Source organism: Salinibacterium sp. NYA9b (assembly GCF_976973725.1).
Genome location: NZ_OZ333476.1, coordinates 1,028,028 through 1,143,370, shown reverse-complemented (window position 1 = coordinate 1,143,370; position 115,343 = coordinate 1,028,028). Strand labels below are relative to the sequence as shown.

Below are 115,343 nucleotides of genomic sequence, written 5' to 3'. Positions count from 1 at the left end.
CTAAATCAGAGACTTCGTGTGCCAGACCGTCTTCGTTTCGGTCCACTGAACGATGCGCTCGACGGACGGTGCGGGAACTCCCACGACCGGTCCCAGGACGCGCTTGAGCGTGTCGGCAGCCGCGATTTGAAGGTCAACCCACTCGAGCTGTTCTGCTCCGGCGAGGTCGAGACCATTGACATCCGCGTGGCTCGCAAGCCACGGCGCGATCTCGGCCGGTGACCCCGTAAGGATGTTGACGACGCCACCGGGAACGTCGCTCGTCGCGAGAACCTCAGAGAGGCTGATCGCGCTGAGCGGGGCGTTCTGGTGAGCAACCACGACAACCGTGTTTCCGCTGACGAGAGCCGGAGCAATGACACTCACGAGGCCCAACAACGACGACGAATCCTGCGGAGCCACAATGGCGATAACGCCACTCGGCTCAGGAGTGGAGAGGTTGAAGTACGGGCCCGAAACGGGGTTTCCGTTACCGGCAACCTGCACGTACTTGTCTGCCCAGCCCGCATACCAAACCCACGCATCAATTGCCGTATCGAGCTGTGCGGTCGCTGCCGACTTCGAGAGCGACTCCGTTGCCATGAGCTCGTCGATGAACTGCTCGCGACGACCCTCCAACAGTTCTGCAATGCGGTACAGCACCTGGCCGCGGTTGTAGCCCGTGGCCCCCGACCAACCGCTGAAGGCTGCACGGGCGGCGACTACGGCATCCCGAGCGTCCTTGCGGCTTGCCAGCGCTGCGTTCGCGAGGAAGGCACCCTTCTTGGTTGCTACCTCGTAGGTGCGGCCGCTTTCGCTGCGCGGAAACTTGCCACCGATGTAGAGCTTGTAGGTCTTAGGAACCGTGAGACGGGTCATTTCTTGCCACCTTTCGTGACGGCGGGCGCGGCCCATCCAGCGGATTCTAGGTAGGAGGCCAGTCCGTGACGGCCACCCTCGCGGCCGTAGCCACTCTCCTTGTAGCCACCGAATGGCGACGCAGGATCGAAACGGTTGAACGTGTTAGCCCAGATAACGCCAGCACGCAGCTTGTCAGCCACAGCAAGGACTCGTGAGCCCTTCTCGCTCCAGATGCCCGCAGACAGGCCGTAGGGCGTGTTGTTGGCCTTAGCGATAGCTTCTGCGGGGGTGCGGAACGTGAGAACGCTCAGCACCGGCCCGAAGACTTCTTCGCGAGCGATGCGACTCGAGGTCGACACGTTCGTGAAGATGGTGGGCGCGAACCAGAAACCGTTTTCGGGAATCGGGCAGTCGGCGGTCCACCGTTCTGAACCTTCCGCTTCACCGATATCGCTGAGTTCACGGATGCGGTCGAGCTGAGCCTTGGAGTTGATCGCACCGATGTCGGTGTTCTTGTCGAGCGGGTCACCCATGCGCAGCGTGGACAGTCGCGCCTTCAGACGATCGACGACCTCGTCGTGCACGTTCTCTTGAACCAGCAGTCGCGAACCTGCACAGCAGACGTGACCCTGGTTGAAGAAGATGCCGTTGACGATTCCCTCAATGGCTTGGTCCATGGGGGCGTCGTCGAAGACGATGTTCGCCGCCTTGCCACCGAGCTCGAGCGTGACCTTCTTGCCCGTGCCAGCAACCGACTTCGCGATTGCACGGCCAACACCGGTTGAGCCGGTGAAGGCAACCTTGTTGACGTCGGGGTGATTGACGAGCGCGTGGCCCGTGTCGCCAGCGCCGGTGACGATGTTGACGACACCCTTGGGCAAGTCAGCCTGCTGCAGGATTTCGGCGAAGATCATCGCGCTCAACGGGGTGGTCTCTGCCGGCTTGATCACGACGGTGTTTCCTGCCGCGAGCGCCGGAGCGATCTTCCACGCGAGCATGAGCAGCGGGAAGTTCCACGGGATTACCTGAGCGGCAACACCGAGCGACTGCGGGTTGGGGCCGAGACCGGCGTAGTCCAGCTTGTCGGCCCAACCGGCGTAGTAGAAGAACCAGGCAGCAACGAGAGGCACGTCAACGTCGCGGCTCTCCTTGATCGGCTTTCCGTTGTCGAGGCTCTCGGCAACAGCAAGCTCACGGGCCCGCTCCTGCACGAGGCGCGCAATGCGGAAGAGGTACTTGCCGCGGTCTGCGCCCGACAGCTTCGACCACGTGCGGTCGTAGGCCTTGCGGGCTGCAGCGACGGCGACATCCACATCGGCGCTGTTGGCGTTGGAGATCGAGGCGATCTCCTTTTCGGTTGCCGGTGAGATCGTGCTGAACGCGTCGCCGCGGCCATCCACAAATTCACCATCAATGAAGAGACCGTAGTGCTTCTTCAAGTGCAGAACCGAAGTCGATTCGGGGGCGGGGGCGTAGTCGAGAAAACTCGGGACCTTCGCGCTCAGTGCTTTGTCGTTCTCTGTCATGGTGTGCCTTAGTCAATCGTGACGTAGTCGGGGCCGGAGTAGTGGCCGGTGGTGAGCTTCTGACGCTGCATGAGCACGTCATTGAGAAGACTGGATGCTCCGAAACGGAACAGGTGCGGCTGAAGCCATTCCTCGCCCACCGTTTCAGCAACCGTGACGAGGTACTTGATGGCATCCTTCGAGCTGCGGATGCCGCCAGCCGGCTTCACCCCGATCTTCTCGCCGGTGAGCAAGTGCCAGTCGCGCACAACCTCAAGCATGAGGAGGGTGACGGGCAAAGTCGCTGCTGGCGCGACCTTTCCGGTTGACGTCTTGATGAAGTCTCCCCCGGCCAGAATTGCCAGCCAGGATGCGCGGCGAACGTTGTCGTAGGTGTTGAGCTCGCCGGTCTCCAAAATCACCTTGAGGTGAGCGTAGGTGCCGTTCTCGCGGCGGCAGGCTTCTTTGACAGCAACGATCTGATCGAAGACGACACCGTACTTGCCAGAGAGGAAGGCGCCACGGTCGATGACCATGTCGATTTCGTCTGCGCCGTTAGCGACGGCTTCTTTGGTGTCCATGATCTTGATCGGCAACGACGAGCGTCCGCTCGGGAACGCGGTGGCGACGGCAGCAACGTTGATTCCGTTGTCTGAGCCGTTTGACCAGGATGACCCGAGGGCTTCGGCCGCGTACGGAACCATGTCGCCATACACGCAGACAGCAGCGACCTGAGGGGTCGAGGCATCCGAAGCATCCGGCAGCACAGCTTTGGCCGCGAGTGAGCGAACCTTGCCAGGGGTGTCTGCGCCCTCAAGCGTGGTGAGGTCGATGAGCTTGATGATGGTGTCGAGGGCCCAGGCCTTTGACGTGGTTTTGATCGAGCGGGTGCCGAGCGCTGCGGCACGCTGCTCAAGACCGACCGCGTCGACGCCCGGGAGCCCCTCAAGGTGAAGCTTGAGAGATTTCTCGGTCAGGTCTGCTCCGATGAGATTGACCGCGCGCTCAGCAGGAGCGAGCGCGATGGCCGATTCGATTGTCATGTTGTTTCCTCCAGAAGGGCGTGAGCGGTGGCCTCATCGGTGACGATGACGGAACACAGCCCACTCGTAACGACGGCGCGCGCGACGTCATGTTTAGCGTCGCCAGCGACGACAAAAATTGCGTGCTCAGCAGCACGGAGCTCATCAAGGCCGATACCGACGGTTCGTTCATCGAGTGCCGAATCGACGATCTTGCCTGCGCTATCGATGTAGCGACCAACAACGTCGCCGACCGCTCCCTTAGCCACGAGTTCGTCGACATCGCTCTCAGTGAGGTAGCCGCTATCGACGTGCACGGAACTCGCTCCCGCAACACCGGCACTGTACAGATACGCGGATGCCGAAGCACCCAGCGTGCGCACACTCGCCACCGTGCGGTCACGTTCAATCGCACGCTTCGTTTCGACCTGCTCAAGAATTGCGGGGATCGGCAGCAGCGTTGCTTGACCGTGTCCCTTTTGCGCGATGGTCACTGCGGTCTGAGCGGCGGTTCCCTGCTTGCTGTTGAGGCTCACTCCGCCGTTGATCTGCACTACTTGCACACCGATGGTCCAGCCGTCAGCGAGCAAACGAGCGACCTCGTCAAGGGTTCGGCCCCAGCTCACGCCGAGGGTACGAGGAATGGGGCGCACAGCAGCGAGGTAGTCAGCCGCAGCCTGAGCCACGCGAGGGCTCACTTCTTCGTCTTCGGCGGGAAGCGGAACAACAACCGCATCTTTGAGGCCAAAGCGGTCTCGCAACTGACGTTCGATATCCAGCCGGCGGGCTCGGGGGTGCACGATCTCAATACGAACAATTCCGGCTTCGCGAGCGCGAGTGAGTAGGCGGCCCACTTTCCAGCGGGTTATTCCGAGGAGGGCGCCGACTTCGTCTTGCGTCTTGTTCTCTTCGTAATAGAGCTCGGCGACGCGCACGGCCAAGAGTTCGGTTGATTCATCCACTGCTGCCTCCTGCTTCAACGATAGAGTCACGGACACCGAGCTGCAACATATGCGGGGCCACTTGCTCAGATGAGCAGCAAGTGGCCGACGCGAGTGCGCACACGAGCAGCAAACACCCCCAAGCTGAACACCACACGAACGTCCACAGGTGCACCATGACCACCCCTCGAACCCAATAAGGTGGATGCCGTGACCACCACCACATCGAATCGCTATGCCCTTGCCATTGATATTGGCGGAACCAAAGTCGAAGCCGCTCTCGTCGACCCCCACGGCGTCGTTCTCACCCCGAGCCGCTTTCGCGCGCCAACGGGCCGCGCCTCCTCCAGCGCTCAGCTCGCTGACAGCGTGCGCACGGTCGTGCGACAGTCAATCGCTGAGCTTCCGGATGGCGCGGAGCTGCTCGGTGCTGGCATCGGCAGCGCTGGCCCCATCTCGGTGTCCCGCGGTGAGGTCTCCCCCTTGAACTTGCCCGCGTGGCGTGACTTCGGCGTTCGCGCCCTTGTCGAAGAAGAATTGCCAGGACTCACGGTGTCGCTGCGCGGCGATGGCAACTGCATCGCACTGGCAGAACACTGGATCGGTGCCGCTCAGGGAGTGAAGTACTTCATGGGCATGGTCGTCTCCACCGGCGTCGGCGGCGGGCTCATCCTCGACAACCAGCTCATCGACGGTCCCACGGGTAACGGCGGCCATTTCGGTCACGTCGAAGTTGGCGGAGAAACTGTCATCTGCGGCTGTGGCGGAACAGGCTGCGTCGAAGCAGTCGCCGCTGGCCCCAAAACCGTTGAATGGGCACAATCGCAGGGCTGGACTGGCACCACCGGCGAAGAGCTGTCTGCCGACTACGCCGCAGGAAACGACATTGCGATCGCCGCAGTACGCCGCTCGGCGCGTGCCGTTGGCCACGGCATCGCCTCGGCCACCGCACTCGTTGATCTTGAGCTCGTCGCAATCGGTGGCGGCTTCTCGCACGTTGCCGCCGACTACATCGATCTTGTTGCGGACGCGATCACCGATCGAGCGCCCTTCCCGTTCATTACGAAGGTGCGCGTCGTCGCGTCCGGGCTCTCCAGCGATGGCCCCCTTATCGGCGCCGCCTCTCTCGTGCACCACCCCGAACGGCTGAGCACGTCAGCTCTCGGCGACTAGTCAACTAGCCGCGCGCCGGTTAATCGTCGAGAGCCGCTGCCGGAAAGTCGATCTCGTCTTCGACGAAACTGGGGCGGGCGAGCATGACAGCGCTGATAAGCGCGAGCAGACTTGTGACGAGCAAGAACATCAAGGGCCAAACCCAGCCGCCGCTGAGCTCACGCACGAGAGCGACAGCAAACGGGCCAAGCGCCGCCACTGAGTAGGCAACGCTCTGCACGAAGCCGCTGAGGGCTGCCGAACCTTCATGGCTTCTCGTACGCAGGTTGATGAGCACGAGGCACAACGGGAACAGGATCGAACTGATTCCAACGAGCACGACCCACAGCCAGGTGGCGACCGTGGGGGCGAACGCAAGACCGGTGAAGCCAATCACGCCGGCAAACACTCCCCCGGCAATGACAACACCGATGTTCTGTACGCGGCTGGCAAGAATAGGGCTCAGGATGCCGAGCGGAATTCCGATGAGCCCAAAGAGAGACAGCATTGCCCCTGCTTCGACCGGGGTGAACTGAGCGGACTCGATAAGAATCTCTGGCAACCACGCAAAGAACGAGTAGAACGCGATCGATGAGACTCCGAAGGCGATCGTGATGGCCCACGCCGTTCGCGACTTCGCGACGGCCCACACCGAAATATGCGGTGTCAGCGGCAGTACACTCTCGTCGTTCACAGCCCGACGCTTGGCGTGGCGCCCCCGCAGCGTCAGTACGAGCCACGGGACAAACGCGGTAAGCGCGAGAGCAGCCCACACCGCAACGGACACACGCCAGCCAGAGGCGTCGGCGATCGGCGCTGCGAAGAACGCCGGAATCGCGGCGCCAAGCGAGATGAGCACGACATAGCCGCCCGTTACCGTCGCTAAACGGTCGGGGAAATACTTTTTGACAGCGGGAGGCAGCAGCACGTTGCCGATTCCCATTCCCGCAAGCGCGACAAAACTGCCAATCGCAAGCACGATGTAGTTATCGCTGACGGCACGCAAGCTCGAACCGGCCACCATGGCCGCCGCCGCAATGAGCAGTCCCGCGTCAAGACCGCGGGCGCGAGCGAGCGCTGGCGCCGCGACTCCGGCGATCGCAAAAGCGATCGGCGGCAACATCCCTAGCACCCCTAGGCCCAGGCTCGAGATCGGAATATCGTTTTCGATCACGCCGATAATCGGCGAAATAGCGGCAACCGCGGTTCGCACATTCAAAGCGACGAAGAGGATGCCAGCAAGCGCAAGAATGCGCCCCCTCCAGAGGGTGCGCGTGGGGGTAGTCATTCGCACGAGTCTACGTCGTGAAAAGCCCTACCTCTACGATGGTGGGTATCGCCGACAACTCGTGTCGGCTGGCATCTCAGGGAGATAAATATGGGTAACAGCGGATTCGATCTCGGTGACATCGGCGACGTCGTCGGCGATCTCGTCAAAGGCAAGGGTCTTGACACTGACGCTCTAGAGCCCATCTGGGAAGGCATCCAGCCGACCCTCAAAGGTCTCGACACCGACACGATCCTCGAGACTGTCGCGAACTGGGCCAAAGACCTCAACCTGCCGATCATCGGCGATGTGCCCGATGACATCGTGGAGAACCTCAAGAACGGCGTCAAGGTTCCCCTCAACAAGCTCATCAAGGGCTAACCCTCAAGAACTATTTCTTGGGCGTCTTTTTTGCCGAGACGCCCAAGATTTCTCTCACCGCAATCTCATCAAGGCACATTTGCTCGATAAGAGCATCAACTGTCGTGTACTTGACCATGCCGCGAACGTATTCCACAAACTCGATTTCGACACGCTTGCCATAGATATCGAAATCTTGGTCGAGCGCGTGCGCTTCAACCTGCTTCTCGGGCACCCCATCAAAAGTCGGGTTATTGCCGATAGAAACCGCGGACGCAAAGCGAACCCCGTCAACCACAAGCCAGGCTGCATACACGCCATCAGCGGGAATGAAACCCTCAGAATTTCGGCCCAAATTGGCGGTCGGATACCCGAGCTCTCGTCCGCGTTGCTGGCCGAGCACCACCACGCCGCGCACCGAGTGTGGGGCGGTGAGCAATTGCCCCGCTTCGGCCACGCGACCCTCGGAGAGAAGCTCGCGCACAAAGGTTGACGAGACGCGACGCCCTTCCTCAAGAGCAATGTCATCGATGACGACGACGTCAAAACCATGGTTATTGCCCAGAGTGCGAAGCAGGGCGACATCGCCAGCGCCGCGAGCGCCGAAACGGAAATCGGCCCCGACGAGAACAACCTTGGTATCGAGCGCCCCCGCGAGCACCGTCGCGACAAAGTCGTCAGCCGAGACTTCGCTGAGGGCACGGTCAAAGGTCAAGACAAGAGCGGCGTCGACGTCGGTCGTGGCCAGTCGTTCCAGCTTCTGCTCCTTGCTCAGCAAGGGTTGCGGGCACGCTGCAGGGTTCAACAGGCTCATCGGATTGCGGTCAAACGTCACCACAACAGAGCGCAAACCGCGTTCGGCGGCAACCGCGCGCAACCGCGCCAACACCGCACGGTGCCCGCTGTGCACGCCATCAAACTTGCCGATGGTGACGGCAACCGGACCAAAGGTCGCGGGAACAACGTCAATTGAATCGAAAACATCCATGTCAGCGTCTCCCCTCAGCACGACGCACCCGATACAGCCAGATAAGGCCAAGCACCGGAAGAGCGAGAGGCACGAAGAGGTAGCCGGCGCCGAAAGCAGACCAGACAGTATCTGCCGGGAACAACACGGCATCCACGAGACTGAGGATTCCGACGGTAATCACTCCGACAAGTTCAAACACGATCGCGATCACAGCGACGCGGAACCAGACACGACCCGAGCGAATGAGCGCGACAGTGGCAACGATGTAGACAAGCCCCGCAAGACCAGACAACAGATACGCCACGGGCGCCTCATCGAACTTTGTAGCGATTTGAAACAGTGACCGAGCGGTAGCGCCCAGCGCCATCACCGCATAAACGGCGATCAGCACTCGGCCGATGCCCGAGGCAGTCGAAGAAGCTTTCCTAGTCATCACATTCAACTTTAGGCGCTCTCGGCTAGGCCAATTGCACAAACCAGATTTGGCTCATGCGGTAAACCATGATGGCGATCGACAAACACGCCACCCCCAAGATCACCGTGCTCCAGCGGTTGCGCTCGATAAGCCCCCACATGACCGCTGCGGGAGGGATCAGGATGGCCGAGACCAAGTAGATCCAGAACTCTAGAGAACTACCCGTCGCCACATTCCCGAGCAACGGCGCAATGATCGCCATGACCAGTTGGACGATGAGCAACAGCTCAACCAGCAACGTTGCCCCCAAGGTGTAATCATTGGGCTTCACTCGCGCGAAGCCGACAATCACGGCGCCAAGGCCTGCGGTGACCGCCACAACGATCTGAACCCACACAAACCACTCAACCATTGTTCGGGGTTCCTTCCTCAGAGGCGGACTCGCCGTCGCCCGGCACCAGAAGCTCAGGCGCTGCTGGCTCGGCATCCGGTCGAAAATTCGAGAGGATTCGGGCGCGACCATCAACAATTTCGAGGAGGCCGACCAAGCGGCCCTCTGAGTTGAGCGCCGCAAGTGCCCCCTCGCCCTGGGGCTCCAAAGCAATTTGCTTGCCCTGCGCCAAATCAGCAGCCTGCTCATCATCGAGCTCAACAGTGTCAAAGAGCACTCGGGCCACGACGGCCGGCGCCACGAGCTTCGTTTCAAGGTCCTCATCGACAGCACTCGCCTCCTCGACGGAGAACGGCCCAACCCGAGTGCGACGCAGCACCGTCAGGTGACCGCCAACTCCCAGCGCCTCCCCCATATCGCGAGCAAGAGCGCGGATGTAGGTGCCGGAGGAACAATCCACTCGAACCTTCACATCGATGAACTCTCCGCGCGCAATCTCGAGCACCTCGAAAGCAGAAACCGTGACCGCTCGCTCAGCAAGCACGACCTCTTCGCCCGCGCGAGCCAACGTGTAAGCGCGGCGACCATCTACCTTGATGGCGCTCACGGAGCTGGGGCGCTGCGAGATAGCGCCAGTGAGATTGGTGACGGAGTGCGCGATGGCATCGTCGGAGACGGCAGCGAGAGCCGCGGCATCCGCGGTCTCAGAGAGTTCGCCCTCAGCGTCGTCAGTGTTTGACGATGCCCCCAAACGAATCGTGGCGGTGTACTGCTTGTCGAGCCCGACGAGATATGTGAGCAGGCGAGTCGCATTGTTGACGCCGAGCACAAGGAGCCCGGTGGCCATCGGGTCAAGCGTTCCGGCGTGGCCGATCTTGCGGGTGCCCACTGATTTGCGGGCCCGTGAGATCACGCCATGGCTCGTGATGCCTTGAGGCTTATCCACGAACAGAATCCCGCTCGTCGGATTGCGCGGCGGCTTAGCCATGACATTCCTTTCCGCACGGGTGCCCCGGATGGGCAGCCCCACAACTTTAGCCAATTCTGACGCGGTCGATGTGCGGCGCTCCATTGCGTCGGTCACGAAAAATGTTCACGCAGTACGCCTAGACTTCCCCTATGCGAATCGGCGTTATTGGGGCGGGTGCCGTCGGCGGTGCAATAGCAGCGTTGCTCGCGCGCGCTGGCAATGATGTCGAAGTGACGGCACGAGGAGCTCACCTCCACGCCATCCGCGAATCGGGCCTCACCCTCACCGGCGCGTGGGGAGACAGCGTCTCTCGCGTGCGTGCCTCTGGCACGCTCAGCCGCATCAACGAGCTCGTGATCGTCGCCACAAAAGCGCACGACGCCGAAGAAGCGATTCGCGAGAACATTCGCTTTTTGCGTGACCTCCCCGTTGTCATCTTTCAAAACGGCCTCGACTCGCTCGACGTTGCCACCTACGCCTCGCCGCGGTCAGACATCATCGGCGGGCTCGCCACCTTCGCCTCCTCGTTCCTCTCCCCCGGCGCCATCTATGTCACCGCCGCCGGCCCGAGCTATTTGGGCGTTGCCGGAGACAACGATGTGCCAGCACGTTATGCCGCAAACGCGCTCAACGCGGTCATGCCGACCTTCGCTGTGTCCAACTTTCGCGGTGCGCAGTGGACAAAGCTCGTCATCAACCAAGTCAATGCGCTTCCTGCGGTTACTGGCCGTAGCGTGCAAGACGTCATCGAAGAGCCCTTGCTGCGACAGATAATGACCGCGAGCATGCGCGAAACAGCACGCACTGCCCTTGCCGCCGGCATCCGCTTCGAGACGCTTCAGGGACTCTCCCACCGACGCCTTCGTAATCTGGCACGGTCACCGCTGTGGCTCGGTCAGATCATCCCCCTGCTCATGAGCCGGCGAATGGGGCGCACCCCCAATCCTGGCTCGACGCTGCAGAGCATTCGTCGCGGTCAACCCAGTGAAGTGGATGCCCTCAACGGTGCCGTGGTGCGTGCCGCTGACGAACTGAACCGTGCCGCTCCCCTCAACGCACTGATGGTCGAACTTGTTCACGGCGTCGAAGAGACCGGCAATTTTCTGACCACGGAGGATGTTGCCGCGCGATTCGCTGCGCTCGACACCACGCCTCCCTCCACGCGTTAGCCAGCGCTCCACAGCCCCACACAACGCACCCCACGACCCCGACGAAACCGACAAACCTCCGTGACCGCAGAAACCACGACGGCCGACCGCGCTGAACTCGCCAGGCTCATCGGTGACTGGTTCGTCGAATATGGCCGCGATCTGCCCTGGCGACACGACGGCTTCGGCGCGTGGGGAATCCTCGTGAGCGAGATCATGCTCCAGCAAACCCCGGTCGTTCGCGTGATCCCACGGCTCGAACAGTGGCTCGAACGCTGGCCATCGCCCGCCGCCCTCGCCGCTTCCGCCCCTGGCGACGCTGTTCGGGCGTGGGAACGCCTCGGGTACCCGCGCCGTGCCCTCAACCTGCACGCCGCCGCAACCGCCATCGCGGAGCAGCACAACAACGTGGTTCCCGAGGATGTGCCGACCCTGCTGGCGCTGCCCGGGATCGGCGACTACACGGCTCGCGCTGTCGCCGTGTTCGCCTACGGCCACCATCATCCGGTCGTTGACACCAATGTGCGGCGGGTGATCGCCCGGGCCGTCAACGGCGAGGGCGAAGCCGGCCCGCCCTCGAACAAACGAGACCTCGCAGCCATGGAGCAGCTGCTCCCGGATGACCGGGCTGCCTCTCCACTCACAAATGCCGCCGTCATGGAACTGGGCGCGATCGTGTGCACGGCCAAGAAACCGCTATGCGAGCAATGCCCGGTGCGCGAACTGTGCGCGTGGCGTGCTGCCGGTTACCCGGCCTATGAGGGCAAACGGCAGGTGGTGCAGAAAAAGTTTGAGGGCTCAGACCGGCAAGTGCGCGGTCTGATCCTTGCCGAGCTTCGGGCCAGCGATGTGCCGGTCACCGCAGACGAAATCACGCAGGTGTGGGCGGATGCCGAACAGCGTGAGCGCGCACTAGCAGGTCTCCTGAAAGACGGACTCGCCGTCGCTGAGGACTCGGGCTACGTGCTGCCCTAACGGGCGTGAATCAGCCGCTCTGCCGGCACGCGGCAGTCGCTAGGCGTGGGTGGTGTCTTCCTCGTCGTCGTCAAACCCTGCGGCTTCTTCTTCGGCGGCGAGATCGCGAGGCTTAACGTAAGGATCTTCGTCCCCCGCGTAGCGTGCGGTCTTCTTGAGTACTTCAACTGAGGCGTCGCGCTGCTGCGCTTCCGTCAGGAGCGACTCAATGAGGGCAGCGTTCTCGGGGATTCCGTCGGCAATGAACTCGATAGACGGCGTCAGGCGGGCTGTAATGTTCTTGCCCACTTCACGGCGCACGAGGCCGGTGGCCGATTTGAGAGCCGCTGCGCTGTCGCTGCGTTCTTCGTCGGTGCCGTACACCGTGTAGAAGACCGAGGCATGCTGGAGGTCGCCGGTTACCCGGACGTCAGTGATGGTGACAAAGCCGAGGCGCGGGTCTCGGATGCCGCGCTCAAGCGTTTTGGCAACGATCACTTTGATACGGTCGGCCATTTTCGCGGCACGAGCTGCGTCAACCATCTCTACTCCTTCTATAACTTTTGCTGCCTCGAGAATAACCGAGGCGTTGACGGCACCAAGGTCAGGAAGCTTGCGGAGCCTGCGTAGCTCCGCTTCCTGACCTGGGTGCCGTCATAAGCCAGCGAGATTAGACTCGCGGCTTTTCCTTCATTTCAATTGTCTCGATCTCGTCACCGATTTGGATGTCGTTGAACTTACCAAGTCCGATACCGGCTTCGTAGTCGGTACGAACTTCAGTGACGTCATCCTTGAAGCGACGCAGCGAGTCGATCGCGAGGTTGTCGCCAACGACGACACCTTCGCGGATAACTCGTGCCTTGGCGTTTCGCGTGATCGTTCCCGAACGCACGATGACACCAGCGATGTTTCCGACCTTGGAGGAACGGAAGATCTCGCGGATCTCAGCAACACCCGACTGAACTTCTTCAAATTCAGGCTTGAGCATTCCCTTGAGCGAGTTCTCAACGTCTTCAAGTGCGGCGTAGATGACCGAGTAGAAGCGCACGTCGACACCTTCGCGAACGGCGCGCTCGCGTGCCTTCGGGTCGGGGCGAACGTTGAATCCAATGATGATGGCGTTGTCGACCGTGGCGAGGTTGATGTCGCTTTCGGTAACAGCACCGACACCGCGGTGGATGATGCGCAGCTGAACCGAGTCATCAACATCAATCTTGAGCAGCGACTCTTCGAGGGCTTCAACAGCACCCGATACGTCACCCTTGATGATGAGGTTGAGCGATTCGACCTTGCCGTCTTCGAGGGCCTTCGTGAAGTCCTCGAGGCTGATGCGCTTGCGGCTACGAGCGAGCATTGCGTTGCGCTCTGCTGCTTCGCGCTTTTCAGCGATCTGGCGGGCCATGCGGTCGTCGTCGGTAACCAAGAACACGTCGCCGGCCTTGGGTACTGAAGTCAGACCGAGTACGGCAACGGGGCGCGAAGGCTCCGCGTGAGTAACCGATCCACCATTCTCGTCGAACATGGCACGAACGCGACCGTAAGCGGTACCCGCAACGATGGGGTCTCCGATTTCAAGTGTTCCCGACTGGATGAGCACGGTAGCAACAGCACCGCGACCCTTGTCGAGCTTGGCTTCAATCGCGACACCACGAGCGTCCTTGTTGGGGTTTGCGCGCAGGTCGAGTCCGGCATCCGCTGTCAGGAGCACTGCGTCAAGAAGCTCGGTGATACCGACCTTGTTGAGCGCCGAGACATCCATGAACATGGTGTCTCCGCCGTACTCTTCTGCAACGAGGCCGAATTCGGTGAGCTGCTGGCGCACCTTGGCCGGGTTTGCACCCTCTTTATCGATCTTGTTGATCGCGACAACGATCGGAACGTTTGCTGCCTGAGCGTGGTTGAGTGCTTCAACCGTCTGGGGCATGATTCCGTCGTCTGCTGCAACCACGAGGATGGCAACGTCGGTGACCTGAGCACCACGAGCACGCATAGCGGTGAACGCTTCGTGACCCGGGGTGTCAATGAAGGTGATCGGACGTTCGATACCGTCGTGCTCCTTGACGACCTGGTAAGCACCAATGTGCTGCGTGATGCCGCCGGCTTCGCCAGCAACAACGTTGGCGTTACGGATGGCGTCAAGCAGCTTGGTCTTACCGTGGTCGACGTGACCCATGACGGTAACAACGGGAGGACGGATGACGAGTTCGTCGTCTGATTCGTCTTCGAGTTCTTGAGAGAGGTCCATGTCGAAGCCGAGCAACAACTCGCGGTCTTCTTCTTCTGGCGAGACCATTTCGATCTTGAAGCCAAGTTCTTCACCGAGGATGTCGAACGTTGCCTCGTCGAGAGACTCGGTCGCTGTCGCCATCTGTCCCAAGTGGAACAGCACGGTGACGAGGTTTCCGGGGCTCGTGTCGATCTTGTCGGCAAAGTCGGTGATCGATGCACCACGGCGAAGGCGAATAACTTCCTTGCCGTTTCCGCGGGGGACGCTAACGCCACCAAGCGACGGTGCTTCTCTCAGTTCGAACTCTGCCCGCTTCGCCCGCTTGGACTTGCGTGCCTTGCTCTTGCCGCCACCGCGACCGAAAGCACCTGCGGTGCCTCCGCCGGGACCGCGACCGCGACCGCCGGCTGGTGGACGGTTAGGCCCAAAGTTGTTTCCTGGTGCTCCACCGGGACGGAATCCGCCACCAGCTCCACCTGGGCGTGCGCCGGCTCCTGCTCCAGCAGGACCGCCTGGACGCTGACCGAAGCCACCGGGGCGCTGACCCTGACCGGGTCCACCCGGACGAGGTGCACCGGGACGAGGTGAACCTGGGCGCGGCGAACCGGGACGAGGTGCACCCGGACGCGGAGCGCCAGGACGAGGCAAGCCCGGACGCGGAGCGCCGGGACGAGGAATCGAGCTTGCGCCACCGGCAGGTGCGGGACGCCCCATGCCTTGATTGGAGGCGAAAGGGTTGTTTCCCGGACGGGGAGTACCCGGACGAGGAACAGAGGAAGGGTTGGGAGCATCTGCTGCGCCGCCCTCGGGCTTTGCACCAGACTCGGCAGAAGCCTTTTCTGCGGCCAGTGCCTTTTCAGCAGCCAGTGCCTGAGCTTGACGCTCGGCAACCGTCAGAGGAGCGGGAGCCGCGCCTTCTTCTGGTTCAGCAGCGTGCTCGGGCTCCGGTGCTGCTGCGGGTGCTTCCTCAGCAACAGGTGCTGGGGTCGGCGCGCTTGGCATCGGAGTTTTGGGCTTCGGTGTCGCTTTAGCGGCAGCCTTCGGCGCGGCCTTGGGAGCAGCCTTGGGCTTCTCCGGCTCTGCCGGTGCTTTCGCTGCGTCAGCTTCGAGTGCAGCCTTCAACCGTCGTGCGACGGGGGGCTCAATGCTCGATGACGGGCCCTTAACGAATTCGCCCATTTCTTTGAGCTTCGCTAGAGCAGCCTTGCTATCGACGCCAGCTTCGGCGGCGACTTCGTGTACGCGTGGTTTTGCAGCCACTTTTCTCCTGTCTGGGTCTGCTCCCAGACAGGGGCAGACCACTAATTACGGACGGAACTCATTTCGAGCCGCTCATTAGTTGTCCATAGGTCAATCAGCCTGTTCGTTAGGGGACATCGGTTGATGTCCCGCCTCATATTCAGCTAACACTGAAAGAAGTGCTCCGGTATCTAGCGGTGGTTCCACCTTCAACGCACGTGCAAAAGCTCTGCGTTTGATTGCAGACTCAAAACACGTGGTTGTGGGATGAAGCCACGCACCGCGACCCGGAAGTGTGGCCGAATGGTCGGCCACAACCGCACCGTGAGATGCGATAACCCTCAGTAACGAGGATCTGCTGGCGCTCGCGCGACAGCCAATACACGTTCTTACTGCTTCCATGATACCCCTACTCTGCAATCCCGCACTCCCCCGCGCCCGACACTGAGCGCACGCGGAGATGGAACGCTACTGGCTCTCCCCTCAGCACACTGCGCTGAGGGGAGAGCCAGGCGAACGACTATTAGTCGTCGAGAATCGAGTCGGGCTGGATGTCGATGCGCGCGCCGGTGAGCTTGGCAGCCAGTCGGGCGTTTTGCCCTTCCTTGCCAATCGCCAATGACAGTTGGTAGTCGGGCACGAGGGCACGCACTGCCTTGGTGGCCTCATCGATCACGAAGGAGCTCGATACCTTGGCGGGCGAGAGAGCATTAGCAACAAACGTGGCCAGGTTCTCGGAGTAGTCGACGATGTCGATTTTCTCGTTGTTGAGCTCCGCCGTTACTGCCCGCACACGCTGGCCGAGCTCGCCAATGCACGAACCCTTCGCGTTGATGCCGGTCTCGGTTGCCCGAACCGCCATCTTGGTGCGGTGGCCCGCCTCGCGGGCTACAGAAGTGATTTCTACCAGTCCGCTGGCAATTTCTGGAACCTCAAGCGCGAAGAGCTTGCGAACGAGCGACGGGTGGGTACGGCTGACCGTAATCTGCGGCCCCTTGTCGCCCTTGTTCACTGCGGTGACGTACACCCGGATGCGTGATCCGTGCGTGTATTCCTCGCTGGGGACCTGCTCTTCGGGAGGCATGATTGCCTCCACCGAGCCGAGGTCGATGTGGATCATGCGCGGGTTGGGACCCTGCTGGATCACTCCGGCAACGATGTCTCCCTCGCGACCCTTGAACTCGCCAAGAACCTTGTCGTCACCAATGTCGCGCAAGCGCTGGTTGATGACCTGTTTTGCCGCGAACGCTGCAATACGTCCGAAATCACTGGGGCTGTCTTCAGCCTCGCCAATAACCGCACCCTCTTCGTCATACTCAGGGACCCAGACACTGACGTGTCCGGTTTTGCGGTCGAGCACAACGCGAGCGGTCGGCTGTACTTCTACAGCCTTACCTTCGGGAGCCTCAACGTGCTTGAGATAGGCGCTCAAAATCGCCTGCTCAATGATCTGCACCAGTTCTTCGAACGGTATCTCTCGCTCGCGCTCCATCATGCGCAGCACGCTCAAGTCGATATCCATTGAGGACCTCCGATATTCATTTAGGGGTTGTGACTCAGAACCGTCTGCGGCTCCGAACTTGCTAGTTTAGCTGGCTTATGTGGTGAGTGCGGCGACGACGTCGGCGACAGGGGTGCTCGTTCGCTCGTTCGTCGCGCGATCCCAGACTTCGACCATTCCATTGGCGGCATCGCGACCGACAATCACAATCATGGGTACACCGAGGAGCTCAGCATCGCCGAACTTCACGCCGGGCGAGACCTTCGGGCGATCATCGAAGAGCACGTCAAGGCCGGCCTGCTCGAGCGAGCTGACAAGCCCTTCAGCGGTCTCGTAGACGACAGCATCCTTGCCTGCCGCAACGATGTGCACGTCGAAGGGGCTGATCTGCTTGGGCCACAACAGGCCCTTGCCGTCATTCGTGGTCTCAGCGATGGCCGCCATCAAACGGGTGACACCGATTCCGTAGGACCCCATCGTGACGGTGACAAGCTTGCCGTTCTCATCGAGAACCTTCAGTCCGAGCACCTCGGCATACTTGCGGCCGAGCTGGAAGACGTGACCGATTTCCATGCCGCGAGCGGTCTCAATGGGACCGCTGCCGTCAGGGGCAGGATCGCCGGCACGGACATCCGCCACCTCAACGGTGCCATCAGAGATGAAGTCACGACCGGCCACGAGACCGAGAACGTGCTTTTCGTGGAGATTGGCACCCGTGATCCACTGCGTGCCATCAACGACGCGGGGGTCGAGCACGAAGCGCACGCCCGTCGTCGACTTCTCGCCGATGACAGCACCCTCGGGCGACCACGGACCGATGTAGCCCTTGACGAAGCCGGGGTTTCCCTCGCGCTTGGCCAGTTCGGCGAAGTCTTTTTCCGTGGCAGGTTCGACCTCAGCGGGCGCGAAGGCAACCTCGGCGCGCTTCATATCGACGTCGCGGTCACCGGGCAAACCGACGACGACGAGCTCGCGCGTGCCATCGATCGAGGTAAGAGCCAGAACGATGTTCTTGAGCGTGTCTGCTGCAGTCCAAGGACGATCGTCGCGGGGCTGCTCTTCGTTAGCGAGAGCAACAAGAGTGTCGATCGTGGGAGTGTTCGGCGAATCGAAAACCAGCGGGGCGGGCAGGCCGTCAATCGGCAATGCCTCGGGAACAGTCGTGCGGTACGCCTCAACGTTGGCGGCGTAGCCACCAGCCGAGCGCACGAAGGTGTCTTCGCCGACGGGGGTGGGGTGCAGGAACTCTTCGCTCTTGGAGCCACCCATCGCACCGGCATCCGCCGACACGACAACGTACTCGAGGCCCAAGCGGTTGAAGATGCGCTCGTAGGCGTCGCGGTGCTGCTGGTACGAGACGTCGAGTCCAGCATCCGTGTAGTCGAAGGAGTAGCTGTCTTTCATCGAGAACTCGCGACCACGCAGCAGACCGGCACGGGGGCGGGCCTCATCGCGGTACTTGTCCTGGATTTGGTACAGCGAGAGCGGCAAGTCTTTGTAGCTCGAGTACAGGTCTTTCACGAGCAGCGTGAAGACCTCTTCGTGCGTGGGTGCCAACAGGTAGTCGGCGTCTTTGCGGTCTTTAAGACGGAAGATGCCGTCACCGTACTCAGTCCAGCGGCCCGTGAGCTCGTACGGTTCGCGCGGCAGCAGAGCCGGGAACAACACCTCTTGGGCACCAAACGACTCGAGTTCCTCACGGATGACCGCTTCGATCTTGCGGCGAACTTTAAGCCCGAGTGGCAACCACGCAAAAACACCGGGAGCCTGACGACGGATGTAGCCGGCGCGCACCAAAAGGCGGTGGCTTGCTACTTCAGCATCGACGGGATCTTCGCGAAGCGTGCGGACAAAGAGTTGAGAGAGACGTGTAGACACGCCTCAATGGTAGTGCGCCTACGGGGTGAGAACTTGCGGACTTCCCGTGGCACCGGCAGGCATCTCTGCTGCGATGCGGTTGGCCTCTTCGATCAAAGTCGCCACGATGTCTGCTTCGGGAACAGTCTTGATGACTTCACCCTTCACAAAGATCTGGCCCTTGCCGTTACCACTGGCAACACCGAGGTCAGCTTCGCGAGCTTCACCCGGTCCGTTGACTACGCAACCCATGACGGCGACGCGCAGAGGAACCGTCATGCCCTCGAGGCCCTCAGTGACATCGTTCGCGAGCTTGTAGACATCGACCTGCGCGCGACCACACGAGGGGCACGAGACGATTTCAAGCTTGCGCTCACGTAGGTTGAGCGACTGCAAAATTTGCAGGCCTACCTTGATCTCTTGCACGGGAGGAGCCGACAGCGAGACACGAATCGTGTCTCCGATGCCCTCCGAGAGCAGGATGCCGAACGCCGTAGCGCTCTTGATCGTGCCCTGGAACTCCGGGCCCGCCTCGGTCACACCGAGGTGCAGCGGCCAGTCGCCGCGCTCTGCGAGCATGCGGTACGCCTTGACCATGACGATGGGGTCATTGTGCTTGACCGAAATTTTGAAGTCGTGAAAGTCGTGCTCTTCGAAGAGGCTTGCCTCCCAGACAGCGCTCTCCACGAGCGCTTCTGCGGTGGCCTTGCCGTACTTCTGGAGCAGGCTCGGCTCAAGAGAGCCGGCGTTGATACCAATGCGCAGACTTGTGCCCGCATCCTTGGCAGCCTTAGCAATCTCGCCAACCTTGTCGTCGAACTTGCGAATGTTGCCCGGGTTGACGCGCACGGCGCCTACTCCGGCATCGATCGCCGAGAACACGTAGCGCGGCTGGAAGTGGATGTCGGCAATAACCGGAATCTGGCTTTTCTTCGCGATGATGTGCAGAACATCCGCGTCATCCTGATGAGGCACAGCAACACGCACGATGTCACAACCGGATGCCGTGAGTTCGGCAATCTGCTGCAGCGTCGCGTCAATGTTGGTGGTCTGCGTCGTCGTCATGGACTGGACGCTCACTTGTGACTCGCTGCCGACGCCTACTGAACCGACCTTGATCTGCCGGGTCTTGCGACGGGGAGCGAGGACTTCAGGGACTTTCGGCATTCCGAGATTAATTGCTGGCACTAACCCATCCTAAAGCCGACTCCTGAACATCAGCGGAACGCTAGCGCGCGCCGAGGTGAGCAGTCAGTGCGTCGACGAACTCCTGCGGGCGCTCCAGGTGTGCTGAGTGGCCGCAGTTCTCCCACGCCAACTCGGTGTATTGCCCACCGTTGGCCTGGTACTGGTCGAACACGGCGCGGGTCTGCTCGATCATCGGCTGCGGCGGAGCGACCTCGGCGCCGGGCCAGCCGGGAATCACGCCAAGCTGCCCCAAAAAGTTCAGGTCGAACCCCGAGGCATCCGACACAATCGCGTCTTGCAGGCCGCGCACCCACAAAATGCGCGGCTTGGTGGCAAGTTCGGTAATGCCGCTGACGTTGAAGTGGTCGGGCGTCATGGTGTTGAGCACTCCGCGACCGCCGGGACCAAAGCCGGGCCACGGCTCAACAGCAACCGAGTCACCAGGGTAGTTGTCGTCGCCGGTGGCGGTCGTGAGCATCGACTCGACCCACAGATCTTCGTGCTCGGTGTGGGCTGCGGCATCCGCCACATAGGCCGTACGGAACACCATGCGAGCGGATGTCGGCGAATCGTCGGCCGCATCGCCCGCGTTCAATTGAGCGACGAAGTCGGGGTTCGCTCCCCCGCCGCCCGTGCCAGAGCACTCCGGATTGAGGAGCTCGCCGTTAGCCCCCTTCGTTCCGCCAAAGCCATAGGGCGAGACCGGTGAAACGAACGAGACGGTGTCGACACGGTCAGCGTGGTCGAGCATGAACTGCATGACGACTCCGCCGCCCATGCTCCAGCCGACAAAGCTCGCACGCTCGATGCTGAGCGCGTCGAGCACGGCTGCGATGTCGTCGGAAAAGTCGCGAACGCCGCGGGTGGCATCCACGGGAAGAGTTTCGCTGTCACCGAAGCCGCGCAGGTCAATCGCCACCGCGCGAACACTGCTATCGAGCGCGAGCATCGTCGGCTGCCAGAACAGCGACGACGAGACGTTTCCGTGCACGAACACCACCGTCGAAGTTGCGCTGTCGGATGGGCGCTCGAGAACCGACGCGACAATGCGCGGTGTGGTGACGCTGTGCTGAACGATGCCGTCGAGAAGGGTAGCCATGGTGTGTCCTTTGGTGAGTGGAACTACGGGTAGTGGCGAAATTGTTTAGGAGGCGAGCTCGACGATGAGCTCGGGTTCGGTGGCGGCGCGGACGGTTGCTTCGTCAACGCCGGGAGCGAGTTCGCGAAGAACGAGACCACGGTCGGTCACATCGATCACCGCAAGATCGGTGATGATGCGGTGCACGACACTCCGGCCCGTGAGCGGCAGGGAGCATTCGTTCACGATCTTGGGGCTGCCATCTTTGGCGACATGCTCCATGAGCACGATGACGCGCGCAGCGCCGTGTACGAGGTCCATGGCGCCGCCTGGGCCCTTGATCATCTTGCCGGGAATCATCCAATTGGCGAGATCGCCGGCAACGGACACCTGCATGGCACCGAGGATGGCCGCATCGATTTTGCCGCCGCGGATCATGCCGAAGCTCATAGCGGAGTCAAAGAAGGCGGTGCCCGGGAGGGTCGTGACCGTCTCCTTTCCCGCGTTGATGAGGTCGGGGTCGACGTTCTCTTCGGTCGGGTATGGCCCAACGCCCAAAATGCCGTTCTCCGACTGCAGCACAACCGTGCGGCCCTCAGGAACGTAGTTGGGCACGAGGGTCGGAAGGCCGATACCGAGGTTCACATAGGAGCCGTCGGCCAGTTCGAGCGCGGCACGCGCCGCCATTTCTTCGCGAGTCAAAGCCATTATGCGACCACCTTCTGCACTGTGCGACGTTCGATCCGTTTCTCGACATCGGAGCCAACCTCGATGATCCGCGTGACATACACGCCGGGCAGGTGAACGGCATCCGGTTCTATCTCGCCTGGCTCGACGAGTTCTTCGACCTGGGCGATGCACACGCGGCCCGCCATTGCGGCAAGGGGCGAGAAGTTGCGGGCCGACTTCGCGAAGACGAGGTTGCCGTGACGGTCGCCCTTGAGCGCGTGCACGAGTGAGAAGTCGGTCGTGATCGCTTCTTCGAGCACAAAATCTTTCGCGATGCCGTGGACATCGAACGAGCGCACCTCTTTTTGAGGCGAGGCAATCGCGATGCCGCCCGAACCGTCGTACCGACGCGGCAGGCCGCCCTCGGCAACCTGCGTGCCCACACCCGTCTGAGTGAAGAACGCACCAATACCCGACCCGCCAGCACGAAGCTTTTCGGCAAGAGTGCCCTGGGGAGTCAACTCGACTTCAAGCTCGCCCGTTAAAAACTGGCGCTCGAACTCCTTATTTTCCCCGACATACGACGATGTCATCTTGCGGATGCGGCGGGCAGCCAGCAGAACGCCGAGCCCCCAATCATCCACACCACAGTTATTGCTGACGATGCTGAGGTCATCTGACCCCAGCTCAAGCAACGCCTGAATGAGCACCATCGGATTTCCGCACAGGCCAAATCCGCCAACGGCCAGAGATGCCCCGCTGGGAATATCAGCGATTGCTTCGGCCGCCGACCCCACTGTCTTATCGATGCTCACGCTCGGACCTCCCGCGGTTGATTCGCCAATATTTCAGTCATGACGCCCGCAACACGGTCTGCACCGCGCGGCGTCAAAGTAATCGTGTAGTGATTGACCCCTGGCGCCTCATGAAATGTCACGTGAGGAAGCTCCGACCGCCAGTGGTCGCACTGTTCCGGAGAATACAACGCCGGAACCTGATTGAGAAGACCCCGCGGTGCCCGGATGAAGTGCACCGGCATCGTGAGCCCCTGAAGCCCTGCGAGATAGTCGGTGTCGCCGCTCAGCTGCAGGGCATCGAAACTCACTGCCGCTAGGTTGCTCGCCGGGTGCAACTCGGGGGCGGTTCCCACCAAGTCATAGTCGACATAGTCGCGGATGGCCTCAGTGAAATTATCGGCAAACGCCGGATGCACTCGCCAGAAGTCTTGGTAACTCTCGCGATCGGCGAATGTCATCGACAGCCGATCAACAGCCGGCCCCAGAATCACCTGCGGCAGGTCTTCCATCGACACACCCTCCGGTGCCGGAATCGGCAAACCGCCATCAATCAAGAGGAGGCTGGAGACACGCTCCGGGGACTGCGCCGCCAAGGTTGCCGCGACGAAAGCACCCATCGAATGCCCGACGACGAGCGCGGACGCAGTGCCGGTTGCAGCCAACAGCGCGTTCATGTCCTTGGCGTGCTGCGGCATCCCGAACGGGGCGGGAAGATCACGGCTGGCGCCACGCCCCCGCAGGTCAGGAGCGATCACCCGGTAGTCGAGAAAAGCTGCGGCCACGAGCGGCCACGACATGTGGGAGGCCGTAATGCCGTGGATGAGCAGGATGGTGCCGCGCGGTTCCGACTCGGGCTCCCACACTGCTGCGGCGAGCTCGCCGCCGTCGACCGTGCACGTGATGGTGGTGTGTTGCTCGGTCATCGTGCGCTCCAGCCGCCATCCATCGTGTACGAGGCACCTGTGACCATTCCGGCCGTGTCCCCTGCGAGCCAGAGCACGAGATCGGCGACCTCACTCGGTTCGAGGAGTCGCTTGATCGCGCTCTCGGTGAGCATGACTTTCTCGACAACTTCAGACTCGGGGATGCCGTGCACTGTCGCCTGATCGGCAATCTGCTTTTCGACCAGCGGGGTTCGCACGTAGCCGGGGTTGACGCAATTACTCGTGACACCGTGGGCGCCACCTTCGAGCGCTGTGACCTTGGAGAAGCCCTCAAGCCCGTGCTTCGCGGTGACATACGCCGACTTGTACGGCGAGGCACGGAGGCCGTGCACCGAACTGATGTTGATGATGCGGCCGAATTCACGCTCGTACATCTTCGGCAGAGCAGCCCGAACGAGCAAGAACGGTGCCTTGACCATGAGGTCAAGGATGCGGCTAAACATCACCGGATCGAAGCTCTCGATGGGACTGACGTGTTGGATTCCTGCGTTGTTGACGATGACATCCACATCGAGAGTGAGATCGGCGAGCGCCGCAGTGTCTGTGAGATCGACTTCCCAGACTTCACCGCCAATGCGGTCGGCTTGAGCTTTCGCGGCATCACCATTGAGGTCCGCCACAATGACGTGGGCTCCCGCGCGAGCAAGGGATTCGGTGCACGCGGCACCGATTCCGCTCGCTCCGCCGGTGACGAGGGCTCGACGGCCCGTGAGATCGGTCATTTCTCGACTCCTTCGGTGCGCGGCTCTGGCACAGCCAAAGCGCGGCGGATAAACGTAATCATTTGATCGAGAACTTCATCGGGCACGCGCGAGGTGCCGCTCGCGGTCGGGTCAGCATCGTGGCCGGCGTCGGGCGAATCGCCCCACAGCACCCAGCGCATCCCGATCATTTCGCCGATTCCCATGAGGGCCCACGCGGCGACCGTCGGGTCGATGTCACCGATTTCGCCGAGCAGTTGAGCTTCTTTGAGGCCCTCGATGTAGCCGTCGACGATGCGGGAATAGTGCAGGCGCAGCGACTTGGGCGACACAAATTCGGCCTCGCGCACGACACGGTAAAGGGCGGGGTGTTCGGCGGTGAATTCAAAGAAGGCCCTGAATCCAGCACGTTCTGATTCGATGCGGTTGGATGCCGCCCCCGACGCTTCGCTCATGGCACGACGAACGCGGCGGTTGAGATCCTCAACGAGCTCTTCGAAGATTTCGAGCTTGCTCGCGAAGTAGAGATAGAAAGTGCCCTGGCCTACGCCGGCCTCTTCCGTAATGCGCACGACAGAGGCATCCGTGTAGCCATAGCGGGCAAAGATTGTTTCGGCAGCCTCGATCAGTTTCGTCTTAGTGCGAGTGCCGCGAGCGGTAAGGGGTGTGCTCATGAACTGATCCGTCCGTGTTGTAAGGGCTGTTCTGTCCATTGCTCCAGCAGCACCCGGCGGCGAACTTTGTCGCTGGATGACCGAGGAATACGGTCAACGAAGATGACCCGTTTGGGAACTTTGAACTTGGCGAGACTTGCCCGCGCAAACTCAAGAACGTCGGTCTCGTCGGTCGATGCTCCTGATCGCACGACAACCCAGGCGATAGCGACTTCGCCCCACGTCTCGTCGGGAACCCCAACGACAGCGACGTCGGCGATTGCCGGATGCCCGAAGAGCACCCCTTCGATCTCGGCGGGCGCTACGGACTCTCCCCCGGTGATGAAGATGTCTTTGAGGCGGTCGAGAACGCGATAGTAGCCTTCCGCGTCACGACTGACGAGATCGCCGGTTGCCAGCCAACCATCACGCAGAGCAAGCGCGGTGGCTTCGGGAGAACGAAAGTAGCCGCTGAAGACTCCGGGCCCGTGCACGAGCAACTCGCCCTGGCCTGCGCCCTCGATGCGTTCCCCCGTGACGGGGTCGGCGATGTCGACATCCACGTGAGGGTAGGGCTTGCCCGCTGAGCCGATGCGGGTGCGTGCTTCTTCATCGGGCAGGCACAACACGTTGGGTGCCGCTTCGGTGAGGCCGTAGCCCTGTGTGAGAGCGACGCCGCGGCTGTGCCAGACCCGCAAGAGCGGTTCGGGCATCGGCGCTCCCCCGACAATGGCGTGTTCGAGGCTCGAGAGGTCGCTGGAGGCGAAGCGCGGATGCTGCGACAAGATCAAGTAGTTCGCAGGCACGCCCATCATCGTGGTGATGCGACGGTCGGCGATGAGCTGCAGCACGCGGGCCGGATCAAAGGTGCGCTCGAGCACGACGGTCGCGCCCATCCACCAGGCCAGCAGCGGCTGAATGTTCCAACCACCGACGTGGTACTGCGGCATGACCGCGAGCACGGTGTCGGCGCTCGTGATCTCGGCGGTGCGCGAGAGCGAGAGGTTGGTCCAGAAGCAATTGGCGTGAGTAAGGATCGCGCCCTTGGCCTGGTCGAGCGTTCCCGAGGTGAAGATGATGAGCAGCGCATCGTCGTCGCGCACGGGGCGACGCACGGGCTCGCCGCTCGCGTGCTGGAGCGGGGCGACCATGTCGCGTTCAATACCGTGAGTGCCGAGGATGCCGCGAGCAATCGGCACGATAAGACGATCAGTGGCGAGAGTGGCCAGGGTTGCAAATTCGTCCTCAACGAGCAGCAGTGCGGGGTCTGCCTGTTCCAGTTGCTGGGCGATCTCTCGCGGCGACAGTCGCCACGAGAGCGGCACGAGCACGAGTCCTGCTTTGGCGCAGGCGAAGAACACGACAACGTGGTCCGAGCTATTGCCCGTGATGGTGGCGATGCGATCGCCGACACCGTAGCCGCCATCGAGGAAGGCTTCGGCGAGCGCCGTGGCACGGTCATCCAATTGGCGGTAGGTCAGTACGACGCCGCGGTCATCGACAGCAACACGGTCTGGGGTGGCGAGCGCGCGGTCAGCGGTCCACCGCCCTAGCGTGTGGAGCCCTTCAGACTGGGTCATTCCGCCTCCTCAAGCAGCTTGCGCTCTGACGGCGTGGCAGAGGTGCCTGTGGAGAGGCGCTGCACCGCACCGGCGATTCCTCCGGGAAGGAACAACACCACAAGGATAAACAGGGTGCCGAGGATAAAGAGCGGTTCGGAGAGAGGAATGCGCAAAATCGCGGGAAGCCCATCGATGGCATCCGAACTTGCGAGCGCTGTGAGCCGCTGGTCAAGCAGCGTGTAGATGATGCCACCAACGATCGCACCCCAGCGCGAGCCGACACCTCCGAGCACCACAATCACGAGGATCGTGAGCGTGAAGTCGGCCGAGGTTGCCCGCGGTGTTGTGCCGCTCTGCAGCAGCAAGTGCACCATCCCCACGAGCGAGGCCAACACGGAGGCGATGACAAACGCCATGAGCTTCACGCCGAAGGGGCGAAGGCCAAGCACTCGCACGCGCAGCTCGTTTTCGCGGGTTGCCGTCACTGCATGACCGGCACGAGAGTTTTCGAACCACGCGACAATCACGAACACGACGACGAGCAGTGCGAGTGAGAGCCAGTACAGGTTGCGGGTGTTGATCACTCCGATGAAGAAATCAGGGATGTGCTCGGTGTCGAGCCGCAGGCCTTCTTCGCCACCCGTGATGCCGGGGTTGCGTCGCACAAGCACGTTGCCGGCTTGAGCGAAAGCGAGCGTGACCATTGCAAAGGAAATCCCCGTGACTCGAAGGCTCAGCGAGCCCAGAAGATACGCGGCGGCAATGACAACCGCGAGAGTGAGACCGAGAGCGGGAATCAGCGTCAACTCGGTCTGCTGCAGCACGATGCCGAGACCATAGGCCCCGAGAGCGAAGTACAGCGCGTGGCCGAAGGACAGCATCCCGGCAGTGCCAAACAGCAAGTGGTAACTGAGCGCCAGCGATGCAAAGAGCAAAGCGAGCGCGAGCAGTTGCAGCGTGCCGGGTGTGTAGGTGGCGCCCGGCAGCACGCCGGGGATCGAGAGGTTGAGCAGTGGCAGCAGGGCGGCTACAACGACGAGAACGCCACCAACGATCCACCAGGTGCGCTGACTCAGGTGTGCGAGCGACTTCATGCTTTCTTCCCCAAGATTCCGGTTGGGCGCACCAACAAGACGACGGCGAGCAGGAGAACGACCATGAGGTCACCTGTTCCACCCCAGAAATAGTTCGCAAACTGCTGCAGGACGGCGACCACCACCGACGCGATAGCGGCGCCAGCGAGTGAGCCCAGACCACCGATCACGGTGACGATGAACGCAAAGATCAGTAGCGATCCGCCGAGCTGGGGCGAAACGTAGCCGAAGTAGTGCGAGGCGAGGACGCCGCCCAAACCGGCGGCAGCGCCACCGATCGCGAACACGACCGTGAAGGCCTTGCGCACATCGATACCGAGTGCAGTCACCATGGACCGATTCTCAACACCGGCCCGAATGATGAGGCCGAAGCGGGTGTAGCGCAGGAACGCAACGATTCCGAGCAGTACCAGGACTGCCGCACCGATCATCAAGAAGCGATCGTTGGGAACGCGTGCCCCTAAAATTTCGGTGGTCTGCGACAGCCACGGGGGTGCTGTCACGTAGATCGGATCGGTGCCCCAGATGCCCTCGAACAGAGCAACCGTCGCGAGCGCCAATCCGACCGTCACGAGCACTTGCTCGATATGCCGGTTGTAGAGGCGTCGGATGAGCAGAAACTCCGTCGCGGCAGCAACAGCAGCGCCGACGACCATTCCGAGCAGCATCGAGGCGATGAGGGTGCCCCAGCTTTCGCCGCCCATCCGTCTCGATAGCTCCCAGCCAGCGAAGGCACCGAGAGTCAGGAACGAGCCGTGCGCAAAGTTCAGCACGCCCATGAGGCCGTAAATCAGCGAGAGACCGGATGCGACCAAGAAGTAGAGCGCACCGAGGCCGAGTCCTGTGATGAGCAGGAGAATTATGGTGCTCACGCGACCCCCAACAATTCTTTCGTGAGGGCTTCGTTGCCCAAGAGTTCTTCGGCGCTGCCGTCGTAAACCACGCGACCGCCTTCGAGCACGATGGCCTTCTCGGCGAGCATCCGCACGACCTGCAAGTTTTGTTCGACCAGGAGCACCGGCACGGTTTGAGCGGCACGCTCGAGTGCTTTCGCGACATCCATCACGATGAGCGGGGCGAGGCCCTTGGTCGGTTCATCGACGAGCAGCACTCGGTTGTCGTTCACGAGCGCTCGTGCCAGTGACACCATCTGCTGTTGACCACCCGAGAGGGTGCCGGCAAGCTGACCGGCCCGCGCAATGAGGTCCGGAAAAAGTTCTTCAATGAGCTGGCGGTTCGGCGTGGAATCGCGCTCTGCCAGCCGAAGGTTTTCGTTCACGGTGAGCGAGGCAAAAACTTCGCGGTCTTCGGGAACATAACCAACACCCCGCTGCACGATGCGGTGAGTCGGTTCGCGATCAACACGCTCCCCCGCAATTGTCACGTCACCCGAGCGCTCGATGAGGCCCATGATCGCTCGCAGAGTGCTCGTCTTACCGACACCATTGCGGCCGAGAAGCGCCGTCACACCGACGGGGAGCATCTCAAAGCTCACATCCTCGACAACTTGCTGACCCTCAATGTTGGCGTTCAAACCAGCAACCGTCAGAATCGATTCGGTCATAGTGGAGCCCCCAAATAGGCCTTCTGCACCGCTTCGTCTGCCATGACGGCATCCGGGGTGTCACACGCGAGCAAACTGCCATGGTGCATCACTGCCACCCGGTCGACCAGGCCAAGGACGACATCCATGTGATGTTCGACCATCAGCACGGTGCGACCCGACTGGTGAACCTGGCGAATAACTTCGGTGAGCCCGGCAACGTCGCCAGAAGCAACACCGGCCATCGGCTCGTCGAGCAGGATGACGCTGGGATCGGTGGCCAGCAACATGGCGATTTCGAGCTTGCGCTTGTCACCGTGGGAGAGCACCCCCGCCTCCGTAGCGGCGTGGTGGCTGAGCCCGACCTCGTCGAGGCGAGCTCGAGCAATTGTGGTCGCTTTGTCGTGCGAGCGCGGGAAGCGAAGCACCGAGGTGGCACCGCCCAGTTTCACTTGAGCGGCGAGACGCACGTTCTCCAGCGCACTGAGCGCCGGGAAGAGGCTGGATGTTTGAAAGGTTCTGCCGAGCCCAGCCCGGGCCCGCGCATCAATGGTCTGATTCGTGACATCGCGCCCCTCGAGGGTGACTGTTCCCGTTGTCGGAGTCATCACTCCCGAGATGAGGTTGAAGAGCGTCGTTTTTCCGGCCCCATTCGGGCCGATCACGCCGAGCATCTCACCCTGGGCGATCGAGAGAGACACGTCATCGATGATGACGGCTCCCCCGATCGTGAGGGCAAGGTGCTCGACCGTGAGCACGGGCTGGTTCGACATAGTTCGCTAGGTACTTACTCTGCGATGGGCGGGGTTACGGCGTCAGCATCAACGGCCGTGACGAGCTCAGGAATCCACGAGTCGCCATCAGCAACAAGCGAAACCTGGAACATCGGCTGGATCATCGCGTGGTCTTCAGCGCGAACCGTGATCGATCCCTTGACGGAATCGAAGGTCCAGCCTTCGAGCGCGGCGATCATGGCGTCAACATCGTCGCCACCTTCGCGCACTGCCTGAACAACCATCTGAGCGGCAACGAAGCCGTCTGGCGAGAACAGGTCGGCTTGCTTACCCTCTGCTTCGAGGTAGCTGACCATGGCGCTGTTGGCATCATTGTCAGTTGCTCCCGCAAAGTAGTGGTTGAGGAAGCTGATCTTGTCGCTCGCGGCACCGTAAGCGCCATAGGTCGAGATGTCACCAAGACCGGTTGCGACAGGAACGCTGTCAAACACACCCTGCTGGCTGAGGGCCTCCCACATCGCACCCGAGGTTGCACCGGCCCACGCCACGAACACGAGGTCAGGCTGCGCATCAACGATCTGCTGGGCAAACGGGGTGAACTCAGTAGCATCTTCGGGAACGAGCAGGCTCGTCACGTCAGCACCCTGGCCGCCAAGAACGGCGGTTGCTGCGGCAACGTTGCCCTGACCGAATGCAGTGTCCTGACCGAAGACCAGAACAGACTGGCCTGCCGGGTCACCGATGAAGGTACCGGCGGTTGCGACGTCTTGGTAGCTCTGACGACCCGAGCGGAACGTGTACTCGTTCACGCCGGTGATGCCGTCAGCCGCTGCCGGTCCTGAGATGTAGAGAACCTTGTTTTGCTCGGCCTGCTCAGCAAGCGCGAGCGCGATTCCGGAGGAAACCGTGCCGATGATGATCTTCTGGCCTTGGCCAATCACATCTTTCGCTGCCGTGACCGCCTTGTCGGCGTCGCCAGCGTCATCCGTGATTTCGATGTTCAGCTCACGACCATCAACGGCGCCTGTGCCGTCGGTGGCGTAGTCGAGCCCAGCGTCGAAGCCAGCGAGGTAGGCCTCACCGTAGGCCGCGAGGGGGCCGGTCTGGGAAGTGATGATTGAAATGTCGACGGGGGCGAGCTCGTCGCCGCCACTTCCGCCGTCAACACTCGGGGCACAGCCCGCCAGTGTGAGTGCAACCGTCGCAATTAACGCCGGAGCGAGGTACTTTTTACTGACCCGCATGATGGGACCTTTCCTGCTGCCTTAGGAGGATTGTGATCTGAACCTGAGACCCGGTTCAGGTTTCATGTAGCCTATGGTTGCGCAACCGCGCTGTCAACAACGGCGCCCAAACAAAGGAGTTTGCACAGTGGCCAACACCCCCGCACCCAACGACGTAGTGATCCTTTCCGCCACACGCACCCCACAAGGGAAACTGCGCGGACAGCTCGCTTCGCTCACCGCCGTCGAGCTAGGCGCCATCGCACTTCGGGCCGCCGTTGAACGCTCCGGCGTGGATGTCGACTCCATCGATCAAGTGATCTTCGGTCAAGTGATCCAGGCCGGCGCTGGCCAAAACCCAGCCCGCCAGACCTCCATCGCGGCAGGCCTCGCTTGGAAGACCCCGGCCGTCACCGTCAACAAGGTCTGCCTGTCAGGGCTCGCCGCCATTGTGGATGCTGCGCGCCTCATCCGTCTCGGAGAAGCCAACGTAGTGGCCGCCGGTGGCCAAGAGTCAATGACCAATGCCCCTCACGTGCTCCCCGGGTCGCGCATGGGCTGGGCGTACGGAACCGTGTCAGCACTCGACACCGCAGCGCACGACGCCCTCACCGACGCGTTTGATGCTGAATCGATGGGCGCAAGCACCGAACGCCACAACGGACGCCTCGAGATCGGTCGCACCGAACAGGACGAGATCGCTGCCGCCTCGCACCAGCGAGCAGCCGCCGCGATTGAGGCCGGAGTATTTGCCGACGAAATCGTGCCCGTCACTATCCCCCAACGCAAGGGCGACGACCTCGTTCTGGACACGGATGAGGGCGTACGCGCCAACACCACTGTCGACACTTTGGCGGGGTTGCGCCCCGCCTTCGATCCCGAGGGCACCATCACCGCGGGCAACTCGTCGCCGCTGAGCGATGGCGCTTCTGCCGTGATTCTGGCCAGCCGCGCGTGGGCCGAAGAACACAATCTGCCGTGGCTTGCGGTGCTCGACCGCTCGGGTCACGTCGCTGGCCCCGATAACTCATTGCACTCGCAGCCCGCTCGCGCGATCGCGGCAGCGCTCGATAACGCGGGTTGGACGGCCGACGACCTCGACTTCGCCGAAATCAACGAAGCCTTTGCCGCGGTAAGCCTGCGTTCAACCGCCGAGCTCGGGTTGAGCCACGACATCGTGAACATCCACGGCGGCGCAATCGCGATCGGCCACCCGGTCGGAGCATCCGGTGCTCGCCTCGTCGTACATGCCGCGCACGAGCTGGCACGCCGCGGCTCAGGCCGCGCTGCCGTTGCGCTCTGCGGTGGCGGCGGTCAGGGCGACGCCCTGCTGCTCACGCGCTAGTACAGCGTCGGTGCGGTCGCTGCGGTCTCGTTCACGTGAACGAGACCGCAGCGCCCACCAGAGGTACCCGCTCTGCTAGAACGGCCTGTGCTGCCAGACGGCCAGCTCAGCTAGAACGGCCCGCTCTGTTAGAACGGCCCGCTCTGTTAGAACGGCGAAATCGGCTTCACAATGTCGGCGTACACCAGCAGCAACGTCATGATGCCCAGCAGCACGACAACCACGAGAGTCAGCGGCACAAACTTGGCGGTGTCGAGCGGACCAGGATCAGGCTTGCCGAACAGTTTCGCGAAGAAGCGACGAATGCCTTCGAAGAGTGCGCCCGCAACGTGTCCGCCGTCAAGAGGCAGCAACGGCACCAGGTTGAACACGAAGAGTGCAACGTTAAGCGAGCCCACCAAGCTGATGAGGTAAGCAGCACGGTCGGTGACCGTCGCCGCTTCCAAACTCGTTGCCTCTCCAGCAATACGACCGACACCGACGAGGCCGATCGGGCCATTCGGGTCGCGCTCTTCGGGGCCGAACGCTGCATTGACCACGTCAATCATGCGCTGCGGGAGTGTCAGCACAACCTTGGCCACGGCAACCACGTTGTCTCCCACTGCGGGCAACACAGCGGTCACCGGCTGCTGAACCGTCTCTGCGGCCGGGCCAATTCCTAAGAAGCCGTACTCCTCGGTCTGCGCTTCGCCCTCATCGTTCTCTACGATCTGACCGCTGTCGTCATACACGTATCGTTCCGCGAGCAGAGGCTCAGCAGTGAGGGTGACTTCTGCTCCGGCACGCTCGACCACGATCGTGAGTTGATCCCCCGCGGCGGCGCGAATGTGCTCGGTAATCTGCTCCCAGGTCTCGATGGGCTCACCGTCCATCGAGACAATGCGATCGTCAGGTTGGATGCCGGCAGCAAGAGCAGGGGCAGCTGGGTCGCTATCGGTACAGGCGTCGCGGTCGGCTGAGGCCGGGATCACACACTCCGAGACGCTACTGATGGTCGTCGAGGCCTGAGCTGTTCCAAAACCCATCAACAGAATCGCAAACATGACGATCGCGATGAGGAGGTTCATGAACGGACCACCGAGCATGATGATGATGCGCTTGAACACCGGGAGTTTGTAGAACGCCCGCGACTCATCGACATCGGTGAGCGTATCGGCGCTGGACTCCCGGGCATCCTGCACGAGAGTTTGGAAGACACTCGTCGTGGAACTGCGTGAATTGTCGTGTGATTTGCCGGGTGGGAACATGCCCGCCATGGAGATATATCCGCCGAGTGGAATGGCCTTGAGACCGTACTCAGTCTCACCGCGCTTGCGGGAGAAAAGAGTCGGGCCGAACCCGATCATGTACTGACTCACGCGCACGCCGAAGAGCTTCGCCGGCACCAAATGACCAATTTCATGCAGGCCAATAGAGATAGCAAGCCCGACAACAAGAATCAGGACACCAAGAATGTACAAGAGCGCGTTTTCCACTCGCTAAGAATAGTCACGAGCACCGACGCCCGCCTGTACTCGTGCTGTGGAAGCCCCAGAACAACCCCGCTTGGGGGGCGAATACCGCGCTAGGAGCGGGTCGCTACGACCGCGTCCGCTGCCTGTCGTGCCCACGACTCGGCAGCCGCGAGCGCCTCGAGAGTGAGCTCGGTTGCTTCGTGGCTCTGCACAACCTGCTCAACGACATCCAAAATATCGAGGTAGCTGATTGCGCCGGCGTGGAACGCGAGCACCGCTTGCTCGTTCGCGGCGTTGAACACAGCCGGGAACGTGAGGCCTGCGGCGCCAACGGCCTTTGCCATTTCGACAGCCGGGAACACCTCGTTGTCGAGTGGTTCGAAGTTCCACGTGCTCGTCGTCGTCCAGTCGAGTGGCGCTCCAACACCGGCAACTCGTTCCGGCCACGCCAAACCAAGAGAAATCGGCAACCGCATATCGGGAGGACTCGCCTGAGCGATCGTCGAGCCATCAACAAACTCAACCATCGAATGCACAATGGACTGCGGATGCACGGTGACCGCGATGCGGTCATAGGGCACGCCGAACAACAAGTGCGCCTCGATCACTTCGAGACCCTTGTTCACGAGCGTCGACGAGTTCGTCGTCACCACTAGACCCATATCCCACGTGGGGTGGGCGAGCGCTTCGCGCGGAGTCACGTTCTGGAGCGACTCCCGGGTACGACCACGGAAAGGACCGCCGGATGCCGTGAGCACCAGGCGCCGCACCTCTGAGCTTTCGCCCGAGCGCAACGCTTGAGCGATCGCCGAGTGCTCCGAGTCGACAGGAACAATTTGGCCGGGTTTCGCCCGCGACATGACGAGCTCACCGCCGACGATGAGGCTCTCTTTGTTGGCGAGGGCCAGCGTGGCACCGGATTCGAGCGCCGCGAGCGTTGGCCCGAGGCCCACAGAACCGGTGATGCCGTTCACGACGACATCGGCAGGGACATCCCGCACGAGCTGGGCGGCCTGTTCGGCACCGAAAGCGATGTGTTTCACTCCGAAGCGTGCCGCCTGCTCTTCGACGAGCGTGCGGTTAGTGCCTGCCGCCAGACCGACGACCTCGAATCGATCACGGTTTGCCTCAATAACTTCGAGGGTTTGCGTGCCGATCGAGCCCGTCGATCCGAGCAGAATTATCTTGCGCATCCCGCTACTTTAGTTTGCTCGCACAAATGTGCGCCAATATTGAAGCGGAATTAGCCGAGACCGAGGATGTCAACGACAAACACGATCGTGTCGGTGCCCGCAATACCTGCGCTCTCATTGCCTGCTTCGCCGTAGCCTTCGCTTGGCGGAAGAACAGCGATGATCTGCGATCCGACTTGCTGACCTTCGAGTGCAGTCTTGAACCCGCTGACAACCTGGCCAGTGTTGAACGTGGAAGGTTCACCGCGAGCCCAGCTCTCATCAAAGATTTCGCCCGTAGTCCAGTTCATGCCCACATAGTGGACCACGACATCCGAGTTCTCTTCGACGGTCTCGCCAGCGCCCTGCTTGAGCACAGCAACCTCGAGCTCGGCGGGCGGGTCAGTGTCGGGGATGGTGATCGTCGGGCGACCGTCGTCATCGAGCTCGACAGCCGGGAATCCGTCTACGGCCGGCTGGTCTTCGCCATCGGCACGCGGAAGAGCAGGCTCAGCGGGCTCGTCGACGGAAATGACATCAACAACGAAAACGATGTCGTCATCTGCGCCGACTCCGAGCGATTCGCGGCTGGCGTCATCGGCAAAGGACTCCTCGGGAGGAATAACACCGACGAGGCGTGAGCCAGCGGTGGAACACTCAATGGTCTTGACGATTCCGACCAAGAACTGCTCGGCGTCCACGGGGAAGGGGGTGAGACCTGCCTCGTCGTACGTTGTGGCGGAGAGTTCTTCCCCGGTCGTGCCGCTGTACAGCGAGAACTGAACGTTCGCGGTCGATGCTTCAACCGCGAGCAGATCGCCGTCACCGGCAATAGCAACCGTGCGCTCAGTCTCTGAGACGTTGGTCGGGAAGTCGATCGTGACCTCAGGTTTTGCGCCAAAGTCGCCGCTGACCTCAACGGCATCCGAAGCGGAGCCGGATGACGTCGGAACGCAATCACCAGATCCCTCTGCCGTCGTGGAATCTGCGGGAGAACACGCCGCAAGCGACGCCACAACGCCGATGGTCAACAGAAATGGAATCGCTTTACGCACAAGAACCCTTCACAACACGAACACGGAGCACCAATCCTGCCCCACCGCGGCTGTACAAAGCGTGTGGAATCGCCGCCGAAACCTCGACAGTTCGCCCTGTAGTCGCTATGACAGACGCTGCGGCGCTCCTGAAACCGGCGCGCACCGCCGCTACTCCCCCGCTGGGGCCTCCACAATGATGCGGGGCTGGTGCAGCACGGGGAAGTTGACGGATGAGGCAATGAAGCATTTCTGGCTTGCTTCAGCGTGAGCATCCATGGCATCTTCCACACTGCCGGCCGCAATCGTGACAACGGGTCGCAGGGTGACCGACGTGAAATGCCCGCCACCGTTATCCGTCTGCTTCATCGTGCCTGAAACCTCGTCGTGATAGGCCGTGACGACGATGCCGCGACTCACGGCAACGTGCAGGTAGCTCAGCATGTGGCACTGGCTGAGCGCCGCAATGAGCAATTCCTCGGGATTCCAGCGATCCGCCGATCCGTGAAAGACGCGAGCGCTCGAGCCATCAATCGGATGCTTGCCCACTGCTGTGATCTCGTTGTGGCGAGAGTAACCACGGTAGCTCGTGGTGCCCTCACCCAAGTTTCCCGACCATTCCAAGCGCACTTCAAAATTGTGGTCGATGTTCATCAGAACCTCCTTGGCCAGCTTCAGCAGCCAGCATCGGCGAACGCGTTGGGCGATCGGGCAAAACTTCTCTCGCCATCACGCTAGCGGTCAACGCTGGGAGTGAGCGAAACCGTTCCCCATCATGAAGGCTGCCGCGCCCACACGCGCTCTCGCGGCGATAACGTAGGAGAGTGAACTCCCCCTCGACAACTGCCGCTGCCGCTCTCACCGTTAACGACACCGTTCAACTCGCCGTACTCGAACGCTCGGGCATGATCGAGTCACGCCATTTGGGTGCCGCTGTAGTGCTCTCCCCCGACGGCACTGAGCGACGACGCCTCGGCAACCCCGACGCTCTCATCTACCCGCGTTCGACTCTCAAGCCCATGCAGGCGATCACTGTGCTTCGTGCGGGCGTCACTCTCACCGACGAACAGCTCGTGCTAGCGAGCGCCAGCCACACCGGCAGCCAACGTCACCAAGATGTCGTGGCTTCGACTCTGGCCGCATACGGTCTTACCGAAGACGACCTGCGCTGCCCACCCGACTGGCCAGCCGACTCCGAAACCCGACGCGCCTCCGACGCTCCCCGTCGCCTCGCGATGAACTGTTCAGGCAAGCACGCGAGCTTCTTGGCGGCCTGCGTCGTGAATGAGTGGCCGCTAGAAAGTTACCTCGAGCACGAGCATCCGCTGCAGGAGCGCATTCGGCAGACGGTGATTGAGTTCACGGGTCAGCCGCTTGCCCATGAGGGAACGGATGGATGCGGGGCTCCCGTCTTTGCCATGAGCCTCGTCTCACTGGCCACCGCCATTCAGCGCGTGGTTACCGCCACGTCAGACACCGATCCGAACGCCGCCGCCCTCGTGAGCGCCATTCGGGCCAACGCGTGGGGACTCGACATGCCCCAGGTTGCCGAGGCGATGGACACCCTCGGGATTATCGCGAAACGCGGGGCCGAGGGCGTGCTCATTGCCGCTGCCCCCGACGGCACCACGGTGACCCTCAAGATTCTTGACGGATCGATCCGACCGCTGCTTCCCGTCGGGCTTTCGCTGTTGGCCGAAGCTGGCGCGCTCGATGCGGATGCTGTGGCTGGTGTACTGGCAGCCACGACCGAGCAGGTGCTCGGCCGTGGACTACCCGTTGGCGAACTCCGTTTCGAGCTCGCCTAGAACTCTCCGCGAACTCGCGCGCTAACCCTTGCCTGTTATGCGGCGGAATTCAGCGTTGAATGACTGATCGTCGGTAGTGCTGAGCGTGCGGAAAGTGCGCGCTCGCGACATTGCCGTCGCATTCGGGAAAGTGAATTGATTCGACGCCAGCGCCGGGAAGTTCTCGATGGCGTACTCAAGCGTTCCGTCGACGGGGCTCACACAGTGAATCCACTCCACAACTTCAGTGGCGACGGAAGGCTCGTAGTAGAAGTTCATAAGCTTTTCTGCACTCGCCTTGTGGACTGCACCTGCAGGGATCACGAGAGAGTCAGTGAAGAATGTTCCGCCTGAACCGGGAAGCAAGAACTTAAATTTCTCGTAACCCGCTTGCGCATTGAGAACGGCAACGTCTCCAGCGCGAGCGAACCCGGCGATAGCTTCGCCCGACTTGAGCTTCTCTAGGTATTCACTACCGTAAACACCAAGAATGTGCTTCGACGTCAAGTGCTCTTCGAGCACGGCGCTTGCCTTCTTGTATTCCTCGATACCCCAGTTTTCCTCGGCAATATCGATCCCCTGCGCAAGCAGCAGCATGCCCATGGTGTGGCGCATTTCGGCGAGGACGACAACTTTGCCCTTGAGGTCATCGTTCCAGAGTTGATCGACCGAGAGCACTCCACGGGGGTACTCTTCAGCGTTCCACGCGAGTCCGATAAAACCACTTTGCCAGGGAAGCGAGTAGCTGCGATCAGGGTCAAAGTCGGGACTCGCAAGCGACTCTGTGAGATTGACTTTGTTGGGGATGTTCGCGGCGTCCATCTCTTGGGCGTACCCGAACCGGATGAGCCGTGCTGCCATCCAGTCGCTGACACAGATGATGTCTGTGCCTGTCGGCTCGCCCAACGAGAGCTGATCTTTCATCGTCAGGTAGAAACCAACGTTGTCTTCAACGACAGCCTTGTATTCGACCTCGACGCCGGTCTCCTCATAGAAAGCTTTAAGCGTGGGAGAGCGTCCGCTGAGGTCTTCGTCGATGTACGACGGCCAGCTTGCCCAGACGAGCTTGTTGTCGCTGTCGGAAATATCATTCGCATCTGACCCATCCGGCGCAGCACATGCTGCGAGAGCGAGCGCGGACGCACCGAGCCCCGCTCCTTGCAGCAGTCGCCTGCGGCTGAGTTGAGATTGCTTCGCCTGCAGCATTAGCTGCTGGATCGCAGGATCCTGCGGAAGTGGTCTCGTCACTGTTTCTCCTTCGCCCCCACCAGTTACCCCGATGGTAGTGAGCGCGGTCTGCTTTGTTATAGCCCCAGTTAGGAGGGGCCTTGCGGGTTCGTTGCAATAATTCCATGTTTCCGAACTAAATTCGCCCAATAATTGTGCCCAATTCGGGTACCGCATGATTTTGGTCGTGGCTGCGGAGCTCGCTGTTCCCACTGGGGTCACAAGCACCGTGCTCACCAGCTAGCGGTGTGGGGCCAGCACCTCGCTGTGGCTGGCGTGAGGCAGCCGCACCCGGCGAACTGGTCCAGTTTCGCTAAGGCACCAGTACTCGCGTGAGCCTGCCGTCAGCGGCGGCGGCAGCTCGCGAGTGCGGGCAAGTTGGCGGTAGTCGCTGAGGGTGCAGCCATCGAGCACGATGGTGGCGTGGGGGCGCAACGCCGCCAGGGCACCCCACCGTGATTGCCATTCATCGACTGATCCGATGATCGCGATGGGAGAACTCGGCTCATTCGGGCTAACCAAGAGCTCCCGTTCGGCTCCCGGTGCCCCTTCGACGTGCCTTGTTTCCCAGCCAGCAGCAGCACACGCTGCTGCGGTGACCGAGGGGCGACTGCTGACGACAACAATGTGCTCGGTGCCCGACAGCGTCGTTGTCGCACTTCGTTCTGCCACCGGAAGGTAGTGATCACTCTGCGCGATTTGCACTCTCTTGCCCTGCCAGAGGCCTCCTCCTGCTGGCACCGCGGGGATGTACTCATCCGTGGTCCCGCCGGAAAGAATGAATTCTTGCCTACTGCTGAAACGCAGGCGAAGAACGCTCGGCATCAGCTGTGAGAGTGACTGCAGCGGTGAGGTGATTCGTTGGGCGCTCGCAATAACCCACATGTTATTAGCGGGGCCTTCCCTCAGCACGCGAGTGAGCCGTTCGACAACGACAGCCCGGTATTCATCGTCGAAACGAGCGAGCACGGCATCGATGTCGTCAATCACAATGTGGCTTGGTGGCCGCGGTATCGCTGCGTCATCGCTGTAGTCGAGTCGACCGTAGGCGCCTGCGAGCGTGTCCCAGAAGGCGGCGGGCTCGGCACTCATGACGATCACCGTTGCCGTGCTGATGTGGGCAAGCGTGGTGAGAGCCGTTGTTTTTCCACTGCCAGATGACCCCACGATCAACAGGTGCCCGTCTGCGGCTGAGGACCAGCCAGCACGCCCGTGGCGTTGAAGTTCAGGCAGATCTGTCAACCCAAAATAGAGAGTGTCTGAGTTCACTGCATCCGAGGGTGCGCTGTCGTTGTCCTCCGCCGCCAGCACCGCGGCGAGCGCGACGTGCTCGCTGAGCGGTTCGCACCACGGCCGTCTCGGCGGAGCAGAGACGGGCCAACGCTCAGCAACGTGACGAATATCGTGAGGCGAGACGAGCGCGAACTGCACGAGCTCGGCCGAGGACGAGCCATGGGCAACCCACGCACGACCTTTGGCGTCCGCCGGTAGCTCGGCGGCGCGATCGCTGCCGATGACGGCCGAACTATCGGCACCGTTGTTGACGCGAAGGGAGATCCGCAGGTCCGCGTTAGCAAGAAGCGCGTCGCGCACAACTCCGGAAGGTCGTTGCGTACAGAGGATCAGGTGCACGCCCAACGAGCGGCCTCGCGCCGCGATATCGCTGAATAGAGCATGCAGCTGTGGGTAGTCCGCCATCATCGCCGCGAACTCATCAACCACGATCACGAGACGCGGCACACTCGCGAGCTCTGAGATATCTCGCACGCCGGCCTGAGCCAGCGCACGCTCGCGGTATCGGAGCTCGGCACGAAGACTCGCGAAGGCCCGCGCCGCAGCTGTCTCATCAAGATCGGTAATGATGCCCACGGTGTGCGGCAGTTGGGTGAGGGCCGCAAACGCGGAGCCCCCTTTGAAATCGACGAGCAAAAAGGTCACGTCGTCTGGCGACACTTCGGCCGCCATCGCGAGCACCCACGCAATGAGGAGTTCGCTCTTGCCACTACCAGTAGTGCCGCCCACGATGGCGTGGGGCCCGTTGACAACAAGATCAATACTGAGCTCTCCTGACACCGCGACGGCGGGGCGCGCGGCTAGCGATCGTCGAGATTCCACTCGAGAGGTGAGGAGCGAGACGGGGCGTTTCTCGAGTTCATCGAAGGCAAGTGAATCGGGAAGAACATCCTGACCCGAAGCAAGACCATCGCGGGCAGCGATATCGTGTGCCGCTCGTACCCAAACTAACGCTTGCTCTCTGCCGAGAAACGACGGCTCGAAGTCGCGGCGTTGATGACGGTCAGGATGTCTAACCACAGCCACGCTCGCGGCGTTCGTGCGGATCACAATGCGATGCCCGCTCGGCACTTGGTTTTCTTCCCCCACTATCGTGATGGAAACGCGGGGCTGGGAATCGCCAAGCGTTCCCCACTGCACGCTCGCGATCTCTCCGCCCGTTCCAGCAGCATCCGCACCCCGCTCTGTTGCTCCACTCGAACGCAACAGTCGGTGCGGGAGTCGTTCTCCCCAGGATTCTGTTGCGAATACTCCTGTGAGTCGCACCCAGCTTGAGGTGGGTGCGAGGGTGCGAGCGAGTTGGATCGCGAGTGATCGTGCCAGTGACAACGCCATCGGGCTGTTGCCACAGAGCGCGATACCTAGGCGCGCGTTCACAGCAATCGGCGCTCGGCTCAGATGCTCTGCCTGCTCCGTCAGACTCCGATACGTGTCTTCGACGTCTGTCGACACAGCGTCATGCGCCGCAGTGCGATCAATGGCGATGCTGCTGCGTACACTGCCGTAGCCGAGGTGGACGGGAAGGACATCGTGGGGCTCGCGCATCCACTTCGACGCATCAGTGAGTACGTCATTGACCAACATGATCGCCGCAGGGGTTTTTTCAGCCAGTTCGACGAGTTCGCGGCGATGGTAGGCGCGAATTTCTTTCGCCGTCGTGGCTGTGTCGGCACAGAAGCGTGCCCGTTCGACGCGCCTCGTTCTGCGCGCCGTCACTCGTGAATCGATGTAGCTACCGGTCGCTGCCAATGGCCCCAAAGCGGCGAAAAGGAGGGCAAAGGTCGAGCCAGTGATCAGCCAGATCGCGACCGACGCCACCACCGGTACCGTGGCGGCCACTAGCGGGAATCGAAAGGGGGCAGGCGCCTGCGGTGGAGCAGGCAAGAAAACACGGGTGTCAGGGGTTCGAGATTCGGTCACGTCCCTACTTCACCAGGGCTGGCTAGCGCACAACAGAGCGCGCCCTCGTCAGTGGAGAGCCCCGCTTAATGCACGCTGTGCAGGGGTGGTTGCAGCGATCGATACGCTCATTGCGTTCAATGCCGGCAGCCCGTTAGCTGACGATGAAGAACTGTTCCCCGATTTCAACTCGCGTTCCGCGGACGACGCGGTAGCGCTTGCCTGGCTCACATCGCTTCGGCTCTCCGCCTGGCTCGCGAACGATCGTTCCGTTTCCGGAATACCGGTCGCTGATCCAGAACACTCCACTCATCTGCCCGAACTCCAAGTGAGTCTTAGACACCGACTTGCTGGGGTCAGTAATCGGCACGACGATGTCGAACTTTTCGGAAGGCTCTGGGATCGGATTACGACCGACAAGGCCGGTTCCTGTCACGATCACGCTATCCCCCGTGCTGAATTGGAGCACGAAACGAGTACCAGTGACGCTGCGAACAACGATCCGGGTGTCTTCAATATCCTCATCATCAGCGCCGACGGATGCGAGTGGCACCGGCGGCGAGATGGGGAGTTCTACGCGCTGGTGAGACTTCGGAGGCGGAGCGAGTACCGAGAATGGTTTCGAGCCCGTAGAGAGCGCATCAGCGGCATCCAGAGCATCATCAGGCTCGCCTTCGGGCTCAAGATCGGGTGCAACTGTCAGATCCGGTGCCGCCGAGGAATATGGCTCCGGCTCGAGCAATGGCTCCGGTTCAGTCACGGAGGCGAACTCATCACTCACTACTGACTGCTCGGCAATGGGAGCTGCGGCTTCGACTGGCTGCAGCGCTTCTGGGGCTGCTGCCTCAGCATCTGGCGCTGCGGCCGACTCTGTAGCCGCTGGCATCTCTGCATCCAGCTCCATGTCGTTCGCAAGCGGAGCGTGCGAGTCTTCGGCCACGGGGACGAGAGCTTCAGCAGCCGTGACCTCGCTGTGGTCGATCGTCTCTACCTGGTCATGTGCACTTTCGTCGGAAGAAGCTGCTTCCTGCACGATGGTGTGTGGCGTGGATGCTGCGGCGCGAGCACCAGGGCCAACGCCGTGACGCACGAAACCGCAGGAGCCACAGAAGATGTCGGATTCAGCCAGAACGGTGCCACACTGCTGACACGTCTCAACGGATGAGCCAATCAGTGCGGCCGCTTCCTCGACTGCGGGCTCTGCTTGGACAGCTGCTACCGCCGCCGCGACTTCACCGCGCGGTTGGGTCCCGTGCTCTCCTGCTCCGTGGGGTGCCGGTCCGGTTGCAACAGCGGCCGATTCTTCGGGCCCGGCTACCGCAGAGGGAGCTGGCTGGCTATCGACACGTTCAGAGGCGACGGGCGCGAAGGCGGATGCACGCAAGCGCTCTGCAGTCGTGAAGAGCGGTTCCTCACCCAACGGACGTACTGGCTTCACGTGAAGGCGCACTGGCTCTTCTTCGACAGCCTCAGGACGACCCAACTTACTCAAGTCGGGCTCGAAAGCGGACCGAGAAAGCGGTGCTGGCTCTACAAGCGGCTCAGGTTCCACTAGCGGTTCTGGTTCTGGTTCAGGTTCTGGCTCTGGCTCTGGCTCTGGCTCAGGTTCGGGCTCGGGCTCGGGCTCGGGCTCGGGCTCAGGCTCTGGCGCGGAATCGAGTTCCGGTTCGAGCACTACTTCAGCGTCGGCGCCGGACTCAAGCTTCGTGTCGAGCGATGCCTCGGACTCGGACGATCCGGCCAGTTCAGGCTCAACAAGCGCTTCAAGGCGCGCCTCGGGCTCACCAACCGCAGCATCAGCATCGTGCGCTACAAACTCTGCGACAGGCTCCGGTTCATTCGGTTCGTGTGCTTCGACGTCGATCTCTGCCGTCGTCCCATCGGCTTCCGTGTCAGCCTGAGATTCCGAGTGAGTTTCGGGCTCTTCCGCAGATTCGGCTGCGACTTCTTCGGCACGCACGAACTCGGAAACCTCCGATTCAGCGGCCGCGGGATCGGTCTCCCGTTCAATTTCGGCGACGGGCTCAACATTGCTGACTGGCTCGGCATCAGCCTCGGCATCAGCCTGGGGTTCGGGCTCGGGCTCGGGCTCGGGCTCGGGCTCGGGCTCGACAGTAGCCACGGGCTCAACTACCGCACGCTCGGGAGCCTCGTCGGTCGCCGGTTCGGGCGCAGCGTCAGTGTCCTGTTTTTCGTCAGCGACCGCGACATAATCCGCATCTACCGCGAGCGGAGTCGATTCCTCGAGGATCGGCGCCGGCATACCTCGCCAGCTTTCGTTCGTGTCAGATTGTGGCTGTTCGCGCACAAAGTCATCGTCGACTACGCCGCCAGAGGAAGGTTCGGCTGCAAGCGCAGCAGCCGCTTCCGCAACTGTCGTGAAGTACGGTTCAGCATCCGGCGCGGCGGTCGATGCGACGGGGAGGTTCTGGTCGAAGGTGAGAAGCGCAGGGTTTGCGACCTCGTCGTAGGGGCCGTCCTCATCGAACGGAAGCACCTCGTCATAGGGGCCGTCTTCATCGAACGGAATAGGGTGTTCCGGCTCGTCCGCAGCAGCTGGCGCTGCATCGCTCGGGATCTCAACGTCGGCGGAGTCAGACACGACCGCCTCCGCGGATTGCTCTGCACGCGAAGCATCAGCCTCGGAACGAACTACGTCAGCGGCAGCCGAGAGCACAAGCGGGTCACCCAGCCGCAGCGTGCGGGCGCCATCCGCCAGCACGTCAGGCGCTGACACCAAGGCATCGCGAAGTGCTGCAGGCAGCTCTGTGCCGTTGTCCGAGTCGACATCGTCTATGGCCACAGCGTCGGCTGACGCGTTCTCGGCAACGTCCACCGGCTTCTCTACGCTGACAGGCGCCAGCTCGGCGAGCACGGGGGCAGAAGCATCCACACCATCGGATGCCGTAGCCGGATTGTGCCCAGCCGGTGCCTCTTCAGCGTGTTCGGGAACGGAGCTCGTCGCAGCCGCAGCCGCAGCGGAATCAGCCGCAGCGGACCCACGATTCCGACGGCGACGCAGGTTCGTTGGTGTTTCATCGGCGGCGCCTTCCGCGCGCTCAGAACGCGCAGGAGCGACAGCAGCAGGCGGGGTCACGTCGCCTCCGACAGCACCCCGGCGGGCGCGACGAGACATCGCAGGCCGCCCACACTCAGCACAATAGACGGCATCGGCGGGTAGTTGCGTCGCGCAGAAAGAGCAATTCACGGGTGGTCCTCTATCGCTTAAACAGACTTGTGACACTATAACCACCGAGCGATCGCAGTGATATTTTGGTCCTGAACCGCGCCCAGCGCGACAGTCCAGTATTGAGTTGAGTTTCCAGTTCCGTCACGTTCGTCCAGAACGCGTCGGCTTCAACAGTTTCCGGTTCAGCTCCGGAGAAAATCGCACGGTCAGCGTGCTCGGCGAGTCCGCGAGCATCCGGAGTGGCCATCACAGCAGCGACTTCCGTTCGTGTTCCCGATATGGGGGGCGAATAGCCGTGGTCGATGAGGGAATCCTCGAATTCTTGCCATCCACCGCTGATCTGTTCGACCGTCGAATCGGCACGCTTACGAAGCTGACGGCGTCGCACCTTCGCGGCAATAATCAGCAGGAAAGGTGCCGCAATGACCAAGATCACCAACAGCGTCCAGCCCGCAACTCGCAATACGGCGAGCACGGCTTGGAGCACAGGGTCGAGGTCAGGTTGCAGCGCCTGTTCGCTGTCAGGATTCGACTGGCGGTTGGTCGTGTCCGATTCAATTTCGGGCGGCTGAACCACAGTTTGGGGCCGCGCAACCTGCGCAATGTCGTCAGGATTCTCTTCCGGAATCTCGCGCAGCGGCGGGTTGGGATCGATCGTGACCCAGCCGTACTCGGCTGTGTTCACTTCGATCCACGCAGAAACGTCGTCGCCTCGAATTTGAGGATCTGAGGTAATAAACCCGAGAACAACGCGGGTGGGGAATCCCAGTTCATTCGCCATCACGGATGCGGCCACCGCATATTGTTCGCCATCACCAATCATGCGTGGGGCAGTAAACAGCTCCGCAATACGATCGGCAGAATGCCCCGACCTACTGGCGGGTTCATCAATACCGACCCCGTGGCTGATGTAACCATCGGCCGCGAGGCCGTCGAGCATGGCGGTGAGGCGCTCCCCCGGCGTCGTTACTGCGCGAACGTATTGGTCCAGCCGCTCGGTGAGTTCTTCCGGCGAATCTTGGACCGGGGGCACTTCTGCCAGCCCAGGCGTTACCGTGCTGAGTTCTTCGGCGCTCGGTTGCACCGGGACAACGCCCTCAAACGTGTAGGTATCTCCGCTCTCAACTCCGCCAACAACCGCGGCCGTTCCGGAAACTTTGTTGTAGTAGAAGGAATCACGAAGATCCGGTGCGCGCTCACCGAAGAAATCGACCTGCTCGAATAGGCCGACAGTAGGTAGCCAGACGCCCTCATAGCCTGCGATCGTGATCGTCAAATCGACCTGATCACCGTCAACGTCGGATTGATCGAAACGAGACGGTACTCGCGAGAACGAACCCGACTCACTCGAGACTCGTCCGCTACCCACCGCATACACGACACCGTTGTAGCTATCGAGTGTCGCTAGTCTCACGCGGGTACCCAGCGGAACTCCCGACACCTCAAACAACACAGAGTTCGCGGTGCTGGGCTGCCAATAGCGACGGAAGCCCGAAAGCGGGCTCACATAATCGCGAGGATCGAATGGCTCCACAATCGCCGTCCTGAGCACGGCACGATTGTTTGTAGGCGGTGCCACGTTCGCCGCCACCAACGCCACTCCCGAGGCAATAGCCAAGATGACGACAGCGCTGACCATGGTGCGTACACCGGCGAATCCGAACTCGCGTTTGCGTCGAGCGACTCCGGGCGCATCCATCGCTGCTTCAAGGGCATTGACGGTGTCGCGACGACGACGCCAACGGAACCACACCATCGCGAGCGCAATCACAATCAGGAGCGCCAGCGCGAGAGGTACAGGCTGGTCGGGGTAGGTCGGGCCCAGTGCGATTGCCATGACAAAAATGACGATTGATGGCACGACAGACAATTCCGCGAGAGCCGTGCGATATGCGACGCTCAAAGAGATAACGGTGCCGAAAAACACCAGAACAAGGGCGGGCACGAGTAGAGCTTGATAGTTTCCGACCGGCAGCGAAATGGTCAGCAACTGTTTCCATCCGAGCGCCACACCCAACACAAGGTCGCTCAGGCCCTCGGGTGTCGGCACGACTCCCCATTGCGTCTCTGACGGGACCGCCACGGGAACACCGATGACCACGAACACGATCACGGCGACCACCGACGTCGTCAGGAATGACCAGCGACGCCAGAGCGAGACGATGGCCACCGCAGAGCCTGCAAGCACGCCGACAGCGATCAATACGGTGAGATCTGTCGTGCGATAAATCGGCCACAGCGCTGCAGATGCGAGCGCGACAGTGACCCAGAGCAGAGCTCCGGAGACAACAACGAAGGATCGAGAGACTGGTGCGGTCATGCACCCGCCGATCGTGCGAGGGCTCTCTTGAGTTCTTCGAGATACCCGATGGTGAGCACACTGAGTCCTGAAACTCGTCGTAGCCCCGGAACCGCTTCCGGGTCACACACAATCGCTACCACTTCGACATTCGTCGCGAATTTGGTCGACGCTGCACGCAACTGCTGCGAAGTCACCGTCGATCCACAGATCAAGAACGCAACAGAAACTCCACTGGTCTGCTCTGACGTTACGCGCGCGACGTCGATGAGGCGCAGCGCTGTATCGGCACGTTGAACGCGGGTGAGGTCATCAAGAAGGCGGGTACCAGTGAGGGTAGAAAGCGCCCTTACCGCGAAGATCTTTCTCTTGGCAAACTGCGGCGTTTGCTCACTCGCGACGACTGTCACCGTGCGGGCATCCCGGATCGCCTGAGCGCCAAGCGAACCAGCGACGCTCACTGCCATTTCGAACTCGTAGTCGTTCGAGTAGTCGGTCGTCGCCAAGCTCAAGGCGATGACCAGGTGGCTGCGTCGGGTTTCCTCAAACTGGCGCACCATGTAGCGGCCTGTACGAGCTGTTGTTTTCCAGTGGATGTTGCGTCGCTCGTCACCGCGCACGTACTCCCGCAGCGCGTGAAACGAGATGTCGTTGTTGGCGAGGTCCTTGGTGGGGTTACCTTCCAAGTCGCGGATTAGTCCCGTGCTCACACTCGGGATGCTGATGGTGCGGGGGTGCACAAAAACTTCTGCGGACTCGGTCCAGACCAGCTCGCGGCGCACGAGTCCCACCGGGTCGGCACGCACCGTGCGCACGGGGCCGACTGTAATGACACCGCGTCGATGAGTAGGGATCGGAAACTCGTGAGTCGCCGAACTGCCCTGGCGCAAACTCGGTAACACGGCTTCGGCATAGGTGGCCGCAACGGGGATCTCCGCGATAACGCCGAGACTGCGACGCTTGCCTTCGTTTTCTCCCCGTACCTCGCCGGTCGCGAGCTCACCGACGACGACACGATGGTGCCCCACGTGAAGGCTGATCGTTAATTGACTGCGCCCAAAGAGATAAATCGCGGCCATGAGCGCGATTGCAGCGAGCGCAAACCCTACGACGACAAGTTCTTGCCAGGCGATCGTGTACCCCACGATGAGCGTGACCGGCACGAGCACAAGCACGACCCAGCCGACAGGGGTGACGACTGCCGTAATGCGTTTGGCGTACCGGGAAAAGGTCGCGCGTGCCAGCACCGCGAAACGGACAAGCGCGACAATCAGGTCAGCAAGAAACCCCGTGCGGTAACCGACGAGCCGCGTTCGCGCATTGTCGAGGCCACGAATAGCGGTGGGAAAGTCTGCATCCGAGCGTGACTTATCGCCGCTCGGACCTGATTGTTCCGGCGCGGTGTACTGTGGCTGCCCTTTCGCCGAGCGGTTGAGGAGTGAACTCACACGGCTTGCCGCTCTGTGGGCGGTGGGTTCTCGATCAGAATCTGAGCGATCACGCTTGAGGCAGTAACGCCCTCGAACTCGGCTTCAGCATCGATGACGAGACGATGAGCCAAAACCGATTCGGCAAGAGCCTTGACGTCATCCGGCACAACGTAGTGACGGCCATTAGACGCTGCGAGAGTCTTTGCTGCTCGGATCAATGCCAGCGCACCGCGAACACTCACACCGAGACGCACTTCGGCAGCGCTTCGCGTCGCTTCGACTAGGCGACTCACGTAGTCGTTGATTGTGGGATCGACGTGCACTGTGCGTGCGAGCTGCGCCATTTCGACGACGAGTTCTGCGCTCACGACAGGCTCGATGGCGGTCGAGTGTGCGGCGACGCCGGCACCGTCGAGGATGCGCAGCGTGGACGCACGGTCGGGGTATCCGATGGAGGCCTTCATCAAGAAGCGGTCAAGTTGTGCTTCGGGCAGGCGATACGTTCCGGCTTGCTCGATAGGGTTTTGGGTTGCGATGACCATGAACGGCGAGCCAACGGGGTGCGTGACTCCGTCGACAGTCACTTGCCCCTCTTCCATCACTTCAAGAAGAGCGGCCTGGGTCTTGGGGCTTGCGCGGTTGATTTCGTCGGCGAGAACGATGTTGGAGAAAATCGGTCCGGCGTGAAATTCGAACTTGTTATCGCGCTGATCAAAGATGCTGACACCGGTGATGTCACCCGGCAAAAGGTCGGGAGTGAACTGGATGCGGTTGGTCGTTCCCGAGACGCTCTGCGCAATGGCGCGAGCAAACGAGGTCTTTCCCGTTCCGGGGTAGTCCTCGAGAAGTAGGTGCCCTTCGCTCAGTAGTGCCGTGAAGCCAAGGCGCACGACGAACGTTTTTCCGAGCAGAACTTGCTCGACGTTCGTCACGAGTCGATTAAAGCTTTCCGCGAACCATGCGGCTTCGTCGGGAGTCATGGTCATAGCGCACCTCTAGTCATAGTCATATCCGTTATAAGTTCTGTCGTAGATCTGACCGCCATTGGCGATCACGCGAATAACGAGCGTGGGGTTCGCCACGAGGAGCGCCACATCGGCGTGACAACTTCCGCCAGGCACGGTGGTGTCTGCCGTCTGCCACGGACCTAAGGTGAGTCCGCCGCAACGGTAGCGCACACTCTCGTACGTTCCGCTTGGCCAATCGAGCCATTCGAAGGTGCCACTTTCGTTCAGCACATCATTATCCGAAGTGAACGTCAGCCCCGCTACGGAAGGATTCACGGGAATGCCGAGCGCAAAGGGTGCTGACCATTCGGGCTGACAGATTGGTCCTGATCCGTAGCTGCGGCAGGCACGAACTTCCACGGAGATGTTTTGACCGTACTGCTGGCCGCCATCAGCGGTGAGGAAGGAGCCGAGAGCTACTGGCCCGTAGATGGTTCCCGGAACGCTGCCACCGCTGAGCCTGTAGTACAGGGTGTAGTCGCTGTTGAGCGTGTCAGAGCCCATCGCTCCCCCGTTCACGGTGAAGTCAAAGCGGTTTCCGTTCGCCACCGGGCCTGCGGTCGTGAGCGCCGTCACAACGGCTGGCGGGGTATGGGCGACAACCGTCGGCGACGCCGTGCAGCCTTGGCCGTTGAAGGCGAATACCACCATCGTGTACGTGCGGTTAGGCGAGAGTCCGCTGAAGGTCGCTGATGTGCCCGAGCCAACCGATGCTAGCTTCGCGCCCCTGGCGGTGATCGAGCCGTTCGCCGAACAGGTTGGCTCGGCGCCGGTATAGGCCGCTGCTGTGTAGGCGGTTACCGGGCGACCGTTTTCGTTGAACGCAGCGGGCCAGGTCAATTCAGCGGTGGTGTCGTTGACGACGGTAGCCACCGGCGCAGTGAGAGCGATGGGCGGACCGGCTGGGATCGCACTGCGCGGTTCACTCGTGTTCCAGACCGAGAGCGCGGTGTAGGCAGCATTTCGTGGGCTCACGGTGTATGTCACGGCTACGCCGTTGTCGAGTACCCACGTTGACGGAGTCTCCCACGTGCAGGTAGTGCCATCACACTGAGCAAGGCCGAGCGTCGTTTCGAAGCCACCGACGACAACACGGTAGCGGTCAACAGCGGAACCGCCTGCCGGTGTCGGCACCGCATTCCACGTCAGGCGAAGTCCATGATCAAGGGGTGATGCGCTGAGCGTCGTCGGCGCTACGGGGATGATGTCTGACCACACAGAGTCGGCAAGCGTAACGGGGTCCGATTCTCCAATGGCGTTGATCGCTACGACAGTGACCTTGACGGAGTTGGTTGGTCCGTTTCCGGTGGTCGGAATCGCGCACGTCGTTCCAGCACACTCGACCGTGTTGACGAGTACACCAGCGGCTTTCGTCGTCACCCGGTACGAAGTGATTGCCGAGTTGTTGGCCGGCCCAGCGTTCCAGCGCATCATGATCGTCTTGTCGCCAAAACCGCTCGGTCCGAGGTTCGAAACCGGGTCTGGTTTGTCTTGGACCGACACGACAACCGTGCCCCAGACATACCGCGTCACGTCATTGGTGGCATCCGCGACGCGATATTGCAGGTTTACGTCACCAGGAACCGCTTCGCTAGAGACTGTGACGGTCAGTGTGCTGTTGTCACTGCTCGGGACGATCGAGAGTCCCGTGGGAATAGATCCGCCACCGAGTCCACGGATATCGACCACTCGCAGTGGCGCTCCGGGGAAGGGGTTGGTGGAGGCATCATTGGCAAGCACATCAACGACAGTTGTCTCGCCGCGTTTCGCAATAGCGAGGTCGGCGGCTGGGCTCGCGAGGGGGCGCGTTGACGGCACCACGTTCAACTCGATGCGACCAGATTTGCCCTCGGAGAGATCATCGCGAACACCGAGCGAAATCGAGGTGCGCGTTCCCTTGAACGCGCTGTTGTTCGCCCGAAGCGTCAACATCGTGCCCTCGAGCGCGTAGCTGAAGCCTTCCGGCAGCGGGCTCAGGACCGAATAAGCGAGCTCGTCGAGGTCGTCAGGGTACGGGTAGTTCGTCAGCTTGAGGAGATCGATCTCCTTTTCCTGACCCGGTTCAAAGTCGATGACAGCGCCGCCGAAAACGGGGGCTTGATTGTCGCGGGGAAGCACGTCGATGGGCAGCACCAAAATAGCTGTACGGCCCTCAGGATCTGTCGCCGAAGTGCCATCGGTCACTTCGAACGAAATGGATGCCGGCCCAAAGTACTTTTCCGCCGAAGTGAAGACGAGAGTGTCCTCGTCGCGCACGAGGTCAGCGCCATCGCTGTGGGTGGCCAGCACTGTGCTGGAGTCGGTGAGGCGCACGGGCTTGTCGCCGACCGCGATGATGTAGTCGTTGAGGTCGATTACGAGCGTGCTCTCACTATTGATGCTGAGTTTCTGAGCTCGGCGATCAATTTGCGGCAAAGCGTCGTTATATCCCGGCACCTTAATGAACGCGTAGCTGAAGACGGTGGGGTCGGCGGGGTTCGTCACACGGAAGGGAATGATTTGCCCGACATCTCCCACAGAGACTTCGATCTGCTTGTCTGATGTCACGCGGGCTGCATCGCCGTAGCCCGGGTAGATCCCAAGCGTGAGGGTTCCGGGGTCGCCGTCGGCAAAGAACACTCCCGAGAGAACATCGACAGTGACGCGGTTGCGATCCAGCACATCTGAGAGGGTCAAGACGCTATCGGTGGCGATGGGATACGCCGGTTTGGCCTCGGGGTCGACGGTAACGCGGATGAAGTTTTGGCTCGAGCCGCCCGTCTCGTTTTCGATGACGTAAATGATGCCGTAGTCGCCAGGTTCTTCGGGCGGCGTGACCTTCACCACATCCCCATCGATCTCTGCGACGGTGGTGGAATCGTTGGGCTCTACCGACACCACCGACAGCTGGCTGCCGTCGGGGTCGGAGTCATTCGCGAGCACCTGCACCGACACAGTGATGCCCGGCTTGACCGTCACTTCATCGATGATCGCTACCGGGTTGCGGGCACCATCAAGGCGCGGACTAATCCCGATGTTGATTTCGCCGTTTGCGCGCGCACCGAGGGAGTCAATGAGGGTGTAGCTAAAGGTGTCGGTTCCGGCCGAGTACTCACCAGCCTGATAAACGAAGGTATTGGACTCAACATCGATGACGGCACCCTTGCTCGGGTTCGTCGCTTGGCCAAGCAACTGCACCGAGTCGCCGTCGGGGTCTGCCGATGTCAGCGGAATCTGCACGCGCACGGTGTCGCCTGCCAGCACGCGGGCTGTCACTGTTGGGGGCACAGGAGGGTTATTGCTTGAGGCGTCGAGCTCGCGCACCGCGATTCGCACGATCGCGGTTGCCGACTGTCCATCGGGGCCAGCAACTTGGTACGCGGCCGTGAAGTTTCCCGTGCGATCAGGCGCAAGGTAGCGCAGCACTTCGCCGGAGGCAAAGAGCAGTCCCGAGTCTTCAGGGAGGTCTTGCGCAAGCTTCGGCACCAGAGTCAGTTCGAGCCCATCGGGGTGTTCGTCATTGTCGAGCACGCGGATGTCGACGGCTTGTCCCACACGAACGGTGACGGAGTCGTCGTTCGCGATCGGCGCTTGAAGCCGGGACGGTGCCGCAATTTCGACAACCGTGATGACACCAACGGCATCCGCTAACCCATTGCTGATGCGGTAGTTGAAGCTGACCGGCCCGTCATCGAGTGGGGCCTCCAAGCTCACACGAACGAGTCGTTGTTCCAAGATTTCTGCACGAACGCCCGAGCTCACGGGAAGGTTCATGATCTCGGTGACCAGCAGCACTCCACCGGCCGGGTCTACGTCGGTACCAGCGACATCGATTCGCTCGTTCTGAAGAGTTTGCACGAAGACAGTTTTCGGAACGGTAATGGGCGAGGTGTTGGCGTCTGGCGGAGCAACCACATCGATTCGCACAATTGCGGTGAACGTGAGGTTGCCATCGGTGACGACATATTCGAGGTTGTGGCTTCGAATTTCGTCGCTCTGGAATCGGAAGGTACCGGTCTCGTAGCTCGGCAAGACTTGAGCGCCCGTCTTCGCGGGAACGCTATTGAGGCGGATGTTGCCGTTGCCTCCGCGCACGTGGCTCAGCGGCGAGACGGTGACTTCCTTGCCCGCATAGGCGAGCACAACGAACGGGTCTGCCTCGATGGGCACTTCGCCCGCTGGTTTGACCGAAACGGATACACCGCCCGAGCTTTCGCTCGTGCCATCCGATACGACGAGGGTGACGACCTTGAGTTCTCCACCAGCACCAGAGTCCGAGAAGACGAGGTCTCCCCCCGGCTTGTAGCTGACAGCATCAGGTGCCGAAACGGAGGCGCTCGTCAAGTAAAAAGGGTCGCCATCAGGGTCGACCCAGTCGCCCAAGATTTGGTTGGATACACGGCCGCCAGACTGCACCGTAAATTTCGTCGCTCGCACCTGTTCTGGCGGTGAATTCTCGGAGTCGGCTCGGATATCAATCGTTGCGGTCGCGCTGGCGGTACCCCCGCGACCATCGCTGACGGTGTAGTCGAAACTGACTTGACCACTCGCACCGGGTTCGAGCGTGATCTGAATCTGCTGGCGCTCGTTGATGCGGTCGATTCGTCCGATGCTGGGGTTGATCGTCGGAAGACTCTCCACCACCAGCACATCGCCATTGGCGTCGTAGTCGTTGAGCAAAACGGGCAAGACGGTGGCACGCCCGGGGCGAGCTCCAAAGCTGTCGTCTACCGCGACCGGGGGTTGCTGAACAGTGTCAACCTCTGGTTCGACGTCGAGAAGGTTCTGTTCAACTTCAGGCTCTTCATCTTCAGCCGTGATGAGTTGGTTCCAGTTGTCGATCAACTCACCGGAGCTTTGTACCGCCCACGTCCGGCCGGAGAGACGGTCGTTGAGCACGGCGCGCGAACCATTGACCGAATAGGAGAGCTGCGCGTTAGCTTCCATTCCGCTCAGTTGCAGCATGACACCCTCACCGGCATCGCTGGGGCAGCGGCGCCAGTTCTCGCCACTCGTCCAGGCGGCGAACTCGCAATCGCCCAAGCGGAGCGGAGGTGCCGCGACCCCGGATTGACCCGTAGCGAGCCCTACCGCTGCGGCGCCGCTGAGCGGAACGCTAATGACTCCCTGGCTGTATCCGATAAGCACGCGCTCACCGTTTATCGAGGGAATCTGCACAACCGTGCCGTTGCCGCCGTCCACGAGGCCGGTGAGGTCGACAGTGCGACCGTCCATGTACAGCAGTTCGGCATCCGAATCGAGAACGGCCCATTGACCAGCAACCGAAGTAATGCTGAGTTCCGCATTGGGGTCGAGTTCTAGACTCACGCTTGATTCAGCGGTGTCAGAAATCGCCGCGTTTACCCGGAAGAGTTGGCTTGTCGACGGAGAGAACGCGAAGAGTAAGCCGTCGTCGTCAACGCTGACGATCGCATCAGCGCCCAGGCTCAAGGATGCCGGTGATTCCGCATCGAAATTGAGGAAGTCCTCGTAGGACCTAATCCAGAGGTCGCCCGTGCCATGTTCGAGAACAACAACGTTGTCTCCCGCGAAATAGACCTCGGGCTGATTGGGCGGAAGAGCGACGCTCTCCTCGATCTCGGACACGGCGGGATCGACAACATCGATCGCACTTTCCGATCGGTCGAATAGCAAAACACTCTCGCCGTGCTGAATAACTTCGAGGTCAGCACTCCGCGCATTCACGACAGAGTTGATCTCAAGAACTTCCGTGCTCGCGCGCCCGATCGCTTGCTCTTGATTGTTCGCCACCCAGACAGCACCGTCTGCCAAGTCGACCTGCTGTGCGGTGTAACCGGTCGACACAATTGCGACCGTGGCTACCAACGCCACGATCGCAGAGACACTCACCACGCCGATCACTGTTGAGCGACGCGCTTTGCCCCAGCGCTTAATCACAGCCACCCATCATCACGGCAACACCGCGCATTTCTGCGCGCTCGCTGCGCCCGATTTGCCGTCGCGGGTCACTGTCACAGAGATGCAGACGTTTTCGCCAGACTCAGCGTCAACCACAAAGCTGGGTTCTCGCTGTTGCAGCGGTGGTTGGTTGTCTGTTGTTGTGATTTGGTATGAGTCACCTGGTTCGAGTCCAGGATCGAACCACGAGAACTCAACGACATCGGTCGAGACCGTAGCGCTAATGTCGCTCACAGTCGGGATGTCGGTGGAACCAGTCTGCAATTGCACGAGCGTGACGGTGGCGCCGAGCACGACCACGAGCGCGGCGACCGCAACACCAATCCACGCAATAGTTTGCATGCCGCGAGTACGCGGAATCGGACTCATTCCTGTCTTGCGGCGAGACATCTTGCCCTCTGCCGCTTCACTCTCGAATGAACCAAAGCTGTCGTCGACCGCGGCAGGGCGCCGGCGTTTGCGACGCTGTGACGACGTCATCGGTGCAGCTTGACCCGGACGAACCCGAGTGCGGTCTTCAAGCTCAGCCACGGTTGCGAGCGCCCAGTCATCCATAGCAACTTCTATGGCGGTCTGGGAGAGGCCGAGCTCAGATTCCACGGCCTGCAGCTCGTGCACGAGTTCTAGCACGCTGCCCTGGCGCGCTTCAGGTTTGCGTGACATCGCCCGGTTGAGCGCACGTTCAAGACTCTCGGGCACATCGCTGCGACCGGTCGTACGGGGCTTCGCGCGGTTGATTCGAGAAATAAGGTCTGTCGACTTGTTCGACTCCCCCGGCACCTCGAAGGGGGAACGCCCCGCTAGGAGCGAGTACACCGTCGCGGCATAGGACCACAGCTCGGATTCAATAGTGCCGGCCGTCTCATCCATCAACACTTCTGGAGCAGACCACGGGATCGACATTCCCACGGCTTCAAGATTCTCGGACTCACTCAGCGTTGCCGCGATACCGAAGTCTGAGAGCACAGGATGGCCGTATGCGGTCGTCAGAATATTGGAAGGCTTGATGTCGCGGTGCAAGACACCGGCGCGGTGGGCAGTCTCGATCGCGCTACCGATCTTGATGGCGATCCGCAGCACCTCGGGCACGGGAAGTCGCTCCAGGCGGTAGCGCTGGCTGAGCGTGGAGGAACACAGTTCCATCACCAAGTAGGGGCGACCGTCAGACGAGACGCTCGCCTGGTACACGGTGAGGATTGAAGGATGCGAACTGAGCTGCGCCATAAGGTTCGCTTCAGCCTGAAACATGAGGCGAACCTGGTCGTTGACGACCTCGCTGAGCATAACCTTGACGGCGACTTGGCGACGCGGCATATTCTGCTCATACAAGAACACATCGGCGAATCCACCGGAGCCCAAAACGTGCACATGTGAGAACCCGGGCAGGGCAGGCGGATCTGAGGGCAGTCTTCGAGCCACAGAAACACCCCTAACATGTCGTCGAGTTCGATCATTCTAAGTGAGGAAAGCACTCACAAATCGGATTCTGCCCCTTGTTTGGGGTCAGATGGTCTGTCCCCAGTATGGAGGACTAGACGACTATGTCGCTGTAGGCACTTCTAACACGTCAATGACAATTGCCGTGATGTTGTCGCGGCCGCCGCTGTCGAGTGCAGAATCAATGAGTTCTGAGACTGTTTCCTCTGCCGAATTATGCTTCGCGAAAATCTGCGAAATCTCGACGTCGGAGACCTCGCGGGTAAGGCCATCCGAGCAAATCAAGAGCCGTTGACCGCGCTGAATCGGCAGCATCCAGAAGTCGGGCGATGGGGTCGCGTTGAAGCCCACCGCGCGAGTGATGATGTTGGCATCAGGATGATCCTCCGCTTCTTCGCGCGAAATCACCCCGGCGTCCACAAGATCCTGAACAACCGAGTGGTCTCGCGTGACCTGTACCAATCGATCGTTCTCGTAGTCGTAAACGCGGCTGTCACCGACATTAAAGACAGCGAAGCTTGCCGATTCGTGGTGCTCCGTGACGACGACACCCGTTACCGTCGTACCGACCCCCAACTCGCTATCTTGAGCGATAAGTCCGATGTAGTCCGTTGCTCGTTCGAGAGCTCGCTCAACGGCCCGGGCTGGCAAGAAGTCTCCCGTGATCGCGTCATCCAGTCGCTCGACAACGGCAGCGCTCGCCAAATCGCCGGCAGAGTGGCCGCCCATGCCATCTGCGACAGCAAACATCGGAGAACGCGCGACGTAGCTGTCCTCGTTTGCGGCGCGCCGATGGCCCGTATGAGTTCCCGCAGCCCACGCAAACGTAAACGTTTGCTGTTCTCGCCCTGGTAGAGCGATGGTGTGCTTCGGGTTGTTGCCGCCGATTTCGGTCACGGCTACCTTCCTGCCCGTTTTACTCCAGACGCCGCCGAGGCAGAATCCGAATGATGTTTCCGTCACCAATATCCACTAGCGTGCCGGTCGAAACGACCACCGACTCACCCTGACGGAGTTTTCGTGCAGCATTGCCTGGCACTTGAACGATGGACCCGTTCGTCGATCGAAGATCAGTCACGATCACCGAAGCTCCCAATTGTCGCACTTCGACGTGCGTCTCAGAGACTTCCCGCAGCGGCGATTGCACCGCAACCAAACGTGGTCCAACACCTTTAACGATGCGCGGTGGTCGCGGATCACGACCGAATACGCACGCATGCTCAAGCGAGTGAGCCTGCCCCGATCCGTCGAGTTGCACTCGGTAGTACAACGCAGACGACGCGGATGCTGGCGGTGCCGACGACTGCTGAGGAGGCTTCACTTGCGCTGCAACGCGCGCTCGCAATCGTGCCGCCTCTTGAGCGGTCGTGGCTGACGCTTGCTTCGCCTGAGCTTCCACCGGGCGTTCGTACGGCTGCACGGTGGGGGGTCGACGCCGAGAACTGAGGATGATCGTGTCCTCGAGGTCGGGAACGTTCGACCACACCGTGGGCCGCTGGCCCGCCGTTATCGTGTCGTCAAAGTCATGCCTCACGCCGCAATCTTAGACACGCTTGACGATTTCTCGTGGGAGCCGGTCACGCTTGTCCGATAAAACTCATCACGTGTTTGATGCGCGTGTAGTCCTCGAAGCCATAGCTCGACAGATCTTTGCCGTATCCGGAGTGCTTGAAACCACCGTGAGGCATCTCGGCGACGATCGGAATGTGGGTGTTGATCCACACGCAACCGAAGTCGAGGTGCTTTGCGAATCGCATTGCACGACCGTGATCGCGAGTCCACACACTCGAAGCCAAACCGTAGTTGACGTCGTTGGCCCACTCAAGGGCTTGGTTCTCATCCGTGAATTTTTGAACGGTGATGACCGGGCCAAAGATCTCGTTCTGTACGGCAGAATCGTGTTGCAGCAACCCGGAGACAATCGTGGCTTCGTAGAAGTAGCCCTGGCTTCCTTGGCGCGCTCCCCCGAGTTCGACGTGAGCGTGCGACGGCAGCTCTTCAATCACGCGTGAGACTTGAGCGAGCTGGTTTGCGTTGTTCACGGCCCCGAAGTAAACGTCTTCATGGGGTGCACCCGTTGTCGCGTTATCGCGCGTCCAGGCCACGAGGGCTGCCACGAATTCGTCATGAACCCGCTCGTGCACGATCACCCGCGTCGCTGCAGTGCAGTCCTGTCCCGCGTTGAAGTAGCCGGCGGCTCCGATGCCTGCAACAGCAGACTCGATGTCGGCATCGTCAAAGACAATGACCGGAGCCTTGCCGCCTAGCTCCAAGTGCACACGCTTGAGATCAACGGATGCCGCCTTAGCAACTTCCATTCCGGCCCGCACTGAGCCCGTAATCGACACCATTTGCGGCGTCTTGTGGTCGATCATGAGACCGCCGGTGGTGCGGTCTCCGGTGAGAACGTTGAAGACGCCCGCTGGCAGAAACTCGGATGCGACCTCTGCGAACAGCAGGGTGGCCGACGGTGTCGTGTCGCTGGGCTTCAGCACCGTCGTGTTGCCGGCCGCGATGGCGGGGGCGACTTTCCAGACGGCCATGTTGAGCGGATAGTTCCACGGCGCCACTTGACCGATAACGCCGATGGGCTCACGGCGAATCGATGACGTGTGGTCCTTCATATATTCAGCGGAAGCCATTCCGGAGAGGTGTCTGGCTTCTCCCGCGAAGAATCGGATTTGGTCAACCGAGAGCATGATCTCGTCAGCGACGAGGCTGGCGCGGGGCTTTCCGGTGTCTTTCGATTCAAGGTCAGCGAACTCGTCGGCGCGCGCTTCCATCGCGTCGGCAATGCGGAAGAGGGCGAGCTGACGTTCCGAGGGAGTCGTCTCGCCCCAGGTTTCGAAGGCGGTCGACGCTGCGGCGTAGGCGGCATCCACGTCAGCGGCTGACGAGACAGGCGACTCGGCGTAGCTGTGCTCGGTCGCGGGGTCGATCACGTCGAAACTTGACTCGGTGCGCGCGGCTACGTACTCGCCGTTGATGAAGTTCTTGATTTCTGAAGCGCTCATGCGTCAACGATAGCGAGGGTGTCATCCGGAATCTACCCTCAGACTGACGGTTTCCGCAGCAAAATCACTATTTTGATTCGGAATCGCTTGCAGAAGCGGGTTTCAACTGACAAAATCGAGGCATGACCACCCCGTCGCGTAGTTCCGCAAGCAAGCCTGTGCATCTCGACGATGTTTCGAAAGCCATCATTGAGCAACTTCAGAACGATGGCCGACGCTCCTACGCCGAGATCGGTAAGGCAGTTGGCCTCAGTGAAGCCGCCGTTCGTCAGCGCGTGCAGAAGCTGACAGACTCCGGCGTCATGCAGGTCGTCGCGGTTACCGACCCCATGCAGCTTGGCTTTTTTCGCCAAGCCATGATCGGCATCCAAGTCTCGGGAGACACCACAGTCGTTGCCGAAACGATTGGAAAACTGCCCGCTGTCGACTACGTCGTTCTTACTGCCGGCAGCTTCGACATCCTCGCCGAAGTGGTCTGTGAAAACGACGACGACTTGATCGACCTTCTCAACCGCGACATTCGCGGGATCGACGGCGTGCGTTCGACGGAAACCTTCGTCTACCTGCGCCTCCACAAGCAGTTCTACAACTGGGGAACGCGCTAAGCGTTCCTCACAACCCTCAAGAAAGTGTCAGCCATGTCAGAGTACGACGAAGCCGATCTTCAACAAAAAGCCAAAGACCACCTGTGGATGCACTTCTCTCGCCAATCGGTGATGGAAGACGGTGCCGGGGTTCCCATCATTGTGCGCGGCGAAGGCCACCACATTTATGACAGCAAAGGCAACAAGTACTTCGACGGCTTGAGCGGACTTTTCGTGGTCAATGCTGGCCACGGCCGCAAGCGCCTCGCTGAGGTTGCTGCCAAGCAGGCCGAAGAGCTCGCGTTCTTCCCGCTTTGGTCCTACGCGCACCCCAGCGCCATCGAGCTGGCTGATCGCCTGGCTGGCTACGCGCCCGGTGACCTCAACCGTGTGTTCTTCTCCACCGGCGGCGGCGAAGCCGTTGAGACTGCATTCAAGCTAGCCAAGCAGTACTGGAAGCTGCAGGGCCGTCACACCAAGCACAAGGTGATTTCCCGCGCGGTTGCCTACCACGGCACCCCGCAGGGCGCACTGGCCATCACCGGCATCCCCGGCATGAAGGAGATGTTTGAGCCTCTCGTTCCTGGTGGATTCCGCGTGCCGAACACTAACTATTACCGCGCAGAAGAAATGGGCTTCCACGGCACCGAAGAAGAATTCGGCCTGTGGGCGGCTAACCGCATCGAAGAAATGATCCTCTTCGAAGGCCCCGAGACTGTCGCAGCCGTCTTCCTTGAGCCCGTGCAGAATTCGGGTGGATGCTTCCCGCCTCCCCCCGGCTACTTCCAACGTGTTCGCGAGATCTGTGACGAATACGACGTACTGCTGGTCAGCGACGAAGTCATTTGTGCCTTCGGTCGCCTTGGCCACATGTTCGCGTGCGACGCCTACGACTACATTCCCGACATGATCACGTGCGCCAAGGGCATGACGAGTGGATACTCGCCCATCGGTGCCACGATCGTGTCTGACCGCGTCTACGAGCCCTTCAAGCACGGCGCGACGACGTTCTACCACGGGTACACCTTCGGTGGACATCCGGTGTCTGCCGCGGTTGCGCTGGCAAACCTCGACATTTTCGAGGAAGAGAAGATCAACGAGCACGTTCGCGAGAACTCACCGAAGTTCCGCGCTGCGCTTGAGCGCCTGCTCGATCTGCCCATCGTCGGCGATGTGCGCGGCGACGGCTACTTCTTTGGCATCGAACTCGTGAAAGACAAAGCGACGAAGGAAACCTTCAACGACGACGAGTCAGAGCGCCTGTTGCGCGGCTTCCTGTCGAAGGCACTCTTCGACGCCGGGCTGTACTGCCGCGCGGATGACCGTGGAGATCCTGTGATTCAGCTGGCACCGCCCCTCACGATCGGTCCTGCTGAATTTGACGAGATAGAATCGATGCTGCGCTCGGTCTTGACCGAAGCATGGAGCCGTCTCTAGAACTCACCACGTTCGCCCTCCCTCTGACCCCACGGCTCAGATAGAGTTCTTTTCGTGAGCATTGAGGATAAATCGCTAACGCAGCGTCCCCACGAGAGCGATACGCGCATTACTGTTGCGCGCGTTATCGCGATCGTGCTCGCTGTCGCGCTCAATCTTGCGGTTATCGCGACTGGCGTCTGGGCGCTCACTAATCAGCAGCGCATTTCGGATCAGTTTGCGGTGTGGGATTTTGAACCGTCAGCGACTGTCCAGGCCTATGTCACCACGGCGGCGATGTCTGACGAGGGCCAGTTCCTTTTCTATGCCAGTCACCCTGAGATTCAGACGAACCCGATTTTCAACACCACGTGCTCCAACGTCGAGGAGAACTTCGGCGTGCTCGGATGCTACTTTCCGAGCAGCAAGTCAATCTTCCTTTACGACGTCACAGATGAGCGTCTCGACGGCATCGAAGAAGTCGTCGCTGCCCACGAGATGTTGCACGCCGCGTGGGACCGCCTCTCAACTACCGAGCAGGATCGCTTGACGACTCTGCTCGAAGCAGCAGCCGAGAGCATGAAAGACGATCCCGAATTCGCGACCACCCTTGAGTTCTATGCGAAGACTGAGCCGGGGGAACGGTCGAACGAGCTGCACTCAATCATCGGCACCGAATTCGCTGATGTCAGCCCTGAGCTTGAGGCTCACTACGCGGAGTACTTCACTGACCGCGCCACGGTGGTGGCGCTCCACGAGAAGTCGAACGCGGTGTTTACCGAACAGCTGGAGGCCAGTGCAAAACTCGTCGACCAACTCGATGTGCTTCGCGCGAGTATCGACGACGACTACGCGACCTACAACTCCGGCTATGACGAGCTCAACAACGACATCGACAGTTTCAATTCACGCGCCGATGAGGGCGATTTCAACACCCTCGATCAGTTCAACAGTGAACGCAACGAACTCATTAGTCGTCAGGATTACCTCAACACTCTCTACGACTCCATCGAAGCGGATGTCGACACCTACGACGACCTCGTGAAGCAGCTCGAGGCGCTCAACACCACAATCAGCGAGCTCAACCAGAGCATCAACATTGAACCTCGCAACGAAGACGGCATCTAGCACCTCTCCTCACCAGCGCTCCGAATCCTCTCGGAATTGCAATGTCCGAAAATAGCCAGCAGGTCGCGAACTGCGCAGCGTACGCTCGACACATGCACACGATCACATCCCCCTCCACCGGGGTCGCGTACCTGCTCAGGGTGCCGTCACCCATCGGCCGCATTGAGCTCACGAGCGACGGCGAACACGTCACGGGTCTCGCCATCGAGAACGCTGGCGCGCTCCCCCACGATCACCAGGCCGAGGCCTCGTGCGACGTACTCACGCACGCCGCTCAGCAGCTCAGCGAATATTTCGAAGGCAAGCGTCGCTCCTTTGATCTCCCCCTTTCCACCACGGGCACTGAGTTTCAGCGATCGGTGTGGCTCCAACTCGGCCAGCTCCCTTTCGGTGCCGCTGTGTCGTATGCCGACATCGGCCGCGCCACCGGGCGACCAAGTGCGGGCAGGGCCGTTGGCGGCGCTGTCGGCGCCAATCCCATCCCGATCATCGTCCCCTGCCACCGGGTACTCGCTTCCAACCAGCGCATCACCGGCTATAGCGGTGGCGAAGGCGTTCCCACCAAGCAGTGGCTGCTCAAGCATGAGGGGATCGCTCACAAGTGAGCGAACGTGAAGCACTGATTGTTGGCCCCGACGGGCGCTCTCGGTGCAGCTGGGTTGGCGACGACGAGCTCTATCGCAATTACCACGACGAGGAATGGGGCAACCCACTCCGCGGCGACCACCGTCTGTTCGAGAAGATCATGCTCGAAGCATTCCAAGCCGGGTTGTCGTGGATCACGATCCTGCGCCGGCGCGAGGGCATCCGCGAGGCGTTCGATCAGTTCGATGTGGCAACGATCGCGCACTACGGCGACGACGACGTGGCCCGCCTCCTCGACGATCCGCGTATCATTCGTAATCGGCTGAAAGTCTCCGCTGCCATCACCAACGCGAAGGCAACTCTGGCGCTAACGGAGAACGCCCCGGGTGCGCTCGACACTCTTCTGTGGAGCTTCGCTCCTCCCGCTCGCCCTGAACGGCTGCGCACTTTTGACGAAGTACCGGCCATCACCCCGGAGTCCACCGCGATGAGCAAAGCGCTAAAAGCACACGGCTTTCGCTTTGTTGGACCGACGACGATGTACGCCCTCATGCAATCCGCCGGCATGGTTGACGACCACCTCGAGGGCTGCTGGCGCGTGGCGTAATCGTAACGCGGCGTGAGCTACGCGTTCTCTACGACGAGGTCCAGTTCGCCAGGGGCGCCAGGTTCAAGACGGAAGCCTGCGCCGTTTGCCCAGGTCAGTAGCGAATCGATCGATTCATGGTCGATCCCCGCTCTGATGAGAGCGCGCGCAAAGAGACCCTTTGACTTTTTGTTGAAATGGCTGAGCGCAACCCGTTTGCCGTCAGCGCCTTCAGTCACCACCCGGAGGTAGACGCTACGGGGAGAGGTCGCTCCAAGTTGGGCGTACGCCTCCGACCGAAAATCTAGTTGGAGCCCCTCTACCGCAGCCAAGGCAGCCGTGACGGAGGCTCTCCAGTGACGCTTCAAGGGAACGCCGGGCACCTTTGAGTTATGCGAGAGTCGGTATGCGGGAATGGGATCTCCCGCACCGATGGGGCCGAATAGCGCTGAGTGCACGACTACACACTTCTCGGCGAAGGCCCATTCTTCCGGCGTCAACGAGGCGGCGTCGAGTCCGTCAAAGAGCACTCCCGTGTAGCGCTTGAGCGCCGGCATTACCGGAGCGACAGCGAGTGTGCGGTTGCGTTCAACTTCAAAAAGTTGTTTCGTGCTGATGCCGAGAGCGCTCTGTGCTGCGTCGGGATCGCCGGAAAGCTCGATGAGCGCGTTCGAGACAGCTTGTCGTTCCTCAGTCAGTTCTGGGAACGAAAGCTGCCCATAGTCGAGGGCAGCGTTGCCGTCTCCCCCGTCACGTTTTGTTTCCGAGGGTGGAAGAAGAATGATCACGCGTCAAGAAATGCGGATGCCCGTTCGACGTTCACGCCGATGGGGCCCGCCGAGTCGAGAGTGATGCGCGCGACAGCGCCGCTCACTCCGCCCCACGGGGAATACTCTTCAACACTCTGCTCTACGGCGTCACGGTCGGGCGCGCCTGCAAGCGCACGCTTCGCAGCGCGTTCCACGAGTCGTTGTTCATGCACGGCTTCGTCTGAGCACACCACTTCAATGAAGCGGATGCCGGAGCCAGTGCGTTCCGCGAGACTGACCCATTGTTCACGGGCCGGATCCACCGCGTTGACGGCATCGATGATGATGTCGTCGTCGTTCAGCAAGACTGATTCTGCAAGCGCCTCAGCCACCAGATAGGCAGCAAGTCCGATGGGTTGTCCGGCACTGATGCCGGCCTTCAGAATTGCTGTCTCAATCTGGTCGACGGAGAGCACGGTGGTCTTGCGCCGGGCGCCCACGACCTCTGCGATCGTGGTTTTTCCTGCACCCGGCAACCCGGCCATCGCTATAAGCATGTTAGAAAACTAGACGAGTTCAGCGGTGCTTGCCACCACTGTTACGGTGTTGTGCTCAACCGAGAGGAAGCCGTTGTCCGCGGTAGCGGTCACGTTCTTGCCGTCTGTGGTGGTCACACGAACCTCTCCCTGAGCCAGAATCGCGAGTAGCGGTTCGTGGCCGGGAAGAATACCGATCTCACCTTCAGTGGTGCGAGCGATGAGCTGGCTCGCCTCCCCCGACCAGATTTCCTGGTCGGCGGAGACGACGCTCACTGTCAGAACTGCCATTGTTAGGAGTTCTCTTTCTGAATCTTGGCCCACTGCTCTTCGACATCGTTGATGCCACCGACGTTGAAGAACGCCTGCTCAGCAACGTGGTCGAACTCGCCCTTGACGATCGCGTCGAACGACTCGATGGTCTCCTTGAGCGGAACAGTCGATCCCTCAACACCGGTGAACTTCTTCGCCATGTAGGTGTTCTGCGAGAGGAACTGCTGGATGCGACGTGCGCGCGATACGGTGATCTTGTCTTCTTCAGAGAGCTCGTCAACACCGAGGATCGCGATGATCTCCTGGAGTTCCTTGTTCTTCTGCAGAATCTGCTTCACGTTGGTCGCGACACGGTAGTGGTCGGCACCTAGGTAACGGGGGTCGAGGATACGACTCGTCGAGGTGAGCGGGTCAACGGCGGGGTACAGACCCTTCGATGCGATTTCACGGCTGAGCTCAGTCGTGGCGTCGAGGTGGGCGAAGGTGGTTGCCGGAGCCGGGTCGGTGTAGTCATCGGCAGGCACGTAAATTGCCTGCAGCGACGTAATCGAGTGACCACGCGTCGAGGTGATGCGCTCCTGAAGGATACCCATCTCGTCGGCGAGGTTCGGCTGGTAACCAACGGCAGAAGGCATGCGGCCGAGAAGCGTCGAAACTTCACCACCGGCCTGCGTGAAGCGGAAGATGTTGTCGATGAAGAGCAACACGTCTTGCTTCTGAACGTCACGGAAGTACTCAGCCATAGTGAGAGCCGAGAGCGCAACGCGAAGACGCGTTCCTGGCGGCTCGTCCATCTGGCCGAAGACTAGAGCAGTCTTGTCGAAGACTCCCGCTTCTTCCATCTCGACGATGAGGTCGTTACCTTCACGGGTACGCTCACCAACACCGGCGAATACCGAAACACCACCGTGGTCGGAGGCAACGCGCTGGATCATTTCCTGGATCAGAACGGTCTTACCGACACCGGCACCACCGAAGAGACCAATCTTTCCACCGAGCACGTAGGGCGTGAGAAGGTCGATGACCTTGATACCGGTTTCGAAGAGTTCCGTCTTCGACTCAAGCTGGTCGAATGCCGGGGGCTTGCGGTGGATGGGCCAGCGCTCGGTAATTTCAACGGTCTCGCCGTTGACCTTGCCGTCTTCATCTGCGTTGAGGATGTCACCCGTGACGTTGAAGACCTTGCCCTTGGTGACATCACCAACAGGAACAGTGATCTGCTCGCCAGAGTCACGAACCTCTTGTCCACGGACAAGTCCGTCAGTGGGCTTGAGCGCGATGGCGCGAACTACGTCGTCACCGAGGTGCTGAGCTACTTCGAGAGTGATCTCGGTTGTCTCGCCGCCGATGGTGACGTTGGTCTTGAGCGCGTTGTAGATTCCGGGGATCGAATCATGCGGGAACTCGACGTCTACAACTGGGCCGATTACGCGCGAGATGCGACCGATACCGGCAACATTCGCAGCAGGAACCGTCTTGGCAGCTGCCTTCTTTGCAGGCGTCTTCTTGGCGGGGGCCTTTACGGCTGCCGCCTTCGTCGCTGCTGCTTTTGTGGTTGCTGCCTTTGCAGCGGGGGCCTTCTTGGCCGGGGCTTTTTCAGTCATGGCTTCCCTATCTATGGTTCTTACTTAGCCGAGCTGAGGGCGTCCGCGCCGCCCACGATCTCGGAAATCTGCTGGGTGATCTCCGACTGACGCGCGTTGTTGGCCAAGCGCGTGTAGTCGTTGATGAGCTTGTCTGCGTTGTCGCTTGCAGACTTCATTGCCTTCTGCGTTGCTGCATGCTTTGCAGCGGCAGACTGGAGCATGGCGTTGAAGATACGGCTCTCGATATACACAGGAAGCAAGGCGTCGAGCACCTTGTCTACCTCTGGTTCGAACTCATAGAGCGGAAGGATCTCCGACTCTTCGGGTGCTTCAACACCTTCAACGATCTCCAGTGGGAGAAGACGAACAACCTCAGGAACCTGCAGAAGCATGCTCACTAGGCGGTTGTACACGATGTGGATTTCGTCCACTCCGCCTTCGCTTGCCGGCTGCAAGAATTTGCTGACGACGGCGTCACCGATTTCTTTGGCGACCTCGAACTCTGGTGAGTCCGTGCCGCCAGTCCAAATCTGCTCTGCATCGCGCTTGCGGAAGGCAAAGTACGCGGCGGACTTACGCCCAACCAGGTAGTAAACGACCTCTTTGCCTTCGGCTTCGAGTCGAGCTGCGAGTTCGCCAGCTTCGCGGAGAACGTTCGTGTTGAACGCTCCCGCAAGTCCGCGGTCACTCGAGAAGATAACAACCGCAGCGCGGTCAATCGTCTCGGGCTCAGTTGTCAGCACGTGATCGACGTTCGAGAAAGTCGCCACCGCCGAGACGGCACGCGTGACCGCACGTGAGTACGGACCCGATGCAGCTACTCTCTGCTTCGCCTTTTGAATGCGCGACGCGGAGATCAGCTCCATCGCGCGTGTGATCTTCTTGGTCGTCTTGGCAGAACTAATTTTCTGCCGGTAGACCCGAAGTTGCGCTCCCATGGCTTTCTAACTTTCTATGTCGTGTTGGTCGATGATCACTGGTGCGAAGCTCAGCGCTTCTGCTTGACGATCTTCTCTTGAGCGATGTCTTCTTCAGCGATCTCTTCGAACTGCTCAGAACCAACGGAGTTGAGGGACTTGCCCTCACCCGTCTGGAAGCCAAGCTTGAAGGCTTCAACTCCGGCATCCATGTCAGCGATCAGCTGGTCATCGAGTGCGTTCTTCTCGCGAAGGGTGTCGAGAACCTTGGTGTTGCGGGCGAGGTAATCGTGCAGCTCGCTCTCAAAACGCAGGATGTCTTCGACAGGAACCTCATCGAGCTTGCCGTTGGTGCCGGCCCAGATCGATACAACCTGCTTCTCGACGGGGAACGGCGAGTACTGCGGTTGGCGAAGCAGCTCGGTGAGGCGAGCGCCTCGAGCGAGCTGGCGACGGCTGGTGGGGTCGAGGTCGGATGCGAACATCGCGAATGCTTCGAGCGAGCGGTACTGAGCGAGCTCGAGCTTCAGCGTTCCCGAAACCTTCTTGATCGACTTGACCTGAGCGTCTCCACCCACACGCGAAACCGAGATTCCTACGTCGACTGCTGGACGCTGGTTGGCGTTGAACAGGTCGGACTGGAGGAAGATCTGGCCGTCGGTGATCGAGATCACGTTGGTCGGGATGTAGGCCGCGACGTCGTTTGCCTTGGTCTCGATGATGGGCAGACCCGTCATCGATCCGGCACCGAGCTCGTCGGAGAGCTTGGCACAACGCTCGAGCAGACGGGAGTGCAGGTAGAACACGTCACCGGGGTAAGCCTCACGCCCTGGCGGACGACGCAGGAGCAGCGATACTGCACGGTAAGCCTCAGCCTGCTTGGAGAGGTCATCGAAGATGATCAGTACGTGCTTGCCGCCGTACATCCAGTGCTGGCCGATGGCCGAACCGGTGTAAGGAGCGAGGTACTTGAATCCTGCGGGGTCGGATGCGGGAGCGGCCACGATGGTGGTGTACTCCATGGCGCCGGCTTCTTCGAGTGCGCCCTTGACGGCAGCAATCGTCGAACCCTTTTGACCGATAGCAACGTAGATGCAGCGAACCTGCTTGTTCTCGTCGCCGGACTCCCAGTTTTGCTTCTGGTTGATGATGGTGTCGATCGCGATGGCCGTCTTACCGGTCTGGCGGTCACCAATGATGAGCTGGCGCTGGCCACGGCCGATCGGGATCATGGCGTCAATTGCCTTGATTCCGGTCTGCATGGGCTCGTGGACGCTCTTGCGGTCCATGACGCCGGGAGCCTGAAGCTCGAGTGCACGACGGCCCTCAGCCTTGATCTCGCCGAGACCATCGATCGGGGCGCCCAGGGGGTCAACCACACGACCGAGGAAGGCGTCGCCGACGGGAGCGGAAAGTACTTCGCCGGTGCGAGTAACTTCCATGCCTTCGACGATGCCGGTGAACTCACCGAGGATGACGACACCGATCTCGTCTTCGTCGAGGTTCTGAGCGAGGCCCAGGGTGCCATCGGCGAAGCGAATGAGTTCGTTGGCCATGACGCCGGGGAGGCCGTCAACGTGTGCGATACCGTCGGCAGCGTCTACGACGGTGCCCGTCTCGGTCGTCGCAGCCTTGCCAGGCTCGTAAGCCTTGACGAAGTCCTTGAGCGCGTCGCGGATGTCGTCCGGACTAATGCTGAGTTCTGCCATTGTGTTTTCCTATTCCGTGGAAAGGTCTGCTAACTCGCTAGCCCGCGAGTTGGATCCTGAGGTCATTGAGCTTGGTGGAAACGCTGCCGTCGATGACTTCGTCACCGATCTGAACGCGTACCCCACCGATGAGCGAGGGGTCGATACGAACGTTGAGCTTGAGCTCGCGTCCGTAGTTCTTGGTGAGGCCGGCGCGCAGACGTTCGAGCTGTGCGGCCTTCAACGGCGCGGCAGTCGTAATTGTCGCGACTGACTCGCCCGCTTGGTCGGCCACGATGTCGGCGGCCGTTGCGACGAGTTCACCGATACGGCGGCCACGCGGCTGCTGCACGAGCTGGTCGATGATGGCGATTGACTGATCGGAGGCTTTGCCTGCGAGCAGTTCGCGAACCAATGACGACTTCGATGCAGCGGAACCAAGTTTGCTTCCGACAGCGAGTTCTAGCTCAGCATCAGATGACACGGTGTCGCCGAAGGCGAACAGTTCGTCATCAATGGAGAGCTTCGCCGGAGCGGACTTCGCAATTGCGCGAATGCCGATCTCTTCAATTCCTGCGAGCAGGTCATCGGCATCCGACCAACGAACACTCACGATGGCTGAAAGTACGGTGCGCGCTGACGCGCTCAGCGACGAGAAAACCGAACCGACAATGGCGGCCTTGTCTTTCGCAGCGGCGGCAGGATCGGCCAAAGCGGAGCGCAGTTGAGCGGAATCGCCCACGACACGCCCTGCTTCAAACAGCTCTGCGCCAGTGGCCAGAGAGTTCTTGACAGTGACGGATGACAGAGCATCCTTCGCTGCTACAAGCGCTTCTCTCGTAGCTGATCCCATTACTTCTTCGCCTTCGCCTTCTCTGAAGCCTCAAGGTCAGCCAGGAACTGGTCGACGAGTGCGGAGGACTTCTTGTCGTCCGTCAAGCTCTGCCCGATAACGCCCGATGCGAGGTCGATGGCCATTGAGCCAACTTCGCTGCGGAGCGAGACGAGAGCTGCTTGGCGCTCTGCTTCGATCGTGGCTTGGGCGTTCGCAGTGATGCGAGCAGCCTCAACCGTTGCCTGCTCTTTGAGCTCGTTGACGATCTCGGTGCCCTCAAGTCGTGCCTGTTCGCGAATCTTCGCGGCCTCGGCACGCCCCTCGGCGAGTTGCGTCTTGTACTGCTCAAGAGCTTCAGCGGCTTCAGCCTGAGCGATCTCAGCCTTCTTGATGCCACCTTCGATGGCATCAGCGCGAGCATCAAGCGTCTTCGTCAGTGCAGGAAGGAACTTCTTCCAGAAGAAGAACAAGATGATAGCGAAACAAACCGCTGACCAAATAATGTCGTAGTCCGCAGGAAGAAGCGGGTTGATTACATCACCCTCAGTTTCTTCTGCAGCAGCCAGTAGTGCGCTAAGCATCCCAGCCTCCTCAATCAGTTGTTAGTAATTAGCCGGGGAACGGGATGAATGCAACTGCGATCGCGATGAACGCGAGCGCCTCGGTGAATGCAATACCGAGGAACATGAGGCCCGTGAGGCGACCCTGAAGTTCTGGTTGGCGTGCAACGGACTCAACGGTCTTGCCCACAACGATGCCTACACCGATTGCGGGTCCTATGGTTGCAACACCGAATGCGAGGGGTGCAATGTTTCCAGTCAGCTCTGCGACGTTCATTTGTGTTTCCTTCCGTGGTTTTCTAATCCAGGCGAGTGCCGGGATCGGTCTAGTGCTCTTCGACCAGCGCGAGCTGGATGTATACGGCGGTCAGGAATGTGAAGACATAAGCCTGAAGTACCGCAACAAGGAGTTCGAAGATTGTGAAGATGAAGCCAAAGGCGAGGGTTCCAATGCTGAAGAGACCGAAGAGGCCACCAGCAGTGAACAAGAAGAAGTGCGTTGCCGAGAAGCACAGCACGAGAAGCATGTGACCCGCGATCATGTTCATCAGGAGTCGCAGTGCGAGAGTTACCGGACGAAGGATGAACGTAGAAACGAACTCAATCGGAGTAACGATGAAGTAGAGCGGCCACGGCACACCGGCGGGAAAGAGCGACGCCTTGAAGAAGGTGATGCCCTGCTTCTTGATACCGGCGTAGATGAAAACGACGTAGGCAACAAGAGCGAGAACGAGTGGGACACCGATTACGGCTGTACCGGCGACATTGAGCCCAGGGACAATACCCGTGAGGTTCATCGCTAGCACCATGAAGAACATCGTGGCGAGCAACGGCATGAACCGCTTGCCGTCTTCCTTGCCCAGCGCGCCATCCGCGATGTTGGACTGAACGAAACCAACAGCCATCTCGAGGATGCTTTGGCCGCGACCCGGAATCATCCGCATGCGACGGGTGCCGACCCAGAACAACAGAATCAGCACGGCGACCGCGATGAAGCGGACCAACATGAGTCTGTTGATTTCGAAGGGGGTGTCTACGAATAGAAACCCGGGCGGGACAAATTCAATGAGCGACGGGCCATGAAAGCCCCCATCGCCTGATCCGTCATCGGTGGCAAAGGGCGCTAAGAGCGCGAGAGCGTTATATAACAGCGCTGTCTCCAGAATCGGGGCGTGTAACTACGCGGCGATGAAAATTGGGGGGTTGTAACAGGAACTAACTCTATCAAGAGAATTACGCTCACGACGAATCTGCGGGCGAATCCGCCAGATTAGTTTGACGTCGAGGTATCTTCACCTGGCAACTGCACTCCGGGCACGTAACTTTCGCGCGCCCGAACGAACGCCAGCACATCGACGATGAGGCTACCGAGCACCGCCGCGAGGATCGAGAAGAAGAATACGACAGGCTCCAAGAACGGCTGGCCGCGCAGCACAACCAAGATGGCGATGAACAGGACAAACTTGATCAGCCACGCGCCCAGAACGATGGCGAAGAAAATGGTGCTCGATGAATCGCCCCCGGTTGCCCGCGACGCGATCACAATGGTGCCGGCAGTAAGCGCCATAAAGAGGGCGGTGAGTCCAGCGCCGGTCAAAGCACTGATCAGCCCGGAGGTGTCTGCGACGAGGTACCCCACGATGGAGCCGACCACAGCGATGCTGACGGTCAAGATTGCCCCGTAGGCGATCGCGCGGCCGAGAATTGCGGAGGACTTCATTCGGTGGGTTCCTTTGTCTTGTGCTGGGTCGAGCTGTCGTTGGAGGCGGCATCCAGACCGTCATATCGTGCATCGTCGAGAGATTCTTGCTCGGCCGCGAGGCGCTGGGCAGCAGCCTCACGCGACTTGCGTCGACTGAGAGGCGCCAGCGTGAGAGCAGCACAGCCAGCGAGGCCGACGACGAACATGAGCGCCGCCCACCGCCACGGCACGAACGTGAAGGCGAGAACGCCGACCGAGGCCACAAACGTCCAGCTGTAGAGGATGAGAACAGCGTGCAGGTGGGAGTGGCCCATGTCCAGCAGACGGTGGTGCAGATGTTTGCGGTCCGCCGTGAAGGGAGACTTGCCAGCGCGAAGACGACGGGTGACCGCCATCCCGAAGTCAAGCAACGGGATGATGAGCACTGCGATGGGCAACAGGATGGGGATGAAGGCCGGCAAGAAATCAAGGGTGAACTTGTCTGGCTGAGCCAGATAGCCAGCATCCACTTGACCGGTGACCGAAATGGCGGATGCCGCCATGAGAAGGCCAACCAGCAGCGCCCCAGCATCGCCCATGAACATCTTCGCGGGATGGAAGTTGATGGGCAGGAACCCGACGCACGCACCGATCAAGATCGCGGTTGTGAGGGACGCCAAGTTGAAGTATTCCGTCTGCGCTTGGCCCTGCAAGAGGTACGCGTAGATGAAGAAGACGCTGTTGGCGATGACCGCCACCCCGGCGACGAGACCATCAAGACCATCAATGAAGTTGACGGCGTTCATCACGAGCACGACGGCGAAGATGGTGAGGATCAGCGACACATAGGGCGAGACGATGGTTTGCCCACCGATCGGCAGCGTCGAGAGCTGGACTCCCTGCCACGCGAGAACACCGGCCGCGATGATCTGCCCGGCCAGTTTGGTCAACCAGTCAAGGTCCCACACATCATCGGCGACACCAATAACGACGATAATGAGCGCTGCGCCGAGGAGACCGAAAACCTTGCCCGGCTCGTTGAAGATCAGCGAGAAATTGCCCAGCGAGGACGCAACAGCAAATGCCACAACGATGCCAATGAACATCGCAACTCCGCCCAAGCGCGGTGTGGGCGTCGTGTGGACGTCACGCTGGCGAACCTGCGGATACAACTTGTACTTGAGGCTCAGCTTGAGCACCAACAGCGCGAGGCCGTAGGTGACCATTGCGGCGATACCCGCAATGAGGAAGTAAAAAACTATTCGCACCGATCGGCCCCGATCAGCTCGCGAATGGCGTCGGCCGAAATGACGCCCTCACGCACGATACGCAACTTGCCGCCGTCGACAAGCAACCCCGTCGCATCCACAATCGTGGAAGCGAGTTCGCCACCCTCGCCATCGTCGAGGTACACCGAAACCGACTCCCCCAGCATCTCTTTTGCCGCCGCCGCCGAGCGTGCCGCCGGCAGACCCGTGCTGTTGGCGCTCGAGACCGCAAGCGGGCCCGTCTCCGACAGCAGTTCGAGAGCAATACGGCTTGATGGCATGCGCAAAGCAACCGTGCCCTGGGTCTCGCCCAGATCCCAGATCAGCGAAGGCTGCGCCGGAAGAATGATCGTGAGGCCACCGGGCCAAAACTCGGCGACCAGAGTGCGCACTTCGTCAGGAACCTGAGCGGCAAGCGCATCCAGGGTCGGGATGCCCGGGATCAGCACCGGTGGAGGCGACTGCCTTGTGCGCCCCTTGGCATCAATCAGCTTCTGCACCGCCTCGGGCTGGAATGCATCAGCAGCCACCCCGTAAACAGTGTCAGTGGGGATCACGACGAGATCGCCGCGGCCAATAGCCACGCGAGCGAGTCGCATGCCGGTCAGGAGCTGTGCTTCGTCGGCACAATCAAAAAGGTCATCCATGTCCCCAACATGGTACCGGGCGAAACAGTGAAAGACTGATCACGACTAACAGATAGCGATGGCCAACAATGACGCTGCTTTTCATCTTTGACATGGATGACGTGCTCTATGAGTACGACTGGCGTGCACGAATGGCCGCTCTCAGCGAGCTGACCGGCCGTAGTTTTCTCGAATTGCGGCGCCTGTGGTGGCACGACGATGGCGAATTTGGTGCCGAAGCAGGCCTGTATCCGACCGGCGAAGAGTACCTCGCGGCCTTTGAAGAAGCGATCGGGCGGAGCGTGGATGTCGAGCGCTGGCTAGAGATTCGGTCCACTGCGATGACGGCCTGGCCTGATTCGCTCGCGGCCGCCCGACGCGCGTCAGAACTGGGTCAGGCGACCCTGCTCACCAACAACGGGTCACTGCTCGGAGACAACCTGCCCGTGGTCGCCCCCGAGCTCGTGGATATTTTCGGCACCCACTTGCGCACGTCGAGCTTCTACGGTGCTCGCAAGCCGGATCCGGTCGTGTTCGAGCGAACCCTGAAGGCCTATGGCGTGGATGCCCACAACGCGTTCTTCGCTGACGATATGGCCGAGAATATTGCGGGCGCCGAATCTCTCGGCATCACCGGCCACCATTTTCGCAGCGGAGCAGAACTGCACCAGGCGATTGAAGAGTTTGCGGCCGGTCGCACCTAGAGCGCCTTTGGTTTAGAGCCCGAACGGCTGCGTCTGCGAGCCGCGGTCGGTTACAGCAGCGCTGTAGTGGCGCGGTCGCGGCCGAGGAGGTCTTTGTGGTGAGCTACGGCGTTCCAGCCGTCCGCCGTGAGCAGCGCGGCCAATGCCGGAGCTTGCTCTTCGCCGTGCTCGAGCACGAGAGTGCCGCCCTGGTGCAACAGACGGCGAGCCGTCGTTGAGACGCGGCGTACGACATCCATGCCGTCTTCTCCGCCGTAGAGCGCCAGAGCGGGGTCGTGGAGTTGCACTTCGATATCGCGCGGGATTGCGGCCGCGGGAATGTAAGGCGGGTTCGAAATGACCACGTCAACGGTGCCGTCGAGTTCAGGGAAAGCGTCCCCCAAGTCGGCGTTGATGAGTGTCGCATTGTCTGCGCCATAGCGACGAAAATTCTCGCTTGTGTACGGCATCGCGTCCGGTGACAGCTCGACCGCATAAATACGAGCGCGCGGCACCTCGGTGGCCATCGAGAGCGCAATCGCGCCGCTGCCGGTGCCGAGATCGACACCGATCGGCTCGGGAGTTGCGCTCGCGTTGAGGGCATCGATCGCGAACTGCACGACAGTTTCCGTTTCGGGCCGCGGCACAAAGACGCCGGGACCAACGCGCAATTCGAGATTGCGGAAGGGCGCGATGCCCGTGATGTGCTGCAACGGCTCGCGCGCAGCACGGCGGACAACGAGTTCGCGAACGGTAGCTTCTGCCGCAGCCGACACCAGCGCACCGGTGACCAGGCGAACCCGCAACTCGCCACGGCTCAACTCGAGCACATGCGCAACCAGCAGCTCAGCATCAACGCCAGGAGAAGGAACTCCCGCAGCACTCAACGACTCAGTGCCGCTGCCTACAAGGTCAGCGACACTGATGTTGTGCTCGGCAGTCACTGCCTCGCTCAGGAGTCGTTTCCTACAGCGGCCAATCGTGCCTCTTCATCAGCCATGATGCACGACTGGATGACAGGCTCGAGCGCGCCGTTGATCGCCTGATCAAGGTTGTAGGCCTTATATCCGGTGCGGTGATCCGCAATCCGGTTCTCAGGGAAGTTATACGTGCGAATGCGCTCGGAGCGATCCATCGTGCGGATCTGGCTCTTGCGGTACTCGCTCGCCTCGGCATCCGCTTCTTCTTGATAACGAGCCAAGATGCGCGCGCGCAGCACTCGCATACCGGCTTCGCGGTTTTGCAGTTGCGATTTCTCGTTCTGCATAGCCACGACGATACCGGTCGGAAGGTGAGTAATACGAACAGCGGAGTCAGTGGTGTTCACCGACTGGCCACCGGGACCCGAGGAACGGTAAACATCGATCTTGAGATCGTTCTGGCTGATCTCCACCTCTTCAGGCTCGTCAACCTCAGGGAACACGAGCACACCAGCAGCGGAGGTGTGGATGCGACCTTGAGACTCAGTGGCGGGCACACGCTGAACGCGGTGCACTCCCCCCTCGTACTTCAAGTGCGCCCAGACGCCCTCAGCGGGATCGCTCGAGTTGCCCTTGACAGCCAACTGAACATCTTTGATGCCACCGAGGTCGCTCGAGGTCTGCTCGATGATCTCTGTCTTCCACTTCTTTGACTCTGCATAGTGCAAGTACATGCGCAGCAGGTCGCCAGCGAAGAGCGCCGATTCGGCGCCGCCCTCCCCCATCTTGATTTCCATGATCACGTCACGGGAATCGTTGGGGTCACGCGGAATCAGAATGCGACGAAGCTTCTCTTGAGCAGCCTCGAGAGTCTCGGTGAGCCCGGGGATCTCTGCAGCGAACGACTCATCTTCGTCAGCCATTTCGGTGGCTGCCGCAAGGTCATCCGTCAACTGACGCCAGTTATGGTACGCCGCAACAATGCGCGACAACTCGGCGTAACGTCGGTTGACTTTCTTCGAGCGGACCGGGTCTGAGTGGAGCTCGGGGTCAGCTAGCTGACCTTCGAGCTCCCCATGCTCGGTCAGCAGCGACTGTACTGACTCGAACATAGTTAGTCCTCTTTTGTGCCGTTAGTGGAAGGAAGTGACTTCTGGATCTGCATGAGGAACTCAACGTTCGACTGCGTCTCCTTCAGCTTATTCAACACGATCTCGAGCGCAGCCTGCTGGTCGAGACCAGCAAGGGCGCGACGCAAGTTCCAAGTGACCTTGACTTCGTCGGCACCGAGAAGCATCTCTTCGCGACGTGTTCCGGATGCATTGAAGTCGACCGCGGGGAAGATGCGCTTGTCAGCCAGCTGGCGCGACAGACGCAGTTCCATGTTGCCGGTGCCCTTGAACTCTTCGAAGATAACCTCGTCCATCTTCGAACCGGTCTCGACGAGCGCGGTAGCGATGATGGTGAGCGAGCCGCCCTCTTCAACGTTGCGAGCCGCACCGAAGAAACGCTTCGGCGGGTACAGCGCTGCGGAGTCGACGCCACCGGAAAGAACGCGGCCTGAGGCCGGTGCAGTCAGGTTGTAGGCACGACCGAGGCGCGTGATCGAGTCGAGCAGTACGACTACGTCGTGACCGAGCTCGACGAGACGCTTAGCGCGCTCGATAGCCAATTCGGCAACCGTGGTGTGGTCTTCAGCGGGACGGTCGAAGGTCGAAGCAATAACTTCGCCCTTGACAGTGCGCTGCATGTCCGTAACTTCTTCTGGGCGCTCGTCAACGAGAACGACCATGAGGTGAACCTCGGGGTTGTTCTTGGAGATCGCGTTTGCGATGGCCTGAAGAATCTGCGTCTTGCCTGCCTTAGGCGGCGAGACGATCAGTCCGCGCTGGCCCTTGCCGATCGGAGCAGCAAGGTCGATCATGCGCGTCGACAGCATCGACGGCTCAGTCTCGAGACGCAGACGATCCTGCGGATAGAGCGGGGTGAGCTTGCCGAATTCAACACGGTTCGCCGCCTCTTCAACGGGAAGACCGTTGATCGAGTCGATGCGCACGATCGCGTTGTACTTCTGGCGGCCCTGGCTGTTGTCGCCCTCACGCGGCTGGCGAATAGCGCCAACAACGGCGTCACCCTTGCGGAGGTTGTACTTCTTGACCTGGCCAAGCGACACGTACACGTCACTGTTACCGGGAAGGTAACCAGTGGTGCGCACGAAAGCGTAGTTGTCGAGAACGTCGAGGATGCCGGCAACCGGAATCAGTACGTCATCGTCGGTGATCTCGGGCTCGAAGTCGTCGCCCATGTTTCCACGGCCACGCTTGCGGTCACGGTAACGACCGCGTCCACCGCGCTCGGAGTCAACGTCACCGCCGCGCGAGTCATCGTTGTTGCGGCTGTTTCCGCCGTTGTTGCCATTGCGGTTTCCGCCGTTGTTGCCCTCAGCGTTGTTGCCATCGCCATTGTTGTTCTGGCGGCGGTTGTTGTTCTGACGGCCCGAACCCTCACCGTTTTGGCTGCTGCCATTGCGGCTGCGGTTGCGGTTGCGGTTACGGCCCGAACCCGACTCATTGTCGGAGTCGTTGTCGTCGTTGCTGTCAGAACCGTTGTTCTTGTCAGCGTTGCTGTTCTTGTCAGCGTTGCTGTTCTTGTCAGCGCTGTTGTTCTTGTCGTCGGAGTTCTTGTCAGAGTTGTCGGCGTTGTTGCTGCCCTTGTCACCCTTGTTGTCGCTCTTACGGTTGTCGTTCTTGTTGCCGCCCTTGGCAGCCTTGGTGTCGTTGTCGGTCGACGTTGCGTCGGCCGAAGCTGCGCTGTCGTCGCTCGAAGCGTCCGCTGCTGCAGCGCTACGGCTGGAGCTGCGACGGTTGCGCTTAGGAGCTGCATCGGCTGCGGGAGCATCGGTGGATGCTGCTGCGCTGGTGGATGCGGTGGTGCTGGCTGCGGCATCCGATTCAGGAGCAACTGCAGCGTCAGTCTTCTTCTTGCGAGGAGCCGTCTTCGGCTTGTCTGCTGCACTGTCGGCGGCAGGTGCCTGAGCAGCTGAATCCTTCGACGATGAAGCGCTCTTGTCTACCTGAGGAGCGCCAGCGGGGCTTTCGGTACCAGCGATGGCGGCACCGTCAGTGCTCGTGACACGGCGCGAAGCGCGCTTGCGGACCGGAGCTGCTGCAGCCTCTGCGGGTGGGGTTGATGCGGTGTTGCTGTTGTTCTTCTCGTTAATTGCGTCCACGAGATCTCCTTTGCGAAGTTTGGAAGTACCGGTGATGCCGCGTTCGGCTGCCATAGCTTGAAGCTCGGGCAGTCGCAACGCGCTCAGCGCGGCACGGGAATCCACGCTTGATGCGTGGTTGTTGACGTCAGTCACTACTTGGGGTTCCTTTCCCCAGCCAAGATTGATTTCCTTGGTGGAGAGCTAGTCGCTCACCGATGTCTGCGCGGATGCGCAGGAATCTAAATTCGGGGATACGACGGGTGAAGTGCGACCGGGAGGCTACGACTACGCCGAAGCTTCTACCTGGTGCTCATTCACTGTAGCACCTTTGAAGTCCACGGCTAAGAGGAGGCTTTCCCACGGCGTTGCGGCGTGCTCCTGCACGAGAGCCGCGGCCTCGAGACGCCTCGCGGGGTCGTCAGCCAGCACCAGAACCGAGGGCCCGGCACCGGAAACAACCGCAGCATGGCCGTGCGAGCGCAGCATCCGGATCAGCTCTGTGGTCTGCGGCATCGCTGCAGCGCGGTAGTCCTGATGCAGGCGATCGCCGGTGGCTTCGAGCAACACTTCAGGGCTCTGCGTGAGTGCCGCAATGAGGAGCGCAGCCCGCGAGACGTTGTAGACAGCGTCGGCGTAGGGCACGGCATCCGGTTGCAAACTGCGCGCATGCGCCGTCGAGACCCGGAAGTCGGGCACGAGAACAAGAGGTGACACTCCACGGTGCACCATCAGCTTCTTGGCCTGCGGCCCCGAGTCGGTGGTCCACGCGATCGTGAGCCCACCCAAGAGTGCAGGCGCGACGTTATCGGGGTGCCCCTCAAGTTCTGTGGCGAGCACGAGGAGGATTGCGGCATCCATCTCGACGATGCCCTCAAGCAGCCCCTTGGCCGCCATGACGCCCGAAACGATTGCCGCAGCAGACGAACCAAGTCCCCCACCGTGCGGGATGACATTGGTCGCCGACACGTGCAGTGCCGGCATGGTCTGCCCGAAGTGAGTAAAGCAGTGCTGGATCGCCTGAATGACGAGGTTTGACTCATCGGTCGCGACGATTCCGGCGCCAACACCCGTGACATCAATCGTGACGCCCGCGCCGTCGACCGCAGTGACGATCAGCTCGTCATAATGCGACAGCGCAAGCCCAAGCGTGTCGAACCCCGGGCCAAGGTTGGCCGAAGTCGCCGGCACACGCACGACGACACTGCGACCGACCAGCGAGGTCATGCCTTCGCCAGCCCCAGAAAACGGGCACTGACGTCGCTGAGCTGTGCCTTCGGGGCCGCCGTTGTCACACCGAGACGGTCGGCGTGCTCGTGAAGAAGACTTTCCCGCTGCTGGTTCTTGAATTCACTGCCCATTGGCTACAGTCCTTCGACTCTCAACACAGACACAACATCGCGCACAACCGAGTTCTCGGTCAGTGCTGCCACCGTGGCGGCTAGCGATTCATCGGTCGCTTCGTGCGTAACCGTAATAAGGGTAGCGCTCGGCACTCCCTCAGTTACCGCGCCGACAGTCTGATTAACCGCCTCGACAGAGACACCGTTGTCGCTAAAGACAGCAGCAATTGTGGCGAGCACACCGGGCTCATCAACCACCGTCAAGGTGATCTGGTAGCGCGTCGTGACGCGAGAGATCGGCAAAATGGGCAGGTTAGCGTGCGTCGACTCGGCAACGCCAGGGCCACCAATGACGTGGCGGCGAGCAGCAGATACGACGTCACCGAGAACAGCGGATGCTGTTTCGATTCCGCCAGCACCAGCGCCATAGAACATGAGGCTGCCCGCAGCTTCGGCCTCAACAAACACAGCGTTGTTCGCGCCATGCACCGCAGCGAGCGGGTGAGTCAGCGGAACAAGCGCGGGATGCACGCGAGAGCTGACACCAGCGGTGGTGCCGTCAGCGTTGAGGATGCGTTCGCAAATGGCCAGCAGTTTGACGACATAGCCAGCCTTGCGAGCCGCAACGACCTGCTCGGCGGTGACGCCCGTGATTCCCTCACGGTAAACCGATTCCAGCGGAACGCGAGTGTGGAACGCGAGGCTCGAGAGCAGGGATGCTTTCTGGGCGGCGTCATAGCCTTCGATATCTGCCGTGGGGTCGGCTTCGGCATACCCCAGTCGAGTCGCCTCGGCGAGGGCGTCGTCGAAGCTGTCGCCCGTGGCATCCATGCGGTCAAGAATGTAGTTCGTGGTGCCGTTGACGATGCCGAGGATGCGCTTGACGCGGTCGCCAGCGAGGCTGTCGCGCAGTGGACGAATGATGGGGATCGCGCCAGCAACGGCAGCTTCGTAGTAAAGCTGCGCGCCGACCTGGGCGGCCTCTTCGAAGAGTTCAGCTCCGTGGTGAGCAAGAAGCGCCTTGTTGGCGGTGATGACGTCGGCGCCCGAGTGCAGAGCCTTGAGGATCCAGGTGCGCGCGGGCTCGAGGCCACCAATCAGCTCAATCACGATGTCCGCTCCGACGATGAGCGACTCTGCATCGGTCGTCAGAAGTTCTTTCGGGATGCTGGTGTCGCGGGGAGCGTCGAGGTCACGAACGGCGACGCCAACGACTTCGAGTCCGGCTCCGGCACGGGCAGCGAGTTCATCAGCGTGTTCAAGCAACAGTGCGGTGACCTGCGATCCGACACTCCCTCCGCCCAAAACTGCGACGCGAAGGTTGCGGTATTCGATCATTCAGAGTCTCCCGATGGTTTAATTCCCGCGTCGCGGCTGAGTAGGTCGTCTTCGGTTTCGCCGCGCACAATGATGCGGGCGTGGCCATCGCGCACCGCAACGACGGGCGGGCGCGCAAGATAGTTGTAGTTGTTGGACATCGCCCAACCGTAGGCACCGGTCGCAGGCACGGCAATCACATCATCGATCGCAACGTCACCGGGCACATATTCGGCGCGCACCACAATGTCGCCGGCCTCACAGTGCTTGCCCACAATGCGTGCAAGCTCAGGGGCAGCATCCGAAACCCGATTGGCGATGCGAGCCGAATAGTCGGCCTCATAAAGAGCGGGGCGAATGTTGTCGCTCATGCCGCCATCAACGCTGACGTACTTGCGCACGGCGACGCCATCAACGAGCACATCCTTAATCGTGCCCACTGTGTACAGCGTGGTTGTCGACGGGCCAATGATCGACCGGCCGGGCTCAATCGCAATGATCGGCACCGGGATCTCGAGCCGAGCGCACTCAGCCTCAACAATCGTAGCCAGCGACGCAGCAAGCTCAGCCACCGGCAAAGCCTGATCAACCGAGGTATACGCGATGCCAAAACCGCCACCCAAATTGAGCTCGGGCACCGGAGCAACCACCGACAAACGCGCATGCAACTCAAGCAAACGACGTGCCGCCTCAGCAAAGCCCGCCGTATCAAAAATTTGCGAACCAATATGCGAATGGATTCCCACAAAATCCAACGAAGGATGCGAGCGGATCTGCTCCACAAGCGCTTCAGCCTCAGCGAGCGGGACACCAAACTTCTGGTCCTCCCGCGCCGTCGCCAAGTACTCGTGGGTCGATGCGTGAACCCCGCTGTTGATGCGCAAACGCACCCGCTGGGTTCGACCGTGCCGTGTGGCGGCTTCAGCAACCCGACCGATTTCGACGACGCTGTCGATAACGATGGGGCCGATGCCCGCGCGCACGGCACGGTCGATCTCGGAAAGACTTTTGTTGTTGCCGTGGAATCCCAAACGCGACGCATCGACGCCGGCCGCGAGTGCAACCGCCATCTCACCAGCGCTGGCGACATCGATGTTGAGGCCGGCGGCCGTCATCCAGCGAACCACCTCTGTGCACAGGAACGCCTTGCCCGCGTAATACACCTTGGCTGCGGAGCCAATGCGAGCGAACTCGGTATCGAAGGCGGCCTTGATCTCGGTCGCGCGAGCAATGGCATCCGCTTCGTCGACGACGTACACGGGGGTGCCGAAGCGGGAGACGAGATCGCCAGCGGTAACGCCAGCAATCGTCAATTCACCGTTTGCAGCGCGCGCTGCAGTGCGTGACCAGACGGTCGACGGCAAAGAATTTGCTTCGGCAGGAGCTTCGAGCCACTCGGGCGCCAGCGGGTTCGCGAACACAGTCGCACCTCACAGAGATGTAGACGGAAAACGGCGGATTGTGTCCGCACGGGCGTTGGGGATGCTGACCACTCTAACGGCTGGCGCCGCTAGCGTTGAATCGGGTTACGGCGCTGGACACGTGCCGTATTGCTTCCACGCGGCATCATCGAGCGCGATGCCATCAGCATTGAGTTGGATGACCAGGTTGTCGTTGGCTACCGCAACCGAATCGATCGTCAGCGCCGTCGGCAACGAGGACGCAACGCAGAACTCTTGAGAGCTGAGCAGGCTGCCCGCCAGACCCGAAACGAGCGGATTCTGTCGCAAATCGGCAACCGAAATCTGCTCGTCGCCCAAGATGACCGATTCTGGTTCGAAGGCGATCGAGTCCCCCGCGGCAACCGGCACCAGATCGAGGGCAACGGGGATCTCAAAGAACAGGAGCTTAAAGACCGTCGATACCCGGATGGCGCTGCCTTCGAGTTCAATCGAGTCGAGCCCGGTACCGCTCAGCGTTGTCGCAAGCTTCGATACCTCTGCGCCGGTGATCGCGACATCCATCGAGACTGTGTCGATCGGCTGCGACGACACCACAGGAACCCCGGTAGCAACGACCCGCACGGATGACTCGAGGCCGTTTACCTCAAACCGATCGATGTCGATCGTCACCACAGCGAGACCGCCCGTGAGCGCCTGAAGGATCAGCGAGCCCGAGCCTAAATCGACAGCAACGCCCTCACTGGATTCCAAGTCGAGCGACGAGGCAATCTCGTCTTGGGCGATGCGGACCGCTGCGGTGCGCCCGACAGTCTCTACGAGGACAACACCGACGATCAGGATGAGGAGAATGACCCCGGCGATAACCCAACCAATCCAGCTGCGTCGCTTGCGCTTCGCAACGGCGTAGCCGGTGGCTGCCTCAGGGGCAGAATCCGCGGCGCCGTCGAGGCGCAACTCAATGGTGGGCTGATCGTCGGAAGCCACGGACGCTACATCCGCTCCGGGGCGCTGACTCCGAGCATCCAGAGACTGTTTCGCAGCACTTGACCGACAGCATCGTTGACCCAGAGGCGCGTGCGGTGAACGTCGGTGACTTCTTCATCGTTCATCGGCGTGACGCGGCACTGGTCGTACCAGCGGTGGTAGCTGCCGGCGAGTTCTTCCGCGAAGCGCGCGATGCGGTGCGGTTCACGCAACTCTGCGGCCTGAGCCACGATGCGCGGGAACTCAGCAAGAACGCCGAGAAGGATGCTCTCGGTTTCGTTCGTGAGCAACGAAGCATCGAAGACGCTGCGATCCACTCCCGACTCCCCCGCATTGCGCGCGACGCTGTGAGTGCGCGCGTGAGCGTACTGAACGTAGAAGACGGGGTTGTCGTTCGTGCGCTTTTGCAGAATCTCGGGGTCAAGGGTGAGCGGCGAATCAGCGGGGTAGCGCGCGAGCGAGTAGCGCAGGGCATCCGTTCCGAGCCATTCGCGAAGATCGTCGAGCTCGATAATGTTGCCGGCACGCTTCGAGAGGCGAGCACCGTTGATGCTGACGAGTTGCCCGATGAGCACCTCGATGTCTTTGTTGGGGTCGTCACCGGCAGCGCCCGCGAGCGCCTTGAGACGGTGAACGTAACCGTGGTGGTCGGCACCGAGCAGGTAGATCTTGTGGGCGTAGCCACGGTCGCCCTTGCTGAGGTAGTAGGCCGCATCGGCGGCGAAGTAGGTGTAAATGCCGTTGCCGCGCTTGATCACGCGATCTTTGTCGTCGCCAAAGTCGGTGGTTTTGACCCACACCGCGTCGTCACTGTCGGCGACATGGCCCTGAGCCCGCAAGCGCTCAACAGCAGTATCGATAGCGCTCTTGCCGTCGTCCTTTACCGCGTGAAGGTCACGCTCGCTGAACCAGACATCGAAGTGCACGTTGAACGCCGCGAGCGACTTCTTGATTTCGCCGAGCTGAAGCTCATAGCCACGCTCGCGCGCAACAGCGATGGCTTCATCGTGGTCGAGTTCAAGAATTTCGGGATTCGAGGCGAGCACTCGCTGAGCGAGCTCGGCAACATAAGCGCCCGGGTAGCCGTTCTCCGGAGTGGGCTCACCCTTCGCCGACGCCAGAATCGATGCCCCAAAGTTGTCCATCTGGTTGCCGGCATCGTTGATGTAGAACTCGCTCACCAGTTCAGCACCAGCGGACTTGAGCACGCGCGCAAGCGAATCGCCCAGAGCAGCCCACCGAGTGTGACCAATGTGCAACGGGCCGGTGGGGTTGGCCGAAACAAACTCCAAGTTAATGGTCTGACCCGCGAGGGAATCATTGCGACCGTAGGCCTCGCCCTGCTCAACGATGGTCTTCGCGAGCGCACCCGCGGCAGCGGCATCCAGGGTGATGTTAATGAAGCCGGGGCCCGCAACATCTACCGAGGCGATGCCGTCGATCGCACGCGCCTGCTCGGCGATTTCAGTCGCGAGCTCACGGGGGTTGGCACCCAGCGGCTTCGCCAACTTCATAGCGATATTGGATGCCCAATCACCGTGATCGCGGTTGCGCGGTCGTTCTAGCACCAAGTCACTCACGGTCAGGCCCAAATCGGGCGTGCCGCGGTCAGCCGCAATGCGGGAGACGACAGAGAGCAAGGTGGCAGAAAGATCAGCAGGATTCACCCCTTAAGAGTACTGGGTGGCGACTGAGCTTCTGGCGCAGTTCGCGACAATGCCGGGTCACTGCACTTCGTTGGTGTCAGAGGTCACCAGAATGGAACCATGGCTTCTCGACTTCGCGTTATTCCTGCAGTGATCGCACTGAGTGCATCGGCTCTCCTCTTGAGCGCGTGCGTTCCCACCGAGCCAGACCCGGTCGGGCCGAACCCCACTCGCACGATCGACCCCGACAGCACCGCAACGCCCGAGGCCGAACCGACCGCGACAACCTCCCCCGATCCGGAGGCAACGCCCGTTGACATCGCGTGTACAGAGCTCATCTCGCCGCAAGCTATGTATGACTTCAACTCGAACTTCTTGCTGCTGAACAGCTTTACTCCGCCCGCAGGCTCCACGGCAGAAACAGCCTTTGAATCCCGGGGCACCATCTGCCGATGGGAAAACTCCACCAGCGGAGTCACCATTGACGTGTCGGTTGCGCAACCGACTCCTGCAAAGTACGACTCGCTCAAGTCGAACTCTGGCGCGTCCACAAGCAGCTTCGATGGCTACTTCGCGGTCTCGGGAGGCGTCGGCACAGCCCAAGTATTCGCCGGAGCCTACTGGGCAACCCTCAGTTCGCCAGCGTTCTTCGAAGCTGCGGATGCCGCTGACCTCGTCGCTGACGTGGAAGCCGCGCTGAACTAGCTACCGCCGTGGTGGCTGTGCGGCTTTACGGAAGCTGAACCGGCGAGCGGTGATCGTCTATCGGAAGCGTGTCTGCCGTCACGGTGATCGAAAGCTTCTGCAAGAACAGGTCAGCCCAGTGATTGGTGAGGAAGGCCGTATCGGCTGCATCCCTGCCCGTAGCAATGCGCACGAGTGACTGACGCGGAGCAAGCCCGGTGGAATCCACAACCCACCAAGCACCGTCTACATACGCCTCGGCGACGGCATGGAAATCCATGGGGCTCAGCCCGGGCGCATACACCGAGGTATACCGCGCCGGCACATCTTTGGCGCGCAGCATCGAAATAGTGAGGTGCGCGTAGTCGCGGCATACGCCCTGGCGCGCCAACATCGAATGGGCTGCACCATCGGTCGCCAAGGAGATGCCTGGCGTGTACCGCATGTTTGCCCCGACCCAATCCCGCACAGCCAGGAGCAACTCGTGACCCGTCTGGCTCGGGAACAACGAACGAGCACTCGGAAGCAGAACATCGGATTCGCAATACCGACTCGGCCGCAAATACTCGATCAGGTCGATCTCGTTGACCGGCGCAGGTTCGGGGGTTTCCTCAACGGTGGCGGCGTAGTCCACGACAAGACGCCCTGGGCCAGCAATCAGCGAGTGCAGGCGGGTTCCGCGCGCATCGACCAACTCTGTTGGCTGCTGGGGCTCACCATCCAACACAAAATCAACGGACTCGGATGCCGTATTCCAGCGAGCAGACACCGCAATGCTAAAGACCATTTCGGTGCGACCACGAAGGTCAAGTTCTTGGTGGGATGACACGGTACGCAGCATCCCCCGATAATGTCACGAGAAGCTGAACCGGGCATCACCACAGCGTGCTAAATGTGGGAACGATTGCTTGCTAAGATGGAGCCCTTGCCTTCGTAGCTCAGGGGATAGAGCGCCGGTTTCCGGTACCGTAGGTCGGGGGTTCGATTCCCTCCGGGGGCACTGTTATTTTCACCGCACGTTCGCTGCGTGCTGTTCTGGCCACGCGATGGCTGATTGCTTTTAGCTGCTAGTTAACGACGCAGCAGGCCTCAGCGCCGGCATCCGTGCTTGTCGCAACAGACGCGAGCATCTTGACGGGCTCGGCGAAGGCTTCGCAGCAGAGTTCATAGACGTTGGAACGACCGCGGGGCGTGACCGTGACGAGGCCGTTGTCGCGCAGGGGCGCCAAGTGGTGACTCACGAGCGTTTGACTGAGGCCGGTGGCATCCGTGAGTTCACGCACGGTGTGTGCGCGTTCAGTCAGCAACAGTACGAGCTGCAACCGGTTAGGGTCGCCGAGGGCACGCAGGAGTGGCGCCAAACTTTGGGCGCGCTCGGCTGTGGCTGACCAAGTGGGCTTCTGAATTGTCAGAAGTTCGACGCGTTCGCTCATAACAGCGATCCTACATCGTTTCTTTGTTATCAACAGTAGTTGCTGTTATCGTGAGCGAACGCTAGTAGTGCTGCTGGCGAACAACATGAGGAGAGCAATGACCGCCGCACCTTCCCCCGCACGCCCGCTACCCGTCGTCGTTATCGGAGCCGGCCCCATCGGGCTCGCCGCCGCCGCCAACCTCAACAAACGCGGCATCGACACCATCGTGCTCGAAGCGGGAGAACACGCCGGGGACGCGATCAGCCAGTGGGGTCACGTCTCACTTTTCTCCCCCTGGCGCTACAGCATCGACCCGGTCGGCCGGGAATTGCTCGAAAAAACAGACTGGGTCTCCCCCGACCCCGAAGCCCTACCCACCGGCTCCGAACTCGTTCACGACTACCTCCTGCCGCTCGCTGCAGCCCCCGAACTTGCCCCGCTCATTCGCTACAACAGCCGCGTGATTGGCACGTCGCGCCAGGGCATCGATTCCACCAGAACTATTGGCCGCGAGCGCCACCCGCTGCTGGTTCGCGTTGACTCCGCTGATGGCGTGTACGACATCCTCGCGTCGGCGATTATCGACGCCTCCGGCACGTGGGGTCATGACAATCCCATCGGCGCCTCTGGGCTCCCGGCGACCGGCGAAATCGACAGCGCTGCGTGGCTCGCGGGCCCGCTGCCCGACGTTCTCGGCACCGATCGTGCGCGTTTCGCCGGCAAGCACACCCTCGTGATTGGCATGGGTCACTCGGCCGCCAACACCCTCATTGCGCTTGCCGAGCTACGTGAGAGCGCACCCGGCACAGAAATCACGTGGGCCATTCGTGGGCGCTCCGCTCGCCGCCTCTACGGCGGTGGCACTGCCGATGAGTTGCCGGGCCGTGGCGCACTCGGGACCCGACTGAAGGGTGCTGTGGAATCCGGCGCCATTACGCTGCTCACTGACTTCACCATCACCGAGCTTGCACCTCAGCCCGATGGTCGACTGCGCGTAATCAGCAGTAACCCCGATGGCGAACAATCCGTGACCGTGGATGCTCTCGCCGCCGCCACCGGCTTTCGCCCTGACCTCAGCATCCTGCGTGAACTGCACCTCAGCTTCGACCCCGTGCTTGAGGCTCCCGTCGCGCTTGCACCTCTCATCGACCCGAACGTGCACAGCTGTGGCACCGTCGAGCCACACGGCGCTAGCGTGCTCGCCCACCCCGAGAAGAATGTCTACGTGGTCGGCATGAAGAGCTATGGCCGGGCGCCAACATTCCTCATGGCTACCGGGTACGAACAAGTGCGCTCCGTGGTCGCTGCGATCGCGGGCGATACGGCGAGCGCTGGTCGCGTCAACCTGATGCTGCCTGAAACGGGCGTGTGCTGCAGCTCCAGCGGCGGAGGCTGCTGAGCCGGCTCCACGACTCGTCAGGGGCGTTCGTTGCGGTCTCCCGCCGGGCGCCCCTATTCTTCGAGCACGATGCCCAAGTGGGCAGCAAGCATCGGGGCGAACTCAGCCAGTTGGTAAGAGTTGATGGTGGCGCCCTTAAGATGCTCGACTCCAGTGACGTGGCGCAACTCGAGGGCACGCAGGTCGAAATTCGTCAGCGTTGCGCGGGTGAGATCGAGGGTATTTACCTGGGTATTGGCGAATGAAACTCGGTTGGCTGTTGCGGCACCAAGATCGAGTTCATCGATCAGGCAGTCGTCAAACAGCACATCCTGAAGGTGGGCACCGCGCAGATTCAGGTAGCCAATGCGGCAGTGCGTAAAACGAACCGACTTCCACGTGGACTCATAAAACTCAGCGGAGCCCAGGCGGGACCCTTCGATGCTCACATCGCGAAGATTCGAGCGCGGTGCCGTGAAGATGGGAGCGTTGAGCTTCTCGAACCGGCTCTCTACAAAGGTCGCCGCCCGAAAGTCTGCCCCGTTGGCCTCCAGGTCGGAGAACTCGCACTCAGAAAACGAGACACCCGAGAGATCCTGATCGCTGAGATCGGATGTCTCAAACCGTTGACCGTCATAACTTTCGTGGGCCCGCAGCAGCGTGGCCTCGCCCTTAGCGAGGTTCTCAAGCTGCAGAGCATCGATGAGCGGTGCAGCGGTTGCCGTTTTCTTAGCCATGCAATCAATTGCTCCCTCAAGTAGCCGGTGTCGTGCCGAACCGAAGTTACCCCACGCGACCGACGCCGCCCACTAATCTGTTGCCATGACGCCTCCCGCAACTGCCGCTGACCGAGTCGCCCACTTTTCACGCAAGCTTGACTTCGAAACTGATCCCTCGGATGTCGGAGCTGCCCTCGAGACACAGGAACGTTTCGTATTGATCGATTCCCGAGGCGATGCCGCCTGGAATCAGGGCCACGCCGCCGGAGCCGTGCACATGCCAACTGCGGACATCAGCGCGCGGGCCGGCAACGAGATCGCCCTCGATATGCCCGTTGTCGTGTATTGCTGGGGCCCGGGCTGCAATGGCGGCACGAAAGCCGCCCTCGAGTTCGCACGACTCGGCTTCGAAGTTCGCGAAATGATCGGCGGCTTCGAATACTGGGCGCGCGAAGGCTACCCCGTCGCTGACAGCAACGGACCAGTCATCCGCGAAAAGGATCCGCTCACTGCGCCGGTTTCAGCGATCTCCTGCGACTGCTAACCGCGCCAACACCCAGCCGCCGAGATCGGCGCCGTGCGCGAGCCCAGTCCGCAAACGCCTTGCGAGATGTCTGCGCCAACTAGTAGCTTGCAGCCATAACTGGGGGCGGTGGGCTGATTTATTCTCGCAACCGTTCCCCTAGGGTTTTTAACAACTGTTTCAAAAGGGGAATCAATGGAGTTCGCAGAACGACTCGCCGCACTCGCGCTCAAGGTCAAGAACCAGCGCGAGGCGATCCAAACCGAAGAAGCCACGAAGAACGCGTTCATCATGCCGTTCATCTCGACAATCCTCGGCTACGACGTGTTCAACCCGCTTGAGGTCGTTCCTGAGTTCACTGCCGATGTCGGCGTGAAAAAGGGCGAGAAGATCGACTACGCCATTATGCGCGACGGTGAAGTCCAGATCTTGATCGAGTGCAAAAAGTCAACGGAATCCCTTCGTATCGAGCATGCATCTCAACTGTTCCGTTACTTCGCGGTAACAAACGCGCGCATCGCAGTGCTCACCAATGGAGAGGTTTACCACTTCTACACTGACCTCGATGCACCAAACAGAATGGACGATAAGCCATTCTTGATCCTTGATTTGTCCGAGATTGACGAAACCTTGCTGCCTGAGCTCAGCAAGCTGACGCGGGACGCATTCGACCTCGATTCAGTAATCAATGCAGCCGAAGAACTCAAGTACGTCGGCGCCCTCAAACGCACAATTGCAACGCTGTTTCGCGAATCCTCTGATGAGTGGGTCAAGTTCGTCACGTCACGCGTTTACGACAAAGCCTTCACTCAGAAGGTCCGAGAACAGTTCACTCCACTCGTCAATAAAGCCTCGAAGCAGTTTTTGAATGATCAGGTGAATGACCGCCTGAAGGCAGCTCTGGGGTCGTCGACTTATCCTGCGACGACGACAGATGCTGCAGCGGAGAGTGTGAGCAGCGAGCCCGTTGTCGAAGCTGATCTTGACCGAGATACTGAAATTGAGACCACCCTTGAGGAACTCGAGGGTTACCAAATCGTCAAGGCGATTGCTTGTAGTGAAGTGAAACCTCAGCGCGTCGTCCACAGGGATGCGAAATCCTATTTTGCGGTCCTCCTAGACGACAACAACCGAAAGACCATCGCGCGTCTTCACTTCAACAGCAAGAAGCAGAAGTACATCGGCACATTTGACGCTGAAAAAGTCGAGACGAAGCATCCAATTGGGTCTCTCGACGAGATATACAAATACGCTCAGGAAATTCGAGCTGCAGTTCAACTGCACGATAGCTAGACCAAGAGTCAGAGTGCAGGCGGCACGTCGAACGAGTCCCGCCTGCACCCATGAGCTTTACCCGGCGTCAGCCGCGTGCGACTCCAAGAATTCGTAGAGCTCGCGATCATCCACTCCTGGGAAGGTTCCCGAGGGCAGCGGCGAGAGAATGTGGGCGTGAAGTTTGGCGCTCGACCAGGCGTTGCCTGACCAGCGATCGCGCAACTCGTCTTCGGGTTTGCGACAGCAGCTTTCGTCGGGGCAGGTTGACGACTGGCGCACGTCCGTAGCCCGGCCGCGGAACCATTTCGAGTGCGCAAAGGGCACCCCGATGGTGATGGAGAATTCTTCCGCATCCGTTGTTCCCGTTTGGGTTGACTCGAAGAAGCTGCCTTCTGGGGTGTCGGTGTATTGGTAGAACTCTGTCGTACGGTTGGTGCGCGTGAACGCTGTTCGCGCGCTCCAATTGCGGCACACGAACTGGCCCTCCGCTGAACCGGTGACGTCAACGGGCAGCCGCAGACCATCATTTTCGTAGGCCTTGTAGACAGCCCCATCGTCACCGACGCGCAAGAAGTGCGTTTCGAGATCGAGGTGCGAGGTTGCCAAGTTGGTGAAGCGCAGCGCAGCCGCTTCGTGGGTGACGCCAAATGCATCCCGAAAATCTTCAACAGCGATATTGCGATTCGTCTTGGCTTCGCTCAAGAACGCAACGGACTGCTTGAGGGGCATGAGCACTGCCGCCGCAAAGTAGTTAATTTCGAGACGCTGGTGCAAGAACTCGGCGTAGCTGGTGGGTTCGGTGTGCCCAAGAACGCGGTGCGCCATCGCTTGAAGCGCCATGGAGCGCAAGCCGTGACCGCCAGGAATGGATGCCGGTGGCAAGTAGATGCGCCCATGTTTAAGGTCCGTTACCGAGCGTGCTGAATGCGGCAGGTCGTGCACATGCACGAGCTCAAAGCCGAGCGATTCTGCCATCAGGCTCACGGCCCGGTGAGTCAGGGCACCCGAGGTGTGATTTCCGGCAATCGTCAACTTTTCGGCTTCTTTTTCAAGCTCAGGCAAGTAGTTGTCGAGGGCACGCATGCGGATCCGCAACTCCGTGTTGGCACGACGGGCCTCTTCTGGCGTGGCAATTGCTTTGCGCGACCGCGTCGAAAGTTCATGGTGAAGACCCACGATTGCCTCGAGCGTCTCATCGGGAATGCCCTTTGACGGGCGAATCTTGGGCAACCCCAGCGAGGCGTAGATGGTGCTGCGTTGCAAGCGATCCAGCTCAATTTCGAGGGCTGCGCGCTTGGTAGGCGGCGACTCCTCCAAGAGATCAGCAAGTTGGATGTCCGTGGCTGCGGCAATCGCCGACAGAAGAGTGAGGCGGGGTTCTCGTCGCCCGTTCTCCATCAGCGAGAGCTGACTACCGGCCACACCGACCTTGTCTCCCAACTGATCGAGGGTCATGCCGGAGGTTGTGCGGAAATGTCGGATGCGTTGCCCGAGAGTCACAAGATCATTCACACGTTCACTATAACTAAAGAATAGTGATTCTTTCCACTCGATTCGCCAACATCACTAGCAAAACTGGGTCATCATCGAATAACAACAGTTTTTTCAGCACTACAACTCTTCAGCGGAAGGTAGAAATGAGCATCGCCGAGATGACAAGGACGCACTTCTCCGCACCCGACGGAACAAACCAAAGCGTTATTACATGGGTGGAACAGATCGCCACCCTCACGCAACCCGACGACATTGTCTGGTGCGACGGAAGCCCCGAAGAAGCAGACGAACTCGCAGCCGAGATGGTCGCTGCCGGAACGCTCACCCGCCTGAATGACGAGTACCGCCCCCACAGCTACCTCGCCCGCAGCGACCCGAGTGATGTCGCTCGTGTCGAAGCGCGAACCTTCATTTGCTCCGCCGACGAAGCAGACGCTGGCCCCTCCAACAACTGGGCCGAGCCTGCAGATATGCGCAACACGCTTGACGGCCTCTTTGCCGGCAGCATGCGCGGTCGCCGGATGTACGTTGTTCCCTTCTCCATGGGCCCGCTCGGTTCCCCGCTCGCCAAGATCGGCGTGCAGGTAACGGACTCCCCCTACGTCGTCATGAGCATGGGCATCATGACGCGAATGGGAACCGCCGTTCTTAATGCCATCGATGACTCCACTGAATGGGTGCGCGCCATCCACTCGGTCGGTGCACCGCTGGATGCCGGCCAGACTGACGTGCCGTGGCCCTGCAACCAGACCAAATACATCAGCCACTTCCCCGAGACTCGCGAAATCTGGTCATTCGGTTCCGCGTACGGCGGCAACGCGATTCTCGCGAAGAAGTCATTCGCACTGCGCATCGCTTCGGTGATCGCTCGCGAAGAGGGCTGGCTTGCTGAGCACATGTTGCTCCTCAAGCTCACCAACCCCCGCGGTCGCGTGTTCCACATCGCTGCAGCATTCCCCAGCGCCTGCGGCAAGACCAACTTGGCCATGCTCAAGCCGACCATCCCCGGCTGGAAGGCCGAGACGATTGGCGACGACATCGCGTGGCTCGGCAAGGGAGCTGATGGCCGCCTACGCGCCATCAACCCTGAAGCTGGCTTCTTTGGAGTGGCACCGGGCACCGGCTACGCCACCAACGAAACCGCGATGGACACCATCTGGGGCAACACCGTTTTCACCAACGTCGGCCTGAAAGATAACGGCGACGTGTGGTGGGAAGGCATGAGCGATGAGGTGCCTGAGCACCTTATCGATTGGCAGGGTAACGACTGGACGCCAGAATCTGGCACCCCGTCGGCTCACCCGAACTCACGTTTTACTGTGGCAGCAGCACAATGTCCCAGCATCGCAGATGACTGGGAATCGCCACAGGGCGTCGTAATCGACGCCATAATCTTCGGCGGTCGCCGCGCGACCAACGTGCCGCTAGTGGTGGAGGCACGAGATTGGGAGCATGGCGTCTACCTGGGCGCCACTATCTCATCTGAGCGGACGGCGGCTGCCGAAGGCACCATTGGTGAACTACGGAGAGATCCGTTCGCCATGATGCCCTTCTGTGGATACAACATGGCAGACCATTGGGCCCACTGGCTCTCGGTCGGCCAGGATCTCCGCGGATCCGGCACAGTGCCACGCATTTTCCAAGTCAACTGGTTCCGCAAGGGTGCCGATGGTTCCTTCCTGTGGCCAGGATTTGGCGAAAACTCACGCGTGCTCGAGTGGATTCTCAACCGCGTTGACGGAACGGTTGCCGCCCGCGAAAGTGCTCTGGGGTTGATGCCGCGTGAAGGCGACCTCAACATCGACGGCCTCGAACTCGGCGATGACACCATGGAACAGCTTTTCGCGATCGATAATGACTCGTGGATCGCCGAAGCCGAGGCCACCGAAGAATTCTTCGCCACATTCGGAGACCGTGTTCCTGCCGCAGTTTCTCGCCAACTTGAGCAGCTGAAAACGCGTCTCCAGAGCTAACCAACGAAACCGCCTCGCCGTTCGTCTTTATTAGTGTGACCACAATTGCGCTAACTATTGGCCATTCCTCGGCCACAATAGAGACGACGGCGAGGAGGGGCTCAGTGACTGAGACCGAGAACACCCCTGCCCGCTGGGAAGACGTAGTTACTCAACTCGTCGAAGAGCGCGGCGAAGCACTGACGCGCTATGCGTACCTCATTTCGGGGAACCGAGACGATGCCTCCGACCTTGTGCACGATGCCCTCGTGAAAACATTCGGTCGCCTGCGCAACGGTTTTGGCATCGCCAGCGCCGAAGCCTATGTGCGTCGAGCGATTCTGAACACCTACCTTGACCGCGGTCGAAAGATCAGCCGCTGGCGCAAGATTGCCCACCTCACGGTAGAGCCCGACATCCACGAATCTGCGGATGCTGATACCGAGGCTCGCTTGGATTTGCAGTCTCAACTAATGAAGTTGCGACCCCGCGAGCGCGCCTGTGTTGTGCTTCGTTACTACGAAGACCTCAAGGTGGACGACATCGCTGCGACGCTAGATATCAGCTCAGGGGCTGTAAAACGTTATTTGAGCGACGCACTCGGCCGCATGGCTGTGAGCCTTGATCGCGATGCTGCCGACACCGTAGGAGGCCACCGTGGTTGATGAAAACGAGCTTCGCGCACACCTGACGTCGGGCGAACCGCCCGCCATAGCTATTGATACTGCGGCTGTAATTTCACGAAGCAAGTCACGTCGTCGACCGCGCCAGTGGGCTGTGGGCGTGGTGGGGGCTCTCGCAGTGAGTTCGCTGATCTTTACAGGAGCCAACGTTATTCCGCTGTTCTCGAGCAGTGATACCGCGGTGAGTATGTTGGCGGACGATTCTGCTCCGGAGTCGGCCGCGGATTCGTCTGACGCAGGAGCAGCGCAGGCCGCTCCCGATGATTCCCGCGCTTTTGGCCTGTGTGGTGAGACGATTCCGGTGGAGTCCGCGTCGCCCTTCGGCTTGACGCTCGAACTCGAACTACCGGCAGAAGTCGTGGCGTCGGGCAGCGCCTTCGGAACGGTACGACTGACCAATGACTCGGATGCCCCCGTGCAGGGAACAACCGCGTCGGTGCCTGACGTGAATCTCCTCGACGATTCCATCGTGATTTCCCACAGCCCCGATGCGCAGATTCTCTCGGTCATGCCCGTGAATTTGCAGCCTGGCCAAAGCATCGAGTTCTCTGTGGCAATCGCCATCTACGACTGCACCACCATCGACACGGGCGGAATGGTTGACCCCGGCACGTATGCGGTCAGCAGCACACTCGCGTTCGTACCCACCGACCCAGCCGACGGCGCCGCCGCTGAGGTACGCAGCGAACAGATGCCGATCGTTCTGCAATAACCCAAGGTTCCTGTCGTTAGACTCGCCGTGTCACTTTTGTCGACGAAGGAGCACCCTGTGAAGGCACGATTGGGCACCGTTTTCGCCCTCGCTGCGGCATTAGCTTTACTCGCTGCACCCCCTGCCCTGGCCGATGACCCGGTGAGCCTCGATGGCGCGTACGTCGTCGATTCCGCGGGAGTACTTGCGGGCGATAGCGGCGACGTCACCGACGCGCTGGATTCGTTGTATGACCGGGCCGGCATCCAACTCTTCGTTGTGTATGTCGACGAGTTCACTAACCCGTCGTCTCCCATTGATTGGGCGGATGCCACAGCCGAAGCTAACGGGCTCGGTGATGACGATTTGCTGCTCGCTGTTGCCGTCTCGCAGCGCCAGTACGCGCTGTCCGTTGCCGCCGATGCTCCCCTGACCGATGCCGAGTTGGATGCAGCGGAAGCCGCCATTGAGTCGCAACTGCGCGACGATAACTGGGGTCAGGCTGCGATCGCGGGCGCTGACTCACTCGCCGGCGATTCTGCTGCGGGCTCCGGCACAGGCAGCGACTCCGGCACAGGCACGGAATCCGGCACGACCGAGTCGTCGAGTGGCGGCATTTCGGTGTTGCCGATCGTGGGCGGGGTGGCCGTGATCGGTGTCGGCGCTTACGTGTTTTACCGCGTTCGCCGCCGCGGCAACACAGGTGCCGCTGCTGGCACCCCTGTCGAGAGCGTGTCGCAAGAGGAACTCGACCGCCGGGCCGGCAGTGCGCTGGTCGAGCTGGATGACGCTCTCAAGACAAGCGAGCAAGAGCTCGGTTTTGCTGAGGCTCAGTTTGGCGCGGCGGCCACGACTAACTTCGCAGCATCACTGAAAGAGGCGAGCGCTGCGGTGGCGCAGGCGTTCCGCATCCGTCAGAAGCTCGATGACAGTGAGCCCGAGACTGCTGAGCAGAAGCGGGCGATGACGATCGAGATTATCGAGCTGTGTGAGCGCGCAGACGATGTGCTTGATGCTCAAGCGGCCGCGTTTGAGGAACTGCGCAAGCTCGAAACGAATGCCCCCGCAGCCCTCGCCGAAACGTCGACGCTGATCGCGAAGGCGTCGGAGCGATTGCCCTCAACCGAGAGAGCCCTCGAAGCGCTCCGAGGTCGCTATGCGCCGGTTGCTATCGAAGCCGTGACTGACAATGGTGAACGCGCTCGCGCCTTGCTCGCCTCGGCCGTTGCCGATTCCACCGCCGCCAGCGCTGCCATCGAGGCTCAGAAGCCGAGCGAAGCCGCCGTCGGTGTTCGCACCGCTCAGGCAGAACTCGGCCAGGCCATCCAACTCATGGATGCCGTTGACTCCCTGGCGACAGAGCTGGAGTCTGCCGAGACCCAGCTTGCGGCCACGATCACTGACACCACGGGCGATATTGCTGCTGCTCGCGCGCTGCCGAACGATGCCACTGCCGGAGCGTTGCAGCCGGCGATCGCGGCTGCCGAAGCGGCTCTGGCGACGGCGCAGTCCGCGACGGATAACCCGGTGGCGAGCCTCAGCACTCTGGGTGATGCCAATGCGGCGCTCGAGACAGTTTTTGTCGGCGTGCGCGATCAGCAAGCTGCCTTCGCCCACGCCGCTACGCAGCTGTCGGCGGCTTTGGCCGCAGCGCAGTCCCGCATTACGACCACGGCGCAGTTCATCACCACCCGCCGCGGCGGTGTGGGGGCGACGGCGCGAACGAGAATCAGCGAAGCAGACCGTCAGTTCAAGCAGGCGTTGGCTTTGCAGACATCCGATCCCGTGACGGCGTTGACGCATGCGCGTCAGGCTGATCAGTTGGCAGCAAGCGCCTATGACCTCGCTCAGCGTGAGGTGTCACAATTCTCGACGGGCAGCAGTTCCGGTTCGGGAATGCTTGGCGGCCTGGGTGGCGCGGTTGGCGGCAGCGGTGGTAGCGACCTCTTGGGCGGCATCATCGGTGGTTTGATCGGTGGCAGCCTCGGGTCGCGGTCGTCACGACCGTCCAGTGGCGGTTCGTGGGGCGGGGGCTCTCGCTCGGGTGGATTCTCGGGTGGCGGCGGTAGACGTTCCGGTGGAAGTTCTGGACGCAGTGGTGGCGGTCGCAGTCGCGGCGGTAGATTCTAAGTACGGTTTCTTCGAAAACTCACGAAAGGCACTTCGCATGGCAAAGCAGTCGATTCTCGGTCGTATTTCACAAATGGTGAAGGCGAACATCAATTCAATCCTCGATCAGGCTGAGGACCCGCAGCTCATGCTCGACCAGCTGGTTCGTGATTACACCAACTCCATTGCGGATGCGGAGAGCGCCGTCGCTCAGACCATCGGCAACTTGCGCCTCATGGAGCAGGACCACGTTGAAGACCGCAACGCTGCTTCGGACTGGGGCCGCAAGGCTCTTGCCGCCAGCGTCAAGGGAGACGAACTTCGCGCCGCCGGCAATGCCGCTGACGCCGACAAGTTCGACAACCTTGCCAAGATCGCCATCGGACGTCAGGTTTCTGCCGAGAACGAAGCTCGCGCCGCTGCCCCCACGATCGCTGCACAGACGCAGGTCGTCGACCAGCTCAAGAGCGGCCTCGACGGAATGCGCGCCAAGCTGAGCGAACTCACCGCAAAGCGCGACGAGCTCGTCGCCCGTTCCAAGACTGTCGAAGCTCAGTCGCAGGTTCACGATGCCCTCAAGTCGATCGACCTCCTCGACCCGACGAGCGACCTCGGTCGTTTCGAAGACAAGATCCGTCGCGAAGAAGCCAAGGTTCTCGGTCAGCAGGAGCTTGCAGCATCCAGCCTCGATGCTCAGTTCGAAGGTCTCGAAGACCTCGGCAAGGTCACCGAAGTCGAAGCACGACTCGCTGCTCTCAAGGCTGGCGGCGCCCAGGCACTCACCGCCGGCGAATAGTTCGCCCGCACGAAAGTTCACACCATGGCACTCACTTATGTTGTCGTGCCCCAGTGGCAGGGTTCGGGTTCTTCTCGAGCCATGCAGCTGGTCGACGGAGCCGAGTCGATTCGGGGAGATCTTCCCTCCGCAGCGACTCGCTCCGTCGATGTCCCGCTTGAGGCGGGCGACCACCAGGGCACGGGCATCCACCGCTACAGTTCGCTGCTGCTCGTGCGTGATCGCACTCGCAATGCTCTCGCTGCCGACGACACACCCCACCTCACGATTGGTGGTGACTGTGGCGTTGAACTCGCCGCAATCGAGCATGTGAGTGCTCAGCAACCGGCCGTGGTGTGGTTTGACGCGCATCCCGACCTGCACACCGCGGCTTCCAGCCCGTCTGGCGCGTTCACTGGCATGGTGTTGCGCACCCTGCTGGGTGATGGACCGGCAGAACTTGTTCCCGAGCATCCGGTGCGCGCTGATCGGGTCATTCTGGCCGGAGTGCGCTCGATCGACACTGCTGAAGATGAATACATCACGCAGTCCGACATCCGGATGCTGGGCCCCGCCACTTTCTCAACCGAAGCGTTGCTCGAGGCCATCACCGCCACCGGTGCCGACAGCGTCTACTTGCACATCGACCTCGACGTGCTCGATCCTGCCGCACTAGCCGGGCTCGGCTCCCCCGTGCCGTTCGGGCTCGAAGCGTCCGCGCTCACCGAAGCCATTCGCGCGGTGCTCGCGAAGTTCCCGCTTGCGGGAGCGGGCATTACCGAGTTTGCTCCGTCATCCGCAGCCCATGCCGTGGATGATCTGCCGACCATTTTGCGATTGATTGGCGCCCTGAGCAGCGCCAACACTCATTCGCGTGGTTCTTCAGAAACCTCGACAGAAACCGAGTAGTTCGCGCCGTTGACATCACTGAGGGTGACACGGCTGTCGAAGTCTTCACCGAGCGTGGTGTCGGTGAGAACGCAATCGAGCTTGGTGCCGTTCTTGAGCGGGATGCTGTCGTCACCGCAGTCCATTTCGGGCAGTTCTCCCGTGGATTGTTCGAGCGCGCCTGCTGCCGTGGCGGCGATCTCACTCGCGGGGACTTCTACCGGAGGCTCACTCGAGCAGCCGGCGATGAGCGCCGTCGACGCGAGCGTAAGTACGAGGATTGCGGAACGCAACACAGGAGCCTCCGAAAAGTTGGTGTGGGTATGAGCTTATCGCCAGCATCCGGCGACAGAACAGTCGGTGAGTCGTAGTCTGAAGACATGACTGACGCCAACACCAGCACGCCGAAAATCACTGTGGAGCGAGACGGTCACGTCTTGCTCATCGGACTCAATCGCACCGACAAGCGCAACGCGGCCGACATGGAGATGTTGCAGCAACTGGCGCTGGCCTATGGCGAGCTTGAGCGCGATCCCGAGCTGCGGGCAGGTTTCGTTTTTGCTCACGGCGACCACTTCACTGGCGGCCTCGACCTTGCCGACATCGGCCCCCGCATCGGAGCGGATGGGCTCGATATGGTTCCCGAGGGCGGCATCAACCCGTGGCAGGTGTCGGGCGAAAAGCTCTCGAAGCCCGTCGTGATTGCGGTGCAGGGCACGTGCCTCACGCTCGGTATCGAGCTGCTGTTGGCGAGCGACATTGCCGTCGCCGCTGATTCGACCGTCTTCGGTCAGGTTGAAGTCTCGCGCGGCATCCTGCCGTTCGGCGGAGCCACCATTCGCTTCCCGCGCCAAGTGGGCTGGTCGAATGCGATGCGCTGGATTCTCACCGGCGACAGCTTCGATGCGGCCGAAGCGCACCGCATCGGGATGGTGCAAGAAGTTGTGCCGCACGGTGAGCAGTACGCGCGTGGCCTCGAACTGGCTCACCGCGTTGCCGCCCGGGCCCCGCTCGCGGTGCAAGCCGCGCTGGCTAATGCGAACCTAGCGATCCGCGAGGGCGATGCCGCCGCTGAGGCTGGCCTTCAGCCGGCACTCGTAGCCGTTGCCCAGAGTAAAGATGCCAGAATTGGCATGGAAGCCTTTATGACCCGCACGACCGCCGAGTTCATCGGCAAGTAGGATCGCCGGCGCAACCAACCCCGGCAACACGCGCACCACCAACGCGAAGGAGTTCGAAATGACCGAGAACAACTGGGATGTCATTGTCATTGGAGCCGGAGCGGTTGGTGAAAACATTGCAGATCGCGCCGTTCAGGGCGGGCTCAGCGTCGTACTGATCGAGAGCGAACTCGTGGGCGGTGAGTGCTCGTACTGGGCCTGTATGCCCTCGAAGGCCCTCATCCGCAGCGGTCTCGCACTTCGTGCCGTCGAGAAGCTACCGGGCGCCGCCGAAGCCGTCACCGGTGGCATCAACGTCGAGGCTCTCCTCGCCCGCCGCAACAGCTTCACCAGCAATTGGGATGACGCTGGTCAGGTGAAGTGGGTGAAGAAAGCGGGAATCGGGCTCGAGCGTGGTCACGCTCGCCTCGACGGAGAGAAGAAGGTCACCGTCACGGCTGACGACGGAACTGTGAAGACCTTGACTGCCAATCATGCGGTGGTCGTCGCGACCGGCTCCGACCCGAAGCTTCCCAACATTCCCGGGTTGATCGACGCTAAGCCGTGGACCCCGCGTGAAGCGACCGCGGTGAAAGTTGTTCCCGAATCATTCGCGATCATCGGCGGCGGCGTTGTAGGCGTCGAGATGGCCACTGCCTACCTCGACCTCGGTGCCGAGGTCACTCTGTTTGCCCGCAGCGGACTCCTCAACGGTCAGGAAGACTTCGCCGGCGAGATGGTGGAGAAGGCGCTCAAAGAGCGCGGCGTCACCATCGTTGCGGCCTCCCCCACGAGCGTGGAACGCACCGCTGACGGCGTCGTGATCACTACCGACGATGCCACTTTTACGGCATCCGAAGTTCTCATTGCTACGGGTCGCGCCGCGCGCACGAACGACATTGGGCTTGAGAGCGTTGGCCTCACTCCGGGCGACTGGCTTTCGGTTGACGACACGATGCTCGTGCACGACACTGACTGGCTGTACGCCGTGGGTGACGTCAACCACCGTGCGCTGCTCACTCATCAGGGCAAGTACCAGGCCCGTGCTGCCGGTGATGTGATTGCTGCCCGCGCTAAGGGCGAAACCGTGGATGACGCCCCCTGGGGTGCGCACGTTGCGACCGCCGATCACGGCGCTGTTCCGCAAGTCACGTTTAGCGATCCCGAAGTTGCTTCGGTGGGTGTCATGTCTCACGATGCCGAGAAGCAGGGCATTGACGCTCAGGTCGTCGACTACAACATTGGTTGGGTTGCCGGCGCGAGCCTGCAGGCTGACGGCTACGAAGGCCACGCACGACTTGTGATTGATCGCGAACGTCAGGTCATTATCGGCGCGACTTTTGTGGGTCAGGATGTCGCGGAGTTGCTGCACTCGGCCACCATCGCCATCGTCGGCGAGGTTCCCATCGCGCGCCTGTGGCACGCGGTTCCCTCGTACCCCACGATCAGTGAGGTGTGGCTGCGACTGCTCGAAACCATCGGGCGCCCGTGAGCCGAGCGCTAACGCTGGGCACGCGACTCGGGCGCGCTTTGGCGCGCGCCGAACACAGTCCGCGCGCTCAGCGAGTGCTGCTGAACCCCGTTGTTACGCGACCCGGTTACTGGTTTGCTACGGCATCCGGGCTGCTGTGGGGTGGCGTGCTGAGCGGACTGCGGGTGCGTTCTCAGGGCGGCGTTATCGTTGCCGAGCACGTGCCTCGCTGGGCCTTTGGTCGTGGCGGCACCACGATTGGCGCCGTGTATCTGACCTGCGACAACGCGAGCGATAACGTGCTCGCGCATGAGGCTGTGCACCGCGAGCAGTGGCGCAAGTACGGGTTGTGGTTCATCCCGCTGTATCTGTTGGCGGGACAAAACCCGCTGACGAACCGCTTTGAGGTGGAGGCGGGGCTGGAGTTGGGTGGCTATGTGCGCGCGAAATCAACGCGTGCGCCGAAAGGCAGCCCGAAGAGTTAGCGGGCGGATGCTGGGCGCGAGCTAGTTGGAGCTGAGCAGGCGTGCGGGGCCCTGATGGGCAACCCAGGCGTAGACGGTGCTCTCGCCGAAGGCACTAACGGGCAGCATTTCGCTGAGCCATGCATCGACCGAGCGGGCAACGCTTTGGCCGCGTTCGCGCAGCAACCAGCACACGCTGAAACGGCCAGGAGCCGATAGCGGCTGGATGTCGTCTGCCGAATCGACCTCGATGAACACCTGGCCGCGTGAACGGGCCGGCAATGTCGCGAGAATCATCGAGATTGCGTCGATCGAGGTCTCGTCTCCCGCGAGCAGCACGCGGTCAGCCGACTGGGGATTCCAGGCGATCTGCGGGGTGAAGAGTTCGGGAAACATTGATCCCAGTATAGGCATGCCTTACCTAAATAACGAAGCCCTCTCGGCGGACTCCAAGCAGCGGCTTCGCGGCCGCCACGACAGCACGACGCGCGGCTTTGAGGAACCTAAGTATTTCTTTTGTTCTGCAACAATCGAGTATGACCAACAGCAGTGAGACTGCACCCAATCAGCGGCCCACAAGGGCAGCCAAGTGATCCTCATCAAGCCTCGTGACCTCAGTCGCGAGCAAGCCAAACGCCACTTGGCGCATGCGGAAAATACGCGGGAGTTTCGGCTCACCGAGTTAGCGCATTGGATGGCCACTAGTGGCGGACCTATCGATGAGATGGATGGCTCTTTGGCCAGCGTGGAGCCGCTATGGAGGTGGGTCCAGACCTTTCCCGAGTCTGACGAAGCGAACCTAATCCCGGCCGAGTGGCGAACAGATGAATCGATTGGCTTCGGCTTCATTCCCAAGGTTAAGTACCGTCGGCGCCAGTACATCGCTCAAGCATTGCCAAGCTACATCCTTGAAGTTCTGCGGCGCCTTGAGCCGTCAACCCACTTCAGTCTCTACAACTGGGGAGGAAAAAACCACGCTCATTTCAACACGCTGGTGTACCGGGCGGATTTCGCCCCCACTCCAAAGCTGAATTCACTCGACATGTGGGCTGCGACTGGAATGTTTCATGGGAAGAGGGTTTCGTTTGAGAAGTTCTTTTCCTGGTTCTCAACCGAGTTTGGTGATTGGACCGCTCTAGCGCGAGATGACCCTCGTGGTGCATCGATCCTCGCCCCGCTGGTCACACGACCTCTGAGCGACTTCGATTCGTTGCGCAATCCTCCGGAGTTTGTGTCTGAACCCAGAGTCGCCCCCGACAAGTCGGCTCCAGCCCTTGCGCAACTGGAAGAGGACGAGTTCATGATCGCGCCTCGCGACTATGACCCCGACGATCTTGCCGTCGGCCAGCCGTTGGACTCTGAGGTCGTGCATCACGCTCTCCTAGAGATGGATGCGAGCTTGGGTGGCGGCGGCACCATCACCGAACCCGCCGTGTGGCTTTCTGCCGCGCACGCTGATCTTGCCCTCGGTTCCGTGGCTGGCGCAACGATCTTCATCGCCGACGGTGCTGTGCGCGGAGTCGGGTTCGAAATCGGCGAGATCACCGAGAAGGAGTGGCGCACTCTCTCGAAACAGATGCGAGCACTAGCGAAGTCGCTAGGTGTGCACTTCGCTCCCGACCAAGACGAGAGCTGGAAAGCGAACCAGTAGCACTAAGCCCCAAACGCCACCGGATGCCGCGAGCCCCACTGGAAGCGGCGCTCGAGTTGCGAGCCAATCGCGAGCAGCACATCCTCGCGACCGGGGCGGCCAATGAGTTGCACGCCCATCGGCAGGCCTTCCGCGGTTTCGTGCACGGGGAGGCTGATCGCGGGCAGGCCTGAGACGTTGACGAAGCTCGTCCACGGCGTGTACTGCACTTGCTTCGCGAAGTTCTCGAAGGCATCCTCGGCATGAAACCAGCCGAGCGGGCGCGGTGTCATCGCCATCGCCGGGGTCAGCACGGCATCGTAGGTCGAGAACTGGCGGATGACGCTGCGCTCGAACCGAGACAGCGTCGCGATGGCGACGCCCACGTTGCGCGCGCTCATCCGACGTCCGCTTTCGATGAGCCATTTCGTGAGGGGTTCCACGAGCTCCAGTTGCTCGCCGTCGAGCGGGATTCCGGCGGCTCCCGCTTGCCACAGCACCGTGAAGGCTTCGGCATATTCGGGTGAGGGGTCGAGCGCGAAGTCTTCGCTGCCGTGGCCGAGCTGGTCGAGCGCGGTGCGGGCGAGGGTGAGAGCATCCTGTGCCTCTGGCGAAACAGAAATCTCGTAGGTGTCATCCCACGGCGAGGTTGTCATGACGCCGATGTTGAAGGTGCCCTCGCCGCGGATCGCGGCGTTGAGGAACGCGCCGCCGTCCCACGTTGGCGGACCAACCGAGAAGGGCGAGGGGCCAGCGATGCCATCGAGGAGCAACGCAGCATCCGCCACCGTGCGAGCCAGCGGCCCGGTCACCGGAAGCTGGCCGAGACTGCCGAAACCGCTGCCCGCGGGCACACGACCACGCGAAGGCTTGAGTCCGACAAGTCCGGTCGCCGCGGCGGGGATGCGAATCGAGCCACCGCCGTCCGAGCCGGGCGCGAACGGCAACAGCCCCGCAGAAACGGCGACTGCTGCTCCCCCGCTGCTGCCGCCGGAGCCCAGCGAAGTGTCCCAGGGGTTCACGGCCGGGGCATCCGAAAGCGGTTCGGTGTAGGCGGGAAGGCCGAATTCGGGGGTTGCTGTTTTTCCGAGACTGATCGCGCCGGCAGCATCGAGAACGTCGGCAATCTCATCCGACACCTCGGGCACGAAGTCGGCAAAGGCGCGCGACCCATACGCGGTGCGCACTCCGGCGCGGGCCCACAAGTCTTTTTCGCCCGAGGGCAGTCCCCAGAGAGCGGAGGCGCGGGAGCCAGAAGCCTCGAGCTCCGCAGCACGCTGGCGCGCAGCATCCGGAGTCACGACCGTGAAGGCGCCCAACTCAGGGTTCAGCCGTTTGATGCGATCGAGGTAGCACTCCACGAGTTCGCTGGGCTTGAGCTCGCCCGCTCGCACGAGATGGAGCTGCTCAAGGGCGGTGAGGCGATGAAGTTCTGACACGGATTCAGCCTAAGGGGGTTGACAACGACCCGCCATGCTGGTTGGTTAGTTACATCACCAACTAACCAACTAGCCACCGCGCTGTGACCGCAAGACCGCGGCACCGCTAGATCACCACCCGCACTCAGAAAGGAGGCTCAGATGGATGACTCTCGCCCCCTCTTCGCGCAGGTCGCCGAGAACATTGAGAACGACATCATCTCCGGCGCACTGCCCGAAGAAGGCCAGGCTCCCTCGATCAACGAGTTCGCAGCCTTCTATCGCATCAACCCCGCGACCGCCCTCAAAGGCGTGAACGTGCTCGTCGATGCCGGAATTCTCTACAAGAAACGAGGAATCGGAATGTTCGTCGCCACCGGCGCTCAAGAACAACTCAAAGGTGCCCGCCGCGACAGCTTCAGCAGCGAGTACGTTCGCCCCCTCTTGGCCGAAGCAGAAAAGCTCGGCATCGACTCTGCCCAACTCACCCAGATGATCGCCAAGGAGGCGAACAACTCATGACCCCCACCATCGAGGTCACTAACCTCAGCAAGCACTTCGGCAAAGTAAATGCCGTCAACGACGTGAGCTTTACCGTCGAAGAGAACAAGATCTACGGCCTCCTCGGCCGCAACGGCGCTGGCAAGACCACGCTGATGCAGCTGCTCACCGGCCAAGAATTTGCCTCGAGCGGCACCATCTCACTGTTCGGCCAGCCCCCGGTCGAGAACGCCAAGGTTCTGCAGAACACCTGCTTCATCAAAGAGAGCCAGCGTTACCCCGAAGACTTCCGCCCCAAAGACGTCTTCACAACTGCCCCGTGGTTCTTCGCCAACTGGGATCAAGAATTCGCCGATCGCCTGATCGCCGACTTCCGCCTCCCCCTCGACCGCCGCATCAAGAAACTCTCGCGCGGCCAGCTCTCCTCCATCGGCGTCATCGTCGGCCTCGCCTCGCGCGCCCCGCTCACCTTCTTCGATGAGCCCTACCTGGGGTTGGATGCCGTGGCTCGCCAAATCTTTTACGACCGCCTTCTTGAGGACTACGCCACCCACCCCCGCACCGTGATCCTCTCCACTCACCTCATTGACGAGGTCAGCAACCTGCTCGAACACGTTCTCGTGATCGACGAAGGCAAGCTCCTCATCAACGAGGATGCCGAAACTCTCCGCAATCGCGCCACCAACGTTGTCGGCATGAAGACCGCCGTCGCGGCGTTCATCGGCGACCGCGAAGTGTTGCACCGCGACGGCATCGGCGGGCTCAGCTCCGTGACTGTCGCCGGGCTCAGCGAAAGCGAGCGCCGCGACGCGCACGCTGCCGGGCTGGAACTGTCACCGGTGTCGCTGCAGCAGCTCATCATCCAACTCACCCGCACCGAAACCAAGGAATTCGAGGCCAGCGCATGAGCACCACAACAACGGCTCTCGCCCATCCGGCAAGCCCCCTGAAGCGCATTACGCGCGTCGCCAAACTGCACTTTGCCAACCCCTGGACGACCCTCGGCTTACCGTGGATCATTCTCGGAGTGATCTTTGTCGGGTCGCTCACGATCTGGTGGCTGATCTACTCGGCGCTCTCTCCCGAGCAAAGAGAAGGCGCACTCGAGGGAACAGAATTTGGTGGATCCAGCTTCTTCATCTTCATTTACATGATGGTGGTGGCGATTCAAGCGATCAGCATCACGTTCCCGTTTGCACTCGGCTATGGCGTCACTCGTCGTGACTACTACCTCGGCAGCGCTCTCGCCTTCGTCGCTCTTGCCGTGATCTACACAACAGGTCTCACCGTGCTCGGAGCAATCGAAAAGGCAACCAACGGCTGGGGCATGGGCGGAACGATGTTCGCACCGATTTACTTCGGTGAATCTGCGCCGGAACGCATCTTCGTCACGTTCGTGCTGTTCCTGTTCTTCCTCTTCTTCGGTTCCGCGATTGCTGCGGTCTGGGTGCGGTGGAAGGCAACCGGCGTCACGATGTTCTTCATCATCGTCGGGGCGCTCCTCGTCGGCCTGATCGCGCTGACCACCTTTACCGACTCGTGGGCTGCCGTGGGCTCCACGCTGGTCGACCTCGGCGTACTCGGCGTCGCCGCCTGGAGCCTCGGGCTCACCGCGATCAGCGGCGTGGCCGGGTTCGTGCTGCTACGGCGGGCAACTCCGCGCAACGCGGCCTAGCCCGGAGGCTGCGGTCGATAGCCCAACCCAGAGACACGGATGCCCGGCTCTCCCCTTGCGGGAGGCCGGGCATCCGTGCGTTCAGGAAGTATTTGTTCGCGGCTGAAGCGCTACGCGTCGAGCGACTTCTGCAGCAGGTACGTGCCGACCCAGCGGTCGAACTTGAAGCCAACGCGCGTGAGGTGCCCGATCGATTCGAAGCCCAGTTTCTGGTGAAGGTGCACAGACGCTTCGGTTCCCTCATCCGAGATCACGGCAATGACTTCGCGGATGCCGATCTGCCGTCCACGATCGAGCAGTTCGGTGAGCAACGCACCGCCCACACCCTGCCCTGTGGCCGCCGGCGAAAGATAGATCGACCCCTCGACGGTGTGCTTGTAGGCAGCCTTGGGGCGCCACGGGAACATCGCGGCATAGCCGAGCACGCGCTCGTTGTCGTCGACAGCGACGATGAACGGCAGCCCGGACTCTTCGACGCCGCTTCGCTTGGCGGTCATGATCTCGGGCGTGACCTCGACGATGTCGAAAGTGACGACGGTCGTGCTCACATAGTGGCCGTAGATTTCGGCGAGCGCCACATCATCCGCTGCGATGGCGTCTCTAAAGTGGTGTGCCATGGCTGCTCCCGAGGTGTCGTGACAAATGATGCAAGTGGTGAGGGGTGACGCGCCCTTAATTTTAGGGGTCGAGCTACTGGTCAACGCGCCAGTCGATAGGTGCAGCGCCCTGCGCCTGGAGCGCCGCGTTCACTCGACTAAACGGCTTCGAGCCAAAGAACCCGCGCCGAGCGGACAACGGGCTCGGGTGCGCGCTCACGATCGCCAGCGTATCCCCCAGCAATTGCGCAACGGAGGCCGCATCCTTGCCCCACAGCACCGCGACGAGTGGTTGTGGCCTCGCCGCGAGCGCCCGAATCGCGTGGGCTGTCACTTCTTCCCAGCCGTGACGACGATGGGAGCCCGTCTCCCCCTCCTGCACCGTCAGCACCCTGTTAAGTAACAGCACGCCTTGGCTCTGCCACGCACTCAGATCGGGGTGCGCCGCGGGAGGGATGCCGAGATCATCTTTCAATTCCTTGTAGATGTTGGCGAGGCTCCGTGGTAACGGTCGCACCGCCCGGCCGGCCGAGAACGCGAGCCCCACGGCGTGCCCGGGCGTCGGATACGGGTCTTGGCCGACGATGAGAACCCGCACCTGATCGAAGGGCGCTTCGAAGGCGCGCAGTACCGCATCTGGCCGGGGCAGCCACGGCCGCCCGGCAGCGGTTTCAGCGTCGAGAAACGTCGTGATCGCCTTCAGCTGACCCTCTAACGGGTGTAATTCGCGAGACCACCCGGGGTCGACACTGCTCAAGTCCATGTCACTACGCTAATGCGCGCCCGGTCTACCGATAGCATCCGTTCATGTCATTCCTGCGCGGAAAATCCGGGGCCATCACGATGGGCCTCATCGGCTACCTCTTCTTTGTCGAGCTGGTGAGCGGAATCATTCAGGGGTACTACATCCCACTGATCCCTGACATCGTCGATCACCTCGGCATCCGCGATGCAGACTTCAACTGGTTCGAGGCTGCGCAGCTGCTGCTGAGCGCCATTGTGGTGCCGATTCTGGCGAAGCTCGGCGACATGCACGGCCACAAGCGCATACTGCTCATTTCGACCGTTCTCACCGCCGGCGCAACCTGGTGGCTCGCCTTCACCGGTGATTTCACGAGCTTCTTGATCGCGTGGGCTCTGCAAGGCTTCTACGTTGTTTGGCTCCCGCTCGAAGTCGCACTGATCTTTGACCGTGGACGCGTCACCGGCATGGGCGCATCACAGACCCGTCGGGCCGCAGGATTCCTGGTGGTTGCCCTCGAAGCCGGTGCCATCATGGGCGCCCTCGGTGGCGGCCGCATCTTCAAAGCCTTCGGCGAAAACGTTCAACAGACTCTGATGATCCCCGCGATCGCCGTAACGATCGTCTTCTTCGTGATCCTGTTCGGCGTTCCCGAATCGAAACCGCTCCCGGGCCGCAGTCTCGACTTCTGGGGTTTCGTAATCCTCACGATCGGCCTCTTGCTCATCACATCAGGGCTTACGTTCTTGCGCATCAACGGACCAGGGGCTCTGTGGGTGTACGTCATCATGCTCGCCGGTGTCGCCACCTTCATTCCGTGGGGCCGCTACGAACTGCGCCAAAAAGACCCAGCGATCGATCTTCGGATGCTGCGCGACCCGAGCATGTGGCCCATTCAACTCACGGCGGGGCTCGTCGGCATTAGCTTGCTCGGCGCCCAGGCACCGCTCGCGACCTTCGCCGGCACCGACCCGATCAACGGCTATGGCCTCGGCATGGAATCCGATGAGATTTCGTACATCATCGGCGCCTACCTCGTTTCGATGATTGTGGGAGCGCTTCTCTTCCCGATTCTGTCGAAGTGGAAGAGCCCGCGCGTCGCGCTCATCGTGGCCACCTTCTTTGTCGCGACCGGCTACCTGATGTTCTTGCCGTTCCACGCGACAGTGCTGAGCGTCTTCCTCAACATGAGCATTGCGGGTCTTGGCTCGGGTGCGCTCGTCGGCGCACTGCCCGCTGCGGCCGCAGCCGCTGCTCCGCGGGGCCAGACGGGCATCGCGACAGCCCTCACCAACACGACGAAGACGATTGGTGGCTCGTTCGCGTCGGCAATCTTCGCCATCGTGCTTTTGGCCGGCGCGGCATCCGCTGTCACCGAAACCGCCTCAAGCCTGTTCGGCTACCTGACGGTGTTCACGATCTGCGGTGTTGGTGCACTCGTCGCCGCCGTGCTCCTGTTCTTGGTGCCGAAGCTCGCGTTCGCCGACGTCGTGGACGAGATCGAGGAGCTCGTTCCAGTGGCAGGAGCTGGAGCGGACGACGCTGCGACCGAGAGCGCCGAACCTACGACAGCCCCAGGAAATAGCAACGACTAACGAACCTTCAGCTCACCGCGGATCATTTTGAAGGGTGCAGCCTGAGCAACCGGCTTAATCGTGACGAGGTCGAGGTTGACGAACGGCGGCAGCTCAAGAGCGTGCACAATTGCCTCGGCAATGTCGTCGGCTACCAGCGGGTCGGGCACATTCTCATAGACGGTGTCGGCCTTGGCCGCATCGCCACCGAAACGAACGAGCGCAAACTCTTCTGTCTTCACCATGCCGGGAGCAACCTCGATCACCCGGATCGGCTCCCCCGCAAGCTCCAGCCGCAACACAGCGGTCAGGGCGTGCTGGGCAAACTTGGCTGCGTTGTAGCCGCTGCCGCCCTCGTAAGGCACGGATGCCGCAATTGACGTAATCATGAGGATGCTCGCCGTGTCGCCCTCCACGATCCCTTCGCGCAACAGGGGCAAGAGTGCACTGGTTACTCGCTTGGTTCCCACAACGTTGACGTCGAACATCCGGATCCAGTCATCCGCGTCGCTCTCTTCAACACTCGCGACGCCGAGCGCGCCACCGGCATTGTTGACGAGCGCGTGGATGGGGCCAAGCTCACGCAGGTAGGCAGCGAGCGCCTCGACGTCATCCTGTTTCGTCACGTCGGCAACGAACGTGTCAACGCCGGTGTCGGCCGCGAGCGCCGCAAGCCGTTCCTCCCGTCGCGCGACAGCAACCACCTGCCAGCCATGTTTCACAAAACGACGTGCAGTCGCTTCGCCGATTCCTGAACTTGCGCCGGTAACTACTACTCGCTTGATCGCCATCCTTTAACGGTAGTGGCTTGGAGCAGTGGCCAGCCACCGGATGCCGCCCACGCGGCAGGCAAGCAGGCTTTAGTGTTCGTTCGCGACGAGGTATTCGGCCGACGCCAGAATCGCATCGGTGGAGGAAATATAGGTAAAGCCCAAGTCACGCGGGGCATCAGAACCATCAACATCGAGGTTGCGCTGGATGGAGCCGGCAAGCGCCCGCACTGCGGGGTTGAAGGGAGCAACAACTTTCACGAGCCAGTCGGGCAGTTGCCGGGTGGTGATCTTGCGCTGCGGATAGGCATTCTTGAGCACCGTGCTGGCTTCGGTAATCATCATCGCCCCTGCGTTCGCGGGATACCGCTTGCCGATCGCCACCGCACTGTCAATCGCTGTGACGTGCATGCGGGCAACGTCACGAACATCCACGATGGGCAGGTTCGACTTGGGGTAAGCCGGATCGACGCCACCGAGGAATCGCTCAACATACGCCAACGAGGTGGCGTAGTACTCATCCATGGGCGGGCCAAAGACGGCACCGGGGTTGATCGTCGTGAGTTGCATCTCGGGGTGCTCCGCTACGAATTCCCATGCAGCTCGCTCCGCCAAGGTTTTGGATGCTTCATAGGCGGTGGTGTCGGGATGCTTCGGGTCTGTCCAATTCGCGGGCGTCGAGACATCCATTCGCGGCTTGGCTGAATCTTTATAGATTGCGGCGCAACTGGAGGTGAGGACGACACGATGCACGCCGGCGGCCTGCGCGGCGACGAGCGCCCGCCGAGTGCCCTCGACAGCGGGGCGAATGATTTCCTGCGGGTCCTTAGGCTCATCGACCGGGAAGGGTGACGCAGTGTGGAGAAGCACATCTACCCCCACCATCGCCTCGGCCCAGCCCTCGTCGGAGAGCAGGTCGAGGGAGACAAAACTCAGGTCGGCACCGGGAAACAACGCCTCAACTTGGGCTTGTCGCGTGTGTGAGCGCACTGCGGCTTTCACCGAGTAGTCATGCTCCAGCAGCTCACGGACGATGTGTTTAGCGATGAAGCCCGAGGCGCCGGTAACGAGCACGGTAGTCATTTGTCTCCTCGAAGGGTTCCTGCAGCGAGCTGTCGGTTCAATCTAGTTCCCACAACTGGAGAAAAAGCACACGAACCTCACGGCCTCGCAGATTACACTTCGACGAATGACCGGAGCTTCTCTCACCACTTCGCCGCCTGCGCGCGCCCCCAAAGTGCGACTCCCCCACTGGGACAACGCCCGCTTTCTCGCCGTCACCCTCGTGGTGATTGGCCACGGTATCCAGCGGCTCACGTACGACTCCAACAACGCCTTAGCGCTGTACCTCTTTATCTATGCGTTTCACATGCCCGCCTTCGCGATTATCAGTGGTTATTTCTCCAAGCCGGGTCCGCCATCGGCGCTTCAGATGCGTCGAGTTCTCACCGACATTCTGCTGCCGTACTTCATCATGGAAGCCATCTGGTCGATCGTGAAGTTCTTCGCGGAGGGCACGACTGACCTCAACCCGTCGAAGCCCAGCTGGACGCTCTGGTTCCTTCTCGCTCTCGGCATTTTCCGCCTGGTGCTCCCGTACCTCGCACTATTGCGATGGCCGCTGCTGTGGGCAATCATCGGCTCTGTCGGTGTCGGGTACTTCGACAACGTTGACAGCACCTTCTCGCTCTCTCGCGCCATCGGCATCCTTCCTTTCTTCGTGTTGGGGTGGAAACTCAATGAGTGGAAGCTCATGGAGCGTTGGAAGGTCGCCGAACGCTC

At 61.0% G+C, this 115,343-nt stretch carries 106 protein-coding genes and 1 tRNA gene (1 of these 107 only partly in view); 32 read left to right on the top strand and 75 right to left on the bottom strand.

Translation table 11 applies throughout. The annotated features are described in order from the left end of the window. The 4 genes from ACWFSR_RS05390 to ACWFSR_RS05375 are packed head-to-tail and all read right to left on the bottom strand — an operon-like array spanning position 1 to position 4,329. Positions 1-858 carry an aldehyde dehydrogenase family protein gene (locus ACWFSR_RS05390; RefSeq protein ID WP_197108834.1) on the bottom strand — a complete coding sequence of 286 codons (858 nt, stop codon included), beginning with the start codon at positions 856-858 and terminating at the stop codon, positions 1-3. Next, on the bottom strand, positions 855-2,366 hold the full coding sequence (locus tag ACWFSR_RS05385) for an aldehyde dehydrogenase family protein (protein WP_197108836.1): 1,512 nt from the start codon (positions 2,364-2,366) through the stop codon (positions 855-857). Before ACWFSR_RS05385 ends, ACWFSR_RS05390 begins: the two co-directional genes overlap by 4 nt. A gap of 8 nt (positions 2,367-2,374) precedes the next feature. Next, positions 2,375-3,388, bottom strand: coding sequence for a deoxyribose-phosphate aldolase (deoC, locus tag ACWFSR_RS05380; protein WP_197108838.1), 1,014 nt, complete (start codon positions 3,386-3,388; stop codon positions 2,375-2,377). Beyond that, positions 3,385-4,329 (bottom strand): sugar-binding transcriptional regulator, encoded by a 945-nt coding sequence (locus ACWFSR_RS05375; RefSeq protein ID WP_447523271.1) that lies wholly within the window; start codon positions 4,327-4,329, stop codon positions 3,385-3,387. Before ACWFSR_RS05375 ends, deoC begins: the two co-directional genes overlap by 4 nt. A 189-nt stretch (positions 4,330-4,518) precedes the next feature. Between ACWFSR_RS05375 and ACWFSR_RS05370 the strand changes: the two genes are divergently transcribed. Then, complete coding sequence (locus tag ACWFSR_RS05370) at positions 4,519-5,481, top strand: ROK family protein (RefSeq protein ID WP_197108842.1); 963 nt, start codon at positions 4,519-4,521, stop codon at positions 5,479-5,481. A gap of 19 nt (positions 5,482-5,500) precedes the next feature. Here the strand turns inward: ACWFSR_RS05370 and ACWFSR_RS05365 are convergent, their stop codons facing one another. Next, complete coding sequence (locus tag ACWFSR_RS05365) at positions 5,501-6,748, bottom strand: MFS transporter (RefSeq protein WP_447523270.1); 1,248 nt, start codon at positions 6,746-6,748, stop codon at positions 5,501-5,503. Positions 6,749-6,838: 90 nt separating this feature from the next. Between ACWFSR_RS05365 and ACWFSR_RS05360 the strand changes: the two genes are divergently transcribed. Next, positions 6,839-7,108 (top strand): hypothetical protein, encoded by a 270-nt coding sequence (locus ACWFSR_RS05360; RefSeq protein ID WP_197108846.1) that lies wholly within the window; start codon positions 6,839-6,841, stop codon positions 7,106-7,108. A gap of 10 nt (positions 7,109-7,118) precedes the next feature. On the opposite strand, the gene ACWFSR_RS05355 is transcribed toward ACWFSR_RS05360, so the two are convergent. Genes ACWFSR_RS05355 through truB form a run of 4 tightly spaced genes read right to left on the bottom strand, consistent with a single transcriptional unit; the run spans position 7,119 to position 9,851 of the window. Next, a complete protein-coding gene (locus ACWFSR_RS05355) occupies positions 7,119-8,075 on the bottom strand; it encodes a bifunctional riboflavin kinase/FAD synthetase (protein ID WP_447523269.1) in 957 nt (318 codons plus the stop codon). A gap of 1 nt (position 8,076) precedes the next feature. Further along, positions 8,077-8,490 carry a hypothetical protein gene (locus ACWFSR_RS05350; RefSeq protein ID WP_197108850.1) on the bottom strand — a complete coding sequence of 138 codons (414 nt, stop codon included), beginning with the start codon at positions 8,488-8,490 and terminating at the stop codon, positions 8,077-8,079. A 25-nt stretch (positions 8,491-8,515) separates the two neighbouring features. Then, complete coding sequence (locus ACWFSR_RS05345; protein ID WP_197108852.1) at positions 8,516-8,884, bottom strand: hypothetical protein; 369 nt, start codon at positions 8,882-8,884, stop codon at positions 8,516-8,518. Continuing rightward, a complete protein-coding gene (truB, locus tag ACWFSR_RS05340) occupies positions 8,877-9,851 on the bottom strand; it encodes a tRNA pseudouridine(55) synthase TruB (protein WP_447523268.1) in 975 nt (324 codons plus the stop codon). Before truB ends, ACWFSR_RS05345 begins: the two co-directional genes overlap by 8 nt. Before the next feature lie 131 nt (positions 9,852-9,982). Here truB and ACWFSR_RS05335 point away from each other — a divergent pair, with 131 nt between their 5' ends. Both ACWFSR_RS05335 and ACWFSR_RS05330 read left to right on the top strand, forming a co-directional pair. Next, on the top strand, positions 9,983-11,002 hold the full coding sequence (locus tag ACWFSR_RS05335; protein WP_447523267.1) for a ketopantoate reductase family protein: 1,020 nt from the start codon (positions 9,983-9,985) through the stop codon (positions 11,000-11,002). A 60-nt stretch (positions 11,003-11,062) separates the two neighbouring features. Beyond that, entirely contained in the window at positions 11,063-11,956 is an 894-nt protein-coding gene (locus ACWFSR_RS05330; RefSeq protein ID WP_447523266.1) for an A/G-specific adenine glycosylase, read from the top strand. Positions 11,957-11,995: 39 nt separating this feature from the next. Here ACWFSR_RS05330 and rbfA read toward each other — a convergent pair whose 3' ends face one another. From rbfA to ACWFSR_RS05240, 18 genes are all read right to left on the bottom strand, one after another. Then, the gene (rbfA, locus tag ACWFSR_RS05325; RefSeq protein WP_447523265.1) at positions 11,996-12,478 is read right to left on the bottom strand and encodes a 30S ribosome-binding factor RbfA; all 483 of its coding nucleotides are present in this window, start codon (positions 12,476-12,478) and stop codon (positions 11,996-11,998) included. A 127-nt stretch (positions 12,479-12,605) separates the two neighbouring features. Next, a complete protein-coding gene (infB, locus tag ACWFSR_RS05320) occupies positions 12,606-15,422 on the bottom strand; it encodes a translation initiation factor IF-2 (RefSeq protein WP_197108867.1) in 2,817 nt (938 codons plus the stop codon). A 90-nt stretch (positions 15,423-15,512) separates the two neighbouring features. Then, positions 15,513-15,803: a YlxR family protein gene (locus tag ACWFSR_RS05315; RefSeq protein WP_197108869.1), complete on the bottom strand. Its 291-nt coding sequence runs from the start codon at positions 15,801-15,803 to the stop codon at positions 15,513-15,515. 121 nt (positions 15,804-15,924) lie between these two features. Beyond that, positions 15,925-16,923, bottom strand: a complete 999-nt coding sequence (nusA, locus tag ACWFSR_RS05310; protein ID WP_197108871.1) for a transcription termination factor NusA — start codon at positions 16,921-16,923, stop codon at positions 15,925-15,927. A 75-nt stretch (positions 16,924-16,998) separates the two neighbouring features. After that, positions 16,999-18,780: a proline--tRNA ligase gene (locus ACWFSR_RS05305; protein ID WP_447523264.1), complete on the bottom strand. Its 1,782-nt coding sequence runs from the start codon at positions 18,778-18,780 to the stop codon at positions 16,999-17,001. A gap of 18 nt (positions 18,781-18,798) precedes the next feature. Further along, positions 18,799-19,947 carry a flavodoxin-dependent (E)-4-hydroxy-3-methylbut-2-enyl-diphosphate synthase gene (gene ispG, locus ACWFSR_RS05300; RefSeq protein WP_197110642.1) on the bottom strand — a complete coding sequence of 383 codons (1,149 nt, stop codon included), beginning with the start codon at positions 19,945-19,947 and terminating at the stop codon, positions 18,799-18,801. 40 nt (positions 19,948-19,987) lie between these two features. Next, positions 19,988-21,046 (bottom strand): alpha/beta fold hydrolase, encoded by a 1,059-nt coding sequence (locus tag ACWFSR_RS05295; protein WP_447523263.1) that lies wholly within the window; start codon positions 21,044-21,046, stop codon positions 19,988-19,990. A gap of 45 nt (positions 21,047-21,091) precedes the next feature. Then, positions 21,092-21,733, bottom strand: a complete 642-nt coding sequence (locus tag ACWFSR_RS05290) for a CoA transferase subunit B (RefSeq protein WP_197108877.1) — start codon at positions 21,731-21,733, stop codon at positions 21,092-21,094. Beyond that, entirely contained in the window at positions 21,733-22,509 is a 777-nt protein-coding gene (locus ACWFSR_RS05285) for a CoA transferase subunit A (protein WP_197108879.1), read from the bottom strand. Before ACWFSR_RS05285 ends, ACWFSR_RS05290 begins: the two co-directional genes overlap by 1 nt. Further along, entirely contained in the window at positions 22,506-23,414 is a 909-nt protein-coding gene (locus ACWFSR_RS05280) for an alpha/beta fold hydrolase (RefSeq protein ID WP_447523262.1), read from the bottom strand. Before ACWFSR_RS05280 ends, ACWFSR_RS05285 begins: the two co-directional genes overlap by 4 nt. Further along, positions 23,411-24,157 (bottom strand): 3-hydroxybutyrate dehydrogenase, encoded by a 747-nt coding sequence (locus ACWFSR_RS05275; RefSeq protein WP_197126501.1) that lies wholly within the window; start codon positions 24,155-24,157, stop codon positions 23,411-23,413. Before ACWFSR_RS05275 ends, ACWFSR_RS05280 begins: the two co-directional genes overlap by 4 nt. After that, positions 24,154-24,810 carry a TetR/AcrR family transcriptional regulator gene (locus ACWFSR_RS05270; RefSeq protein ID WP_197108884.1) on the bottom strand — a complete coding sequence of 219 codons (657 nt, stop codon included), beginning with the start codon at positions 24,808-24,810 and terminating at the stop codon, positions 24,154-24,156. Before ACWFSR_RS05270 ends, ACWFSR_RS05275 begins: the two co-directional genes overlap by 4 nt. Then, positions 24,807-26,369 carry a class I adenylate-forming enzyme family protein gene (locus ACWFSR_RS05265; protein WP_197108886.1) on the bottom strand — a complete coding sequence of 521 codons (1,563 nt, stop codon included), beginning with the start codon at positions 26,367-26,369 and terminating at the stop codon, positions 24,807-24,809. The genes ACWFSR_RS05270 and ACWFSR_RS05265 overlap by 4 nt, the downstream gene beginning before the upstream one ends. Beyond that, positions 26,366-27,445: a branched-chain amino acid ABC transporter permease gene (locus ACWFSR_RS05260; RefSeq protein ID WP_197108887.1), complete on the bottom strand. Its 1,080-nt coding sequence runs from the start codon at positions 27,443-27,445 to the stop codon at positions 26,366-26,368. Before ACWFSR_RS05260 ends, ACWFSR_RS05265 begins: the two co-directional genes overlap by 4 nt. Continuing rightward, positions 27,442-28,317 (bottom strand): branched-chain amino acid ABC transporter permease, encoded by an 876-nt coding sequence (locus ACWFSR_RS05255; protein ID WP_197108889.1) that lies wholly within the window; start codon positions 28,315-28,317, stop codon positions 27,442-27,444. The genes ACWFSR_RS05260 and ACWFSR_RS05255 overlap by 4 nt, the downstream gene beginning before the upstream one ends. Next, positions 28,314-29,009: an ABC transporter ATP-binding protein gene (locus tag ACWFSR_RS05250; RefSeq protein ID WP_197108890.1), complete on the bottom strand. Its 696-nt coding sequence runs from the start codon at positions 29,007-29,009 to the stop codon at positions 28,314-28,316. Before ACWFSR_RS05250 ends, ACWFSR_RS05255 begins: the two co-directional genes overlap by 4 nt. Further along, a complete protein-coding gene (locus tag ACWFSR_RS05245) occupies positions 29,006-29,761 on the bottom strand; it encodes an ABC transporter ATP-binding protein (protein WP_197108891.1) in 756 nt (251 codons plus the stop codon). Before ACWFSR_RS05245 ends, ACWFSR_RS05250 begins: the two co-directional genes overlap by 4 nt. 14 nt (positions 29,762-29,775) lie before the next feature. Continuing rightward, positions 29,776-30,966 (bottom strand): substrate-binding domain-containing protein, encoded by a 1,191-nt coding sequence (locus ACWFSR_RS05240; protein ID WP_197108892.1) that lies wholly within the window; start codon positions 30,964-30,966, stop codon positions 29,776-29,778. Between the two features lie 127 nt (positions 30,967-31,093). Here ACWFSR_RS05240 and ACWFSR_RS05235 point away from each other — a divergent pair, with 127 nt between their 5' ends. After that, positions 31,094-32,290: an acetyl-CoA C-acetyltransferase gene (locus ACWFSR_RS05235; RefSeq protein ID WP_197108893.1), complete on the top strand. Its 1,197-nt coding sequence runs from the start codon at positions 31,094-31,096 to the stop codon at positions 32,288-32,290. A 146-nt stretch (positions 32,291-32,436) separates the two neighbouring features. Here the strand turns inward: ACWFSR_RS05235 and ACWFSR_RS05230 are convergent, their stop codons facing one another. The 4 genes from ACWFSR_RS05230 to ACWFSR_RS05215 all read right to left on the bottom strand — a co-directional run bounded on the left by ACWFSR_RS05230 (position 32,437) and on the right by ACWFSR_RS05215 (position 36,604). Further along, positions 32,437-33,765: a M50 family metallopeptidase gene (locus ACWFSR_RS05230; protein WP_447523261.1), complete on the bottom strand. Its 1,329-nt coding sequence runs from the start codon at positions 33,763-33,765 to the stop codon at positions 32,437-32,439. Positions 33,766-33,854: 89 nt separating this feature from the next. Next, the gene (locus ACWFSR_RS05225; protein WP_447523260.1) at positions 33,855-34,937 is read right to left on the bottom strand and encodes a 1-deoxy-D-xylulose-5-phosphate reductoisomerase; all 1,083 of its coding nucleotides are present in this window, start codon (positions 34,935-34,937) and stop codon (positions 33,855-33,857) included. A gap of 50 nt (positions 34,938-34,987) precedes the next feature. Continuing rightward, positions 34,988-35,971: an FKBP-type peptidyl-prolyl cis-trans isomerase gene (locus ACWFSR_RS05220; RefSeq protein ID WP_447523259.1), complete on the bottom strand. Its 984-nt coding sequence runs from the start codon at positions 35,969-35,971 to the stop codon at positions 34,988-34,990. Positions 35,972-36,121: 150 nt separating this feature from the next. Beyond that, a complete protein-coding gene (locus tag ACWFSR_RS05215; protein ID WP_197108925.1) occupies positions 36,122-36,604 on the bottom strand; it encodes an OsmC family protein in 483 nt (160 codons plus the stop codon). A gap of 170 nt (positions 36,605-36,774) precedes the next feature. Between ACWFSR_RS05215 and ACWFSR_RS05210 the strand changes: the two genes are divergently transcribed. Further along, the gene (locus ACWFSR_RS05210; RefSeq protein WP_197108926.1) at positions 36,775-37,758 is read left to right on the top strand and encodes an asparaginase; all 984 of its coding nucleotides are present in this window, start codon (positions 36,775-36,777) and stop codon (positions 37,756-37,758) included. Between the two features lie 21 nt (positions 37,759-37,779). Here ACWFSR_RS05210 and ACWFSR_RS05205 read toward each other — a convergent pair whose 3' ends face one another. The 11 genes from ACWFSR_RS05205 to ACWFSR_RS05155 all read right to left on the bottom strand — a co-directional run bounded on the left by ACWFSR_RS05205 (position 37,780) and on the right by ACWFSR_RS05155 (position 60,452). Then, a complete protein-coding gene (locus tag ACWFSR_RS05205) occupies positions 37,780-38,985 on the bottom strand; it encodes an ABC transporter substrate-binding protein (protein ID WP_197108927.1) in 1,206 nt (401 codons plus the stop codon). Between the two features lie 219 nt (positions 38,986-39,204). Beyond that, entirely contained in the window at positions 39,205-42,177 is a 2,973-nt protein-coding gene (locus ACWFSR_RS05200) for an FtsK/SpoIIIE domain-containing protein (protein ID WP_447523258.1), read from the bottom strand. A 133-nt stretch (positions 42,178-42,310) separates the two neighbouring features. Next, positions 42,311-45,292 carry an FHA domain-containing protein gene (locus ACWFSR_RS05195; protein ID WP_447523257.1) on the bottom strand — a complete coding sequence of 994 codons (2,982 nt, stop codon included), beginning with the start codon at positions 45,290-45,292 and terminating at the stop codon, positions 42,311-42,313. An 82-nt stretch (positions 45,293-45,374) separates the two neighbouring features. Continuing rightward, positions 45,375-47,666 carry a DUF3488 and transglutaminase-like domain-containing protein gene (locus tag ACWFSR_RS05190; RefSeq protein ID WP_447523256.1) on the bottom strand — a complete coding sequence of 764 codons (2,292 nt, stop codon included), beginning with the start codon at positions 47,664-47,666 and terminating at the stop codon, positions 45,375-45,377. Beyond that, positions 47,663-49,093 carry a DUF58 domain-containing protein gene (locus ACWFSR_RS05185; RefSeq protein ID WP_447523255.1) on the bottom strand — a complete coding sequence of 477 codons (1,431 nt, stop codon included), beginning with the start codon at positions 49,091-49,093 and terminating at the stop codon, positions 47,663-47,665. Before ACWFSR_RS05185 ends, ACWFSR_RS05190 begins: the two co-directional genes overlap by 4 nt. Beyond that, a complete protein-coding gene (locus ACWFSR_RS05180; protein ID WP_197108931.1) occupies positions 49,090-50,061 on the bottom strand; it encodes an AAA family ATPase in 972 nt (323 codons plus the stop codon). Before ACWFSR_RS05180 ends, ACWFSR_RS05185 begins: the two co-directional genes overlap by 4 nt. 9 nt (positions 50,062-50,070) lie before the next feature. Further along, complete coding sequence (locus tag ACWFSR_RS05175) at positions 50,071-55,980, bottom strand: Ig-like domain-containing protein (RefSeq protein ID WP_447523254.1); 5,910 nt, start codon at positions 55,978-55,980, stop codon at positions 50,071-50,073. A 12-nt stretch (positions 55,981-55,992) separates the two neighbouring features. After that, positions 55,993-57,420, bottom strand: a complete 1,428-nt coding sequence (locus ACWFSR_RS05170) for a serine/threonine-protein kinase (protein WP_197108933.1) — start codon at positions 57,418-57,420, stop codon at positions 55,993-55,995. Between the two features lie 120 nt (positions 57,421-57,540). Beyond that, positions 57,541-58,335 (bottom strand): PP2C family protein-serine/threonine phosphatase, encoded by a 795-nt coding sequence (locus ACWFSR_RS05165; RefSeq protein ID WP_197110657.1) that lies wholly within the window; start codon positions 58,333-58,335, stop codon positions 57,541-57,543. Between the two features lie 19 nt (positions 58,336-58,354). After that, positions 58,355-58,972 carry an FHA domain-containing protein gene (locus ACWFSR_RS05160; RefSeq protein ID WP_447523253.1) on the bottom strand — a complete coding sequence of 206 codons (618 nt, stop codon included), beginning with the start codon at positions 58,970-58,972 and terminating at the stop codon, positions 58,355-58,357. A gap of 43 nt (positions 58,973-59,015) precedes the next feature. Beyond that, positions 59,016-60,452: an aminobutyraldehyde dehydrogenase gene (locus ACWFSR_RS05155; RefSeq protein ID WP_197110659.1), complete on the bottom strand. Its 1,437-nt coding sequence runs from the start codon at positions 60,450-60,452 to the stop codon at positions 59,016-59,018. A 122-nt stretch (positions 60,453-60,574) separates the two neighbouring features. Between ACWFSR_RS05155 and ACWFSR_RS05150 the strand changes: the two genes are divergently transcribed. The 5 genes from ACWFSR_RS05150 (at position 60,575) to ACWFSR_RS05130 (ending at position 64,772) form a co-directional block, all read left to right on the top strand. Continuing rightward, on the top strand, positions 60,575-61,057 hold the full coding sequence (locus ACWFSR_RS05150; protein WP_197110660.1) for an Lrp/AsnC family transcriptional regulator: 483 nt from the start codon (positions 60,575-60,577) through the stop codon (positions 61,055-61,057). A gap of 33 nt (positions 61,058-61,090) precedes the next feature. Then, positions 61,091-62,473, top strand: a complete 1,383-nt coding sequence (locus ACWFSR_RS05145) for an aspartate aminotransferase family protein (RefSeq protein ID WP_197109012.1) — start codon at positions 61,091-61,093, stop codon at positions 62,471-62,473. A 54-nt stretch (positions 62,474-62,527) separates the two neighbouring features. Continuing rightward, a complete protein-coding gene (locus ACWFSR_RS05140) occupies positions 62,528-63,580 on the top strand; it encodes a hypothetical protein (protein ID WP_447523252.1) in 1,053 nt (350 codons plus the stop codon). Between the two features lie 92 nt (positions 63,581-63,672). Further along, positions 63,673-64,185 (top strand): methylated-DNA--[protein]-cysteine S-methyltransferase, encoded by a 513-nt coding sequence (locus ACWFSR_RS05135; protein ID WP_447523251.1) that lies wholly within the window; start codon positions 63,673-63,675, stop codon positions 64,183-64,185. After that, positions 64,182-64,772, top strand: coding sequence for a DNA-3-methyladenine glycosylase I (locus ACWFSR_RS05130; protein WP_447523250.1), 591 nt, complete (start codon positions 64,182-64,184; stop codon positions 64,770-64,772). Before ACWFSR_RS05135 ends, ACWFSR_RS05130 begins: the two co-directional genes overlap by 4 nt. A 17-nt stretch (positions 64,773-64,789) precedes the next feature. Here the strand turns inward: ACWFSR_RS05130 and ACWFSR_RS05125 are convergent, their stop codons facing one another. The 13 genes from ACWFSR_RS05125 to ACWFSR_RS05065 form a co-directional block, all read right to left on the bottom strand. After that, the gene (locus ACWFSR_RS05125) at positions 64,790-65,539 is read right to left on the bottom strand and encodes a YaaA family protein (RefSeq protein ID WP_447523249.1); all 750 of its coding nucleotides are present in this window, start codon (positions 65,537-65,539) and stop codon (positions 64,790-64,792) included. Further along, positions 65,536-66,057 carry an AAA family ATPase gene (locus ACWFSR_RS05120; RefSeq protein WP_197108940.1) on the bottom strand — a complete coding sequence of 174 codons (522 nt, stop codon included), beginning with the start codon at positions 66,055-66,057 and terminating at the stop codon, positions 65,536-65,538. The genes ACWFSR_RS05125 and ACWFSR_RS05120 overlap by 4 nt, the downstream gene beginning before the upstream one ends. A 9-nt stretch (positions 66,058-66,066) precedes the next feature. Then, positions 66,067-66,327: a F0F1 ATP synthase subunit epsilon gene (locus tag ACWFSR_RS05115; protein ID WP_197108941.1), complete on the bottom strand. Its 261-nt coding sequence runs from the start codon at positions 66,325-66,327 to the stop codon at positions 66,067-66,069. 2 nt (positions 66,328-66,329) lie between these two features. Continuing rightward, on the bottom strand, positions 66,330-67,913 hold the full coding sequence (gene atpD / locus ACWFSR_RS05110) for a F0F1 ATP synthase subunit beta (protein ID WP_231600166.1): 1,584 nt from the start codon (positions 67,911-67,913) through the stop codon (positions 66,330-66,332). 20 nt (positions 67,914-67,933) lie between these two features. Continuing rightward, on the bottom strand, positions 67,934-68,833 hold the full coding sequence (locus tag ACWFSR_RS05105) for a F0F1 ATP synthase subunit gamma (protein ID WP_197108942.1): 900 nt from the start codon (positions 68,831-68,833) through the stop codon (positions 67,934-67,936). Between the two features lie 50 nt (positions 68,834-68,883). After that, a complete protein-coding gene (gene atpA / locus ACWFSR_RS05100) occupies positions 68,884-70,521 on the bottom strand; it encodes a F0F1 ATP synthase subunit alpha (protein WP_197108943.1) in 1,638 nt (545 codons plus the stop codon). A gap of 37 nt (positions 70,522-70,558) precedes the next feature. Then, complete coding sequence (locus tag ACWFSR_RS05095) at positions 70,559-71,353, bottom strand: F0F1 ATP synthase subunit delta (RefSeq protein ID WP_197108944.1); 795 nt, start codon at positions 71,351-71,353, stop codon at positions 70,559-70,561. Then, positions 71,353-71,916 (bottom strand): F0F1 ATP synthase subunit B, encoded by a 564-nt coding sequence (locus tag ACWFSR_RS05090; RefSeq protein ID WP_197108945.1) that lies wholly within the window; start codon positions 71,914-71,916, stop codon positions 71,353-71,355. Before ACWFSR_RS05090 ends, ACWFSR_RS05095 begins: the two co-directional genes overlap by 1 nt. Positions 71,917-71,944: 28 nt before the next feature. Beyond that, a complete protein-coding gene (atpE, locus tag ACWFSR_RS05085) occupies positions 71,945-72,172 on the bottom strand; it encodes an ATP synthase F0 subunit C (protein WP_197108946.1) in 228 nt (75 codons plus the stop codon). A 49-nt stretch (positions 72,173-72,221) separates the two neighbouring features. After that, complete coding sequence (gene atpB, locus ACWFSR_RS05080; protein ID WP_231601050.1) at positions 72,222-73,046, bottom strand: F0F1 ATP synthase subunit A; 825 nt, start codon at positions 73,044-73,046, stop codon at positions 72,222-72,224. A gap of 119 nt (positions 73,047-73,165) precedes the next feature. Further along, the gene (locus tag ACWFSR_RS05075; protein WP_447523248.1) at positions 73,166-73,615 is read right to left on the bottom strand and encodes a hypothetical protein; all 450 of its coding nucleotides are present in this window, start codon (positions 73,613-73,615) and stop codon (positions 73,166-73,168) included. Beyond that, positions 73,612-74,838, bottom strand: coding sequence for an MraY family glycosyltransferase (locus ACWFSR_RS05070; RefSeq protein WP_307784021.1), 1,227 nt, complete (start codon positions 74,836-74,838; stop codon positions 73,612-73,614). The genes ACWFSR_RS05075 and ACWFSR_RS05070 overlap by 4 nt, the downstream gene beginning before the upstream one ends. Beyond that, positions 74,835-75,491, bottom strand: a complete 657-nt coding sequence (locus ACWFSR_RS05065; RefSeq protein ID WP_197108948.1) for an L-threonylcarbamoyladenylate synthase — start codon at positions 75,489-75,491, stop codon at positions 74,835-74,837. The genes ACWFSR_RS05070 and ACWFSR_RS05065 overlap by 4 nt, the downstream gene beginning before the upstream one ends. Before the next feature lie 68 nt (positions 75,492-75,559). Here ACWFSR_RS05065 and ACWFSR_RS05060 point away from each other — a divergent pair, with 68 nt between their 5' ends. Next, a complete protein-coding gene (locus ACWFSR_RS05060; RefSeq protein ID WP_447523247.1) occupies positions 75,560-76,174 on the top strand; it encodes an HAD family hydrolase in 615 nt (204 codons plus the stop codon). Positions 76,175-76,224: 50 nt separating this feature from the next. On the opposite strand, the gene prmC is transcribed toward ACWFSR_RS05060, so the two are convergent. From prmC to argS, 9 genes are all read right to left on the bottom strand, one after another. Then, positions 76,225-77,097, bottom strand: coding sequence for a peptide chain release factor N(5)-glutamine methyltransferase (prmC, locus tag ACWFSR_RS05055; RefSeq protein ID WP_447523246.1), 873 nt, complete (start codon positions 77,095-77,097; stop codon positions 76,225-76,227). An 8-nt stretch (positions 77,098-77,105) separates the two neighbouring features. Then, the gene (prfA, locus tag ACWFSR_RS05050; protein WP_197108951.1) at positions 77,106-78,185 is read right to left on the bottom strand and encodes a peptide chain release factor 1; all 1,080 of its coding nucleotides are present in this window, start codon (positions 78,183-78,185) and stop codon (positions 77,106-77,108) included. Positions 78,186-78,187: 2 nt separating this feature from the next. Beyond that, positions 78,188-80,437: a transcription termination factor Rho gene (gene rho, locus ACWFSR_RS05045; protein ID WP_447523245.1), complete on the bottom strand. Its 2,250-nt coding sequence runs from the start codon at positions 80,435-80,437 to the stop codon at positions 78,188-78,190. A gap of 132 nt (positions 80,438-80,569) precedes the next feature. Then, on the bottom strand, positions 80,570-81,508 hold the full coding sequence (gene thrB / locus ACWFSR_RS05040; RefSeq protein ID WP_447523244.1) for a homoserine kinase: 939 nt from the start codon (positions 81,506-81,508) through the stop codon (positions 80,570-80,572). Continuing rightward, a complete protein-coding gene (locus ACWFSR_RS05035; protein WP_197108954.1) occupies positions 81,505-81,642 on the bottom strand; it encodes a hypothetical protein in 138 nt (45 codons plus the stop codon). The genes thrB and ACWFSR_RS05035 overlap by 4 nt, the downstream gene beginning before the upstream one ends. Before the next feature lie 3 nt (positions 81,643-81,645). Continuing rightward, entirely contained in the window at positions 81,646-82,962 is a 1,317-nt protein-coding gene (locus ACWFSR_RS05030) for a homoserine dehydrogenase (protein ID WP_197108955.1), read from the bottom strand. Beyond that, on the bottom strand, positions 82,959-84,362 hold the full coding sequence (lysA, locus tag ACWFSR_RS05025) for a diaminopimelate decarboxylase (protein ID WP_197108956.1): 1,404 nt from the start codon (positions 84,360-84,362) through the stop codon (positions 82,959-82,961). Before lysA ends, ACWFSR_RS05030 begins: the two co-directional genes overlap by 4 nt. Before the next feature lie 105 nt (positions 84,363-84,467). Then, positions 84,468-85,328 (bottom strand): LmeA family phospholipid-binding protein, encoded by an 861-nt coding sequence (locus tag ACWFSR_RS05020; RefSeq protein WP_447523243.1) that lies wholly within the window; start codon positions 85,326-85,328, stop codon positions 84,468-84,470. Between the two features lie 5 nt (positions 85,329-85,333). Beyond that, on the bottom strand, positions 85,334-86,995 hold the full coding sequence (gene argS, locus ACWFSR_RS05015; protein ID WP_197108957.1) for an arginine--tRNA ligase: 1,662 nt from the start codon (positions 86,993-86,995) through the stop codon (positions 85,334-85,336). Positions 86,996-87,094: 99 nt separating this feature from the next. On the opposite strand from argS, the gene ACWFSR_RS05010 reads away from it, so the two are divergent. Continuing rightward, positions 87,095-87,679 carry an arginyl-tRNA synthetase gene (locus ACWFSR_RS05010; RefSeq protein WP_197108958.1) on the top strand — a complete coding sequence of 195 codons (585 nt, stop codon included), beginning with the start codon at positions 87,095-87,097 and terminating at the stop codon, positions 87,677-87,679. A gap of 25 nt (positions 87,680-87,704) precedes the next feature. Here ACWFSR_RS05010 and ACWFSR_RS05005 read toward each other — a convergent pair whose 3' ends face one another. Beyond that, entirely contained in the window at positions 87,705-88,499 is a 795-nt protein-coding gene (locus ACWFSR_RS05005; RefSeq protein WP_447523242.1) for a transglutaminase-like domain-containing protein, read from the bottom strand. A gap of 86 nt (positions 88,500-88,585) precedes the next feature. Between ACWFSR_RS05005 and ACWFSR_RS05000 the strand changes: the two genes are divergently transcribed. Then, positions 88,586-88,658 (top strand) — tRNA-Arg (locus ACWFSR_RS05000). 67 nt (positions 88,659-88,725) lie between these two features. Here the strand turns inward: ACWFSR_RS05000 and ACWFSR_RS04995 are convergent. Next, positions 88,726-89,091, bottom strand: coding sequence for an ArsR/SmtB family transcription factor (locus tag ACWFSR_RS04995; protein ID WP_197108960.1), 366 nt, complete (start codon positions 89,089-89,091; stop codon positions 88,726-88,728). Between the two features lie 97 nt (positions 89,092-89,188). On the opposite strand from ACWFSR_RS04995, the gene ACWFSR_RS04990 reads away from it, so the two are divergent. Further along, positions 89,189-90,472: an FAD-dependent oxidoreductase gene (locus ACWFSR_RS04990; RefSeq protein WP_447523241.1), complete on the top strand. Its 1,284-nt coding sequence runs from the start codon at positions 89,189-89,191 to the stop codon at positions 90,470-90,472. A 53-nt stretch (positions 90,473-90,525) separates the two neighbouring features. On the opposite strand, the gene ACWFSR_RS04985 is transcribed toward ACWFSR_RS04990, so the two are convergent. Beyond that, positions 90,526-91,188: a pentapeptide repeat-containing protein gene (locus ACWFSR_RS04985; protein ID WP_447523240.1), complete on the bottom strand. Its 663-nt coding sequence runs from the start codon at positions 91,186-91,188 to the stop codon at positions 90,526-90,528. Between the two features lie 85 nt (positions 91,189-91,273). On the opposite strand from ACWFSR_RS04985, the gene ACWFSR_RS04980 reads away from it, so the two are divergent. Together ACWFSR_RS04980 and ACWFSR_RS04975 are read left to right on the top strand one after the other, a co-directional pair. After that, positions 91,274-91,714, top strand: coding sequence for a rhodanese-like domain-containing protein (locus ACWFSR_RS04980; protein WP_447523239.1), 441 nt, complete (start codon positions 91,274-91,276; stop codon positions 91,712-91,714). 174 nt (positions 91,715-91,888) lie between these two features. Continuing rightward, positions 91,889-92,986: a type I restriction endonuclease gene (locus ACWFSR_RS04975; RefSeq protein WP_447523238.1), complete on the top strand. Its 1,098-nt coding sequence runs from the start codon at positions 91,889-91,891 to the stop codon at positions 92,984-92,986. A gap of 57 nt (positions 92,987-93,043) precedes the next feature. Here ACWFSR_RS04975 and ACWFSR_RS04970 read toward each other — a convergent pair whose 3' ends face one another. Continuing rightward, positions 93,044-94,480 carry a helix-turn-helix domain-containing protein gene (locus ACWFSR_RS04970; protein WP_447523237.1) on the bottom strand — a complete coding sequence of 479 codons (1,437 nt, stop codon included), beginning with the start codon at positions 94,478-94,480 and terminating at the stop codon, positions 93,044-93,046. 140 nt (positions 94,481-94,620) lie between these two features. On the opposite strand from ACWFSR_RS04970, the gene ACWFSR_RS04965 reads away from it, so the two are divergent. The 6 genes from ACWFSR_RS04965 (at position 94,621) to ACWFSR_RS04940 (ending at position 101,581) form a co-directional block, all read left to right on the top strand. After that, positions 94,621-96,435: a phosphoenolpyruvate carboxykinase (GTP) gene (locus tag ACWFSR_RS04965; RefSeq protein WP_447523236.1), complete on the top strand. Its 1,815-nt coding sequence runs from the start codon at positions 94,621-94,623 to the stop codon at positions 96,433-96,435. Positions 96,436-96,539: 104 nt separating this feature from the next. Then, complete coding sequence (locus ACWFSR_RS04960; protein WP_197108966.1) at positions 96,540-97,079, top strand: sigma-70 family RNA polymerase sigma factor; 540 nt, start codon at positions 96,540-96,542, stop codon at positions 97,077-97,079. Continuing rightward, positions 97,072-97,809: a hypothetical protein gene (locus ACWFSR_RS04955; protein ID WP_447523235.1), complete on the top strand. Its 738-nt coding sequence runs from the start codon at positions 97,072-97,074 to the stop codon at positions 97,807-97,809. The genes ACWFSR_RS04960 and ACWFSR_RS04955 overlap by 8 nt, the downstream gene beginning before the upstream one ends. Before the next feature lie 57 nt (positions 97,810-97,866). Next, a complete protein-coding gene (locus ACWFSR_RS04950) occupies positions 97,867-99,918 on the top strand; it encodes a TPM domain-containing protein (RefSeq protein WP_447523234.1) in 2,052 nt (683 codons plus the stop codon). A gap of 37 nt (positions 99,919-99,955) precedes the next feature. Next, positions 99,956-100,693, top strand: a complete 738-nt coding sequence (locus ACWFSR_RS04945; protein WP_197108969.1) for a PspA/IM30 family protein — start codon at positions 99,956-99,958, stop codon at positions 100,691-100,693. Between the two features lie 24 nt (positions 100,694-100,717). Continuing rightward, complete coding sequence (locus ACWFSR_RS04940; protein ID WP_197108970.1) at positions 100,718-101,581, top strand: arginase family protein; 864 nt, start codon at positions 100,718-100,720, stop codon at positions 101,579-101,581. Here the strand turns inward: ACWFSR_RS04940 and ACWFSR_RS04935 are convergent. After that, a complete protein-coding gene (locus tag ACWFSR_RS04935; RefSeq protein ID WP_197108971.1) occupies positions 101,539-101,856 on the bottom strand; it encodes a DUF4333 domain-containing protein in 318 nt (105 codons plus the stop codon). The genes ACWFSR_RS04940 and ACWFSR_RS04935 overlap by 43 nt on opposite strands. Positions 101,857-101,940: 84 nt before the next feature. On the opposite strand from ACWFSR_RS04935, the gene ACWFSR_RS04930 reads away from it, so the two are divergent. From ACWFSR_RS04930 to ACWFSR_RS04920, 3 genes are read left to right on the top strand one after another with little or no spacing between them, the layout of a single operon-like run. Continuing rightward, positions 101,941-102,741 carry a crotonase/enoyl-CoA hydratase family protein gene (locus ACWFSR_RS04930; protein ID WP_447523233.1) on the top strand — a complete coding sequence of 267 codons (801 nt, stop codon included), beginning with the start codon at positions 101,941-101,943 and terminating at the stop codon, positions 102,739-102,741. A 58-nt stretch (positions 102,742-102,799) separates the two neighbouring features. Continuing rightward, positions 102,800-104,212: a dihydrolipoyl dehydrogenase family protein gene (locus ACWFSR_RS04925; protein ID WP_447523232.1), complete on the top strand. Its 1,413-nt coding sequence runs from the start codon at positions 102,800-102,802 to the stop codon at positions 104,210-104,212. Further along, complete coding sequence (locus ACWFSR_RS04920; protein ID WP_447523231.1) at positions 104,209-104,676, top strand: hypothetical protein; 468 nt, start codon at positions 104,209-104,211, stop codon at positions 104,674-104,676. The genes ACWFSR_RS04925 and ACWFSR_RS04920 overlap by 4 nt, the downstream gene beginning before the upstream one ends. A gap of 21 nt (positions 104,677-104,697) precedes the next feature. Here ACWFSR_RS04920 and ACWFSR_RS04915 read toward each other — a convergent pair whose 3' ends face one another. After that, a complete protein-coding gene (locus ACWFSR_RS04915; protein ID WP_010205043.1) occupies positions 104,698-105,051 on the bottom strand; it encodes a siderophore-interacting protein in 354 nt (117 codons plus the stop codon). A gap of 835 nt (positions 105,052-105,886) precedes the next feature. Here ACWFSR_RS04915 and ACWFSR_RS04910 point away from each other — a divergent pair. Further along, a complete protein-coding gene (locus tag ACWFSR_RS04910) occupies positions 105,887-106,306 on the top strand; it encodes a hypothetical protein (RefSeq protein WP_197108974.1) in 420 nt (139 codons plus the stop codon). A gap of 2 nt (positions 106,307-106,308) precedes the next feature. Here the strand turns inward: ACWFSR_RS04910 and ACWFSR_RS04905 are convergent, their stop codons facing one another. Beyond that, positions 106,309-107,724, bottom strand: a complete 1,416-nt coding sequence (locus ACWFSR_RS04905) for an amidase (protein ID WP_447523230.1) — start codon at positions 107,722-107,724, stop codon at positions 106,309-106,311. A gap of 141 nt (positions 107,725-107,865) precedes the next feature. Between ACWFSR_RS04905 and ACWFSR_RS04900 the strand changes: the two genes are divergently transcribed. Genes ACWFSR_RS04900 through ACWFSR_RS04890 form a run of 3 tightly spaced genes read left to right on the top strand, consistent with a single transcriptional unit; the run spans position 107,866 to position 109,879 of the window. After that, on the top strand, positions 107,866-108,225 hold the full coding sequence (locus ACWFSR_RS04900; RefSeq protein WP_100389938.1) for a GntR family transcriptional regulator: 360 nt from the start codon (positions 107,866-107,868) through the stop codon (positions 108,223-108,225). Beyond that, positions 108,222-109,112, top strand: coding sequence for an ABC transporter ATP-binding protein (locus ACWFSR_RS04895; protein WP_447523229.1), 891 nt, complete (start codon positions 108,222-108,224; stop codon positions 109,110-109,112). Before ACWFSR_RS04900 ends, ACWFSR_RS04895 begins: the two co-directional genes overlap by 4 nt. Further along, positions 109,109-109,879 (top strand): ABC transporter permease, encoded by a 771-nt coding sequence (locus ACWFSR_RS04890; RefSeq protein ID WP_447523228.1) that lies wholly within the window; start codon positions 109,109-109,111, stop codon positions 109,877-109,879. The genes ACWFSR_RS04895 and ACWFSR_RS04890 overlap by 4 nt, the downstream gene beginning before the upstream one ends. 110 nt (positions 109,880-109,989) lie before the next feature. Here ACWFSR_RS04890 and ACWFSR_RS04885 read toward each other — a convergent pair whose 3' ends face one another. Together ACWFSR_RS04885 and ACWFSR_RS04880 are read right to left on the bottom strand one after the other, a co-directional pair. After that, complete coding sequence (locus tag ACWFSR_RS04885) at positions 109,990-110,496, bottom strand: N-acetyltransferase family protein (protein WP_447523227.1); 507 nt, start codon at positions 110,494-110,496, stop codon at positions 109,990-109,992. A gap of 73 nt (positions 110,497-110,569) precedes the next feature. Continuing rightward, the gene (locus tag ACWFSR_RS04880; protein ID WP_447523226.1) at positions 110,570-111,238 is read right to left on the bottom strand and encodes a uracil-DNA glycosylase; all 669 of its coding nucleotides are present in this window, start codon (positions 111,236-111,238) and stop codon (positions 110,570-110,572) included. 44 nt (positions 111,239-111,282) lie between these two features. On the opposite strand from ACWFSR_RS04880, the gene ACWFSR_RS04875 reads away from it, so the two are divergent. Further along, positions 111,283-112,812 (top strand): MFS transporter, encoded by a 1,530-nt coding sequence (locus ACWFSR_RS04875; protein ID WP_447523225.1) that lies wholly within the window; start codon positions 111,283-111,285, stop codon positions 112,810-112,812. Here ACWFSR_RS04875 and ACWFSR_RS04870 read toward each other — a convergent pair. Both ACWFSR_RS04870 and ACWFSR_RS04865 read right to left on the bottom strand, forming a co-directional pair. Continuing rightward, positions 112,809-113,582: an SDR family oxidoreductase gene (locus ACWFSR_RS04870; RefSeq protein WP_447523224.1), complete on the bottom strand. Its 774-nt coding sequence runs from the start codon at positions 113,580-113,582 to the stop codon at positions 112,809-112,811. The genes ACWFSR_RS04875 and ACWFSR_RS04870 overlap by 4 nt on opposite strands. 69 nt (positions 113,583-113,651) lie before the next feature. Then, positions 113,652-114,644 (bottom strand): NAD-dependent epimerase/dehydratase family protein, encoded by a 993-nt coding sequence (locus tag ACWFSR_RS04865; RefSeq protein WP_447523223.1) that lies wholly within the window; start codon positions 114,642-114,644, stop codon positions 113,652-113,654. 106 nt (positions 114,645-114,750) lie between these two features. On the opposite strand from ACWFSR_RS04865, the gene ACWFSR_RS04860 reads away from it, so the two are divergent. Then, a protein-coding gene (locus ACWFSR_RS04860) for an acyltransferase family protein (RefSeq protein WP_197108982.1) crosses the window boundary here: on the top strand, positions 114,751-115,343 show its 5' portion. It continues 502 nt past the right edge of the window; only the first 593 of its 1,095 coding nucleotides appear in the window; the start codon lies at positions 114,751-114,753; its stop codon lies off the right edge, out of view.

Coding starts and splice junctions, on each gene's coding strand:
- ACWFSR_RS05390 (WP_197108834.1), bottom strand. CDS start 858: ATGACCCGTCTCACGGTTCCTAAGACCTACAAGCTCTACATCGGTGGC.
- ACWFSR_RS05385 (WP_197108836.1), bottom strand. CDS start 2,366: ATGACAGAGAACGACAAAGCACTGAGCGCGAAGGTCCCGAGTTTTCTC.
- deoC (WP_197108838.1), bottom strand. CDS start 3,388: ATGACAATCGAATCGGCCATCGCGCTCGCTCCTGCTGAGCGCGCGGTC.
- ACWFSR_RS05365 (WP_447523270.1), bottom strand. CDS start 6,748: ATGACTACCCCCACGCGCACCCTCTGGAGGGGGCGCATTCTTGCGCTT.
- ACWFSR_RS05360 (WP_197108846.1), top strand. CDS start 6,839: ATGGGTAACAGCGGATTCGATCTCGGTGACATCGGCGACGTCGTCGGC.
- ACWFSR_RS05355 (WP_447523269.1), bottom strand. CDS start 8,075: ATGGATGTTTTCGATTCAATTGACGTTGTTCCCGCGACCTTTGGTCCG.
- ACWFSR_RS05350 (WP_197108850.1), bottom strand. CDS start 8,490: ATGACTAGGAAAGCTTCTTCGACTGCCTCGGGCATCGGCCGAGTGCTG.
- ACWFSR_RS05345 (WP_197108852.1), bottom strand. CDS start 8,884: ATGGTTGAGTGGTTTGTGTGGGTTCAGATCGTTGTGGCGGTCACCGCA.
- truB (WP_447523268.1), bottom strand. CDS start 9,851: ATGGCTAAGCCGCCGCGCAATCCGACGAGCGGGATTCTGTTCGTGGAT.
- ACWFSR_RS05335 (WP_447523267.1), top strand. CDS start 9,983: ATGCGAATCGGCGTTATTGGGGCGGGTGCCGTCGGCGGTGCAATAGCA.
- rbfA (WP_447523265.1), bottom strand. CDS start 12,478: ATGGTTGACGCAGCTCGTGCCGCGAAAATGGCCGACCGTATCAAAGTG.
- ACWFSR_RS05315 (WP_197108869.1), bottom strand. CDS start 15,803: ATGGAAGCAGTAAGAACGTGTATTGGCTGTCGCGCGAGCGCCAGCAGA.
- nusA (WP_197108871.1), bottom strand. CDS start 16,923: ATGGATATCGACTTGAGCGTGCTGCGCATGATGGAGCGCGAGCGAGAG.
- ACWFSR_RS05295 (WP_447523263.1), bottom strand. CDS start 21,046: ATGGCTACCCTTCTCGACGGCATCGTTCAGCACAGCGTCACCACACCG.
- ACWFSR_RS05290 (WP_197108877.1), bottom strand. CDS start 21,733: ATGGCTTTGACTCGCGAAGAAATGGCGGCGCGTGCCGCGCTCGAACTG.
- ACWFSR_RS05280 (WP_447523262.1), bottom strand. CDS start 23,414: ATGACCGAGCAACACACCACCATCACGTGCACGGTCGACGGCGGCGAG.
- ACWFSR_RS05275 (WP_197126501.1), bottom strand. CDS start 24,157: ATGACCGATCTCACGGGCCGTCGAGCCCTCGTCACCGGCGGAGCGAGC.
- ACWFSR_RS05270 (WP_197108884.1), bottom strand. CDS start 24,810: ATGAGCACACCCCTTACCGCTCGCGGCACTCGCACTAAGACGAAACTG.
- ACWFSR_RS05265 (WP_197108886.1), bottom strand. CDS start 26,369: ATGACCCAGTCTGAAGGGCTCCACACGCTAGGGCGGTGGACCGCTGAC.
- ACWFSR_RS05260 (WP_197108887.1), bottom strand. CDS start 27,445: ATGAAGTCGCTCGCACACCTGAGTCAGCGCACCTGGTGGATCGTTGGT.
- ACWFSR_RS05250 (WP_197108890.1), bottom strand. CDS start 29,009: ATGACCGAATCGATTCTGACGGTTGCTGGTTTGAACGCCAACATTGAG.
- ACWFSR_RS05245 (WP_197108891.1), bottom strand. CDS start 29,761: ATGTCGAACCAGCCCGTGCTCACGGTCGAGCACCTTGCCCTCACGATC.
- ACWFSR_RS05240 (WP_197108892.1), bottom strand. CDS start 30,966: ATGCGGGTCAGTAAAAAGTACCTCGCTCCGGCGTTAATTGCGACGGTT.
- ACWFSR_RS05225 (WP_447523260.1), bottom strand. CDS start 34,937: ATGCGCAAGATAATTCTGCTCGGATCGACGGGCTCGATCGGCACGCAA.
- ACWFSR_RS05215 (WP_197108925.1), bottom strand. CDS start 36,604: ATGAACATCGACCACAATTTTGAAGTGCGCTTGGAATGGTCGGGAAAC.
- ACWFSR_RS05195 (WP_447523257.1), bottom strand. CDS start 45,292: ATGTCTCGTCGCGCCCGCCGGGGTGCTGTCGGAGGCGACGTGACCCCG.
- ACWFSR_RS05190 (WP_447523256.1), bottom strand. CDS start 47,666: ATGACCGCACCAGTCTCTCGATCCTTCGTTGTTGTCTCCGGAGCTCTG.
- ACWFSR_RS05180 (WP_197108931.1), bottom strand. CDS start 50,061: ATGACCATGACTCCCGACGAAGCCGCATGGTTCGCGGAAAGCTTTAAT.
- ACWFSR_RS05155 (WP_197110659.1), bottom strand. CDS start 60,452: ATGAGCGCTTCAGAAATCAAGAACTTCATCAACGGCGAGTACGTAGCC.
- ACWFSR_RS05150 (WP_197110660.1), top strand. CDS start 60,575: ATGACCACCCCGTCGCGTAGTTCCGCAAGCAAGCCTGTGCATCTCGAC.
- ACWFSR_RS05145 (WP_197109012.1), top strand. CDS start 61,091: ATGTCAGAGTACGACGAAGCCGATCTTCAACAAAAAGCCAAAGACCAC.
- ACWFSR_RS05135 (WP_447523251.1), top strand. CDS start 63,673: ATGCACACGATCACATCCCCCTCCACCGGGGTCGCGTACCTGCTCAGG.
- ACWFSR_RS05120 (WP_197108940.1), bottom strand. CDS start 66,057: ATGCTTATAGCGATGGCCGGGTTGCCGGGTGCAGGAAAAACCACGATC.
- ACWFSR_RS05115 (WP_197108941.1), bottom strand. CDS start 66,327: ATGGCAGTTCTGACAGTGAGCGTCGTCTCCGCCGACCAGGAAATCTGG.
- atpD (WP_231600166.1), bottom strand. CDS start 67,913: ATGACTGAAAAAGCCCCGGCCAAGAAGGCCCCCGCTGCAAAGGCAGCA.
- ACWFSR_RS05105 (WP_197108942.1), bottom strand. CDS start 68,833: ATGGGAGCGCAACTTCGGGTCTACCGGCAGAAAATTAGTTCTGCCAAG.
- atpA (WP_197108943.1), bottom strand. CDS start 70,521: ATGGCAGAACTCAGCATTAGTCCGGACGACATCCGCGACGCGCTCAAG.
- ACWFSR_RS05095 (WP_197108944.1), bottom strand. CDS start 71,353: ATGGGATCAGCTACGAGAGAAGCGCTTGTAGCAGCGAAGGATGCTCTG.
- ACWFSR_RS05090 (WP_197108945.1), bottom strand. CDS start 71,916: ATGCTTAGCGCACTACTGGCTGCTGCAGAAGAAACTGAGGGTGATGTA.
- atpE (WP_197108946.1), bottom strand. CDS start 72,172: ATGAACGTCGCAGAGCTGACTGGAAACATTGCACCCCTCGCATTCGGT.
- ACWFSR_RS05075 (WP_447523248.1), bottom strand. CDS start 73,615: ATGAAGTCCTCCGCAATTCTCGGCCGCGCGATCGCCTACGGGGCAATC.
- ACWFSR_RS05065 (WP_197108948.1), bottom strand. CDS start 75,491: ATGGATGACCTTTTTGATTGTGCCGACGAAGCACAGCTCCTGACCGGC.
- ACWFSR_RS05060 (WP_447523247.1), top strand. CDS start 75,560: ATGACGCTGCTTTTCATCTTTGACATGGATGACGTGCTCTATGAGTAC.
- prfA (WP_197108951.1), bottom strand. CDS start 78,185: ATGTTCGAGTCAGTACAGTCGCTGCTGACCGAGCATGGGGAGCTCGAA.
- thrB (WP_447523244.1), bottom strand. CDS start 81,508: ATGACCTCGCTGGTCGGTCGCAGTGTCGTCGTGCGTGTGCCGGCGACT.
- ACWFSR_RS05035 (WP_197108954.1), bottom strand. CDS start 81,642: ATGGGCAGTGAATTCAAGAACCAGCAGCGGGAAAGTCTTCTTCACGAG.
- ACWFSR_RS05030 (WP_197108955.1), bottom strand. CDS start 82,962: ATGATCGAATACCGCAACCTTCGCGTCGCAGTTTTGGGCGGAGGGAGT.
- ACWFSR_RS05010 (WP_197108958.1), top strand. CDS start 87,095: ATGGCTTCTCGACTTCGCGTTATTCCTGCAGTGATCGCACTGAGTGCA.
- ACWFSR_RS05005 (WP_447523242.1), bottom strand. CDS start 88,499: ATGCTGCGTACCGTGTCATCCCACCAAGAACTTGACCTTCGTGGTCGC.
- ACWFSR_RS04995 (WP_197108960.1), bottom strand. CDS start 89,091: ATGAGCGAACGCGTCGAACTTCTGACAATTCAGAAGCCCACTTGGTCA.
- ACWFSR_RS04990 (WP_447523241.1), top strand. CDS start 89,189: ATGACCGCCGCACCTTCCCCCGCACGCCCGCTACCCGTCGTCGTTATC.
- ACWFSR_RS04985 (WP_447523240.1), bottom strand. CDS start 91,188: ATGGCTAAGAAAACGGCAACCGCTGCACCGCTCATCGATGCTCTGCAG.
- ACWFSR_RS04980 (WP_447523239.1), top strand. CDS start 91,274: ATGACGCCTCCCGCAACTGCCGCTGACCGAGTCGCCCACTTTTCACGC.
- ACWFSR_RS04975 (WP_447523238.1), top strand. CDS start 91,889: ATGGAGTTCGCAGAACGACTCGCCGCACTCGCGCTCAAGGTCAAGAAC.
- ACWFSR_RS04965 (WP_447523236.1), top strand. CDS start 94,621: ATGACAAGGACGCACTTCTCCGCACCCGACGGAACAAACCAAAGCGTT.
- ACWFSR_RS04945 (WP_197108969.1), top strand. CDS start 99,956: ATGGCAAAGCAGTCGATTCTCGGTCGTATTTCACAAATGGTGAAGGCG.
- ACWFSR_RS04940 (WP_197108970.1), top strand. CDS start 100,718: ATGGCACTCACTTATGTTGTCGTGCCCCAGTGGCAGGGTTCGGGTTCT.
- ACWFSR_RS04930 (WP_447523233.1), top strand. CDS start 101,941: ATGACTGACGCCAACACCAGCACGCCGAAAATCACTGTGGAGCGAGAC.
- ACWFSR_RS04925 (WP_447523232.1), top strand. CDS start 102,800: ATGACCGAGAACAACTGGGATGTCATTGTCATTGGAGCCGGAGCGGTT.
- ACWFSR_RS04915 (WP_010205043.1), bottom strand. CDS start 105,051: ATGTTTCCCGAACTCTTCACCCCGCAGATCGCCTGGAATCCCCAGTCG.
- ACWFSR_RS04900 (WP_100389938.1), top strand. CDS start 107,866: ATGGATGACTCTCGCCCCCTCTTCGCGCAGGTCGCCGAGAACATTGAG.
- ACWFSR_RS04895 (WP_447523229.1), top strand. CDS start 108,222: ATGACCCCCACCATCGAGGTCACTAACCTCAGCAAGCACTTCGGCAAA.
- ACWFSR_RS04890 (WP_447523228.1), top strand. CDS start 109,109: ATGAGCACCACAACAACGGCTCTCGCCCATCCGGCAAGCCCCCTGAAG.
- ACWFSR_RS04885 (WP_447523227.1), bottom strand. CDS start 110,496: ATGGCACACCACTTTAGAGACGCCATCGCAGCGGATGATGTGGCGCTC.
- ACWFSR_RS04880 (WP_447523226.1), bottom strand. CDS start 111,238: ATGGACTTGAGCAGTGTCGACCCCGGGTGGTCTCGCGAATTACACCCG.
- ACWFSR_RS04875 (WP_447523225.1), top strand. CDS start 111,283: ATGTCATTCCTGCGCGGAAAATCCGGGGCCATCACGATGGGCCTCATC.
- ACWFSR_RS04870 (WP_447523224.1), bottom strand. CDS start 113,582: ATGGCGATCAAGCGAGTAGTAGTTACCGGCGCAAGTTCAGGAATCGGC.
- ACWFSR_RS04865 (WP_447523223.1), bottom strand. CDS start 114,644: ATGACTACCGTGCTCGTTACCGGCGCCTCGGGCTTCATCGCTAAACAC.